The following is a 115343-nucleotide window of genomic DNA, read 5'->3' on the forward strand; positions in this document are numbered from 1 at the left end:
AAAGATCAACAAAATCAATATTTATACTGATTATTTATCGACCTCAACTTTAGATTCCATCAACATTATTGAGTATGGGGACTATACCATCCACTACTCCCCCAATTTTGACATTAAGCCAAAAACATTGGCCAATGCCATATTTTTTAAAAAGGACAGTATTTACCGTGATGTAGATAAAATACGTACCTCAAGACAACTCAATGCCTTAAACATATTTAAGTATCCCAATATTATTTTTGAAGCGGATAGTCTGGGAAACAGAGTAAATACCAATATTTATTTGGCACCCAAACCCAAATATTCACTGGGAACCAATTTTGAAGTAAGCAGATCTAACCTGAGAAGATTAGGTGTGGGGCTTGGAACCACCTTACTTATACGGAATATATTTAAAGGGGCAGAAAATTTAAGTATCTCTGCAGATGGTGCTTATGGCTTATTAAGTAACAATACTTTTGAAGCCAACTATTTTTCAGAATTTGGGGGCGATATTACGTTAGATTTTCCACGTATCTGGTTTCCCTTTATCAATACGTCCAAATTAATTCCCAATTATACCCTGCCAAAGACCCGTATTGCCATTGGCACCAGTTTTCAGAACAATATAGGTCTTGACAAACAGACGTTCAACAATATACTGGGTTACAATTGGGTCCCCAGTGATTTCGTTAACCATAATGTAGAATTGCTTAATATACAATTTGTTAGAAATGTGAACAGCAATAGGTTTTTCAATGTATACCGAAATACCTTTGAACGTTTGGACGATATTGCAGATAGATATGAAACCGAACCTGAACTGGCAGAATTTTTTGAATCTGACTCTGACCCGGATGACCCCACATTAATCATCCCATCAGGAACGACAGGTTTTATCAATGCTGTGGAAAACGGAATCATTGCCACCTCAACAACGGACTTTAACGATGTCACTAGGCTAGAGGAAAGAAGAAAAAGATTAACGGACAACAACCTCATCTTTGCTACCAACTACACCTTTAACAAAACCAATAGGGAGGGTATTGTGGATAATAGTTTTTATCAATTTAGGTGGAAACTAGAAAGTGCCGGCAATCTGCTGTCCGCCTTTTCGAACTTTATTCCTTTCAACAAAAATGACGATGAGCAATTATTGGTATTTGGCGTGCCGTTTTCACAATATATCAAGAATGAGTTCGAATATGTTAAATATTGGGACCTCTCCCGCTCCAACGTTTTGGCCACTAGGGCATTTTTCGGCATTGCCATACCCTACGGAAATTCTGACAACATTCCTTTTGTACGAAGTTATTTTGCAGGTGGATCCAACGATAACCGCGCTTGGTTCCCCTATTCCCTAGGTCCGGGAAGTGTTTCGGCAGTCAATGATTTTAACGAGGCCAATCTAAAATTGGCGCTAAACCTAGAATATAGATTTCCTATTGTAGGCGATATCAATGGTGCTATTTTTGCGGATGCGGGAAATATATGGAACGTATTTGACAATGTAGAGGATTCCAATGCCACTTTTGACAGTTTTGCATCGTTAAAGGACATTGCACTGGGCACGGGCCTTGGCCTACGTTATGATTTTACATATTTCCTGTTCCGTTTGGATTTAGGCTTTAAAACCTATAACCCTGCTGAAATACAGTCAGAAAGATGGTTCAAAGATTATAATTTTGCCAATGCCGTTTTACAAATAGGCATTAACTATCCCTTTTAAATATAATTGTTTTATTACTTTTGTTTTTCATTTTTTAAGAAACTAAAAGACCACTCAATTATGGCTCACAATATCAAACCGGGAGTAGCTACCGGAGACGAAGTTCAAGCAATATTCAATTACGCAAAGGAAAAAGGTTTTGCTTTGCCAGCCGTTAACGTTATTGGTTCAAACACCATTAATGCCGTTCTGGAAACCGCAGCAACCTTAAATTCCCCCGTAATTATACAATTCTCCAATGGTGGAGCACAGTTCAACGCTGGTAAGGGACTTTCTAACGAAGGCCAAAAAGCAGCTATACAAGGTGCTATTGCCGGAGCAAAGCATGTACACCAATTGGCAGAAGCTTATGGTGCCGTAGTAATCCTACATACGGATCACTGTGCCAAAAAATTATTGCCTTGGATAGACGGACTATTGGATGCCAGTGAAAAGCATTATGCAGAAACCGGAAAATCACTTTTCAGCTCACATATGATAGACCTTTCAGAAGAACCATTGGAAGAGAACATAGAAATCTGTAAAGGATATTTGGAGCGCATGAGCAAAATGGGAATGACCTTGGAAATTGAATTAGGTATCACAGGCGGTGAAGAAGATGGTGTCGACAATTCAGATGTTGATGATTCCAAACTTTATACACAGCCGGAAGAAGTAGCTTATGCCTATGAAGAACTTTCAAAGGTCAGTCCTAAATTCACCATAGCGGCAGCTTTTGGAAACGTTCATGGCGTATATAAGCCTGGTAACGTAAAGTTGACCCCAAAGATCCTTTTGAATTCACAAGAGTTTATATCTAAAAAATATAATGTAGGACATAACCATATTGACTTTGTTTTCCATGGTGGTTCTGGTTCTACCGTAGAGGAAATAAGGGAAGGTATTAGCTATGGTGTAATTAAGATGAATATAGACACAGATTTGCAATATGCATTTTTAGCAGGTGTTCGTGACTATGTTCAAGATAACAACGAATACTTACAGGCACAGATCGGTAACCCGAAAGGTGCGGACGAGCCAAATAAAAAATTCTACGATCCAAGAGTTTGGTTAAGAAAAGGGGAAATTACCTTTGTAGAGCGTTTAAAGAAAGCGTTTGAAGATTTAAATAACGTTAATACGCTATAACCAACATTAAGGTAACTTATAAATGGATGATATGACGGCTTGGTTTAAGAGAAAGGAAAAAGGAATACAGACTTCTACGGAAGAGAAGAAAGACACACCAAAAGGCCTGTGGTACAAATCACCCACAGGTAAAATTGTGGAGTCAGAAGATTTGGCCAAAAATTTTTACGTAAGTCCAGAAGATGATTACCATGTAAGGATTGGTAGTAAGGAATATTTTGAAATCCTTTTTGACAACAACAAATTTACCGAGCTTGACGCCAAATTGACCTCAAAGGACCCGTTAAAGTTCGAGGATACCAAAAAATACGCGGAACGTTTAAAGGCGGCACAGAAAAAAACCGGCTTAAAGGATGCGGTCAGAACAGGATATGGCAAATCTCTAGGAAAAGATTTAGTGGTTTGCTGTATGGACTTTAAGTTCATTGGTGGATCAATGGGTAGCGTTGTTGGAGAAAAAATTGCAAGGGGTATAGATTATGCCATTAAAAAGAAGGTACCCTTTATGATGATTTCAAAATCTGGTGGTGCACGTATGATGGAAGCCGCGCTTTCATTAATGCAACTAGCAAAGACATCGGCCAAATTAGCCCAATTATCAGAAGCCGGACTACCGTATATTTCCTTATGTACCGATCCAACAACAGGGGGTACAACGGCATCATATGCCATGCTTGGTGACATTAATATTGCAGAGCCGGGTGCATTGATCGGATTTGCAGGCCCACGTATTGTCAAGGATACTACAGGGAAAGAACTTCCCGAAGGCTTTCAGTCCTCTGAGTTTTTATTGGAGCACGGGTTCTTGGATTTTATCTCGCATAGAAAGGACCTTAAAAGAAAAATTAACCTTTATTTAGATTTGATACAAAACAATCCGGTAAGAAAAGAAGCGTAATCCTATGTTTTCTTTTTAAAAAGTTCTCAGATTTCAAAAAAAGAGTATCTTTGCGCCCTGATTGAAAATCAATCAACATACATAAAAATCATTTAAAACAATATTGGAATGTATTTATCTAAAGAAGTAAAGGCCGAAATTTTTAAAAAATACGGCGGTAGTGCAGAGAACACTGGCTCTACGGAAGGACAGATTGCTTTGTTTACTCACCGTATCAACCATTTAACCGGTCACTTGAAAAAAAATCACAAAGACTACAACACTGAGCGTTCACTTGTAAAACTAGTGGGTAAGAGAAGAAGTCTTCTTGATTATATGATCAAAAATGATATTGTAAAATACAGAGAGCTTATTAAGGAGCTTGGTATTAGAAAATAATAATGCAAAAGGGGATAGGCAACTATCCCCTTTTTTTAAGATTACTCCGTGCCTTGGGAGATTACACCTATCATTGGTAAAGGCGAACACAAAAAGCTACACACGGTTTTTCATTGGTCAACACAACAACACAACAACTCCGACCAGAGAAATTAAGTCGGAAAGACCATTGTTTAACAAATCTGTCATGCACAGATTTTAATCGAATTTTATGATTCCAAAAGTATTTAAAGAGGTCATTGACCTTGGTGACGGTAGGGAAATCTCTATTGAAACCGGTAAATTGGCAAAGCAGGCCCATGGTTCTGTTGTTGTACAATCTGGAAAATGTATGTTATTATGTACAGTTGTTTCCAATTACAAACAAAGTGATGTGGACTTTCTTCCACTTACGGTAGATTACCGTGAAAAATTTGCGGCCGCAGGTCGTTACCCTGGTGGTTTCTTTAAAAGAGAAGCTAGACCAAGTGATGGTGAAGTATTGACTATGCGTTTAGTAGATCGCGTATTACGTCCACTTTTTCCTAAGGATTATCATGCCGAGACCCAGGTAATGATCCAATTAATGTCACATGATCCGGAAGTTATGCCAGATGCTATGGCAGGACTTGCCGCTTCGGCAGCAATTCAACTTTCAGATTTCCCGTTTGAATGTGCCATTTCTGAAGTAAGGGTAGGTAGACTTAACGGAAAATTCATCATTAACCCCTCTTTGTCCCAATTGGCAGAGTGTGATATTGATATGGTTATTGGTGCTTCTGCCGATTCTGTAATGATGGTTGAAGGTGAAATGGATGAAATTTCCGAAGAGGAAATGACAGAAGCCATTAAATTTGCCCATGAGGCCATTAAAGTACAATGTGCCGCACAAATTAGATTGGCCGAAGCTTTTGGCAAAAAAGAAGTACGTGAGTACGAGCCGGAAAGAGAAGATGAGGAGCTAGCCAAAAAAATTCATGATATGGCGTACGATAAGGTTTATGCAGTAGCAAAGGCCGGATCCGCAAAGCATGAAAGAAGTGCTTCATTTAGTGAGATAAAAGATGAAATCACCGCTTCTTTTACCGAAGAGGAACAAGCAGACTTTGGTTCGTTGATTTCCAAATATTACTATAAGGCGGAAAAAGCTGCCGTAAGAGACCTTACATTAAACGAAGGGTTGCGCTTAGATGGCCGTAAGACCACTGACATCAGACCAATTTGGTGTGAGGTGGACTACTTACCATCAACCCACGGTTCTGCAATCTTTACCAGGGGAGAAACCCAAGCTTTGGCAACGGTAACACTAGGAACATCTAGAGATGCCAACCAAATAGACATGCCATCACAAGAAGGTGAAGAGCGTTTTTACCTTCATTATAATTTCCCTCCATTCTCAACAGGTGAAGCTAGGCCAATTCGTGGTACTTCACGTAGAGAAGTTGGTCACGGAAATTTGGCACAACGTGCATTAAAAGGTATGGTTCCTGAAGATTGCCCATACACGGTAAGAGTTGTTTCAGAAGTGCTGGAATCTAACGGTTCTTCCTCTATGGCAACGGTTTGTTCCGGAACTATGGCATTAATGGATGCCGGTGTACAATTGAAAAAACCAGTTTCCGGTATCGCTATGGGATTGATTTCCGATGCAGCAACCGGAAAATATGCGGTTCTTTCAGATATCTTGGGTGATGAAGATCATTTAGGAGATATGGATTTTAAAGTTACGGGTACCGCAGACGGAATTACCGCTTGCCAAATGGATATCAAAGTAAAAGGTTTGTCCTATGAAATTTTAGTAAATGCATTAAAACAAGCAAGGGATGGCCGTTTGCACATTTTGGAAAAATTGACCGATACCATCGCTGCACCAAATGCTGACGTAAAAGAGCATTCACCAAAAATGATTACCAGAAGAATTCCTAACGAATTCATTGGAGCATTGATCGGACCAGGCGGAAAGGTTATTCAGGAAATGCAAAAAGAAACAGAAACAACCATCGTTATCAACGAAGATCCAGTTACCGAAGAAGGTATCGTGGAAATATTAGGTGTTGGTAATGAAGGTATTAATGCCGTAATGGCAAAAATTGATGCTTTGTTGTTCAAACCAGAAGTTGGTAGCGTATACGAAGTCAAAGTCATTAAAATGTTAGATTTTGGTGCCGTAGTGGAGTATATTGATGCTCCTGGCAACGAAGTACTACTTCATGTTTCCGAATTGGCTTGGGAAAGAACTGAAAACGTGAGCGATGTTGTTAACATGGGCGATGTTTTCGATGTCAAATATTTTGGCATAGACCCAAGAACAAGAAAGGAAAAAGTATCTCGTAAAGCACTTTTACCAAAACCGGAAGGTTTTAAGGAAAGACCGCCACGTGACGATAAGCGTAGAGATGACCGCCGTGGAAACGACCGTAATCGCGATCGTGACAGAAAGCCAAGAAGGGATTAATCTTCTTAAGTTTATAAAAAAAGGCCTCAACATTTAATGTTGGGGCTTTTTTTATGCATTTCAACGGAAAAATCAATTTTTTTTTACCCTTTTGTAACATTCATAAGTTTTTTACGTATAAGTATATGCAGTCTATGCAATTTGAACTTAATTTATTTTAATGAGACAGCTTAAGATTACAAAACAGGTCACCAATAGGGAGACCGCATCTTTGGACAAGTACTTACAAGAAATTGGAAAGGTAGACTTGATTACCGCTGATGAAGAAGTAGAGTTGGCACAACAGATCAAGGCAGGCGACCAGGTCGCTCTTGAAAAACTTACAAAAGCCAACCTCAGATTCGTGGTTTCAGTTGCTAAACAGTACCAAAACCAAGGCCTTACTTTACCAGATTTGATTAACGAGGGCAACCTTGGGTTAATTAAAGCTGCACAGCGTTTTGACGAAACGCGGGGATTTAAATTTATCTCCTACGCCGTATGGTGGATCCGTCAATCTATACTACAAGCTTTGGCAGAACAATCCCGTATCGTTCGTTTGCCATTGAACAAAATTGGTTCGATCAATAAGATCAACAAAACTTTTGCCTTTCTAGAGCAAGCGCACGAAAGAATGCCTTCTCCAGAAGAAATTGCAAAGGAATTGGATATGACCGTTGAGGATGTTAAACAATCCTTGAAAAATTCCGGTAGACACGTTTCTATGGATGCTCCACTTATAGATGGTGAAGATTCTAACCTTTATGATGTTCTTCGTAGTGGTGAGTCTCCTAACCCAGATAGGGAATTGCTTCACGAATCATTACGTACCGAGATTGAACGTGCTTTGGAGACATTGACTCCACGCGAGGCAGATGTTATACGTTTGTATTTTGGTCTTGCCGGCCAACATTCCATGACTTTGGAGGAAATTGGTGAAACGTTTGACCTTACAAGAGAACGTGTGCGCCAAATTAAGGAAAAGGCGATCAGAAGATTAAAGCATACTTCCAGAAGTAAAATTTTAAAAACGTATTTGGGTTAAAAATTCAATACATTTAAGTTATAAAAATTACAGGTTAAATATTCCTTAAATTGGTAATATGGCATATTAATTGTAATTTTAACGGTAACAACAGTTTATCATGACTGTTCGTTTTTTGATTGATGAATAAACTCCGGCTGATTACCGGAGTTTTTTCATTTAAGACGCATTCATCTTCAAAAAATTTAGCAAATGCTTACTCTACTACGACCCAAAATAATCTTCTTATATTAGGGTATTGACATTCTATGAAATGAAATTTATTGTACCGACACTTATGCTAATGGGCTTTATGCTATTCAACTCCTGCGATAACAAAACATCCTATACCAATTTTATTGACTATCCTACTCCCGTAAATGAAAATCTTTGGATTCAATATACACCCAGTTCTACACTTTTTAAAATCTGGTCACCCACTGCCCAAGAAGTTATATTACGCTTATACAAGAGCGGTAACTCTTCCAAAGCATTATCACAACATCAACTATTGAGTGGAAACAATGGTATTTGGCAGAAAGAAATCAATGGAAATTTAGATGGCGTATACTATACTTACCAAGTAAAAATAAAGGGAGCATGGTTGGCGGAAACCCCCGGAATTTATGCCCAAGCGGTTGGCGTCAACGGAAAAAGGGCCATGGTTTTGGATATGCAAACCACCAACCCCAAAAATTGGGAATTGGACCAAGGCCCTAAATTAAACCACCCCAATGAAGCCATAATTTATGAAATGCATTTGCGCGATCTTACTATACAGGCCCAGTCTGGTATAAAAAACCGTGGTACCTATAACGGTGCTACGGAAATTGGCACCAAAAACCTACAAAACAGGTCCACGGGATTAGACCATATTAAGGAATTGGGTGTTACACATGTGCATCTTTTACCCACTTTTGACCACTATGCAATTGATGAGAGCCAATTAAATATAGAACAGTACAATTGGGGATATGACCCTCATAACTACAATGTACCAGAAGATTCATTCTCAACCGACCCTTATCGTGGAGAAGTACGCATTGCCGAGTTCAAACAAATGGTCAAAAACTTTCATGACCAAAATATAGGTGTTATTATGGATGTTGTTTATAATCATACCGGCAAAACCACTACCTCTAATTTTAATTTGGAAGTTCCAGATTACTATTATCGTCAATGGCAAGATGGCACTTATGCAGACGCAGCAGCTTGCGGCAACGAAACAGCATCGGAAAGAGCAATGATGAGAAAATTCATGTTAGCTTCCATAAAATTCTGGATCAAGGAATATCATATTGACGGATTTAGATTTGACCTCATGGGAATTCATGATATTGAAACCATGAACCAAATTGCTCAAGAAGCAAGAAAAATAAATCCCAATATTATTATTTATGGAGAAGGATGGACAGCAAAAGAATCACCATTACCCGATGAGCAAAGAGCCTTAAAAAAGCATATGCAGCAATTGCCCCACATTGCAGCATTTAACGACGACCTACGTGATGCGTTAAAAGGTTCTGTTTTTGATAATAAAAGTTTAGGTTTTGTCAACGGTGCCTTAAATACTGAAGAGTCCATAAAATTTGGCATAGTAGGGGCTATTTCACATCCACAGATTAATTATTCCAAGGTCAATTATTCAGATGCACCCTACACACTTGCACCTTGGCAATCAATAAACTACGTTTCCTGTCATGATAACCACACACTTTTTGACAAGCTGAAAATTTCAAGACCCAAGGCTGGTATGGACGAACTTATTGCTATGGACAAATTGGCAAATGCCATAGTATTGACTTCACAAGGAACTCCATTTTTACACGCCGGATCAGAAATGTTGCGCACGAAAAAAGGAGCGCATAATTCCTATAACCTTCCGGATAGCATCAACCAACTGGATTGGGACAGAAAACAAAAATTTGAAGATGTATTTGAATATTATAAAAACCTTATTCAACTACGTAAAGCACATCCTGCGTTTGCCATGAAAAATGCCAATGATGTACGCAATCATTTAAAATTTCATCAAATAGGACATCAACATATATCCTTTACACTAGAAAATAATGCCAATGGTGATTACTGGAACACTATTTTAGTAATATATAACGCATCGCCAAAAAAATTAAATTATAAGCTAGACGGAATTTGGCAGCAAGCGGTGTCTGGTAGTACCTTTAACTTAAAAAGTTCACAAATTATAAAGGGTACTATTGAAATCCCGGAAATGTCCATGTATATTGCTTTTAAACAATAATTTTAGCCTTATTAACAACCATATTTCATGAGCTCAGATTCTCAACCCAACAACCCACTTCACGGAGTAAAATTGGTGACCATATTAGAAAAACTTACCGAAAAATATTCATGGGAAGATTTGGCGGGTCAAGTGAACATCAATTGTTTTAAGAAAGACCCCTCAATAAAATCAAGTTTAAAATTTCTGCGCAGGACACCTTGGGCCAGGGAAAAAGTAGAACATTTATATTTACAATCCTTTAAAAAAAATGAGCTTTAACATAGTTCTTATTGAGCCCGAAATACCAAATAATACGGGTAATATTGGCAGACTAGCTTTGGGCACAGGTTCCACATTGCACCTAGTAAAACCTTTTGGTTTTGAGATCAATGACAAAAGATTAAAACGGGCGGGACTAGATTATTGGCAACATTTAAACGTCATAATCTATGAAAACCAACAGGAATTTTTTGAGCATAACAAAGATAAAAAAATGATTTTCTTTTCTGCCTCGGCAACTAAATATCATTGGGAAATAGATTACTATGATGACATGTTCTTGATCTTTGGCAAGGAATCAGTGGGCCTGCCAAAACCATTGTTACAACAACATACAGAGGATACCGTAAAAATACCTTTGTATAGCGATCATATTAGAAGTCTTAACCTGGCCAATGCAGTTGCCATTTCAATTTATGAAGGTTTACGACAATTAGGCCACTAAAATATAGGGTTACTTTGTATATTTAAGTGCAAAATATACAAGATAATGATCAAAACGACCAACCGTCTTTTTTATCTACTTTTTGTTTTCCTATTTCTGGGGTGCAATGTAGAAGAAAAGAATACAAAAAAGCAGCAAGAGATTTCGTTTACAATTCCCGATGGTTTTGAACTTGAAGAAATTTATCACCCTAGCGACCATGAACAGGGATCTTGGGTTGCCTTGGCACAAGGTGAACACAATCAAATGTTTGCTTGTGATCAGTATGGGGAAATCTATCAATTCACCATCCCGGCAAAAGGTAATAAACTAGACCCAAAGAATATAATTCCGTTAGCGCTGAACATTGGAGAAGCACATGGAATGTTATGGGCATTTAACAGTCTATATGTAGCCGTAAACAAAAGATGGAAAGATGACGTGCCGGATGACCAAGAAAAAGGAAGCGGAATTTATCGGATAACGGACCAAGATAATGACGGTAGGTTGGATACGGTTACCATGTTACTCCGTTTAGAGGGTAGCGGTGAACACGGGCCCCATAGCTTTACCCTTTCACCAGATGGTAGCGAAATCTACTTTATTGCGGGCAACCATACCTTAATTCCTGATAAGGTCAAAAAAAACAGCCGTATTCCTACCAATTGGGGCGAGGATAATTTATTCACTCCTTTTCTTGACGCCCGCGGCCATGCAAACGATGTAAAGGCACCAGGCGCATGGATTACCAAATTCAATGAGGACGGTAGCTCCTGGGAACTCATTTCCGTAGGTTTCAGAAATCCTTTTGACCTGGCCTTCAATGCCGATGGGGAGCTGTTCACCTATGATGCCGATATGGAATGGGATATTGGTATGCCTTGGTATAGACCTACTAGAATCTGCCACGTCACCAGTGCTAGCGAATATGGTTGGAGAACAGGTTCAGGTAAATGGCCTTCTTATTATCCTGACAATCTTCCTGCCGTACATAATTTGGAACAGGGTTCACCTACTGCCGTTCTATCTACCTCAACATTAAATTTTCCGGAAAAATATACCAATGGACTTCTAGCAATGGATTGGAGTTTTGGAACCGTATACTTTATAGACCTAAAACCAAAAGGAAGTTCATACGAAGCTAAAAGGGAAGAATTCCTATCTGGCACTCCATTACCGTTAACAGATATGATTGCAGGCAATGACGGTAACGTCTATTTTGCCACTGGTGGAAGACGGTTAGATTCGCGATTATATAGATTAAGTTATACCAATGAGACAATCGTCCAGAACAATCCTAAGAATACGGATGGGACCGCGGCACGTAATCTTCGCAAGGAACTGGAAAAATATCATGGCGTGGCTTCGTTGAAAGGTACAGAGTTGGCTTGGGACAACTTGGATAATTCAGACCGTTTTATACGGTATGCAGCCAGAATAGTATTAGAGCACCAACCTTTGGAAACTTGGTTACCAACATTTAAAAATGAAACAAATACTCGCAAAATCATTGAAGCTAGTATTGCTTTAAGCCGCAAAGGCCTTACCGAAAATCAATCCTTTATATTGAACAAATTACAGGGTATAACGCTGCCAGACCTTGACAATAGTACGCTATTGGATGCCTTAAGGGCTTATTCCATAAACTTTATTAGATTAGGTAAACCAGACAATAGAGACCAACAAAGTTTGGCCCGCACCCTAGCGCCCTTATTTCCTGCAAGTTCAAATGCCGTAAGTAAAGAACTTGCCCAACTTTTATTATTCTTGGACGAAAAAAATACGGTTAAAAAACTCGTGGAACGTTTAGAGTTCCATACCGCACAAAAAACCGTAACCGAAGGGGTGAAAATGCTTTCTGAAGAAGTTACGACGCGCAGTGAAGAATATGGCCCCTTGATCAGGGACGTCATCTCCAAAATGCCACCAAGCGAAGCTATTTTTTATGGAATGTTATTGAGCAATGCAAAAGAAGGTTGGAACAAGGATTTAAGAACACGCTATTTTTCCTGGTATTTTGATGTACTTGGTTCAAATGGCGGTAGAAGCTTTAAGGGGTATATGGAAAATGTACGCCAAAGGGCCATGGTCAATGTTCCAAAGAAAGATCGGGATTATTTTCAAGAAATTTCCGGTGTCTATTCCCCATCTAGTGCAGTTGCCGAAATTCCCCAACCTATTGGACCCGGAAAAATATATACAGGTGAGGATATGGGAGATATTGTTTGGGGAGGCTTGGACAACTATAAAGGTAATATTGAAAATGGCAAAAGGGCATTTGCCGCAGCAACATGTATTCTATGCCATAGAATGCATGGCGAAGGGGGTGCGGCTGGCCCAGACCTTACCCAGGCTCATACCAAATTCAGTACCTATGATTTGTTTTTTGCTATTTATAGTCCAAATGATGAGATTTCCGACCAATATGCAAACACGCTATTTCATTTAAATGACAATACCAAGATTGCCGGTAGAGTTAAATCTGAAGTTGGCGACTCTATAGTCATTTTACCTAATCCGTTCAATGAAAATTATACCATTGGTATCGCCAAAAGTAATATTGTAAAAAAAGAGCTTTCACCTGTTTCCCCAATGCCTCCAGGGTTATTGAACAGATTGAACAAACAAGAAGTTGCGGATTTATTCGCCTATATCATTTCCGGTGGAGATTCTTCTCATGAAATCTATAATGTCGACAATAATGATTAAATTCAGTGTTTTCCAAAGCGTCATTTTCAACTACAGGTCCTTAATTTCTAAATTAAAATGTTTATATCGATTACCTTCAATCTGTGTCCTAATGCTATTACTATTTAACATTCATTGCAAGACCGAAAAAAAGACCGAAAACATCCAAATTAAAAATATACAGGACCAAGCCCAAACGTTTACCACTCCTATGGGTAAGGAATTCAAGATTGAAATCCCATCCCAAAAAATATTGGACCAATACACTGAAGCTAAAGCTACCTACGAAAAATATCCGGACAGCATAGAAACAATAATATGGTACGGTAGGAGAACGGCCTATCTTGGACTTTATGATGATGCCATTACCGTTTATTCCAAGGGAATAGCACAATTTCCCAATGAACCTAGATTATATAGGCATCGCGGTCATAGGTATATCTCCGTTCGCAAATTTGATGAAGCCATAGCGGATTTGGAGTATGCAGGTAAATTAATTGATGGGACAGTGAATACGATTGAACCGGATGGGATGCCCAATGCCAAAAATATTCCCGTAAGTACGCTACATGGCAATATATGGTATCATTTGGGACTTGCCTATTACTTAAGACATGATTATGAAAAAGCATTTGATGCCTATGTAAAATGTAGAAAATCCGGCTCATTACCAGATAATATTGTCTCTAGTACCCATTGGCTATATATGATTCAACGCAGATTAGGAAACAAAGAATTGGCCAATGAAATGTTACGACCAATTACCCCACATATGGATGTCATTGAAAATCAGAGTTATTATCGACTATGCCAACTTTATAAGAATATGGTTCCTGTAGATTCCTTACTACAAATTGGTACAGGAAACCCATCTAACGATGCTCTTTCCTACGGGGTAGCCAATTGGTATTTCTATAATGGGGATAAGAAAACGGCCAAAAAATTAATGACTGACCTAGTAGAGAGTTCCACATGGAGTTCATTTGGATATATTGCTGCCGAAAGTGACCTTTTACATTATTTTCAAAAGTGATTACATTATTCTAGGAGAACTCAAATCCTTACTTTTGTATGAACGTTTAACCCATAGAAAATGAGCAAGACATTAATAGCCCCTTCACTTCTGGCAGCAGATTTCGGTAATTTACAACGAGATGTGGAAATGGTGAATGCAAGTGAAGCAGACTGGCATCATATTGATGTTATGGATGGGGTATTTGTCCCCAATATTTCTTACGGTATGCCTGTTTTAAAAGCAATTCAACAACACGCTACAAAACCGTTGGATGTTCATTTAATGATTGTGGATCCTGACCGCTATATTGAGGAATTTGCACGCTTAGGAGCGGCACACTTGACCGTTCACTATGAAGCTTGTCCACATTTGCACAGAACCCTTCAAGCAATTAAATCCCACGGTATGAAAGCTGGGGTAGCCATTAATCCCCATACCAACGTGCAACTGTTGGAAGACACCATTAAGGATATTGATATTGTAATCATTATGAGTGTAAACCCCGGTTTTGGTGGTCAGTCGTTTATAGAAAACACCTATGATAAAATAAAGTCATTGAAAGCATTGATCACCAAAAAAAATGCTTCTACATTAATAGAGATTGATGGTGGCGTTACTACAAATAATGCGCAGAAATTGGTAGCTGCAGGTGCAGACATATTAGTGGCAGGGAGTTTTGTTTTTAAAAGTCAAGACCCCCAAGCAACCATAAAAGCGCTGAAGGGATGAAAACAGCATATGACCTTATCATCATTGGTGGCGGACCTATAGGAATTGCATGTGGATTGGAAGCCAAAAAAAACGGTCTGGATTACCTCATTTTAGAAAAAGGCCCTATAGTAAACTCTTTGTTTCATTATCCCACCAATATGCAATTTTTTTCTTCTTCTGAAAAATTGGAGATTGATGAAATACCTTTTATAAGTAAAGAGGCCAAACCCAAAAGGGATGAAGCTTTGGAATACTACAGACGTATCGTTACTTCTAACAAATTGAACATGCATTTGTTCGAAAAAGTAGAAAGTGTAAAGAAAGAAGCTAATACATTTACTATTATATCATCCAAAAACAAATACAACAGTAATCATATTGTATTGGCCACCGGATTTTACGACATCCCCAATCTATTGAACATTCCCGGGGAAAATTTAGACAAGGTTGCACACTATTATGACAACCCTCATTACTACTCCGGTCAAAAAGTTGCGGTAGTAGGGGCAAGCAATTCTGCTATTGACGCCGCACTTGAATGTTGGCGAAAAGGTGCTGAAGTCACATTGGTCATTCGTGGTGATGAAGTTGGGCAACGTGTAAAATATTGGGTAAGACCAGATATCATTAATAGAATTGAGGAAGGTAGCATTAAGGCTTATTACAAATCTACACTTGTATGTGTAGAAGAACACACAATAACACTTCAAGTAGAAGGTAAGGAAATAAGCATCAAAAATGATTTTGTACTAGCATTAACAGGTTACAAACCAAATTTCCACTTTTTGGAGTTGTTGGGCGTTCACATAAGTCATGATGATAAAAAGCTGCCACAATATGACCCTGAAAGTATGGAAACCAATGTGGAAGGGCTTTACTTGGCGGGCGTTATCTGTGGCGGTATGGAAACCCATAAATGGTTTATAGAAAACTCAAGGGTTCACGCCAAATTAATTGTTAAGGATATACTTTCAAAACAATCCGTGTAATTTCTAATTTTAAAAAAAAGCATTGGCTTCCTGTCAACCAATGCTTTTTTGAGTATAAAACTATTATTGCCATCCACCCCCTAGAGCTTCATATAAGTCTACTATAGACTGTAACCTGGCATACTTTGTTCCGGTAAGGTCCAAGTTGGTACTCAAGGTATTTTGTCTAGCATTCAAAACTTCCAAATAATTGGCTAAACCATTATCCAATAATTCTTGTGAATATTCCCTGGCCACGGTATATGCCTCATATTCTTTTTGTTTCACCTTAATTTTATCCAATGCCGCATTATAGGAATAAAGTGCATCTGAAACCTCTTTGGATGCATTGAGCAATGTATATTTAAACTGTAACTTGGCTTGTTCTTGGTTTGCTTTGGCAACTTCATACTGGGTCTTTATCTTTCTTCCGTTCAATAGTGGTTGGGTCAATCCCCCTACTATGGTGGTGAATAAGGAACTGGAATCAAACAACTTATCAAAATCCAAGCTTTGGAGTCCGACGTTGGCGGTCAGAGTCAAAGAAGGGTAGAAATTACTACGCGCCACATTGCTCAGTTCAAAGGAATTCAACAATGCATACTCCGCGGCTATAACATCTGGTCTATTCGCCAAAAGTTCATATGGCACTCCTGTTTTTAAAGGAGTAGAAATTTTCTGTTCATCTAAACTGCTACGGGCAATATCCTTAGGCTCACTTCCCAGTAAAATGGACAAAGAATTTTCCAATAAACGTACATTGTTCTTTAAATCGATTAAAATTGCTTGGGCGGTATACAATTGGGCTTCGGTCTGCTTTACCCCGACTTCCGTAACATTTCCGGCCTCCTTTAAGGCTTTTGTAGTCTCCAAACCGCTTTCCCTTGTCGCTATGGTCAATTCAGTAATGGCAATCTGCTCATCCAGACTTAACAATTGATAATATAACGAAGCTATACTTGCTACCAATCTGCTCTTTACAGCCTTGTGCGCAGCTACGGATTGTAAATATGTAGCCTCATTGGCTCGTTTGTTACTTCTTATTTTTCCCCAAATATCCGCTTCCCAAGACAATCCACCGCTTAATTGATATTGGTCCAATCTATCAAACTGTCCTCCAAATTGACTATTGGCAGAAAGCTCATTGTGGGTATATTGTGCAGAAGCGCTTAGCGTAGGCAAATAACCTGCCTTACCTTGCTTTAAATATGCCTCGGCAATCATAATTTGCTGAATGGCCTCCCTAATATCTATGTTATTGGTTAAGCCTTCTTCTATATATCCCTGCAATACTGGGTCCGTAAATAGCTGTTTCCAAGAAATGGCGGCTATAGAAACACTATCCTTTTGTAATGAATCGGTCCTAAAGTATTGGGAGTTCAATAATTCACTTTCCGGACGCTCATAAGTTTTCGCCGAAAAGCAGGATACCAATAATAACGGTAATATTATTACGCTTGTAATTCTTATAATCTTTGAAAATTTCATATGCTTACAATTATTCTGCATTTTCTAATTGGTTTGAACTTGGGGCTCCACTTACTTTTTCCTGTAACCATTGAAAAAGAATAAACAAAATGGGAATTACGAACACTCCCGTAACGGTTCCTATCAATAACCCGCCTACGGCTCCCGTACCGATAGACCTGTTGCCAGCGGCACCAACTCCATTTGCCAATACCAGCGGCATTAGACCAAGGATAAATGCAAACGAGGTCATTAGGATTGGACGCAATCGTGATTCTGCCCCCTGCATTGCCGCATTTACGATACTAATACCTTCACGCCTTCGCTGCAAGGCAAATTCTACAATCAAAATAGCATTCTTGGCCAATAGGCCCACAAGCATAATCAAGGCAATTTGAAAGTAAATATTGTTTTGAAGGCCTGCCAATTGAGTGGTGAAATATGCCCCAAACACCCCTAACGGTAGGGAAAGCAAAACCGAAAACGGGATGAGATAACTTTCATATTGTGCGGCCAATAAAAAGTACACAAATACCAAGGACAATAAAAAGATTGTCGTCGTCTGGTCACCTGCATTGACTTCTTCCCTTGTAAGACCTGAATAGGCAGTGGTATAATTTACGGGTAGGGTAGCCGCAACCTCTTCCACTGCCGCAATGGCATCACCGGTACTAAAACCTGGATTGGTGGCCGCCGTAATTTTGGTAGAGTTAAACAGATTGAACCGAGTAACAGATTGGGGACCGTATACCCTTTTCATGGTAATGAACTCCGTTATGGGCGTCATTACTCCTGCATTGGTCCTTACATACATTTGGTCTAGATTGCCAATTCCTGCACGGTCTTCTGGCAATGCCTGCACATAGACCCTATATTGTTTTCCAAACCTTGAAAAATCCGATGCAAAAATACTTCCTATATATCCTTGTAATGTTGAAAAGATACTGCTTACGGAAACTCCTAATTCTTTGGTCCTGGGTACGTTAAGCTCTAGCTCATACTGTGGATATTTAGTGTTAAAGGATGACTGCGCATATTGTATTTCGGGACGCTGCATCAATTTGGCAATAAATTCCTGATTGGTTTTATCCAAATCCTCAAAACTGCCACTGGACTGGTCCAACAAGTTTACCTCTACACCTGCGGAATTTCCAAAACCTGGTATACTAGGTGGTGCAAAGAAAATGATGTTCGCTTCAGGTATGCTAGCCGCTGCCCCAAACATTTGTGCGGTAATATTCTGGATGGACAATGAATCTGTACTACGTTCGTCCCAATCCTGTAAACGAACAAATCCTAGGCCATAATTACTTCCCGAACCCCCTAAAAAACTTCGGCCTTCAATTACAGAGCCTTCCAAAACGCCAGGTATTTGTTTTAACTTGGCATACAGTTCCTGATTAACGGCATGGGTTCTATCTATGGATGAACCTGCAGGCAATTCTACATTGATAAATACAATGGCCCTATCCTCATCAGGTACAAATCCGGTTTTGACATTGCCAGATGACCACCAAATACCCACAACGGCCAAAATCAATATGACAGCGGTTACCCATTTATTCTTATATAAAAAATGTACCGCTTTACCATACTTTTGGGTAGTAGCCTTAAAACCGGCGTTAAATGCATCGAAGAATCGTTGTATAAAATTTTTGCTTTTTTCATGTTCCTCTTTATGCGGCTTTAACAAAAGGGCACACAATGCCGGTGACAACGTCAATGCATTTACTGCGGAAATCATAATGGCCACGATTAAGGTTACCCCAAATTGCTCATAGAAAACCCCGGTAGGACCTTGTACAAAAGTTACCGGAATAAATACTGCGGCCATGACCAAAGTAATGGATATGATAGCTCCTGATATTTCGTTCATTGCCGTAATAGTGGCCTTTTTGGCATCCTGTGCCCCTTCGTCCAATTTTGCGTGTACGGCTTCTACCACTACAATGGCATCATCTACCACAATACCTATGGCCAATACTAAAGCAAACAAGGTTAACAGGTTTACTGAATATCCAAAGAGATTTAAAAAGAAAAATGTACCTATAATGGACACGGGCACCGCTATGGCAGGAATTAAGGTGGACCTGAAATCCTGAAGGAAAATAAATACAACCAAGAATACCAATAAAAATGCCTCTATCAATGTACTGACCACCTTTTCTATAGATGCGTTCAAAAAATTGTTGGTATTATAGGGGATAAAGATTTCCATACCCTCTGGCATATTTTGTTCTATGATTTCCAATTTACCCTCTATGGCATTGATAATGTCACTGGCATTGGAACCTTTGGTCTGAAAAATACCCATATTCACTGCCGGATGGCCGGAAGTCGTAGAACCGGACGCATAGGATTGTGCCCCTAATTCAATATCCGCAATATCCTCTAACCGTAAAAAACGTCCGTTATCCAGTGCTTTTACGATAATATTGCTGTACTGTTCCTCGGTTTTAAAACGGCCGGAATATTTAATGGTGTAACTAAAGGCCTGTCCATCATTTTCACCCAAAGAACCTGCCGCAGCTTCTAAACTTTGTTCATTCAACACAGCTGTTACATCTGATGGTATAAGTCCATAAGCGGCCAATTTTTCCGGTTGCAACCAAATACGCATGGCATAGTCCTTAGAGCCAAATACGTTAACATTACCAACTCCGTTAACACGTTGAAATTCAGGTATGACATTTATTTTTAAGTAATTCTGAATAAATGTTTCATCATAATCCGGATTACTGCTATAGAATGACAAAAACATTAATGCACTGGTCTGCTGCTTTTGTGTGGTTACCCCTGTCTGGATAACAGCTTGGGGTAAAAATGCATTTGCACGGGCCACCCTGTTCTGCACATTAACGGCCGCAATATCCGGGTCCACATCTTGGTCGAAAAATACATCAATGGATGCTGTACCACTATTGGTGGCCGTAGAGGTCAAATAGTTCATACCCTCTACCCCATTTATTTGCTCTTCCAACGGAATAATAACACTTTCCAATATGGTCTCTGCACTTGCACCGGGATAACTAGCACTGACGTTTATAGTGGGTGGTGCTATATCAGGGTATTGGGTAATGGGCAACGTATATAACCCCAAGACTCCTAGAATTACGATAATAATGGATATAACCGTAGATAAAACGGGACGTTCTATAAATTTTTTTAACATGTTCTTTTGGTATTTGGGTATTTATCTAAATACTTTTTGCATTGGCGTGGCTATGCTATCAAAGACAACGGGTTGCGGTATGATTTTGGTTTCACCCCTGATCTTATCCACTCCTGTCGCCACTATTTCATCGCCCTTCTGTATTCCACCATCCACTAAATAAAGATTATCCACAGCTGTTATAATAGAGATAGATGTGGAAACGGCCATACTATCCTTTTCGGAAACCTTATATACATATGTACTTCCCTGGCGTTCAAATGTACTTTCTTTGGGAACCACCAATACATTCTTAAAACGTTTTGGTATCTGTATCTTGGCGCTATTGCCATTACTTAAAATTCTTGAGGTGTTTTTAAATTTGGCCCTAAACGTAATTGCCCCCGTAGATTCATCTACTTGGGAATTTATAGTCTCAATAGTTCCTTCTTCATCATAAACACGACCATTGGCCAATACCAGCTTAACCTTAGGAAGATTATTTATTTTTTCTGATATATCATTACCTTCGGTATCCTGTATAAAATCCAAATAATCTTTTTCATTCATGGAGAAATAGGCAAAAACTTCACTTATATCAGCAACGGTGGTCAATGCTTGCTGGTCACTTGGGCTTACCAACGCCCCTCTTCTAAAGCGTATAGAACCTACAAAACCATTCACCGGACTTTTAATGTTACCGTAATTTATATTTGCATTTACGGCATTGTAGGTACTTTGGGCCTGCTGAAGCTTGGCCTTGGCGGATTCAAGTTGTACGTTACTGATGATATTTTTTTCAACCAAAGGTTTTAATTTGTCCACTTCTACTTGAGCCGCATTTACATTGGCACTTGCAGCGGCGGCATCTTGTGAAAGGGATTGGGTTTCTAACCTAAAGAGCACTTCTCCCTTTCTTACTTTTTGACCTTCATCTACCAAAACATCGGTTATATAACCGGAAATCTTGGCCCTGACCTCACTATTTACTATACCTTCTATACTTGCTGGATATGTAGTATAAGAGGTTACATCCTTTGTAGGTATGGTAACTACTTCAAAAGGCTTGGCCACGGCCAAAGGCCCTTGGGTTTTACCCCCATCCCCACATGCGACAAAGAAGATTAATGGTATTGCTACTATAGAAAGTTTTATTTTATTCATTTTTTTGATATGTTGGATTGAATTAATTCTTGTCTTGAAATTCATTAATTTTCAGTATAGCTTGTTCCAAATTGTCTCTTTCTGATTGTAGGTAGGTAAGGAAAATACTGCCTATATATCCTTTTTCCTGATATTTTACCGGATTGTTGTTCTTATTGAAGGTATTTACTTTTTCCGCAATCTTTAGCTCTTTGGATACCGATTCCATACGCTCTTGTAGCATATTTTTAATATAACTGCCATTGTTTCTGAAATAGCGTTTTCTATCCCCAGTTCTAGTATAGTATTCAACGAACTTTAATGAAACCAGCAAATTCAAGTTTGTACTTACGGAACTTTTGCTATTTTGGGTTATCTCCATTAATTCATCAAAAGTATACCCATCCGAAGAGGTCAAAACCAAGATAGAATAAATACGAGCTGATAATGGTGTAAGCTTATGGCGTGCCTGAAAGAACAAACCCAATTCTTCTACCAAATCCTTTTTTTCCTGTGAACAAATACCCATAACATTATTTTAAAAAGCAAAACTATAATTTAGTTCGTTAAGTTCCGAACCAATCATTATAAATATATGTTAATTAATTTTTCCCATAGAAATAGCATGGTAAGCTAGGTTCTTTGGATCCGCACATACTATTAAAAACAATAGTTTAAGGCTTTATACGTTATTAATAAATAATTTTCTCCCCACAATAAATTAGAACTATGATATTTTTTGGAACAGGTTCGGCCAATATTGCCAGTATAAAAACCAGATATATTAACTGTCAACATTGCAAGAATGAAGACACCATCTATATTAATATATTCCGGAAACATTTTCATATTTTCTGGATTCCCGTATTTCCATTTATAAAAAGTGGAAACTCCTTCTGCAGTCACTGCAAACAAGTTTTAAAACCGAAGGAAATGCCCGATCAACTACAACTACAATACAAAAACATTAAAGGCAATGTCAAAGGTCCTACTTGGCAGTTTTCCGGACTTTTACTTTTAATATGCCTTTTTGGCTTAATAATTTACACAACTGGTAGAGATAAATTAAACACCAAGCTATATTTATCCGAACCTGAAATTGGCGATATTTATAAGTATCGTGTATATAACGGAAATTACTCTACAATGAAATTGGTAAGCATTACCCAAGATAGTCTGTTTCTTTCGTTGAACGATTATGAGATTTCCAAACGTTCACGTATTTATAAAATAGATAAACCGGAAAACTATCCCGATACTTACTTTGGCTACTCAAAACACGAAATATCCTTAATGGAAAAAGACGGTACTATTTTAGAAATCAATAGAGATTAAGTCTGTGACCCAATAATATAAAAAGCCACATCCTAAAGATGTGGCTTTTTTACTAGTGACCCCGGAGGGATTCAAACCCCCAACCCTCAGAGCCGAAATCTGATGCGCTATTCAGTTGCGCCACGGAGCCAGTTTCTATTTAAAACCGAATGATAAGTATCATTCTTTATATTTAGTTTATGCCAACTTTCTTTTTACGATGGAAGATATTAATTTACCATCCGCCTGTCCGGCAAGTTCCTTAGATACAATACCCATTACTTTACCCATGTCTTTCATTCCGGTAGCTCCTACCGAATCAATGGTCTGTACCACTACTTTCTCTACTTCCTCTTCCGTAAGTTGTTCCGGTAAAAATTGTTCTATAACGGCAATTTGCGCCAATTCTGGATCAGCAAGATCCTGTCTTCCCTGCTCTATAAAAATTGCTGCACTATCCTTTCGCTGCTTTACCAGTTTCTGAACTATTTTTATTTCATCATCTTCCGTAATTTCACCCCCACCACTGGTATTTGCCACCAACAAAGCGGACTTTATAGCTCTAAGAGATTCCAAGGCAACCGAATCTTTGGCTTTCATAGCCAATTTCAACTGTTCCATAACCTTTTGCTGTAAACCCATAGCTTTTATATTTTGGATTGCGAAGATAAAAAATAAACCCGAAAACCATTACGGATTTCGGGTTTAAAATAGCTGTGCCATTTACGTTCCTTAATCTACATTATCATGTAAAAAAGAATTATTGGAACGCAATTGGATCTCGTCGTTACTATCATCGCTTAACGAGGTTCTAGAGATTTTCTTTTCCCTTGGGGCATCATTTAAATGAATTCCCTGTCTTTGATAAGCCGGTTTGTTCTCATCATAGGAACTTGGCTTTGTATTTTTAAAATTATAATTATAATCCTTTAATTTTCTTCTACGATCATCTGCCCTTTCCCTCAATAATTCCTCTATTGGAGTTTCCATTGGATCTAAAGGAGCATCGGTAGGTCTTTCTTCCCTAACTGGAGCAACCGTTCTCTTCTCAAAAATCAATTCGTCCTCCACTATTTTCGGTTCAAATTCCTCTGCCTTAGACTTTGCACCGGTCAGCTTGCTTTCCAATTTCATATAGTCATCTAGGCTATAGCGCTTTTCCCCATTTTTATTATATTCCAGAACAGGAATGATCTCTATACTATCCTTGACGTCCAAATCCTTAACTTCATCATTAAGGTTAAAGGTGATAACATTCTCTTTTTCCTCTTCCCTGGATGGCATATCAAAATTAAAGGCAATTTCCTCGTCATGATCTCTGGCCTTTAAAACCTCTGGATCTACAACTTCAATATTTCTTGCGGCAGTATCTACGATTACAAAATCATCTTCGGAGACGTTTTCTGCCACTACCTCCTCATAAAACACATTAAAATTCTTAATGTAGTTCGTGGTAGGTATCAAATCAAATTCCGCTTCGTCAACAAATTGATATTTAGATACGGGCTTTACTTCCTCCTCTTCCTCATCCATCTCCAAGGTATGTACGGTTTTGGTATTGGATAGCAACATTGCCTCGGCACGTTGGCCGTCCTCTAAGGTATGGATGATTTTTTTTGACTCCGTATTTACAATATCATCCTGTTGCTCTATATTAAAACCCGTGGCAATTACCGTTACGGCAATAGCCTCTCCTAAACTTTCATCCTCACCGACACCCATAATGATGTTGGCGCCATAACCTGCCTCTATTTGGATATGATCGTTGATCTCTCCAATTTCATCGATCGTAATTTCCTGAGCCCCAGAAACGATTAACAGCAATACGTTTTTAGCTCCTTGAATCTTATTATCGTTCAACAAGGGCGAATCCAATGCTTTCATGATCGCTTCGTTGGCACGTGCCGATCCAGATGCAATAGCGGACCCCATTATAGCGGTTCCACTATTGGACAATACGGTCTTGGCATCACGTAAATCTATATTCTGTGTATAGTGATGCGTAATTACCTCTGCAATACCCCTAGCGGCCGTTGCCAATACTTCGTCCGCTTTGGAAAAACCAGCTTTAAAACCAAGGTTACCATATACCTCCCTTAGTTTATTGTTGTTAATAACAATCAGCGAATCAACATTTTTACGTAGTTTTTCAATACCGCGATGCGCTTGGTCTACACGCATTTTACCTTCAAACTGAAATGGCATGGTTACGATACCAACGGTAAGAACATCCATTTCTTTTGCGAATTTTGCAATGACGGGAGCAGCACCAGTTCCTGTTCCCCCACCCATACCAGCAGTAATGAATATCATTTTTGTCGTAGAATCCAACATACCCTTTATCTCCTCCATGCTTTCCATGGCGGCCTGTTCCCCAACCTCAGGATTGGCACCAGCACCCAAACCTTCCGTTAACGAAACGCCCAATTGAATCTTATTGGGCACCGGACTATTATCCAAAGCTTGTGAGTCGGTATTACAGATTACAAAATCCACTCCGTTAATTCCTGCCTGGAACATGTGGTTAATGGCATTGCTACCGCCACCACCTACTCCAATGACCTTTATAACGTTACTTTGATTCTTTGGCAAATCAAAAGAGATATTATCAAATTCGCTGTTCTTACTCATATTCTAATTATTACTGGTTTGTATTATGTTGCTCTATGCTATTGCTACTCTGCGTTATCTAAGAATTCCTTTAATTTTTCGGTCCATTTGTCAAATACGGATTTACGTTCCTTATGAACATCCGGGCGATTAACGACCGTTTGGTTTCCCTCTGCATATACCAATTCCTCTTCCTTTTCCTGCTCTTGCTCCTGAAGAATTTCTTCCTTAGTCAACTTTACCTTCTCTTGGTTCTTAATGGCATTCATTAAAAGACCAACAGCGGTTGCGTACAAGGGACTGGCCACTTCTTCATCGGAATCACCGGCCAAATGCTCATTGGGGTACCCTATTCGTGTATCCATACCCGTAATGTATTCTACCAATTGCTTTAAGTGCTTTAATTGACTACCGCCACCCGTTAAAACAATGCCTGCGATCAATTTTTTCTTTTGTTCTTCATGACCGTAGTTCTTGATCTCAACATAAACTTGTTCTATGATTTCAACTACACGTGCATGAATTATTTTAGAAAGGTTTTTTAATGAAATTTCTTTTGGCTCCCTACCTCTTAATCCCGGTATGGAAACTATTTCATTATCCCTATTCTCACCTGGCCATGCCGAGCCAAATCTTGTTTTCAACAGCTCTGCCTGCTTCTCTATGATGCTACAGCCCTCCTTGATGTCTTCTGTAATGACACCACCACCAAAAGGAATTACGGCAGTATGCCTAATGATCCCGTCCTTAAAAATTGCAAGATCAGTAGTACCTCCACCTATATCTATCAATGCAACCCCAGCTTCCTTTTCCTCTTGGCTTAAAACCGCATCTGACGATGCCAATGGCTCCAAGGTAATGTTGCCCAAGTCAAGACCTGCGCTCTTAATACAGCGGCCCACATTCTTTATGGATACCACCTGGCCTACCACAACATGAAAATTGGCTTCTAGACGACCACCGTACATACCAATAGGTTCCCTAATTTCTGCCTGACCATCCACTTTGTATTCTTGCGGTAATACATGAATGATTTCTTCACCAGGTAACATAATCAATTTGTGCACTTGATTACATAGTGTATCCACATCCTCTTCATTGATGACTTCCTCTGAATCCTTTCTGGTGATATAATCGCTGTGCTGCAAACTTCTAATATGCTGCCCGGCAATACCCACCACAACAGAACCGATCTTAAGACCAGAATTGGCCTCTGCCTCTTCTACGGCCTGCTGAATGGATTTTATGGTTTGTGTAATATTGTTTACCACACCACGGTGTACACCCAAACTCTTGGATTTACCGATACCCAAAATCTCTATCTTACCGTATTCATTCTGCTTACCAATAATGGCAACGATCTTTGTTGTTCCAATGTCTAGACCGACCGAATATTTAGTTTGTTCCATCTTTAAATTATATTTTAGTGCACACCACCTGGTTATTGAATTCTAAACTTACTTCTGCATAATCCTCCAAGGTTTGATCCTTGGTAGCCTTGGCATAAAACGCCTTAAAATTGCTGAACTTCCCCTCCAAACCATCAATACCGCCTAAATTCACTACAAAATCGTTAAGCCTTAATCGCAATTGGTATTCGTTTTCGCTTTTGATATGAATACCTACCACGGTTTTTCTAAAAAAATCGTCAGCATTTATATGCTCCAATATGACATAGACATCCTCAAGGCTTTTACCGCTGATATTGCCTGTTATTATGGGAACTCTTGCTGAATGATTACTGGAAAGTGGCATACGCTTTCCGTCCTCATCCAAATAAAATTTTGTATACCCCTCTATGCGTCCGATTGGTTTGCGCTGAACAATTTTTGAATTAAGCTCACCATCTATAGTTAGATAGACCTGGGCACTTTTCACCATTTCATTGGCCTCAATGGCCTTTTCTACAGTATTCAAAACTATATTTTCTTTGGGCACATTTTGTAGGCCCCCGTATTTTTGTATTAACAATTTATTAACCGCCCCTTCAGTAAGATATAGATTCTGATCACCAACAAAACTTACCTTCATACCGGTTACGTTCTTGGCACTGTTTCTTGCATTGGAAAACGCATATAACCCCATGATTACCAGAACTAAAGCCGCCAACTTTATGTAATTCCAATTAAATCGCATATGACATTTCTTTTTTAATTTTTACTATTTCCAAACCAATATCCCCAGCACCCATGGTCACCAATACATCTGGATTTTCAGCTTTTATTCGAGGAATGATTTGTTCCTTTGAAATTAAAGCCTTATTGCCGCTTGTTATCTTGCTCAGCAACCATTGGGAATCTACCCCGGGTATTGCTTCTTCCCGTGCAGGATAAATATCCAACAACAATATATTTGTAAACCGTGAAAGACTTTTTGCAAAATCGTCCACAAAATCCCTTGTCCTGGAGTACAGATGCGGTTGAAAAATAGCCAACACTTTTTTATGGGGATGCATTTCTGAGATTGCCTCAAAAACGGCATTGATTTCCGTAGGATGGTGCGCATAATCATCTATAAAAACAAACTCCTCATTTTTTAGCTGATACGAAAAACGCCTTTGCACTCCTTTAAATGTTGCCAATGCTTTAGCAAGGCGATGTGGTGGGGAACCAGATTCCATCGCCATCGCAAAAGCAACCAAACCGTTCAGCAAATTATGCCTGCCGGGCTTGTTGAACTCAACCCCTTTCAGCGTGGCATCGGGGGTCTCCAAATCGAATATGTAGGTACCACGTTCTATTGTTATGTTTCGGATACAATAATCCGAATCGTCTTCTATTCCATAAGTATACCCCTGTAAAGGCAACCCGTTACGAACGAAAAGTTTTCCGCCCTGTTTAATTCTTTTGGTAAAATCAATAAAGGTTTTCTCCAATTCCCCGGCATTACCATAAATATCCAAATGATCGGCATCCATAGAGGTGACACATGCTACATTGGGCGATAGTTGCATAAAGGAACGATCAAATTCATCTGCCTCAACTACAGAAAATTCCGTTCCCTCTAACAAAAAATTACTGTTGAAATCTTCTGAAATACCTCCCAAAAAGGCAGTTAACGAAACGCCGGACTCTTTTAAAAGGTGTGCCAAAATGCTCGATGTCGTAGTTTTACCATGGGTTCCGGCAACCGCAAAGCAAAACGAATCCTTGGTAATCAACCCAAGTACCGCCGACCTTTTTTTGATGTCGAAATTATTGGCCAAGAAATATTGGTATTCCGTATGCTGTGAAGGTACCGCTGGGGTATATACCACCAATGTATGTGCACTGTTAAGATACTTATCCGGTACTAGGGCAACATTATCCTCGTAATGGATTTCCATACCGGCAGCGACCAATTCCTTGGTCAGTGGCGTTTCGGTTCTGTCATACCCGGCCACCGATTTTTCTATAAATGCAAAATAACGCGCCAAGGCGGACATACCTATGCCTCCAATGCCTATAAAATACACGTTATGTATTTGCGCTAAATTCATTTTATCTTATTATTTTTTCTATTTCGTCACAGATATCGGCAGTTGCATTTGGTAATGCCAATGCTTTAATGTTCTTTGATAATGTTGCTTGTTTTTCAGCAGAGTTCAGTACTGCCTCAAACTCGCCTTTAAACTTTTCGTCCAGCTCACTTTCCCGTATCATTACGGCTGCATCATGACCAACCAATGACAATGCATTTTTTGTTTGATGGTCTTCCGCTACTACCGGTGACGGAATAAAAAATGTAGGTTTCCCAACCAAGCATAATTCTGATACCGCACCTGCTCCAGCTCTTGATATAATAAAATCTGCCGCTACATAGGCCTTATCCATCGAGTTTAAAAAAGCATGAACCTTTATAGTTGCTGACTGATTTCCTTTATACGTATCGTAATACCCTTTTCCACATTGCCATATTACCTGTAACCCCAATGATTCAAAATATGCCATGTTGTCCGCAACCAATTGATTGATACGTCTAGCACCTAAACTACCCCCCAATACCAATAGCGTTTTCCTATTAGAATCCAATTCAAAATAATCTAACGCCTCGCTCTTTGTTACGTTTAGCGTAACCAAATCTGAACGTACAGGGTTACCCGTTTTTACTATTTTATCTTTTGGAAAAAACTGTTCCATACCATCATAGGCTACACAGATTTTTTCCACTTTGTCCTTCAATAGTTTATTGGTAATACCGGCAAATGAATTCTGCTCTTGCAGCAAACAAGGTACCCCCTTAACGGTAGCCATTTTTAATAATGGACCGCTGGCAAAACCACCTGTACCAATTACGGCATGGGGTTTAAATTTCGATACAATGCTGTTTGCTTTCATTAAACTACTTATCAATTTTATAGGAAAAAGTAGATTTTTAAGGGTCAGTTTTCGCTGTATCCCTGTTATCCACAATCCTTCAATTTTATATCCTGCCTGCGGCACTTTCTCCATCTCCATTCTGTCCTTTGCCCCTACGAACAAAAATTCGGCATCAGGATACCTTCTCTTCAGTTCGTTGGCAATGGCAATTGCCGGGTAAATATGTCCGCCGGTACCGCCACCGGACAAGATGAATCTATAATTGCCCACTTAATATCTCTAAAGGGTTCGTTTCATCCATATCGTCTTCGGCCATACTTTCTTGCACTATACTTTTATTACTTGCACTCAATATGATGCCTATGGCCAAACAGGTCATCCAACTTGAGGTTCCACCACTACTGATCAGAGGCAAATTCTGTCCGGTTACGGGAAAAAGTTCTACAGCTACCGCCATATTGATCATTGCCTGAAAAACAATGGGCAAACCAACCCCCAATACCAATAATTTAGCAAACACGGTAGAGGCCCCGTTGGCAACGACCACAATGCGGAACAATAGGAACAAATAGAAAAGCATTAGGCCAAAGCCACCTAGCAGACCATATTCCTCCACAATTATGGCATAAATAAAATCTGACGAACTCTGTGGCAAAAAGTTTTTCTGAATACTCTTACCGGCCCCTTTTCCTACCACACCCCCTGTTGCAATTGCAATCTTTGCACGTTCTATCTGGTAATTGGCCTCTGTATTTTCAGGATTGGAAAAGCTATCTATACGGCTCATCCATGTATCTACCCTATTGGGAAACAAATCTGGAAATGCCTTTGCCGTTACTATGAAGATAGAAAGGAACAAAATTCCTGCACCCACTATACCCAACAAATACTTCATTGGATAACCGCCCAGAAAGCATAGGATCATTACCATGGAAAACAAAATGGCGGCCGTTGAAAAATTAGCGGGCAAAATCAACATAACGATCAAGAACACCGGTAACCATAAAGGCAGAATACTTTCCTTAAAAGTAATCTGAATCTCCCTAACCTTAGAAAAATATCTGGCCACATAGATCATTAATACAACTGCCGCCAAGTTAGAAGGTTGAAATCCAAACCCCACTATGGGCAAGCGTATCCACCGGCTATCATTGGTGCCACCACCGGATGTTCCCTGAGCCAATACAAATACGAGCAATACCACCACAATTGGCAATGCGATCATGGACAGGCCCTTAAAGAAATGAGTGGGTATTCTATGTACGGCATATATAATTCCAAAACCCAAGAAGAGCAAAATAGCATGCTTTACCAAATGGCCAACGGTGGTACCGTTGCCCACTACATAGACCAGATTACTACTTGCACTATACACGGGCAAAAACGAGAACAATGCCAATAGTGCCGCAATGGCCCAAATAGCTTTATCCCCTTTTATATTTTGAAATATGTTCAACACCCTATAAATTCCTTACACAGTTCTTAAATTGATTTCCACGATCTTCATAATTTTCAAAAAGATCAAAACTTGCGCACGCCGGTGACAATAAGACGGTATCACCACGTTCCGCTATTTTATAAGCTACCTTTACCGCTTCCTCCATGGCAAAAGTCTCTACCAAAAGATCTACGGCATTGCCAAAAACATCCTTTATTTTTTCATTGTTATCCCCAAGACATATAATGGCTTTTACCTTTTCACGCACCAACGGCATCAATTCCATATATTCATTGCCCTTATCTACACCGCCCACGATCCATACAGTTGGGGTCTTTACACTATCCAAGGCATAATATGCCGCGTTTACATTAGTGGCTTTGGAGTCGTTGATATACTCTACATGATGTATTTTCAGTACTTTTTCCAAACGGTGCGGCGCCCCTTGAAAATTAGACACACATGCCCTAATCGTTTCTTTTCTGATACCGATTAATTTTGCAATCGTGGCAGCTGCCATGGTGTTCTTTACATTGTGCTGACCTTCTAAGGCCAAAGTGTCTTTAATCATGCTAATAGTGTCTGTTGTTGTTTTTATTATTATCTCGTTTTGTACTAAAAATGCTCCTTCTTTAAATTCCTCTTTCAATGAAAAAGGCATTAATTTCGATTTGACCGGGTGCTCCTTGAGCCATTGTACCAATACTTCATCGTCTGCATCATAAATCAAGTAATCTGACTCATCTTGATTTTCCGCTATTCTAAATTTCGATGCGATATAGTTTTCAAATTCATATTCATACCGATCTAAATGGTCTGGCGTAATATTGGTAATAATCGCTATGTGAGGTTTAAAATCTACAATACCGTCCAACTGAAAGCTGCTGATCTCCAGCACATAGTACTCAAAATCGTTTTCTGCCACCATCTTGGCATAGCTATGTCCGATATTCCCTGCCATACCCACTTTTAAACCTGCTTCGGCAAGAATATGGTTGGTCAACATGGTCGTGGTAGTCTTTCCGTTGCTCCCCGTTATACCTATAATTTTTGCATCGGTGTATTTTGATGCAAATTCAATTTCAGATATTACCGGAATCCCTTTTTCCACCAGTCTTTTTACCAAGGAAACTTTATCCGGTATACCCGGACTCTTCATTACCAAATCGGCTTTTAAGATACGGTCTTCAGAATGTGTTTCCTCTTCCCAGTCAATTCCAAAATGTTCAAGAACGTTTTTATATTTTTCCTTTATCTTTCCTTTATCGGACACAAAAACCTCGTATCCCTTTTTCAATCCCAAAATGGCGGTTCCTACTCCACTTTCCCCACCGCCAAGCACTACCAACATCGCCATCTATCTAATTTTTAATGTAACTATGGTAATAATGGCCAACAGTATGCCCACAATCCAAAACCGTGTTACGATCTTACTTTCGTGATATCCTTTTTTCTGATAATGATGATGTAAGGGCGACATTAAAAATATACGTCTGCCCTCTCCGTATTTTTTCCGTGTATATTTAAAATACCCTACCTGCAACATTACCGAAAGTGACTCGGCAAAGAATATTCCGCACAGGACGGGAATCAACAATTCCTTTCTAACGATTATTGCTATCACCGCAATGACCCCACCTATGGTTAAACTACCCGTATCACCCATAAATACTTGGGCCGGAAAAGCATTGTACCATAAAAAACCTATCAGGGCCCCTACAAAAGCAGTGATAAAAATCAATAGTTCACCAACCCTTGGTATATACATAATATCTAAATAGTCAGAGAATATAATATTACCCGATACCAAAGCGAATATGCCCAAAGTAAAGACGATAATGGCAGAAGTACCTGCAGCAAGACCATCAATACCATCCGTAAGGTTTGCACCGTTAGAGACGGCCGTTACAATAAGGATGATAATAGGGATAAACAACAACCATGCATATTGTGTGGCTCCTTCTCCGGCCCATTCTATTAAATAACCATAGTCAAATTCATTGTTCTTAAAAAAGGGCACCGTGGTCATAGTAGATTTAATTTCCGCCCCCTTAACCTGCTCTACGGTATATTCACTAGTAATGATGGTCTTATCATGATCGCGCATGGTAACGGCCGGATGAAAATATAGCACTGCACCTACTATAAGTCCTAAGGTTACCTGGCCCAACACCTTAAACCTGCCCTGTAAACCTTCCTTGTTCTTTTTAAACACCTTAATGTAATCATCCAAAAAGCCAATAGCCCCCATCCATAACATGGTGAATACCAATAGAATGATATAGATATTCTCCAATCTGGCAAATAATAGTACGGGAATCAAGGTGGCCATTATAATAATAATGCCGCCCATGGTTGGCGTACCCGCTTTTTGCTTTTGCCCTTCCAGCCCTAGGTCACGAATAGTCTCGCCCACTTGCTGCCGTTGCAAAAACAAAATAATACGCTTACCAAAAGCCGTCGCGATCATTAGGGAAAACAATATGGCCATTGCCGCGCGAAACGTGCTAAACTGAAATAGCGAAGCCCCGGGGAACTGGTATTGTTTTTCTAAATATTCGAACAGGTAGGTTAACATATATCTATTTGGTTTTGACCCTATGTGGCCAAGGTTATTTATCTAGGTTGTTCAATACTTCCTTTACTATCTTAAAATCATCAAAATCTACACGAACACCATTGGTTTCCTGATAGGTCTCGTGCCCTTTCCCCGCTACTAGAATGATATCGTTATCATTGGCAAGTTGACAGGCAGTCTTTATAGCTTGCTCCCTGTTTACTATGGAAAGGATTTTCTTAAAATGCTGGGGCTCCACACCGGCTTCCATTTCCGCAATGATCTCTGCTGGGGATTCCGTTCTAGGATTGTCCGATGTCAATATGACCTTATTGCTCATATCCGCAGCGATATTGCCCATTACCGGACGCTTAGATCTGTCTCTATCGCCACCACACCCCACAACGGTGATGACGTTTTCATTTCCAGTTCTCAACGTGTTGATTGTCTCAAGCACATTTTTTAGAGCGTCCGGCGTATGGGCATAATCAACAATAGCCGTAATTCTGTTTTTTGATATAAAATATTGAAACCTTCCGTCTACATTGTCCAATTCGCTAATCAGACGTAGGGTTTCCAATTTTTGCAGTCCCAATAAATCTGCCGTGGCAAAAATGGCCAGCATATTATAGGCATTAAAATGACCGATCAACTTGGTCCATAGTTCGTGCTCATCGATTTTTAACAATTGGCCATCAAACTGATTTTCCAAAATCTGCGCCCTATAATCCGCATAATTCTTTAAGGCATAGGTAAACTTCCTTGCTTTGGTATTCTGTAACATGACAAGACCGTTCTTATCATCAATATTGGTCAGTGCAAAGGCAGATTTGGATAATTGATCGAACAATTTCTTTTTCGTATCCCTGTACTCCGCAAATGTCTTATGATAATCTAAATGATCATGGGAGAGATTTGTAAAAATCGCACCCTCGAATACCAAACCTTCTGTTCTTTTTTGATGTATACCGTGCGAACTTACTTCCATAAAGCAATATTCAACACCGGCCTCGTTCATCATTTCCAAGTACTTGTTGATGACCAAAGCATCTGGGGTAGTATGCTTGGTAGGGTATTCCGCATCATCTATCATAATCTTTATCGTGGACAACAACCCTACCTTGTAGCCTGCTTTTTTAAACAATTGATAAAGTAGGCTGGACACCGTTGTTTTTCCATTGGTACCCGTAACCCCAACCAATTTTAAATTTTTTGACGGATTGCCATAGTAGTTGGATGCCATGACCGCCAAGGCCTGGTTCCCGTTCTCTACCTCTACATAGGTAACCTCATCTTGCATGGTATCCGGCAATTCCTCACAGATTACAGCCCTAGCACCTGCCTTAACTACCGCATCTATATATTTATGACCATCTGTCAACGTACCCTTTATGGCTACAAAAACATCATTTTTCTTTACCTGACGTGAATCAAAGCATATTGAAGCTATATCACAGGAGGTCGTACCGCTAACCGCAGTAAGATGTACACCATATAATATGTCCTTCAATAATTTCATATCAGTTCCAATACAATTTTTTTGACTGTCTTTAAATCCGTGCCTTTTGAGATGGACTGTCGTTTTACCTTTCCATTGCCCCTTACCTCTACTTCAATACCTAAATTTTCAAGTATGGCAACGGCATCCATACCGCTCATACCCTTTACGTTTGGCACCTGTGCATATTGCTGCTGTGCCTTTTTATAATATCCTTGGTATGCCTTTTCGGCATCGGCTATCTGTATGTTCTCCACATCTACCTCACTCGTTAATGGCGATGTTGTATATACCTTTTGCGCTACCGACTTAAATACCGGCCCAGAAACATCTGCGCCATAGTAACCAACACTCTTATCCGGCTTATGGATTACCACAATACAGGAATACTTAGGATTGTCCGCCGGAAAATAACCTGCAAAAGATGAGATATATTCATATTTGCTCTTGTCCTTGGACACATAATTGGTCTGTGTGGTGCCTGTTTTACCGGCCATTGAAAAATTGGGGGAATACATACCATGGCCCGTACCATATTCCTTCTCGACTACATCCTTTAAAATCTGTTGCACTTTCTTTACGGTCTGTGGGGAACAAACGGCAGGGTTCAGCACTTCCTTATCAAATCTTTTGATGGATTTGTTCCATTCCTTGACCTCTTTTAATAGTCTTGGCTTCACCATTTCGCCATCATTGGCAATAGCATTATAGAATGCCAAGGTCTGCAGCGGTGTCATGGATACCTCATACCCATAGGCCATTTGTGCCAATGACAAACCAGACCAGCCTTTGTCGCCAGGGTACCGCAATACCGGAATTCCCTCTCCACGAACGGGCAAACCCAACTCTTTATGAATACCCATACCCATTAGGCGGTTTACATATTTTTCCGGATCATTCTTATAACCGTTATGTATCATTTTGGCAAAAGCGGTATTAGAGGACACCTCAAAAGCCTTGGCCACGGAAATTTTTCCATATCCGCCATGTTTGGAATCCTTTACCCAATGCCTGTATATTTTCCATTTTCCGTTCTCGGTATCTATTACCGTACTGGTATCTACCACTCTATCCTCTAAAGCGGCCACCAAATTCATTAACTTAAAGGTAGAACCCGGTTCATGGGACTCTCCTATAGCGTAATTTAAGCGCTCATAATATTTACCCTCTGGCGTTTGCCCCAAGTTGGCAATTGCCTTTACCTCACCGGTCTTCACTTCCATTACGATGACCGTACCATGGTCGGCCTGATATTTTTCCAATTGTCCCAAAAGTGCATGGTGGGCTATATCCTGTATATTAATATCTATGGTAGAGTACACATCATAACCATCCTTTGGCTCTATAATGTTATCCGTTCCTATTGGTTTCCAAAGCCCTTTGGCAATTTTTTGTTTAGCACGCTTACCTTCCACACCCCGTAAATATTCACCAAAAGCACCTTCCATACCTACACGGGTACGGTAGCCGTCCTTATCCACACGCTCGTAACCTACACTACGCTCGGCAATTTTTCCTAAAGGATGCTCACGCTTGGTCTTTTGCTCAATGATCAAACCGCCCTTATACGCACCTTTATTGAAAAGCGGAAAGGATTTTACGGCCATATAATCAGAATAATCAAGATCGCGTACGATAAGGGCATACCTGTTCTTATTTTCCTTGGCCTTTCTTAAAACCTGTTGGTAATGTGAAGATGTCTTTCCAAATTGTTTGGCCAAGGCATCTGCCAATGGCTTTACGTTTTCCTTGAAATCCTCATTGCTTACGGTAACGGCATCAAAACGAATGGTATACTTGGATACCGATGTTGCCAATAAGCTACCGTCATCTGAATATAGGTTGCCTCTGTTGGGCTCTATAGTAAAGATGTGCGAGGTACGGGTCTCCGCCAAAGCCTTGTATTTTTCGCCATCCACAATTTGGATGGACACCAGCTTAAACAGCACAGCACCGGCAAATAGCACCAGGAACCCTGCTACTATATAAAGTCGTTTTAATATGCTTTTATCGTTGGCGGCCATTTACTGCTCTTCGTTAATTGATTTTACCCTTATTTTTTGCGGCGGCGTTTCCGATGGAAACAAACCTATTTCCGCTATTTTGTCCGTTATGCTCGATTCCAATTTTAATTGCTGCACATCTGAACGCATATCTACAAATTCGTTGCGCAGTTCCTTTACCTCTTCGTTCAATAAAGCGATGGTATGAACCTTCTGGTCCGCACTATGTGAACTACTGATCATCACAGTTGCCAAAAAGGAAATAAAAATGATGAACAGCCAATTTTTTGGAGAGTCTCCACTCACCAAAAACTTACCTTTTAAGAGGTCCAATACCCCTGTTTTCATTTTACTTTTTGTCATTTTTCTCCGCTATTCTCAATTTTGCACTACGTGCCCTGTTATTTAATTTTATCTCCTCTCTCGTTGGTACGATCAATCCGCCAACTTTTTTTAAGGGTACATCTATATTTCCATAAAAATCCTTCTGCGGCTCCCCTTCAAACTGTCCTGCCCTGATAAAGCGCTTTACCAAACGGTCTTCCAAAGAGTGATAACTTATAACACTCAGCCTTCCCTTTGGATTCAATAGATCTGGCACTTGCTCCAAAAACTCTTTGATCACCTTGATCTCCTCGTTCACTTCAATACGAATGGCCTGATAAATCTGGGCCAATATTTTATGTTGCCTATGCTCGGGCAAAAACTGACTCAACACCTGCTTTAACGCATCGGTAGTTTCAATTGCACCTTCTTCCCTACTTGCCACAATAACCTTTGCCATGGCGTTTGCATTTCTTAGATCCCCATATTCAAACAATACCTTACGCAAATCATCATATGAATAGTTATTGACCACATCATAGGCGGACAATGTGTTGCGCTTGCTCATCCGCATATCCAATCCCGCATCAAAACGGGTAGAAAAACCCCTTTCGGCCTGATCGAACTGATGTGACGATACGCCATAATCTGCCAAAATCCCATCTACTTTCCGTATGCCATAGAACTTTAAAAATTGGGTGATGTACCTAAAATTTTCCGCTATAAGCGTAAATCTCTCATCTCCTAAAATGTTGGCCTGCGCATCTTCATCCTGATCAAAGGCGAACAATTTGCCGCCAGCACCCAATCGTTTCAATATTTCCTTGGAGTGACCGCCCCCACCAAATGTCACGTCCACATAAATTCCATTCTCCTTAATGGCCAATCCGTCTACCGACTCCTTCAACAACACAGGATTATGATACATCCTTATCCTCTTTTTTGTTCAGCATTACACGCTTGACCAAATTTTTCTTTTCTTCCTTGGATATGGAAATGGTTGCTTCGTACGCCTCCACATCCCAAATCTCCAAATGCTTTCGCATTGGCACGATCTTTACCTCTTTGGTTATTCCTGCCAATGAAATAACATCCTTTGCCAATAACAACCTACCATTGCCATCTACTTCAACAGGACGTAGCCCGTCCATGAAAATTCTTTGAAACAGTTGACTTTCCTCATCAAATCTGTTCGTTTGGTCCATTTCTGCCATGATCTTATACCATTCTTGGGCTGGATATAGCTCCAAACATTCATTGTAATACGATTTCTTGATAAAAAAACCTTCATTCAGGATCGGCGTCATTTGATTACGCAGCGCAACAGGGAGCATGATACGCCCTTTGGCATCGGCCTTGCAATTGAATGTCCCGAAGAAATAAATGTCCAAAATGGTCTGGTTTTATTTATATAACTCAAATATATAAATATTATTACCACATTTTACCACTAAAATCCACTTTGTTAATAAATTACCTCATTTGTGCACCACTTTTTTCCACTGATAGCATTTTTTTGACCGTCATTTACCACTGAGCCTTCAATACGGGAAAATTTGAACTGCTTGGTAAACCGTAATGCACCTAATGAAAAAGAGTTGTACGCTATTCTAGGTAATTACCTATATTTGGGCAATTATGATGAGTAGTGCATGGAAAACGAATTGATTAACGACGGAGGCTTTAAGTATATAGAGAAAGGCGAAGGCAAACCCATAATTATCCTACATGGACTAATGGGCGGTCTAAGCAATTTTGAAGGAGTAACGTCTTATTTCCCCCCTAAAGGATATAAAATACTTATTCCCGAACTCCCCCTATATTCTATGCCGATGTTGAAGACCACGGTAAAGAATTTTGCCAAATACCTAAAAAAATTCATTGATTATAAGGAATTGGACGATGTAATTCTGCTGGGCAACTCTTTAGGCGGCCATATAGGTCTCTTGCATACCAAATTATACCCACACAAAGTAAAGGCATTGGTCATTACAGGTAGTTCCGGGCTGTACGAAAGTGCCATGGGCGACGGTTATCCAAAACGTGGCGATTACGAGTTCATAAAAAAGAAGGCACAAGATGTGTTCTATGATCCCGAAGTAGCCACTAAGGAGATAGTGGACGAGGTGTTCGCTACAGTGAACGATCGCGTTAAACTGGTCAAGACCCTAGCGATCGCCAAAAGTGCCATAAGGCATAACATGGCACAGGACCTGCCCAATATGAAAACACCAACCTGTATTATCTGGGGCAAGAACGATACGGTGACCCCACCGGACGTTGCAGAACTCTTTGACGAACTATTGCCGAACAGCGATCTCTTTTGGATGGACAAATGTGGGCATGCCCCAATGATGGAGCACCCCGATGAGTTCAACACCATACTAGACGCATGGTTGGAGAAAAACAAGTTTTAAATTTTATACAGATGAAAATAAAGTCGGCCGACTTTGTAATGAGCAACTCTGATGTGGCCAAATGCCCCAATGAGCCTATACCCGAATATGCCTTTATTGGGCGTTCAAATGTAGGCAAGTCCTCATTGATCAATATGTTGACAGAACGTAAAAGTTTGGCCAAAACATCTGGTAGGCCGGGAAAGACACAACTGATCAACCATTTTAAAATCAATGACAATTGGTTCTTGGTAGATTTACCAGGATACGGTTATGCACGTGTATCCAAACGCGATAAAAAGACCTTTCAAAAATACATAACCAATTATTTCCTACAGCGCGAGCAATTGGCCTGTTCCTTTATCCTAGTGGATATAAGGCACGACCCGCAACCTATAGATTTGGAGTTTATGCAATGGATGGGTGAAAATGCCATACCATTTGCAATCATTTTCACCAAGGCAGATAAGTTAAAGCCCAAGGCCATTGAGCGAGAAGTTCAAAACTACCTGACCACCCTTACCACTGATATGTGGGAAGAAGCCCCGCAACATTTTGTCACCAGCTCTAGCCACCGTACCGGTCGTGAAGAACTTCTTGCTTTTATAGATGACATTAACGAGAAATTTTTTGAAGCAACTAAGAATGGTTGATGGCTGGTAAACGCTTCGCTTTTATTAGTATTAAGTAGATGGTTGTTCTTGTAAGTACTTCGTATCTTGTATTTTAGACTTAGTACTTATTACTCTATTAAAAACGAAATATCACTTCGAGCGCAGTCGAGAACTACGAAACACTCATCACTTCAGCTACGCTCATCGACCGAGTAAGAATAACCGATAACCAAAACCTGAACGTACATTCAACCGATTACTAGATTGAGAAAAGCTTATTCAAACGACAAACTATAAATACGGGCACCTTGAACTGTTACTGAATATTGCCAACTGAAACAATTAACTCCTCCACTCCTTCAAAGGCATTTAGCTGTTCGGTCGTGACCAATACCTCTAAATCATATCCGGTATCTATCAAAATGACCGGGAAGGTAAACTTATGCCCAAACTTGCTTTGATACTGTTTTTGGAACTCATCTTTATGTAGGAATTCCAGTTGGTAATCTTTGGCCAATAGGTTTTCGCGGAATGTTTTCCACTTTACGTTCTCTGTAAATGTACCATAGGTAAGAGCACACAAGGAACAATTGTAGGTAGCGGGATTTATTATTTTATGGGCGAAATCCAGCATTTTACTACCGGTATCGCTATTGGCATTATAGATAAACATAATTTTCTTTGACATGACTATTTGGTCGTAAAAATACCACCACCCTACAAAACTTGTGGCATTTTACAGGTTTCCCTAAATTCCTCTAACATGAACATTGAAAGTTTATATTGATTTTTGGCAATAGCAACTAGTCTTTATATCGTCAAAAAATCATTTGATTCACTAGCAACAAGAATTAATACTCATATCACTTTTAGTATTTTTATTATATTTCTCAGAAGACACACTTAAGGTAACTCCTACTAAAATTGGTATAATTACATTGCAAAATCATTAAATATTCCACAAAAAATGGAAGGCCATAGCAACAATAAACCTCCAAAAAATTATAAGAATCAACTACTTTTAAACCTCAACCTAAACTCCATATAACAATCTCAATTTCATAATTTTACCGTACATTGTATTAATAAAAACCAATTAAACCGATATTATGGAAACTGCTAAAAAAGTATCCAAGGGCATGTTATGGACCTCTTACATATTACAGGGAATAGTTGTACTAATGTTTTTAATGGGTGCCATTACCAATCTTATGCAAACGGAAATGGCCGTGGAAGGAGCCGTTTCAATGGGTTATCCGGAGGGTTCCGTAGTGTACCTAGGCGTTATTTTACTCATAGCTACCGTATTATATGCCATTCCTAAGACTATGTTTATAGGTGCCCTATTATTAACAGCTTGGCTTGGAGGCGCTGTAGCTACCCACATTATCCATGGCGACCCTATGGGCAACACCTTGTTTCCTGTAATTTTTGGGATTGTGGTATGGTCCAGTATAATGCTCCGCAATACTCAATTGCGTGCCCTGTTCTAAGAATAAATATCTTTATTAAGATATATCATCGTACGTATGACAAGTGTCATTTAAGGAAATTGTGCTACCATGTATATTTGGTAAAAACAGGTATGATATTAGCATCCTTCAACGATAAACCAAATTATAATTACCACAAAATAGTCATGGATGTCATGTTGGAAACTTCTTTTTCCAAAGAAATCCGCATTGCATTAAAAAAGGGTCAGATCATGAAAGAACATAAAGCACCCTTCCCCATTATAGTACATATCTTAACAGGTGAAATCACCTTTGGCACAGGAGGCAAGGAATATGACCTAAAGCAAGGAGATTTATTAACTTTAGATGGGAAAGTACCGCATGACTTAACGGCGCGTACAGATAGCGTAGTGCACCTAACACTTTCAAAACCAAATACAACGGAGCGTGTAAAGCATGTTATTACCTCTTCATAAAACCAACCATGAAAGATATTACCAACAGAGGAGATGTAAGCAATTTGGTTCATACATTTTACGACAAAATAAGGACGGATGCTATGTTAGGACCCATTTTCAACGCACATATTAGCAATGAACAATGGCCGGAACATCTAAGCAAGCTTACCGACTTTTGGGAATCCAACCTATTTGGACTTCGTACCTTTAGGGGAAGTCCTTCCGCAAAACACGCCAATGTGGACAAAAACCTTAGCTACACCATTTCACAAAATCATTTTGCACATTGGCTACACTTATGGCTACAAACGATCGATGAACTTTACGAGGGCACATTGGCTATCAAGGCAAAAGAAATGGCACGTAGAATGTCTACCGGCCAATATATACACATTTGGCAGTGTAGACCAGGAAATCTTTGAGGGCAATATTAGTAAACCGTATCGATATTCTGCGGGCCTTAGTAGTTGACACTTACACTAATCGGTCAAAAAATCCGTATATTAGTATTTAGTAATAATTTAAATGGATTACTATTAATCTGCATACAACCCAAGGCATGGATTACCTTTCCCCTACTTACTTTTTTGATTATAAAAGTGATGAGATACAGCAACTTATTGCAAATGTACCGTCAGCCTCGTTATCCCAAAAAGAAATTGCCCAGCATTTATTTTTAAAAGTTCGCGATCAGTGGCGCTATGACCCGTACAACCTAAGTTTTAACAAGGAAAAGTACCGCGCCAGTGCAATTGCAAAACGTACGGAAGGACACTGCGTGGACAAATCTATTCTCTTGATATCCTGTTTACGTGCAATGGGAATACCGGCCAGACTACATTTGGCCAAGGTCAAAAACCATATTGCGGTAGAACGCCTGATCGAAAAATTTGGTTCTAACGAGTTAACGCCCCATGGAATGGTGGATGCCTATATCAATGATAAATGGCTAAAGCTAAGCCCTACCTTTAATGCTTCCTTATGCACTATACTCAAAGTGGCCCCTTTAGATTTTGACGGTGAAAATGATGCCGTACTCCAGGCTTTTAATGAAGAAGGAACTATGTTTATGGAGTACTTGGAAGACTATGGTCATTTTGATGATGTTCCCGTAGCGTTTATGATTGCCAATGCGCGCGAGCACTACCCCGCTATTTTTGCGGCCAATACCGACCAAACTGAGTTTCAACTCTAATATTTAACAAACATTTATATCCTATATCCCCAAGAGCCCTTTACAGAATTACTTTTAGTAGTACATTCGATTATCAAATTAAAACTTACGTGAGGCACTTTTTGATTATAATCTTTTTAGCATATTGTTCTTCTTTGGCCACCGCACAAGAACCCATAGAATGGACACCGGATTATGAACTACAATTGACAGATTACCGATCACCGGAATCAGAGATCAATTCCGCATTAACGTCTTACTCTATTTATTCCGGCTCAAAAATAGATTTCAGTTTTAACATGAATTCGGTTTCGTTTATGTTTACCAAAAATTTCAACAGCAAGATCAAAGCGGTATTCCATCCCAATTTAGCAGTATTAGTAGCGCCAGACTCCCTTACCGCCCAGCAATTATTGCAATTTGGTCGTTATGATTTTGACCTGGTAGAATTATACGCCCGTAAAATAAGGAAAAAAGTATATGAGGAAAAAGGCGCTTTTAGCGACTCCAAATTATTTCAACCTATTTTTAACGAGTATCAAGAAGAAATGAATACCGTAAGTGCCCAAGTATTTAAAGCCACTGATTTTGGCAAAGATACCGAGCTTCTTATAAAAGAACATAACAAGGTCATTGATGGAATAAATCAACTTTCTGACTTTTGTATGACCTGTAAGCCTAATAAAAATAGGAAGTGATTTTTTTGGTTGATAGTTGTTCGTTGATGGTTTTTCGTTGATGGTTTTTCGTTGATGGTTTTTCGTTGATGGTTTTTCGTTGATGGTTTTTCGTTGATGGTTTTTCGTTGATGGTTTTTCGTTGATGGTTTTTCGTTGATGGTTTTTCGTTGATGGTTTTTCGTTGATGGTTTTTCGTTGATGGTTTTTCGTTAATGGAAATTTAGCTTTGCTAAATTCCCATTAACGAAAAAGTCTATTTTCTTATTTCTATTTTCTCATTTAATACTTCTTACCTCGTACCCTGTACTTTTTACTTAAGACTAAGTACTCAACACTTTCCAACTTCAACTCAGCATTAAAATCCCACAATTGAGTAGTTATATTTATCTCAGCAAAACTAATTACTTCATCTTTGAAAACACAATAATCAACCACCCATGGAAAACATCATTGAAACGTTTATTTACATACATGCCATTTTAGGCGGTTTAGGTCTTATTACCGGTATAGCAAGTATTTTAGTAAAAAAGGGGCAGTGCAATCATAGGCGATTAGGAAAATGGTTTTCATGGTCAATGATCATAAGTTCCGCCATCTCTTTAGTAGTAGCTTGTATGCCCAACCACAATAACACCTTCTTATTCTTGATTGGCATTTTTACTATTTACATGGTTTTGGCCGGCAATAGCGCACTTACCTTTAAAACAACCAAAAAGAAAAAGGCAAATAAAATTGATTTAACGGTTTCAATAACCATGATCTTTTCCGCCTTACTAATGATCGGTTTTGGTATTAACGGGCTCGTACATGGGTATTCCCAAAGTATCCTATTTTTAATTTTTGGACTCTTTGGTTTATTTATGCCTTATGGAGATTTTAAACTGTACAAAACCTCTTTAAGAAACCGTAAACTTTGGCTAATTAATCACCTTAGCAGAATGTTGGGCGCACTTATAGCTTCCATAACAGCATTCATTGTCGCCGGAATGCATCAAGACACCCTGTGGGCATGGATTACACCATCCGTTTTAGGTACCGCCTATATCATTTATTGGGTCAAGAAAACAAAAGGAAAAAAGAAATTGAAATCCGCTTAGCCTTGTTCTTTTAAATTTAGGTTTTCCGCAAAGTAGTCACAGAAATCTTTCATGGTAGCGGTCATTTTCTCATCTTGGGTAGCCTTTAAAAAAGTGTCTGCCATAGATACCAAGGTCTGATGAAAAAAAGTTTTCATTTCATCTACCGGCATATCTTTGGTCCACAAATCTATTTTCAAGGATTCTTGGTTCTTACTGTCCCAAACCGATAATAACATGGCCTTTGCCTCTTCGTTTTCCACGCCCCCATCCTGTGCGGACCAGTTCAATGTTTCGGGCACCCTATTTTCATCCAATCCTACACGTAAAGTTATTTCCGAAGTATGTAAATCTGCCATTTAATTTCTTGGTTTGTAATTCGATTTTTTAAATATTTCCTCTGCAGGCATGGTCAGCATTTGTTTAATGCCTACGGTATTTTTCTCCATGAACGAACGTACAATTTGCCACCCCACAAAACGACCCAACCTACCGGGCGATTCATTATCCAGCTCAAGTCCAAACTTTGAAAAGGGTGCGGGGTCTAAAAAACGCTGATTCAATTTGTTTTCCGTACTGTACAGATATTCGTTCTCAATGAAATTTCTCCACATGGGTTCCTCATTTGCGTAGGCCCAATCCATTTCCTCCTCGGTATACCCTATTCTCTTTCGCTCCTCCATATTGGGCAACAACTTGTCCTTAAGGTACAGTTCCTTGCCAAAATAGACCATGCGGGCCAAAAAAGTCCTGTCCCTAGGACGTGGTACCACTTGTTTGGTAAAGGCACTGGCTACATCACTAAGCATAAAACCGCGATCTAGGGTTTTTGCAATATAGCGCTGAAACCCCCCATAATATTTATGCTCTGGACCCAGATAATTATCAAGGCTAATGAACAAAATATTGTCGGTCAAAATAATTCGATTATTATAATCCACATCATTGGTTACGGTGATGACCTTGGGCACGGTATATTCCGGAAAATAATATTTTACATGTTTAAATAATTGCACCAAGCCTTCTTCTTCCTCTTCAAAACTATTAAAGGCATTACCTACCTCTTGAAACAGTTCTACCTGTAAAGAATCGTTCATTTTGGCTATCCAAACACTGTCTGGGGCCGGAAAAAGATATGGGTACATTTGGCGCAATGCGGGCAAGCCGTCTTCTCCAGAAGATGCAAATTCCCGATCAAAACGGGAAATGGAAAGCTCTAAAGGTATTGCCGCTATCTCCTGAGCCGTTTTATCACTGTTATTACAGCTAAAAATTATCAAGAAAACTGACAATAGCATAAAAATAGGTTTTACCCTGCCAAGTATTTTACAATACATTTTATTTTTCACGGTGTTCAACTTATTTTTAAGGCAAAGTTAATTTATTTAAACAAATAATTGGAGCGGTATGCAAACTGAAAAAGTAATTGACCATATTGTAGATTGGTTAAGGGATTATGCTACGAATGCCAAACAGAAAGGATTTGTAATTGGAGTATCCGGGGGTATTGACTCTGCCGTAACCTCGACCCTTTGTGCAAAAACGGGATTGGACCTGTTGTGCTTGGAAATGCCTATACACCAAGCGGCAAATCAATCTGATCGGGCATCTAGACATATAGATTGGCTACAGAAGAATTTTAGTAACGTAAAAAGAAAAGAGGTTCAACTAACGCCGGTTTTTGATTCGTTGGTAGATGCTTTTCCTCCGGTTGAAAACGAAGAGGAACGTTTTATGTCATTGGCGAACACCAGGGCCAGGCTGCGCATGACCAGCCTTTATTACTTTGCGGCATTAAAACGCTACCTGGTGGCAGGTACCGGAAACAAGGTAGAGGATTTTGGCGTAGGATTCTATACCAAATATGGTGATGGTGGGGTAGACTTAAGTCCTATTGCAGATTTAATGAAGACAGAAGTATACGCCATTGCAAAGGTTTTGGGTGTAAACGAGGAAATTATAAAGGCCGCTCCAACGGACGGTTTATGGGGAGACGATCGTACGGACGAGGACCAGATCGGGGCGAGTTATCCAGAGTTGGAATGGGCCATGAACATGAAGGACGAAGGCCGCACAATCGCGGATTTTGAAGGTAGGGAAAAAGAAGTGTTCACCATTTTCATGAAACTCAATACCATGAACCAACACAAAATGTTACCAATACCCGTTTGTGAGATACCAGAATCTTTAAAATGACAATTCAACTATGAATCAGGCAATTAAATCGAAAATAAAGCGTTAAATATCTATATAGCGTGAAAAAAGTGCATTTTTGGCTTCTAATTTAGAATTTTAAGCCTTACATTGCATGTAGTCTTTTTAGACCATAGGTTTTTAAAAATCTATAAAAATCCAATAATTAATGATTAAAGTATTAATAGCGGATAACCACCCTATAATTAGAATGGGAGTTAGGACGGTTCTAGAATCCGCTGAGGGATTTGAATTGATAGATGAGGTGGCTACCACCGAAGAGCTTTTCGAAAAACTTAAAGACACAACCCCCGATGTTGTCATGCTAGAAATGGATATTCCTGAAATTAACGGAATAGCAGCATTGCGAAAAATCAAAAAAGAATATGCCGACGTAAAAGTACTAATGTACAGTGGGCAGTCTGAAGATGTATATGCCCTAAGTGCCATTAGAGCGGGTGCATTTGGGTATTTATCCAAATCTTCAGGAATTGAATACATTACCGCCGCAGTAAGAAAAGTAAGTGAAGGAAGCATGTTCATTACCAATGAACTTGCCCAGCGACTTGCCTTTGATGAAGGAACTAAAAAACCACGTAGATTCTTTAGAAAATTATCGACCAGGGAAATAGAAGTATTGAAACTCTTGGCCAGTGGCAAGCGCAACAAAGAAGTGGCACAAGGTTTGAACCTAAATGAAAAAACGGTAAGTACCTATAAAGCACGTTTAATGAAAAAGTTAAATGTGGACAATATGGTAGATTTATTACAACAGGCCAAAGCGCTTGAGCTGTACTAAATTCCTACTACTATTAGTGTAAAAAAAGACCCGCCATTGGCGGGTCTTTTTTTTGCCTAAATATATTATTTTAAGATAATACCCTGTTCAATTTTTGATTCAGCAATTTGTTCAATTGAATATAGTTCATAATCTCCTCCAAGGCCTCACGGTTATCCTTGGTTATATCTTCTGTTGTTTGTTGCAATGCGCCCATTCGTTTTTTAATCAAGAAACAGCGTAGGGTCAGTATGGTCTCACTGACCAATTGGGCAATACCAACTTCCTTTTTTTTAGGAAAAATATCCTTGCTCTCCCAATTGTGCAACGTATACTTTTCCTCGTCCATTAAAATAGTGGAAATCTGATTGGCCATTTCTTGATCAAGACTGTTTACAAACGTATTAATGGAAAATTCCTTTTCTTGGTTCAATGACTCTATCAGTTTATAGTACATATTACGGAAATCCTCGTTGGCCAATTCAATTTCATCTTCCTGAAGGTCCAAGTAGATTTTCTCGTACACTTTAATTTCCAAAGACTCCGGCTCTAACACCAAATCACCGGATTCATTCTCCTTGAGCACCAAATCCTCAAACTCCTCCTTCTGATCACCATAAAGCATTAAGGATTCTATAATCTTACGCTCCAATACATATTGCACATCTACAGCTTCCGGCGCGGCATCCTTACGGACCACCTCAAAGGCCTTTTGTTCTTCTTTATATTCCTTTTTGATGTTGGCCTCCCCCTTCTTGTCTATCTGGGCCAACGTATTAAAAAGTACCGCTTCAGAAACATTCATTATGCTTGCACATTCTTGAATATATATTTCCTTTTTGATACGATCGGGAATTTTTGCGATACTGTTTACAATATCCCTTACCGTGTCCGCTCTTTTAATGGGATCGTTAGATGCCTCCTTTACCAATAAAGATGCCTTGAACTGGATAAAATCCTTAGCGTTGGATTCTAAATAAGCTTGTACTTCCTCTAGTTCATTATGCTTGGCAAAACTGTCAGGATCTTCCCCTTCAGGAAAAGTACAGATACGAACGTTCATTCCCTGCTCCAATATTAAATCAATACCCCTTATGGACGCCCGTAATCCTGCCGCATCACCATCGAACAGTACTGTAATGTTTTTGGTAAGCCTGTTTATCAAGCGAATTTGCTCTGGTGTTAACGCAGTACCACTGGACGACACCACATTTTGAATTCCCTTTTGTGCAAATTGGATAACATCCGTATACCCCTCAACCAAATAACAATTATCCTCTTTTGCAATGGCTTGCTTGGCATGGTATATTCCATAAAGTACTTTGCTCTTATGGTAGATATCACTTTCCGGCGAATTAAGATACTTGGCCGCCTTTTTATCATTGGTTAGAATACGCCCCCCAAAACCCAAAACACGGCCACTCAAGGAATGTATGGGGAACATGACCCTACCCTTGAACCTGTCAAACTTTCTTGACGTATTAGGGTTGTCCCGGTCTTCCTTTACAATGGTAAGTCCGGTTTTTTCAAGGTACTCCAATTTATATCCCATGTCCAATGCCGCAACGGTAAAACCGTCCCATTGATCCAAACAATATCCAAGCTCAAATTTCTTGATGGTCTCATCTGTAAATCCACGCTCCTTAAAATAACTAAGACCAATGGCCTTCCCCAATTCCGTATCCCACAGCATTTCCTTAAAATGCTTTTGTGCAAACTCTGACACAAGGTACATACTCTCCCGTTCGTTTGCCTGCTCTTTCTGCTCATTGGACTGTTCTGTCTCCTCTACCTCAATATTATACTTTTTGGCCAGATACCTAATTGCTTCCGGATAGGTAAAATGTTCGTGCTCCATTAAAAATGCAACCACGTTACCCCCTTTTCCACTACTAAAATCCTTCCAAATCTGTTTTACGGGAGATACCATAAAACTTGGTGTACGCTCATCACTAAAAGGACTTAGCCCCTTAAAATTGGAACCCGACTTCTTTAATTGTACAAAATCACCAATAACCTCCTCTAAACGGGCAGTTTCATATACTTGATCTATGGTGTTTTTTGAAATCATGGAGACACTTAATTTCCCTAAAACGGGGAACAATTTTTATGTATTTTAGAACCTCAAAAGTAATAAAATGATTCTATTTTTTGGCACTAGGCCCGGTAAACCGGAAACCATTAAACTTTTAAACACATACTGCCCCTATTGCGAACAAAGAGGAACCCTAACGGTGGTAACGCACACTAACTATTTTCATCTGTTCTGGATCAAACTTTTTAAAATTTCCAGTACCGTAATGGCAGAATGCAGCCATTGCAAAAGAGGTTTTTATGAAAATGAATTTACCAATACCATGCTAGAGGATTTGCTGCTATTAAAACAACGGTCATAAAACCGGCAATTGTATCCAGTTCCATGACCGTAATGTTCAATAAACACTATGCTATACCAATTATAGATCAAACCGCAATCCTAAGGAGACGTTTCGTTGTTCAACGGCAGCATCCTTGAAAATTGGATTTAAATCATATTTTACATACAAAAGAACACCCTCTACCCCTGCATAGGCACTTAATCCATAAATTATATTATTGGTATTGTAACTACGTTTTAGCTTATCCTTTACACGGCCACCATCTATTTCATATTTTAATTTTTGTCGTGTACCTAAATTAAACCCTGCATATCCACCTAATCCAATACGAAACTGATTCTTTAAGGAATACCTAATACTTTTTTCGCTAGCGGTATATTTTGACGGCCCCAGCTCAAAATGCATAGGAAATACCAAGTTGTCTATCCTAAGTTTGGACTTGTTCAACTCATAATCAAATTCCTGTAATACTGATTGACCGTTTTCCAATGAAACAAAATATTGATTGTCCTTAGGTTTTAAACCGTTGAACTGAAATGAGAAGCCATAATTGAACCTTAGGAAATTGGTATTTTTGAATACCCGTGTTCTCCATTGCCAACCCATTTCAAAAAATCTGCTTCCGCCAATTTTGTACGGAGAGTCATCAAGCGACTGTCCTTCAATTATTGCATTATTTAAACCAATAGCTACAACAAGGTCAGAATAAGTACGTCTATCATAAATTACTTTTTTCCTATTTGGATTTTCCTTGATACTAATTCCAAATATACGCTCACCATCATTACTTCTGCCGCCATAACCTATTTCTAACCTGGTTCCAAAATTAAGCGTATCCAGCTCTAGGTTTTCCGTACCATTTCTATCCAACAAGGCTATCTTATTATCAATAATAGCTATCCTGTTCTCTATGTTCAACGCCCTTTTCTCCGCCGCTTTCATTTTTAACGCATTCGCCTCGTCCAAGGTAATCTCCCCGCTCTCTACCCTTTTGGAAATAGCCTCTACCTCTTCTTTTAAGGCTAATTTTTCCTGTTGTGCAATCTTAGCCTTTTGGGCCTCTAAAAGTTCAACTTTGCTTTCATCACCCTCTTGCGCCACTGCATTATGTACGATAAAGAGGGTTAGCAATACTACTGCATACATTGTAATTGTTCTCATTTTGATTGATTTTTTTTTTGATGAATAAACTCCAATCCCTGTCCCTATAGCAAATTATAGGAATAAAGAAAAAACGATTTAAAATTGATTAATTATTACGGTCCGCCACCGCAGTACGTACCTTGATAAAACTGGCTTTCAATGAATTGAATATTTGGTCTCTGAAGGATTGATCAAGTTCTTCTTCAACCTCTGTCAACAAAGCCATAGCGTTGACAGATTTATCGGTATTAAAAATTTTATTCCTAAGAATTTCGTCCTGAGCCCGTTGTAATAACGAATCTACTTCGGCATCTGTAACGGTATTATATTGTTCCAAATCATTTACCTGGGCCACAACAAGAGCCACCTGTGTATTTATAATCTCTTCTGGTATTTCTATTTTAGGATTGACTTCGTTAGTAGATTTTTGCAGTACAGTTGCTACATCCAATTCATTAACTTCCTTAGGTCTTTGCCGCTCAACAGCAACATATGCAGGCACTTCCCTATCCTTTAACTTAGGGTTGGAATTATTGGATTTTGCCACAATCTTCTCTTCTGGTTCGTCCAGTATACGTTCTTCTTTTAAAATGGTTTTTGGTTTCAATACCTGTTCATTTTCAGTATCCACCACCTTTACCGGCAATTGGTCTACATTTTTTTCACCCCGCATTACAAACAAAGCCACTCCTAAAATAATGACTACACTTGCGGCAATGCCCAACCAAGTATATACCGGACTTTTAGATTGCGTATCTGTTTTCAGTTCCGAGGAAATTGAAGCCCAAGCCTTATCTGATGGACTAATTTCACGCTCACGCAACTTGTTTTTAATATGTTGTTCAAATTTATCGGTTTCCATACCCTATAATATTTTGTTGTCTTAATTGATCTTGTAGCAACTTTCGCGCTTTTAACAATTGTGTCTTTGATGTACTTTCCGTGATGGACAGCATTTCCGCAATCTCCTTATGTTTATACCCTTCTACGGTATACAATACAAATACCGTTTTATAACCTTGCGGCAAAGCATCTATTAGTTGCTGAATATGTTCCGTATCCAAATCCGTACCCTGTGCTATTGTGGTAGATTGGTTATTTTCATACACCTCATCGTCATACACCACAAACTGCTGCTTTCTTAAGTAGGAAATACTTTCCCTTACCATTATTCTTCTTAACCAACCCTCAAAACTTCCCTCAAAATTAAATGTGTTCAACTTATTGAACATTTTTAGAAAGCCTTGTACCATAACGTCTTCCGCAAAATGTACATCCTTAATATATTGCCTACAGACACTTAACATTTTTGGCGCATGTTTTTTATACAAACGTTCTTGGGCATCTCGGTTGCCGGATGAAGCTTTTTTAACAAGCTGCTTTTCGTTTTTATAAAAAGGTATAATTTTCACAATATTGGTTTGGTCTTCTATTTAACTAGACGCAATATTTTACACAATAGTTGCCTGAAGATTATTTATTTTTTAAATAAACTTATAACGTATTGTTTATCAGTAAATTAAATAAATAAGAAAATCGTAAAAAATTTACTTTTTACGATCTACTACATAATTTACCATAAGTTCCAAGGCGGCCCTATAATCAGATTCCGGATAGGAATGTAGCAGTTGCAATGCCTGATCCCGGTATTGCAGCATTTTAGCCACAGCATAATCCAAACCACCTTTTTCCTTAACAAAGGCGATAACTTCCTTTACCCGTTTTTTATCCTTGTTATGGTTTTTTATGGAATTGATAACCCAACTTTTTTCTTTTTTGGAACTGTTGTTCAATGCATAGATTAACGGCAAGGTCATCTTTTGTTCCTTAATGTCTATGCCTGTTGGTTTACCTATTTTTTGGGCTCCATAATCAAACAGGTCATCCTTAATTTGAAAGGCCATACCACAAAGTTCACCAAATTTTCTGAACGCTTCTACATCCTTACTTTCCGGCTTAACCGAGCAAGCGCCCAAAGAACAACATGCTGCTATTAGGGTTGCCGTTTTTTGCCTAATAATATCATAATAAACATTTTCGGTAATATCCAAGCGCCTTGCTTTTTCTATTTGAAGCAACTCACCTTCACTCATTTCACGAACGGCTACTGAGATAATCTTAAGCAAATCAAAATCACCATTATCTATTGACAACAAGAGACCTTTGGACAAAAGATAATCGCCGACCAAGACCGCAATCTTATTCTTCCATAGGGCGTTTATGGAGAAGAAGCCCCTACGCTTGTTACTTTCATCGACCACATCATCATGTACCAATGTGGCCGTGTGTATCAGTTCAATAACCGATGCACCACGATAAGTACGCTCATTGACCTCACCATTGTTCAATAATTTTGCGGTAAGAAATACGAACATAGGCCGCATTTGCTTGCCTTTACGATTTACTATATAATATGTAATCCTGTTGAGCAACGCCACCTTTGAGGTCATTGAATCCCTAAACTTGGATTCAAACAACTCCATTTCCTTATATACAGGTTCCTTTATTTGCGCTACTATTTTCAGATGCGGTTTATTAGAAGGATAAAATTAGTCAAAAGCTAGCAGTTAACAGTACTCAGAGAGGATATAATGACAATGAACAACTACAAGTTTTACTACAATAGTTCACTACCGCCCACTATTATTCTTTACCGATCCTACACTACCCGCTATATGCTTAATACTTCTTCCTTAGTTCTTTTCCTAACTCTTATTGGCCAATTGCCCGCATGCCGCATCTATATCCTTACCACGTGAGCGACGGACGGTCACCACAATGTTATTTTGTTCCAAAGAACGTACATAACGATCTATTGCCGCACCAGAAGCTTGTTTAAATTCCCCATCATCAATAGGGTTATATTCTATAAGATTTACTTTAGAAGGTGCAAAACGGCAAAATTCCACTAACGCATCTACGTCTTTTTGAGTATCATTGATTCCGTCCCATACTACATATTCATAAGTAATACGACTTCTTGTTTTTTGATACCAATATTGTAACGATTCCCTTAAATCTGCCAAGGTGAACTTAGCATTGAAGGGCATAATAGAAGTTCTAATCTCATCTATTGCCGAGTGCAGAGAAACAGCTAGTTTAAATTTCACCTCATCATCTGCCATTTTTTTAATCAATTTGGGCACACCGGATGTAGAAACGGTTATTCGTTTAGGCGACATTCCCAACCCGTCTGACGAGGTTATCTTATCTATGGCCTTTAGCACGTTGTTATAATTCATTAAAGGTTCGCCCATACCCATAAATACAATATTGCTTAACGGCCTGTCGAAATATAATCGGCTTTCATTGTCAATAGCGACAACCTGATCATAAATTTCGTCAGGATTAAGGTTTCGCATACGTTTTAACCGTGCCGTAGCACAGAACCTACAATCTAAACTGCACCCAACTTGGCTAGATACGCATGCCGTGGTCCGCGTCTTTGTTGGAATCAATACCGATTCTACGATCAAATCATCATGTAGGCGTACCGCATTCTTTATGGTACCATCACTACTGCGTTGCATTTGATCCACTTTAATATGGTTGATGACAAAATTAGCCTCAAGCATTTCTCTGGTGTCCTTAGAGAGGTTGGTCATTACATCAAAAGAGTACGCGGCCTTTTGCCACAACCATTCATATACCTGATTACCTCTAAAAGCCTTGTCCCCATTAGAAACAAAGAATTCCCTAAGCTGCTCACGCGTTAGTGCCCGGATATCTTTTTTTCTTATTTCTTCCATTACTTTAAAGGTAGGTATTACTAATGATAAAAATCCCGCTTTCTGCACATGCAGATAAAGCGGGATGTATTGTTTTTTCTAAGAGAGAAATCTAATTTCTTATAATATCAACATGGCGTCACCATAAGAATAGAACTTATAGCTTTCCAAAATGGCTTCCTTATAAGCTTTGTTCATCAAATCATGACCCATAAAAGCGGATACCATCATCAATAAGGTAGATTTCGGTAAATGAAAATTGGTGATCATTGCATTTGCTATGCTAAAATCATACGGTGGAAAAATAAATTTGTTCGTCCACCCCTCATACGTATTCAAGGTTTGCTTAGAGGATACCGCACTTTCTAGACCTCTCATTGCCGTTGTACCTACTGCACAAATACGTCTTTTTTTAGCTTTGGCATTATTTACGATCTCTGCTGCTTTTTCATCAATGAACATTTCCTCGCTATCCATTTTATGCTTGGAAAGGTCTTCTACCTCTACCGGGTTAAAGGTACCCAAACCAACATGCAACGTAAGTTCTGCAAAATCCACACCTTTTATTTCCAAACGCTTTAATAAATGCTTGGAGAAATGTAAACCTGCCGTAGGAGCGGCAACAGCACCTTCATGCTTTGCATAAATGGTCTGGTAACGATTTTCATCTTCCGGTTCTACCTCTCTCTTTATGTATTTTGGCAACGGAGTTTCTCCAAGTTCCCTTAGCTTCCTCCTAAAATCAAGATAGGCACCATCATAAAGAAAACGTAATGTCCTTCCTCTAGAGGTGGTATTGTCAATTACCTCTGCAACCAATGTTTCGTCATCACCAAAATAAAGTTTGTTTCCAATACGTATTTTACGCGCAGGATCAACCAATACATCCCAAAGGCGTTGTTCTTCGTTCAATTCACGTAAAAGAAACACCTCTATACGGGCTCCCGTTTTTTCCTTGTTACCATATAATCTTGCAGGAAAAACCTTTGTATTGTTAAGGACCATAACATCTCCTTCATCAAAATAGTCGATCATGTCCTTGAACATTCTATGTTCTATCTTGCCGGTATCCCTATGAATGACCATTAATCTAGACTCATCTCTATTTTCCGATGGATGCTCCGCCAATAATTCTTTTGGAAGCTCAAAATTAAAATTTGATAATTTCATGTAGCTATTTTATTAAGTGTAGCAAATTGCGGCTGCAAATATACAATCTGCAGATAGGCCTTGTCAAGTAAATCCTTAATTATAATTCCTTTATATCAAAACCCAGTTTCTTTAGGTCGTTCCAAAAATCTGGATATGACTTGGAAACTACTTCTGCATCGTTTACTTTAAGTGTCGTTTTCATGGCCAAAGGAGCAAAGGCCATAGCCATTCTATGATCGTTGTACGTATCTATGGCAATATTTTCAAGAATTCCTATAGATGGAACAATATCTAATTCCTTATCGGTTACGGAAATATTGGCCCCTAATTTGGTCAGCTCCGTATGTAAAGCTTCCAAGCGATCCGTTTCCTTGATTTTAAGCGTATGTAAGCCCGTTAAATGACAACCTACGCCCAAACCAAAACAGGTTACCGCAATGGTCTGTGCAATATCCGGGGCGTTGGCCAGATCAAATATATTTTCCATGTCTACTTCCTTATCCGTCTTTTTTAAGATAATCTTGTTATCGCCAAAGGTAGTTTCCACACCAAAGGAGGTATAAATTTCAGCCAGTACACTGTCTCCTTGTAAACTTTGTTGTTTATAGGCGGATAGGGTTATTTCGGTCCCTGGTGCAGCCAATGCGCAAATGCCGTAATAGTAGGAAGCCGAACTCCAATCCGATTCTACCACCAACGTAACCGGTGCTATTTCATTCTTTGGAAAAACGTTGATCACATTGCCTTTGAACGAGGTCTCCACCCCTATTTCCTCTAACAAGGCCAAAGTCATTTTAATATATGGAACTGAAGTAATTTTACCAACCAACTCTAATTCAAGTCCGTTACCCAAACTTGGGGCAATCAATAATAGGGAGGAGATATATTGGCTGCTTACATCTGCAGGAAGACTTACTTTATCCTTGACAAGGTTTTGTCCTTTTATTTTAATGGGAGGATATCCTTCATCCTGCACATAACTTATCTCCGCACCCAAGGATTTTAACGCATCCACTAAAATTTTAATTGGCCTTTCCGTCATTCTTTTGGACCCCGTCAACACCACTTCTTTTCCTTCTTGAGCAGAAAAATAACCGGTTAAAAACCGCATTGCCGTACCGGCATGATGTATATCTACCGTACCCTGGGAAATCTGCAGCCCCTTTGCCATTACCTGTGCATCATCAGAATTGGACAAATTGGTTATTTCAATATTTGGAAACAATGCGGACAACAATAAACTGCGATTAGATTCACTCTTTGAACCCGTAATCGTTATAGCTTCTTTTATTTGATGGTTTGCCGGACCTGTAAGGTGAAGTTTCAATGCGTATCTTTTTAAAAATAGAGCAACAAATATACGCCTATTTCAACTTTTTATTGGCGTGATGACGCTCATGATCACGCTTTGTTTTTAAATCTAACTTTTTATCAAAAGCTTGTTGTAAATTAATATTGGTCTGATTTGCCAAACAGAGTACCACAAAGAGAACATCTGCCAGTTCTTCTCCCAAATCCTTTCCTTTATCTGACTCCTTTTCACTCTGTTCACCATACCGCCTTGCTATAATTCTAGCTACCTCACCCACTTCCTCAGTCAACTGAGCCATGTTCGTTAGCTCGTTAAAATAACGAACACCATGTTCCTTGATCCAGTCATCAACTGCTTTTTGTGCGTTTTCAATGTTCATTATTCCTTATCTTTTGTATCAATAATTATTGTCACCGGACCATCATTCAACAATTCTACCTTCATATCCGCTCCAAATTCTCCGGTACCAATGGTTTTTCCCAATTTATCTTCCATACTTTCAATAAATGATTCGTACAAAGGAATTGCAATTTCAGGTCTTGCCGCTTTAATATAGGAAGGTCTATTGCCTTTTTTTGTGCTTGCATGTAAAGTAAACTGACTTACCACTATAGCATCACCATTAGTAGTGGACAATGAAGTGTTCATTACTCCATCTTCATCATTAAAAATACGAAGGTTCACAATCTTGTTCGTTAGCCATTCTATATCATCTTGGGAATCCTCAGTCTCAATACCCAACAAAATCATGAGTCCCCCATTAATTGAACTTATTCTTTTACCATTGACCGTTACACTTGCTTTTGCAACACGTTGTATTACTGCCCTCATTTTTTATCGTCGTGTATATCTACCCTATAATTTTCATCCTCCCCTTTGATCATCTGCAGATAGCTATTATATCTGCTCCATGCAATTTCCCCGTTTTCCAAAGCGCTCTTTACTGCACATTTTGGTTCATCTACATGTATACAGTTGTTGAACTTACAGTCTTGTTTTAACTTGAAAAATTCAGGAAAATAATCTCCAATCTCTTCCTTTTCCATATCTACGATTCCAAAACCTTTTATACCGGGAGTATCTATGATGCGGGCATTGAAACTTAAATCGAACATTTCTGCAAACGTAGTAGTGTGCTGTCCCTGTAAATGTTGTTCGGATATTTTTTTGGTCTTGATATCCAAAGTAGGCTCTATTGCATTTACCAATGTGGACTTACCTACACCGGAATGACCTGAAAACATTGAAGTTTTACCAACCATCATTTCCTTTACCTTTTCAACATTTTTACCCGTGGTAGCCGAAATACCAATGCAGATATACCCAATTTTTCTATACAGGGCTGCTAAAAATTTTATTTCGTCCAATTCTTCCGGCGTATAGGTATCTACTTTATTGAACAATAAAATTACGGGAATTTCATAGGCCTCTGCAGTGATTAAAAACCGGTCTATAAATACCGGATATGTAGGCGGGTTGTTCAGCGTTACCAAAAGAAATACCTGGTCCAAATTGGCCGCAATTATGTGGGTCTGTTTGGACAGGTTAACAGATTTACGGATAATGTAATTTTTACGCTCTTCAATTTCATGGATTATACCAATGGTATCATCACCTATGGTCTCCACTTGAAAATGAACTACATCACCAACCGCTACCGGATTGGTGCTTTTTATGCCCTTAATCCTAAACTTTCCTTTTATCCTACAATCATAGAAATCACCATTATCTGTCTTAACGGTGTACCAACTACCTGTAGATTTATAAACAATTCCTACCATTTATCCAAAATACCTTCCATTTGTACAAAGTAACTGCTTTCAATGCAAAAAATACCATAAATTTGAATTTCAACCTAGAACATTAAATATTAACCAATTACTTTAAAATGAAAACTATCAAAAATTTTATCCTTTATGCTTTTTTACTGCTAACCTCTATAGGTTTTGCCCAAGAAACCATAACCAATGAATCCGTTATACAAATGGTAGAATTGGGTTTCGATGATTATATGATCATTGACAAAATAAACACCTCTGACGTTAAGTTCGATGCTTCTATATCCGCACTTGGCGAAATGAAAAATGCCGGGGTTTCCTCTGAAATTCTTTCGTTGATCATGGACAAGTCAAAACAAAACACGAAATCAAAGACAGGTATTTATTATACGGATGCAAATGGGGAGGATAAATTGGTACAGCCAAGTGTTTTCTCTGGATCAAACTCAAATGCCGTTGCACAAAAATTAGTATCTGGTTTGATCAACTCCAAACAAAAGGCGCAACTACCTAAAACCCAATCCAACAATGTTATTCGTCAAAGTCAACCTGAATTTACATTTATCTTTGACCCAAGCGTAACAGAAGTTGATAATATGCAGAACAACCAAGGTAGTGATGCCGGTATTTTCAACTGGTGGTTTAGAATGGCTAGTAACCCTAACGAATTTGTTTTGGTAAAACTTACCGTTAAGGAGAAAAAGAACTTAAGGGAGGTCGTTACAGGTAAAAGCAGCTGGATTACCAGTAGTAGCGGTATTGACCCAAAATATGCTCTTAATTTTTCCATAGAAGAAATTGAAGGCAATAAGTTCAAGGTTACACCAGATACCTTAGAACCAGGTGAGTATTGCTTTATTTACCAAGGCCAAGTACCACAAGGCAGGGAAAACCAGTCTGTGTTCGATTTCTCCATTCAATAGTTTAAAACATATATTTAAATGTAGTCCCGATGCTTTTTGTATCGGGACTTTTTTTATCCGCAGTTTTTCAGATAGAACTTTTATAAGTTAATGTAATTCTTTGCTTTCTACATTATACCTTTTAATTTCATCCTATAAACTTTAGTGAAATAAAAAAACCATCATCATGAAAAAAATTATGTTATCCTGCTTTATTGCCTTAATCGCAATTACCACTATGACCGCCCAAGAATACAAGGTTATTACCAGTGTAGAATCTATAGTACCCAGTGGTTTAGGTAGATCAAGAATAATTGACGCCAATGCTGACCGGGACTATAAGGAGTTCTCTTCCGAACAGACCGAAGAAAATAATACGCGCAATAAATCTAAACGTGGAGATATACGTGTAAAGGATTTTGAAGAGACCAAATTGCTTAATTTTTATAATGTAGCAGGTATTCGCTTTCAGAACATTGCGGCAAACGATGTGCTTATTTCTTCCAAATTGAGTGATATGGCACAAAATGGCTGGGAACTGGTTTTTGTAACCAGTGGTGTAGAGGCCGATGCTGGTAATACCGATGGACAAGGTATTTTCATTACCCGATATATCTTTAAAAGATAGAACTATTACACATAAAAAAGCCCGGTAAAACCGGGCTTTTTTAATACTAACTTTTTTATATCTACTGTGCCAAGTTAATCTCAACACGTCTATTTTTCTGTCTACCGTCTTTATACATATTGGTAGCAATCGGCTTACTTTCCCCATACCCTATAGCTGTTAACCTAGAAGGTGATATGCCGCCTTTTACCAAAAATTGTAAGACAGCCTGTGCTCTTTGCTCAGATAATTTTTGATTTGTAACAACTGAACCTATACTGTCCGTATGGCCCTCTACGGTAAATTTAGCGTTCGGGTACTCGTTCAGAATAGATATGATATCTACCAAAACCGGCGTAGATTCGTCTTTAAGGGTAGATTTACCGGTAGTAAACAAAATGGTTTTTGCATAGGCGTTCAACGATTTTTGAACCTCTTCCGTAACAACAGGCTCCGGACAACCGTTATTGGCTACAGTTCCTATCTCATTAGGACAATCATCATCTTTATCAAAAACTGAATCACCATCACTATCTGGCCAAGGACATCCGTTATTCTCTACAGGTCCGGCTACATCTACACACTGATCTTCATTATCCAACAAGGTATCTCCATCAGTATCTACCCAAGGGCAACCATTGTTTTCTACAGGACCGGCCTCATCTGGACATTGATCCTCATTATCCAATACCGAATCACCGTCCGTATCTCCCCATGGGCAACCATTATTTTCTATTGGTCCTGCCTTTTTTGGGCAACCGTCTTCTTTATTTGGAATACCATCACCGTCAGAATCTTTAGGCTGACCGTAGTATACCGGTATCTTTAATCCGGCATAAACATCAGCCCCTTTAATTTCACTTCTCGTAAAAGTAGAGATAATAGAACCCGAGCCAAGATATAACGGACCCGCACGTAAGCCCGCACCAATCTGCAATCCACTATACTGGTACCCACTTATAGGTACATAAAAACTAAACCATTTACTTTCAAAACGCGGGGTCAATGAAACCAAATTAACAGTACGCATTGTATTTTCACCTGATGAACGTAAGGTTAAATCTGTATTTAAGTTCAAATAAAAATGGTTCTTGATGTTCCAATCTACATTTAAGTGCAATGCGGTTGGCAATTTAGCATTAATATCCGCATTAGATTGTACAAAGGTATATAGGTTCTGTAAATCTTCAGAATCCTCAATATTATCGTAATCCTCCTGTGTAATGGTATTATTGATATTGTAGTTATCAATTAAACCGCCCTTATATTTTACCGCACCTATATCCGTAAGGGAAAGGCCTAGCTTTAATTTGTATTTGTTTTTGTTCTTCATGACCGATGTTTTACCATCCGTACCCTTAACCACATATTTGCCATAATCTGGCCTCCATTCATATACAACACCTAGATCAAACCCAAAACCATTGGCATCCGGTACTTCGTAATCATAATCATCATCGTCATAATCTCCCGATCTACCATAGTATAAGTCCCCCGTAGATTCCAATGTACCACTAGTTGAACTATCAGGTAAAGTGGCACCATCTGCATCATAGTCTATAGTTACATTTTTACCGGTAACATAGGCATTTCCAAAACCTTGTAAATATTTTAGGGAAAGTCCCCCCTTTAAAAAATGCTGTTCATTGTTCATCAAGACTTGGGCATAGGTAAGGCCAATTTCTGCCCAGCTATTTCCTGACATATAAAAATCTCCCTCGTTGACCATAAAGTCCTGGCTCTCATCAATACTGTCATCCAAATCATCTATACTTTCCCCATTAAATTCATTACCGGTAAGTATGGTCCTGGCCCTTGTATAAATGGCCATGGAAGATGTTTTACCAACATTGAACATAAATGAAGGTCCCATTATATCTATATTACCTGAAAAGTTATTATTATCCGTCAGATAAAGATTGGCATCCGTATCAAACTCAAAATCACTGCCGGTAAGTTCTGAAAAACCTACACCAACGTAATCATTGGCAAAAAAACCACTTGCCCCAATTAAATTTATGTCGGTCTTAAATCTAGAATCGGCAATATTGGCCGGGTTGGCTATTACCCCATGCACACCGCTGTAATTATCGGTTAGAAACCCTACATATGATTGGGCCTTAGCGGTTAGTGTTACCATAACAAAAATGATTGCCACAACTACTCTTTTCATACTTTATCTCTTTTTATTGGTTGGATACACCCCTAACGCCCCACATATATCCATATTGCAATCTATGTCCACTTTTTCTTACATATGTTAGGTATGGCACAAAAAAAGCACCCATAGAAAATGGGTGCTTTTTAAATCGCTTATTATCTTCCTAACCGTTCACGATTTTCTCCTGATGGTTAATGGACTCTTGATGAATTGCCTTGAACATTCTTAAAACAAATTCCTCGCTCAACCCTTTGCTTTCACCCTCTAATATCATGGCGCCTAAAATCTGGTTCCATCTATTTGATTGTAAAACGGCTACGTTTTTCTGTTTTTTAAGTTCGCCAATACCGTCGGATACTTTCATACGTTTACCCAACATTTCTATCAATTGACTATCTATGACATCTATTTGAGCCCTTAGATTACTCAATTGTGAGTTGTACTCCGCCTCTGGATCACTTTCCTTCCTGATCTTAAGATCTCTCATGATCTGCACCAATTTTTCTGGGGTAACCTGTTGAGCAGCATCACTCCAAGCGTTATCCGGGTCATGATGCGTTTCTATCATCAATCCGTCAAAATTAAGATCTAAAGCAGTTTGGGATACATCAAAAATCATATCTCTCTTTCCTGTAATATGAGATGGATCGTTAATCAATGGCAAGTCAGGAAATTTATTCTGGAACTCGATGGCCATCTGCCATTCCGGGATATTCCTATACTTGCTCTTCTCATACGTAGAGAAACCTCTATGAATTGCTCCCAACTTTTTAATACCTGCGGTGTGCAACCTTTCAATACCACCTAGCCATAACGCCAAATCTGGATTTACCGGATTTTTAACCAACACAATCTTATCTGTACCTTCAAGTGCATCTGCCAATTCTTGCATAATGAACGGACTTACCGTTGATCGAGCTCCAATCCATAACAAATCGATATCATGTTCCAAAGCCAACTCTACATGAGCACGGTTAGCAACCTCAGTAGCGGTTTTCATTCCAGTTTCGGCCTTTACTTTTTGAAGCCATTTTAGGCCCAAGGCCCCTACTCCTTCAAAATTTCCTGGACGGGTACGTGGTTTCCATATACCTGCTCTGTAATAGTTTACATCGGTATCTTTTAGGGAGTGTGCTATACCTAACACTTGTTCCTCGGTTTCCGCACTACATGGCCCTGCTATTACTAGTGGATGGTCTAGTTTTAAATCATCCAACCATGTTCTCATTTGTTTTGAATTTTCCATTTTAATTAATCTATTTCTTGTTTAACGGTATTCTTTTTTAAAATTCCTTTTATTTTATTGGTATTGTTCATTTCATTATAAATGCCTTCGTAATCATCATTAAGCAACAGCTCCTTGAATGCCGTAAGGTTTTGAATATACTCCTCTAACGTTTCTACAACATTGTCCTTATTCTGCTTAAATATTGGTGTCCACATAGCTGGTGAGCTTTTTGCCAAGCGTACCGTACTTTCAAACCCACTACCTGCCATGTCAAAAATATCGCGCTCGTTCTTTTCTTTCTCGATGACCGTTTTACCCAACATAAATGAACTAATGTGCGACAAATGCGATACGTAAGCTATGTGCTTATCATGAGCTACAGGATTCATATATCTAATACGCATACCTATTGCCTGAAAAACCTTCAAAGCTCTTTCTTGTAACTTAAAAGCGGTTAGCTCAACTTCACAAATAATATTGGTCTTGTCCTTAAACAAATTGTTTATTGCTGCGGACGGACCCGAAAACTCCGTTCCCGCAATGGGGTGGCATGCCAAAAAATTTCTTCTCTTTGGATGATTCTCAAGCACTTTACAGAGTAAAGATTTAGTGGAACCAACATCAAAAACTACACAATCTTCTTGTACGGCATCCAAAATAATAGGAAGCTCGGTAACCATAACATCTACCGGTATACTTACAATGACCATATCTGCCAATTGTAAATCTTGATAGGTAGCCGCCTTATCTATAATACCAAAAGACAATGCCTCAGCTAAATTTGCTTCATTGGATTCTATGCCATAGACGGTAACATTGTCGAATGCCGACTTTATATCCTTCGCCAAAGAACCTCCTATTAAACCGATACCTATTACAAATACATTCATCACATTTAAAATCTTGCGATTGCTTCTTTTATTTTATCTTCTGAAATACATAATGAAAAGCGAATATAACCTTCACCTTTGCTTCCAAAAATAGTCCCAGGTGTTATGAACAGATCTTTCTTGTACAGGATATCATCTATAAATTCTTCTGATGACTTGCTACCCTGTGGCAATTTTGCCCAAACGAACATACCTACTGCATTTCTGTCATAAGTACATCCCAAGGTATCTGCTAATTGAAAGACCAATGCCCTACGCTTACCATAAACATTATTCAATTCCTCAAACCAATCGTCCGTACTTTCCAGAGCGGCAATTGCACCTTTTTGTATACCGTAGAACATACCGGAATCCATATTGCTCTTCACCTTTAAAATTGCGTTGATATGTTCATCGTTACCCAATACAAAACCAACACGCCATCCGGCCATATTAAATGTCTTACTTAGGGAATTCAGTTCCAAACATACATCCTTTGCATTTTCAATACTCAAGATACTTGCTGGATCGGAATTCAACACAAAACTATATGGGTTGTCGTTCACCAACAGAATATCATTCTTTCTGGCAAAGGCCACTATTTTTTTAAACTGGTCGCGCGTAGCCGTAGCTCCTGTGGGCATATGTGGATAACTTAGCCACATAACCCTTACCTTGGACAAATCTTGCTTTTGCAATTCCTCCAAATCTGGGAACCAACCGTTTTCGTCCGTAAGGTCATAATATTTAGGAACAGCACCTACCAAATTGGTAACCGATGTATAGGTAGGATACCCCGGGTTGGGAATCAATACCTCATCTCCTTCGTTCAAAAAAGCAAGGCTTATATGCATAATACCCTCTTTAGACCCCATTAACGGTAAAATCTCCGTGTCCGGGTCTGCAGTAACTTGAAATCGCTGCTTATAAAACTGAGCTATAGCGTTCCGTAATTGCGGTAATCCTTGATAACTTTGATATTGATGCGCACCATTTTCGGTAACAGCTGTCTGTATTGCGTTCAATACCTTTTTAGAAGGAACCAAATCTGGACTGCCAATACCCATATTGATTATAGGCCTACCTTGAGCCATTAAACCACGTACTTCTCTTAATTTTTTGGAGAAGTAGTATTCCTGTATGCTATTTAACCTTTCGGCCGTACGTATCATTGTCTTACATTTTTATATTCACCCAATACCTTAAAGTCTTCCGCCATGATGTCCAATAGACTTTTAGCTTTGGAAAAATCAGCATATTCCGCAAAAGTAACATCCACGAAAAAGGCATATTTCCATGGTGTTTCTATGACCGGCAACGATTGTATTTTTGTCAAATTTAATCTGCAATCGCTCATTACATTAAGCACTGCGGCCAAACTACCCCTTTTATGGTCGGTTATGAACCGTACTGAAGCCTTTGAAATTTCGGCCTCTGGCAATACCTTATTTTTTGTCTTTACAATGATAAAACGAGTGGCATTATTTTTAATGGTCTGTATGTCGCTCGCTACGATGTCCAACCCATATAATTCCGCCGCTACCTTTGGCGCAATTGCCGCAACTTGCTTTAAATTTTGTTCCTGAATCCGTTTGGCGGTTTCTGCGGTATCCATATCCTCCACCAATTTTATGTGTGGAAATTGCCTAAAATATTCCTTACATTGCAACAGTGCCATTGGGTGTGAACTTACCTCCTCAATATCCTCTATCCGCTGCCCCTTAAGAACCATTAGATGATGATGGATATTTAAATAATATTCCCCTATAATATGTAAGTTATTATGATTTACCAGCGCATAGTTGGGAATTATAGAGCCTGCTATGGAATTTTCAATGGCCATAACACCCTGGTCCGCTTCATTGGACAATAATTTGTCTACCAAAACATCAAAAGAAAGGCACTCTACCAACTCAATATCGTCCCCAAAACAATCCTTTGCTACCTGATGATGATTGCTACCCTTTATTCCCTGTATGGCTATTCTTAGACTCACTTTACCTACGTTTTATTCAAAAAAAAAGTTCCGATGTACATCGGAACTTAGATTCTATTTTATATTAAAATATACTACAACAGTCCCGTACCTCTCTTAAAAAAGAAGTAAAAATAAAAACCGTTCCAGAAATATTTTTTTGTCATCACTTTTGTAATATGAGGCTAATGTAGTAATTATATTTAAAAATGGATGTTTTAGCTATAATTTTTTTGAAATTTTGAATTTCTATCTCAAATATTCGAGGTTTTGTGTTAATTATCTACAATTTTTACCATTTTAATGCTAAACCAAATCCTGCTCCATTAGTAATTGGTTCTATTCTAAATGTTGTTTGATCATCAAGCTGTTTGTTATAAGTTAAGATTGCTCGCCTTCTAGATTTGCTAGCACTATTCATATAAATAAGCCCCACTACAGCCCCAACTATACCTCCTGCCATGGGACCAACAGCATTAATTGCCTTATCCCGTTTGGATAATGATGGATCATCATTCAATAATTCAGATGTTGCCCAAAATACACCTACAAACTCACCTACTAAAGCAATACCTGCAACCACATCTTTTGTATTCGCCTTTTTCCAATGCGCATATACCTCTTCATTTTTAGAAAAAATACTTTTTACTTCTGCTTTGGTAATTTCCTTATCATCCTGGTAATACTCCATGCCCCACATAGTAGGAAACATTGTAATTTCCTGTGATTTCACATTGGAGCAAACCAATATAACCAAGATTGAAAAGAGGTAGAACTTAATTAATTTCATAGGTATCTATTTATTATTTAAAAAATTCAGAAAATTAAGGAGCTGTCCTAGTATTGGGCTGAAAGTAAAATGGAATAGACCAATTATACTCCTTTACATCGCCTAATGTTTTAGTGACCATTATGGTATTCTCTCCTGACTTTAATAATTGTTTATCTATATACGTTACAATACCAAATTGACCTGAAACCGGATGTTCCTTTTTCAAAATATTCATTGTCAACAATTCGCCGTTTAACTTTATAGTATGGTAATTTTCATAACATTTTAGATAAAACGCCCGTATGCTCAAAGTATTATCATTTTGCGATAAACTTGCATCATCCGCATAGGTGCCACAGGTAGACTCCTGATAATTTCGCTCTTGTTGAAAAACCGGGATAAACAACCTAACAGTTTGGCCCTCAATCAAGTCCGATTGAATTTGAGGTGTCAACAAAAATGATTTATCCGCACTTTGGTTTTCATAAAAACTTAAATACATTTGATCGGCATAATACCTATCTACGCCCAAAAGATAATATATGTTGGTATCCTTAATCTTAATTACGGATAAACAAATACCTGATACAAAAAACAACAACACCAAACGTACCAACCATTTTTTCTTTTTAAAATTGGAACCGAACACCATTGAAACCTGTAAAATGTTCTTATATAACGGTCCATACAATAACATTGAAGCCAAGCGTACTATTTTGAAAGACCAGTTCTGCAACCATTCTATTTCCTTGAACCTTTTTATGTTTCCGATAATGGTCAATATACTTTGCACGATGACCAAGATTCCCAATAACAAGGCCGGAATCAAGAGAACATAAGCCGGTACATAGGAAGACAACAAATTAAACAGAAGTATATAACCACTGGCCAGTAAAGACATGTATGCATAGATTAACAAAATGGTAAATGCAGCGGAAAAAATAACACTGCACAGCTCATCAACCTTTTGTATGGTATCTTCTTGTCTGGGCAATACTTTTAATAATTTGGAGGTATAGATTTTTGAATATGCACTATCTTTTATACTATAATCAGGAAAAACCGAATTAAGGCCAACCAATCCGATCCAATAGGCCCTTAACGAAAAATGAATAATGAACATGGAAACCAAAATACTCACGGCAAGCAAACCCATGAACGAAATAAAATAACCGTATTCATATTGCTCCACGGGCAATAAATCTATAAATTTATTGGTGGCCCAATCTACCAACCCAAATAACTGAAACGTACCAAAAATGGCAATTGCGGAGACTAACAGTTCTGCCTCCCAACTTTCATCCTTTAAACGTTGAAGCCAATTCCCATTTTTCATGTGTTCTGAAGGTGTAGTTTTATTGGTTGGTCGGTGCATTTAAATCATCTTAAAATTCAATTAGACTAATATACCTTTTCTAATAGTCTTATGAAATTTTAAATAGTTAGGCTGATGGAGCGTTCTCAAAAAAACATGCTATTACAGCATCCAATTCCTGTTGTATTTTTGGATCCGTACAGTTAATTAAAATTGAAAAAACCAATTGCTGGCCAGGGTACACAAAGAAATTGGCATACCCGCCTACCCCGTTTCCTACATGCCCAAAAAATGTTCTGCCCCTTACATCTTCACTTACTTGCCAACCCAAACCATAAAATGTAGAATTACCCTGAACGCTTTGCGCCGTTAAAAACTGGCTCAAAAGCCCCTCATCAACCATAACTTTTTTATCCAGGAACGCCTGGCCAAATTTTGCAATGTCCGTAGTAGTGGACAAATAGCCACCGCCCGCCAATTTGTAGAAATTATCTACGGGTATCGCTTTTCTAAATCCTGCCCTATCTTTTGTATAAAAGGTGGTTACCAAGTCTTGATGTTTTAATTTAGCAATAGAATTAACATTATTGCCAGTTTCATTTTGACCGCGTTCCGGATGACCTATTGGCGTATATGTGTTCAGCATACCTAAAGGGTTCAAAACCTTTTTTTGTACATATTCCTCAAAGGGAATTCCACTGGCCCGTTGCATGGCGGCAGCGATCATGACCCAATCAAAACTATTGTACAGATAATCGGTTCCCGGTTCATAAACCAATGGATCCAACTTAAAAATTTCCAAGCCTTTGGGTATGGTTAATGGTTGGTTTAACCCATACTCCTTTCCTTTATACGCCCTAATCCCAGCTGTATGCCCTGCCAATTGCCGTATGGTAAAATCCCATTTCTTTTTAGGATAGTCAGGGACATAGGTGTAAAAAGATTCATCCAAACTTAGCTTCCCTTCTTGAACCATATGGGCCAATGCCGTTGCAGCAATAGGTTTGGATACACTGGCTATTCTAAAAATTGAAGTTTTGGGGTCTATAAGGCGCTTACTTTCCAAATCTGCATACCCATATCCTTTTTCAAAAACTGTTTTCCCTTCTTTAATTACCGAAATGGAAATACCTGGAACCTTTTTTTCCAGTATCAATCTCTGCAGTAAATAATCTGCCTTGACCATTCCGGTCAAATTTCTATCTTCCCCTAAAACCCTTTTGGCGGCAAATACATTTTTAATATAGCTAATGATCGGGTTCATTCCACGAATATCAATCGTCCGTTATACAATTCTTCCACATCTACGGATGCCGGTCTGTTATAACTTAGCACATCGCCCGTACCCCTAATTACACCATTTAAACTTGTTTGGGGGTTTACCCGTATATCGTTGGTTCCCCTATGGTTAAAATTAACACGACCTGCCGTTAATTCTTCCGCTTCAATTCTAGAATCACCGGCCGCTATATTAATATTCAGACTTTCCACAACACCCGCTAATCTAAAATAGGCAATACCGTTTACAGTAATACCGAGCGATGTTACATTTAAGTCCAACACAAACTCCCCATCCGTTGTTTCGGCGTCCGGCACCGTAAAACTTTCCGACAAAAGACTTAGGCTATCAAAGTCCAAGACCCCGTCCGATCGTATAGGAAATCCCGTACTACTTCTAATTTCGGTTAAATTGGGGGTGGTCACGAATATTACCGTAATTCCGTAATCACGCACGTAATTACAATCATTGGTATCACTAAGCAGCAAGCGACCATCCTCAACAGTGGCAGCAACTTCATTTCTTAAATTTTGGCCTGTTTCTATTTCCACTTTTTGAGTAGAGCCCTGTTTTATAATCAAGGTTACGTTCTCATAAACCGTGATCTTTGTAAACTCAGGCACTATAACCTCATCCTTCACAATCTCCCCGGTATCCTGAAAACAATCTGAAGCATTTTCAGAATCGCAAGAAATAGTTAGGACCATTAAAATTCCTGACAGGATAAAAAGGACTGGATTTCGCCCGATCAGACAACTAAGTGGATTTTTTATCAATTTTACCATCTTACATTCTTATTCCTATACCAAATTCAACAGCCTCTGCTTTTGCTCCGTGCGACTTTAAGGTCATTGCACCAAATACTTTGTTTCCAAAATAACGTTTTAAGCCTATACGGTTGTACATGCGCCCTTCAAAATCAAAAGGGTAATACACATAGTAGCCCAATTGTGCTATGACAGATAGTTTATTAATGAACAGTTCATGCCCAATAAACATACCTACCCTTTTATAATCATCGTTGGCCGCAACATTATTTTCTGGAAACGCAATACTTTGAAAACGTATCAATTCTTTTAAAAAATTGGAGAAATATGCATCTACGCCTAATTGTATAGCACTTTTTCTTCCTAATCTTTTATCTGCATATGCAGATAGGACTACAAAACCGTATTGACCGGAATCAATAACGTCACTCTCATTAATTCCTGACCGCAATGCCAGATTAAAACGTAACGGCTCTGTCATTTTTTCTTTTTCCCTGTATACATATTCCAGTTCCTTTCCCCCATCAAGATCATACACAAAACCTGCATTGAACGCCAATGTATTGGTAGAGGTATTGGGTGCCCTAAAATTGGCATTTGAGTAATGGATCAATGAAATACCTGCCTTAAACCCTAATCCGGCCACAATATTCTCTTTATGATAGTTCAACATTAAATAGGTTGAACTTAAAAAATCAGAGCCATAGGCGTTGTTCCTGAAATTGGTCTGTTTATCATACGGGTTGTTGGCATAGGCGATGCCCTGACCTATCCTTAATTGTACATTTCTCCTAAAAAAATAAAAGTTATAGTGCGCGTATAGCCCATAGGCATCACCCAACGTTTGGTTATTGGAATTTTGATAGATAAAGGAATAACCTAAATCTGGATAATTATACAGTTCTTCCCATTCTTCCGCACCGTACGTTTTACGGTTATAACTCAAAATGACCCCGGCAGGGTGCGATGTTATTAAATGTGATATATCTGGATTGTGCAGTATGATGGAACCATAGAATTGGTTGGCATCAAGCGTGAACTTCTTTTTCTCAGCACCTTCTTGCGCAAAACAAAAACTTACCGATAACATTACAATGGATAGAAACTTAAAATTCATTGTGGGCAAAAATAGTTATAAGTATTAAGTACGAAGTATTACGTAGTGAGTATTATCCTTATCGGACACTTTGTACTTAAATTCTCTACTTAATACTTTTTTAAACCTTTAAAAAAGTGCTTCTGCTATTGCCTTTATATTATCGGATTTACCCATTGAGTAATAATGCAATACAGGTACCCCTGCCGCCTTCAACTCTTTAGATTGTTGAATGGCCCATTCTATACCCACGGCACGCACATCCTTATTTGTTGCACATTGATCTACGGCCTCTATAAGATCTTGGGGCAAATCTATCCTGAATACCTGTGGCAATAATTGCAGATGCCTTTTTACCGCAATTGGTTTTATACCTGGAATAATTGGCACATTAATACCTAAATTCCTTGCCGCCTCTACAAACTCAAAATACTTTTTGTTATCAAAGAACATTTGTGTTACCACATAATCTGCCCCGGCATCTACCTTTTCCTTCAACCTTTTTAAATCTGATTGTAAGGATGGAGATTCCAAATGCTTTTCAGGATAACCTGCAACACCAATACAGAACTCACTAGAATGTTCAGCTTCAACAGTTTCGTGCAGATACTTGCCTTTATTCAGGTTTTGAATCTGTTCTACCAGCTCAATGGCATAGGAATGTCCACCATGGGTAGGCTCAAAATATTTCTGCTCACTACGGGCATCACCGCGCAAGGCCATTACATTCTCAATGCCTAGATAATGGCAGTCTACCAACATATATTCAGTTTCCTCCTTGGTAAAGCCACCGCAAATAACATGTGGTACCGTATCAACATTGTACTTATGCTGAATAGAAGCACAGATACCTACCGTCCCCGGCCGCATGCGCGTGGTCTTTTTATCCAATAACCCTTCTTTCTTGACATAAACGGTTTCCTCACGCGATGTGGTTACATCTATGAACGGCGGATTAAATTCCATTAAAGGATCAATATTGTTATACAATTCTTGAATATTTTTCCCTTTTACCGGCGGTACGATTTCAAAAGAGAAAAGTGTTTTTCCCTTTGCATTGGTGATATGGTCTGTAACTTTCATTTTATATTCTTTTACTCTTGGTTATGAGCAAACCTTCAAGAGGCTTATTTACTTTAATTCTTCTTTGGGCGTTCGGGCGGGCTTTTCGCTATATTTTTTCTATTTCAACAACTCTTTTTACTTAACATTGGCACAGTTCAGAAATAGAAAAAGATGCCGCTGCAATCCCTAACGCATTAATCCACTATATTTGGCGCAAGCCATTTCTCGGCTTCTTCAAACGAAATCCCCTTTCGTTCCGCAAAATCCTTTACTTGATCCAGTTTTATTTTACCAAGACCAAAGTAACGGGCTTCCGGGTTACCAAAATAATACCCGCTTACAGATGCGGCCGGCCACATGGCAAGACTATCTGTCAACTCCACACCTATGGTTTCCTTTACTTTCAGAACATCCCAAATGGTCAATTTTTCCAAGTGATCGGGACAAGCAGGATAACCAGGCGCAGGACGAATACCTTTATAAGATTCCTTGATTAAATCTTCATTGCTCAGATCTTCATTGGCGGCATAACCCCAATGCACTGTTCTCACCTCTTTATGCAAGTATTCAGCAAATGCTTCGGCTAAACGATCCGCCAATGCCTTTACCATGATGGAGTTATAGTCATCTAGGTCTTTCTCATATTGCGCCGCCATTTCTGCCGTACCAAAACCTGTGGATACACAGAAACAACCCATGTAGTCTTGTTTCCCGGATTCTTTTGGAGCAATAAAATCTGCCAAGGCATAATCTGCGACTCCTTCCCTACGCTCCAATTGTTGGCGAAGGGTACGGAAAGTATAGTTCCCATCTGTTTTGGCTCCGCTAGGCGACCCAGTATTCTCTTCTAAACTTGAACTAGTATCGACTAAAATATCATCGTCATTAATGGAATTCGCAGGAAACAGTCCAAAAATACCTTTTGCCTTCAATTTCTTTTCGGAAATTATCTTGTTCAGCATCTCTTGAGCGTCTGCGAATAAATCGGTTGCTTGTTCCCCAACAACCTCATCGGTCAAAATTGCCGGGTATTTACCATGCAGTTCCCAACTTCTGAAGAAGGGAGTCCAATCTATAAAGGGAACCAAAACATTCAGGTCCAAATCTTCGATTACCTGAATACCCAATTTGTTCGGCTTTACAATTTCTGAAGTTTTCCAATCTATTTTAAACTTATTTCTCCGTGCTGCAGAAATTGGCTTATATGTTTTACTGGATGAACGGTTCAAGAACTTTTCCCTAAACACATCATAATCATCTTTTATACTTTTCTTGTAGCTTGTAGATGTTTCTTTCTGCAACAAATCGCCCACCACGGTTACCGCTCTAGAAGCATCGTTTACATGAACTACTGCCTCTTTATATTGTGGATCGATCTTTACCGCGGTATGTGCCTTACTGGTGGTTGCACCACCGATCAACAACGGAATCTTGAAGTTTTTACGTTCCATTTCCTTTGCCAAGTGCACCATTTCATCCAATGACGGCGTAATTAATCCGCTAAGCCCAATAATATCTACATTATGCTCAATGGCTGCCGCAATAATTTTTTCCGGTGGAACCATTACGCCTAGATCAACGATTTCATAGTTGTTGCACGCCAGTACTACACCCACAATATTTTTACCGATATCATGAACATCTCCCTTTACGGTTGCCATTAATATCTTACCGGCATTATCGGTATCCCCTATTTGAGGATTCAACAACTTTTCTTCTTCAATATAGGGTAACAAATAAGCTACCGCCTTCTTCATCACTCGGGCAGACTTTACCACCTGCGGCAAGAACATTTTTCCGCTACCGAATAAATCGCCCACCACGTTCATACCCGTCATTAGGTTGCCCTCAATAACTTCAATTGGCTTATTGGCCGCCAATCTGGCTTCTTCAACATCTTCAATTATATATTGATCTATACCTTTTACCAAGGCACGTGTAATTCTATCCTGTAAAGGTTCTTCTCTCCAAGAAAGATCTATTTTACTTTCCTTGGTTTTACCAACTACAGATTCGGCAAAATCTAATAAGCGCTCCGTTGCATCATCTCTTCTATTAAGAATAACATCTTCTACATGTTCCAATAAGTCTTTAGGAATATCATCATACACCTCTAGCATACTCGGATTTACAATACCCATGTTCATACCCGCTTTTATAGCGTGGTACAAGAAGACCGAGTGCATAGCCTCACGCACCGGGTTATTGCCCCTAAATGAAAACGAAACATTACTAACGCCACCACTTACACTGGCGTGTGGCAAGTTTTCACGTACCCATCTTGTAGCTTCAATAAAATCGACAGCATTCAATTTATGCTCATCCATTCCCGTTGCTACCGGAAAAATATTTAAATCGAAAATGATATCCTCTGGTGCAAAATTTACCTTGTTCACCAAAACATCATACGAACGTTTTGCTATTTCAATTCTACGGTCATAATTATCTGCCTGACCTACCTCATCAAAAGCCATAACAATTACCGCGGCACCATATCTTTTTATGAGTTTGGCGTGGTGTATAAATTGTTCTTCACCCTCTTTTAAGCTTATGGAATTTACCACACATTTACCTTGAACAACTTGCAGACCAGCTTCAATGATTTCCCATTTAGAACTGTCGATCATAATAGGCACACGAGAAATATCCGGCTCCGATATAACAAGGTTTAAAAATTTCACCATGGCCTGTTTACCATCGATCAATCCGTCATCCATGTTAATATCAATAACCTGGGCACCATTTTCAACCTGCTCCCTAGCCACTGCCAACGCCTCTTCAAACTTTTCCTCTTTTACTAAACGAAGAAACTTTTTTGAACCCGCAACGTTTGTTCGCTCACCAACGTTTATGAAGTTCGTTTCTGGGGTTACGATTAGGGGTTCTAGGCCGCTAAGCTTTAGAAAACGTTGTTCGTTATTCGTTGTTCGTTGTTCGTTCTCTTTACTCATAACTTCTTGTGATAATTTATGAATCCGTTCAACAACTTTTTCACTCTTTCTATTTCTTTCAAAACGATATCTGTATCTGAAATATAATTTAAATCTCCTGCTAAAATCAACTGGGTTTCCAACTCGAATAAGGAGCCTCTAGCAATATGTAAAAAATGAATTGTTTCTTTATTGGATTGTCTTCCACAACCTTCAGCAATATTTGAAGGAACAGAGATAACACATCTTCTAACCTGTGAGGTTAAAGAAAATTGCTCATCTTGTGGAAAGGACTTCGTCAAAACATATACTGTTTTCACCAACATCCTAGCCTGCACCCAAATATCTAATTCTTTATAATCCATATCATATTTAAAAAACCACGATAAACCATTAACGAGCAACGAAAAACGATTTATTTACCGACAACTGTCAACTTTCTAGGTTCATACTTGGACACCACCTCAGCTATTGCCGTAATGTGTTCAGGAGTAGTTCCGCAACATCCACCTACTATATTTACTAGCCCCTTCTCTGCGTATTCTCTTATTTGTTCTGCCATTTGCTCAGGAGTTTCGTCGTACTCTCCAAATGCATTTGGCAAACCGGCGTTGGGGTGCGCTGAGACCGCATGTTCACTTTTGGTGGACAACACTTCTAAATGAGGTACCAACTGGTTTGCACCTAAAGCACAGTTAAAGCCGACCGACAAAATAGGAATGTGGGATATGGATATTAAAAATGCCTCGGCCGTTTGACCCGATAATGTTCTACCGGATGCATCTGTAATAGTACCGCTAACCATTATGGGAACATCTATATTTCGTTCTTCTTTAACTTCTTCTATGGCAAATAATGCCGCCTTGGCATTTAGCGTGTCAAAAATGGTTTCTACCAATAAAATATCCGACCCACCATCTAATAAAGCTTCCACCTGTTGTTTATATGCCACACGTAGCTCATCAAAAGAAATAGCCCTATAACCTGGGTCATTAACATCGGGTGACATACTTGCTGTTTTATTGGTGGGTCCAATACTACCGGCTACAAAACGAGGTTTATTTGGTTCTTTTGCAGTAAATTCATCTGCTACCATTTTGGCAATACGGGCCGATTCATAGTTGAGCTCATACACCAAATCTTCCATGAAATAATCTGCCATAGCAATCGTAGTTCCCGAAAAGGTGTTGGTCTCTACAATATCTGCCCCGGCAGCAAAATATTTACGATGTACATCCGCAATTGCATCTGGCTGGGTCAATGACAATAAATCATTATTACCTTGCAAGGGGTGTTCCCAATCCTTAAAACGTTCTCCCCTAAAATCCTCTTCAGTAAACTTATAACGTTGAAGCATAGTACCCATGGCACCATCCAGTATCAAAATACGCTCTTTTAATATTTCTTTTATATCCTTCATTTTGCGCAATAACAAGTTCTATGTTCGCTTTATTTTATTGTGAAATCAAGTAAGGAAAGGAATGGGAAACGTTCTTTCTTTAGTTATCTGTCCTTATTTACAGGATAGAATGTAGCACCTTCTTTTCCACTACGGAAAGGGTTGCCAAGGTTTCACAGGGTCTAGTCCCTCCGCCTTTCTTGATAACAGTTCAATCTATTCAGGAACGAATTGCAAAGTAACGGTACTACCCGTTCTAAACCAAAACTTCAATAGGTTTTTTAGCCCACGAAATTTTCAAAAATTGTCATAAAAAAACCTCCGTACACCATAAGCATCCGGAGGTCATACTAACCAAATAAATAAGTTATGCGATACTCTGTACCACCTCTTTCTTAGCTTCTTTCTTAGAACCGTCAAAACCTTCTACCCCACCTACGGTAGTATATTTCATAACAAAACGCTTACCAGGGTTGATCTGCTGGTATGCATATTGGCACATAACCGCTGCTTCATGGAAACCTGAAAGTATCAATTTCAACTTACCCTCATAAGTATTTACATCGCCAATGGCATATACCCCCGGTATGTTGGTCTGGTAATCTTTTGCGTTATTTACCTTAATGGCATTTTTATGAATTTCCAAGCCCCAATCACCTATAGGACCTAATTTAGGAGACAGACCGAATAAAGGAATAAAATTATCCACTTCTAAATAAGTATCTTCTTTTTCCTTGTCCGTGTGCTTAATAACTACTGCCTTAAGTACATTTTCACCGTGCAGCTCTTTTACCTCAGCTTTGGTAATCAACTTGATTTTACCCAATTTCGCCAGTTCAGATGCTTTTTCAACGGAATCCAATGCCCCTCTAAATTCATCCCTTCTGTGTACCAAGGTTACTTCTGCCGCTACATCGGTCAAAAATATAGCCCAGTCCAAGGCAGAATCACCTCCACCGGCAATGACCACTTTTTTATCGCGATATACTTCTGGATCTTTGATCATATAGGAAACACCTGTATCTTCAAAGTTTACAATGTTAGAAATAGGTGGTTTTCTTGGCTCAAAAGAACCCAGACCACCTGCAATTACCACTACAGGTGCATTGTGCTTTGTTCCTTTATTGGTAGTTACCACAAAAGAACCATCTTCTAACTTATCTAGCGTTTCCGCTCTTTCCCCCAAGGTAAATCCTGGTTCAAAAGGCTTTATCTGCTCCATAAGGTTATCTACCAAAGTACCTGCCAAAATTTCTGGAAATGCAGGAATATCATAGATAGGCTTTTTAGGATATATCTCTGAACACTGACCACCTGGCTGTGGCAATGCATCTATTAAATGCGTTTTTAACTTTAATAATCCTGCTTCAAATACCGTGAACAATCCGGTAGGTCCCGCTCCTATAATGAGCATATCTGTTTTAATCATAATTCTCTTTTTAGTAAAAAGTAATTCTACAAAGTTGACATCATTCTATACAACTACTTTTTAGCTTCTTTTAATTTCACTTATTCTATATACTTATCCTTTACTAAATATGCTATGCTTTATTTACTTCAACAAAACTAACATGCTCTTCAGCAAACTTATGAGTTGCCTCCGCTAACGCTTCACGATGTCTAACTACTTCTCCTATGATAATGATAGCAGGATTAGAAAGCTTTTCTCTCTCCACTACATCAACTATGGTATCTATAGTGGCAACTCCTATTTTTTCATTCTTTCGTGTTCCGTTCTGAATTATAGCTATAGGTAATTCCGATTTACCTTCAGATTTAAATAATTCTACTATCTGAGGAAGTTTTGACATCCCCATCAATATGACTACCGTAGCACTACTTTTTGCAGCTAAGGCAACATCTGTTGATAGTTTATGCTCTTTTGTAGTTCCTGTAATTACCCAAAAACTTTCTGAAGAACCTCTTTTTGTTACCGGAATGTTTTGATATGCAGGCACACTTAAACTTGACGATATGCCTGGTACCATGGCTACTTGCAACCCATGCGAGGCAGCATATTCCATTTCCTCCGAACCGCGACCGAATACAAAAGGATCTCCTCCTTTTAACCGCACCACATGTCCGTTAGATTTTGCCCTACTTACAATAAGCTCATTAATTTGCTCTTGTTGATATGCATAGCATCCTTTTCGTTTACCTACAAAAATCAATTCCGCATTCTTGGCATAATCCAGCAACTCCTCGTTTACCAAAGCATCATACAAAACCACATCGGCATTTTCCAGTGTTCTGATCGCTTTTAACGTGATCAGCTCCACATCACCTGGTCCTGCACCAACTACGGTCAATTTAGGTTTCTTTATATGTTGTAAATGATTTGCCATTATCTATGCTTCTGCCAATTCTTGCTGTCTGAACTTTTCAACAGTTTCCAAAAATTCTTTCGCATCCTTTATGTAAGATTGTGCAAATTCTTTTGTTGGTTCGTTCTGATTTAATTGAAGTACCAATTTTTCAAATCCGCCAGCTACGGCAATTCTGCCATCGGCAACAAATTTCTCATCAAAATCCTTAATGATACTTACATGGGTATTCACTTTCGTATTTTCTGCGGTCAACATCGCCTTAGCCGAGTTTACCATAGAAGAATATGCGTGATAGATACTGGCAGACCATTTTTCAGCATCGAACATTTCTTGTGCATTCTGAATTTTTTCTTCACTTTCAAAAAGTAATGTTGCGATCAAGTCAATAACAACACCGGCACATTCACCTACACCTATAGCTTTTTCATAACGCTCCGAATTACCCCAATCTATAAAGTCTTCTGGCGTTAAATCATCTATTGATGATAATGGCGTAAGAAAATCATAGAAATACATTTGTCCTTTTTCAGCATAATAATCCGGGAAAGATAGATCTCCACCATTGGCATCAAAATCATTTAAGATCAAACGCAATGCTTCCGGACCTCTTTTACTTGGCACTTTCACCACTTTGTCCGCAAAACGACCGTTACCATTACCATCATTGCTACCGCCCAACAATACCTGAAGCGCAGGAGCTACCAATTTATCCTTTGTACGAACCGACATGCCCTGAAAACCAATATTTGCCATATTGTGCTGCCCACAGGCATTCATACAACCACTGATTTTTATAACAACATCATCGTTATTAATATAATCTGGGTATTCTGTTTTTATTACTCTTTCCAGTTCCTCTGCAATTCCTGTACTACTTGCAATTCCTAGGTTACAGGTATCAGTACCCGGACAAGCCGTGATATCAAGAGCCTTATTGTAACCAGCTTCAACAAAACCTAACTTTTCCAATTCAGTATAAAAGAATGCTACGTTCTCTTCTTTTACGAAAGGAATCAAAATGTTTTGACGTAAGGACAATCTTAACTCACCCGCTGCATATTTCTGTACCAAGTTTGCCAATAAACGTGCCTTATCCGTATAGAAATCACCCAATAACACTTTAATACCCAAAGCAACATAACCTGGTTGTTTTTGTGGTATTATGTTGGTAGATTTCCATTGTTCAAAAGCTTTTACGTCACTAATTTTTACTGCCGGAACCTCTAATTCCGACACTTTTACTTTAGGATATGCCTCTGGGTCTATTGGAAAAGTATCAAAAGGTACCGCCGTTTTCTCTGCCGCCAAAAGCTCCTTAAATCCATCAAGACCTAAATCTTTCAATAAGAATTTCATTCTAGCTTTAGCTCTACTTTTACGCTCACCGTAACGGTCAAAAACACGAACTACGGTTTCCATTAAAGGAATTATCTGATCCGCAGGCAAAAAGCTATACAACTCATCGGCATGTCTTGGTTGTGAACCCAATCCACCACCAAGCATTACTTTAAAACCTATTTCACCATTTTGTATTTTAGCAATAAAGCCCAAATCATGCATATAGGACAAACCGGTATCCGCATCACTTGCGGAAAAAGAAACTTTGAACTTACGTCCCATTTCTTGACTTACAGGATTTCTAAGGAAATACTGAAATAATGCGTGTGCATATGGTGAAACGTCAAAAGGTTCATCAACATCAATACCAGCCGTTTCACTTGCGGTTACGTTACGTACCGTGTTACCACAGGCTTCCCTTAAGGTAATTTCATCTTTCTCCAATTCTGCCCACAACTGCGGCGTTCTATTCAAGTCTACATAGTGGATCTGAATATCTTGGCGCGTGGTAATATGTAATCTACCTGTAGAATATTCGTCCGACACATCACAAATACGAAGCAACTGCTTAGAGGTCACCTTACCATAAGGCAACTTTATACGAATCATTTGAACCCCTTCTTGACGCTGTCCGTAAACACCACGTGCCAATCGAAGACTTCTAAATTTTTCTTCATCTAGCTTGCCACAATGAAACTCATGAATTTTACGTTCCAATTCAAGAATATCCTTTTCAACTACCTGATTTTCTAATTCTGTTCTAAAACTTTGCATTGCTTAGTATTAAATGTTCAGTATAAATACCGATGTAAATTATTACTATATTTTGCCTATAGATTTTATAGACTTAATAAAAACAGTCAATATAAAATTGACATGTTTTTATTAACTTATGAATCCTGCACCTACGGTACTGTTGGATTTTGTATCGATCAATATAAATGAACCGTTTGTTCTGTGATTTTTAAATTGATCATAGAAAATTGGTTTATTTAAACGGAAACTCACTTGAGCAATATCATTCATGCCCAAAGACTCCGTTTTCTCATCTATACCAGAATAATCCGGAGCGATCTTATGATGCACTTGCTCTACCTTTGCCAATACTTTATTGACACCATGTTGAACAATATATTTATTACCGGCTGCCAAAGGCAATGAATCCATCCAAGAGATCGTTGCCGTAAATTGCTTGTCTACCGTTGGCAGATCACCCGCTTTCACTAACATATCTCCGCGACTCAAATTAATTTCATCTTCCAATGTTATGGTTACCGATGACCTCCTAGATGCCGTTTTATATTTCTTATCATGAAAATAAATATCCTTTATTTTAGAGCGTGTCTGTGATGGAAGCGCCACTACCTCATCACCTACGCTTAATTCACCACCATATACTTTACCGGCAAATCCTCTAAAATCATGGTGCTCATCCGTTTTTGGACGGATAACATATTGTACCGGGAAACGTGGTGTACCCACATTGAAAATATCCTTTCTATCCAATGCTTCAAAATGCTCCAACAAAGACTGTCCTTTATACCAAGGGGTCTTGTCCGACAAGTTTACTACGTTATCCCCTTTCAACGCGCTTACAGGAATAAAAGTAATTTTCTGATCTTGATAATCCCTCTTTGCCATCAATGCCTCAAAATCAGCCTTAATCGCATTGTAGGTTTCTTCAGAATAGTCTACCAGATCCATCTTATTAATAGCTACCACTACATCTTTTATGCGTAATAGGTTATTGATAAAAAAGTGTCTATTAGTTTGCTCTATTACCCCTTTACGTGCATCGATCAAAATGATCGCCGCTTGTGAAGTTGAAGCTCCAGTTACCATGTTACGCGTATATTCTACGTGCCCAGGTGTATCCGCTATAATGTAACTTTTCTTTGCCGTTGAGAAATAGATATGGGCTACATCTATCGTGATGCCTTGCTCACGTTCCGCTACCAGACCATCTGTTGCCAAAGAGAAATCCAAATAATCATATCCCTTTTGCTTACTGGTCTTTTCTATTGCCTCTAATTTATCGCTGGTCAGTGACTTTGTATCATACAATATTCTCCCAATCAAGGTACTTTTACCGTCATCTACACTACCTGCTGTTGCTATTTTTAGTACTTCCAATTTCGTTGTTCGTTGTCGGTTGTTGGTTGTTAGTTTTATTCGTGATCTACTATCAACGAACAACTAACAACTATCAACCAGATTAAAAATATCCTTGTTGTTTTCTTTTTTCCATTGCCGCTTCTGAACGCTTATCGTCTATACGTGCACCACGCTCTGAAATGGATGAATCCCTAATTTCCTCTACTACCTTATCAATCGTTTCTGCATCTGAAAGAACGGCTGCCGTACAAGACATGTCGCCTACGGTACGAAAACGCACCAAACGCTCTTCTACTACCTCATCTTCTTCCCGAAATACAATACCATCTTCTGCAGACCAGATCATACCGTCCCTTAAGAAAGTTTTACGCTTATGTGCAAAATAGATGGAAGGAATTTCAATTTGCTCCTCTTTGATATATGACCAAACATCTAGCTCCGTCCAGTTAGAAATAGGGAACACTCTTACGTTTTGCCCCAATTCTATTTGCCCGTTCAACATATCGAACAACTCTGGGCGCTGATTACGCTCATCCCACTGACCAAAATCATCACGAACAGAAAATATACGTTCTTTTGCACGTGCCTTTTCCTCATCTCTACGAGCTCCACCAATACAAGCGTCGAACTTAAATTCTTCAATGGCATCTAACAACGTTGTTGTCTGCAAGCTATTTCTACTTGAATACCTACCAGATTCTTCTTTCACCTTACCTTGATCAATAGAATCCTGTACATTACGTACAATTAATTCCAGACCCAACTCCTCTACCAATCTATCTCTAAATTCTATGGTTTCAGGAAAGTTATGACCTGTATCTATATGCATTAAAGGGAAAGGAATTTTTGATGGCCAAAATGCCTTCTGTGCCAAACGTACCAATGTAATCGAGTCTTTTCCTCCCGAAAACAAAAGTACCGGCTTCTCAAACTGAGCTGCAACCTCCCTAATGATATAAATGGCCTCATTTTCAAGGGCATTGATATGGGATGTATCCTGCAAAAGTTCAGTGGATGGTGTTACTTCCAACTCGGTGCTTGTATTACTCATTCTAATTTTTTAGATCAATTATCTTTATTTTTTCTACTAGCTATGATTAACTATGTAACCCGCACTCCCTATTTGCCAACACTTTGGTAGGATCAAAATAGTTATGCTCGTTAGGTAGGTCATATTTTTTCAAATAGGCATCTAATTGAGTATCGTTCCAATGGTAGAACGGACTCACTTTTAAAACCCCATCTTTACTTAGGCTTAATATATCCAAACTATCCCTATGTGCGGTCTGCCCTTTTCTAAGGTTAGTGAACCAAACATCTGGCTTAAAATCTGCCATTGCCCTTTTAAACGGCTCCAACTTTACCTGCTCGGTAAACTCTGCATGCCTAGGATCATCTATTTGCGGTATACCCATTACGGCATCTCTATGTGCGGTGGTTTGTTTTGGTACATATAATTTTATGTTCAAATTCAACCTTTCAGTCAATTCTTCTGCATGTTTATATGTTTTGGGCGTATTGTACCCCGTATCGCACCAAACTACAGGAATATCTTTTTTCACTTCTGAAACGGCGTGCAAAATAGCCACTTCGTATGGTCTAAAATTGGTGGTAACCACAGGAGTTTGCCCGTGTTTTACGGCCCAAGAAATAATTTCTTCTGGCGGTATCCCCTTAAATTGAACGTTCAATTGTTGAACTTGTGCTTCTGTCAATGCCATAATCCTTTTCTTTTCTATTTACCCCACTTTACTAAATTCCAGATTCTTTCGTGAAAAAAATACAGAACCATTTTTGTTACAAAATCTATAGAGGCAATAGAGGCCGCAATAGAAATTTCACCTGTTAATATATAGGATATCACCAAAGTATCTAACGTACCAATTACTCTCCAACTAAATGCCTTTGCTACACTTCGTAAAGGCTTTTCTGAGGTTTTATCCTCTTTATAGGTAGTCTTTGACTCTTTTTTATTTATAATAAGTTGATCTGCAATCATCTTTACTTTGATTTTTTATTACCCTACTAATTTAATAGAGTTTTCAAAAATAGTATATATTTTTAAAGTAGTCGCCAAAAATTGAGATAAATTTCTATTACCCTATAGATTTAGTAGATTAATAACAAAAGGACATAAAAATTTGAGATTCCTCAACACGGAAACACCTAATACCGAGAATTTATATGGGCAGTAATTAAGAAATGATATCCTTTAAAGTATTGCTTCTGTATACCTCTAAGGCACTATCACGCACTTTCAACATTAATTTATGTACCGAGCATGTGTTTTCATCGGGACAATCATCGCAAGTCTCATAAAAATTAAGGCTAACACATGGTACCATCGCTATAGGACCTTCAAGCACTCTCATAACATCGGTCATTGAAATCTCTTCGGGTGACCTTAAAAGATAATAGCCGCCCCCTTTACCTTTTTTAGAACCTAAAAAACCAGTTTTTCTTAAACTTAGCAAAATGCTTTCCAAGAATTTCTGGGAGATATTCTCCTTCTCAGCAATTTCTGAAATTTGAACAGGTTGCTTGTCTGTTTGCGCCGCTAGATAAGAAAGCGCTTTTAAACCATATTTTGTCTTTTTCGAGAGCATGATGCTAAGATAGCCAAATAATAAAATATCGAAGAAATACTTAAGACGACAATTTTAGCGTTAATACTGGGCAACCTAAAAATCCAAATCATGAAAAAAATATTATTATCTACACTTTTAAGTGCATTTACTTTGGTGTTCTTATCATGCTCTAACGATGAAGATGCTGTTACCAGCGCCAGTGAATCTCAAATTACGGGCACCTGGAACCTGACCGCCCTAGAAACAAAAGATGGTAGATCAGATACTAATTTTGACGGCACTTCTATACCCACTACTTTCACCGCAGTTGGTAAAGATTTTGATACCGTAGTTACGTTTTCAGAAAACCCTAACATAGTAACCAGTGAAGGTTCTTACACTACAGTGATTACCACTACGGTAATGGGAGAAACATCAACTGAAGAAGAAAACGGTGAAGACTTTTTTGAAAGTGATGAATGGAGACTAGATGGCAGTACCCTATATTTTGGCACTGGTGATGAAGAAGTAGGCTTTACCATTACAGAACTTACAGATGGTAAAATGTCATTACGATATGAAGTGGATGAAACTGTAGATTTCTTTGGTGCTACAACTAGTGTTAGTGCAACTTATAATATGACATTAACAAAATAACCCATCTTATATAAAACAAACAAAAAGCCCGGTACGTACCGGGCTTTTTGTTTTAATCACTATATCTTTTAGCCTAAAGCTTGAGCAATATCCGCTATGATATCGTCTATATGTTCCAGGCCTACAGAAATTCTGACCGTACCATCTGATATGCCCACTGCAGCACGTTCCTCTACGCTTAATTTACTATGTGTTGTAGATGCCGGATGCGTAACGATAGTTCTTGAATCTCCTAAATTGGCAGAAAGGGATAATAGTTTAATGGAATCGAAAAATTCCCTACCCGCTTCTAATCCGCCTTTAACTTCAAAGGCTACTACACAACCACCCGCTTTCATTTGCTTTTTTGCAATTTCATATTTAGGGTGCGATTTTAAAAATGGATATTTTACCCAGTTTACCTTATCGTTCGCTTCTAAATATTCGGCTAACTTTAAAGCATTATCACAATGTCTGTCGACTCTTATTGCCAGTGTTTCTAAACTTTTAGAAAGTACCCACGCATTGAAAGGTGAAAGTGCCGGACCGGTAATTCGTGAGAATCGATATACTTTATCCATCAAATCTGCACTACCTACGGTAATACCAGCCAAAACCCTACCTTGACCATCCATTAGTTTGGTACCGGAATGTATGACCAAATCCGCCCCAAATTTAATAGGCTGTTGTAAGTAAGGTGATGCAAAACAATTATCTATAATAAGTATTAGATTGTTCTTTTTGGCAATTTTACCCAATTCCTCCAAATCCAATACATCAACACCTGGATTGGTAGGTGTTTCCGCATAGATTATTTTTGTTTTCGGAGTAATTAAACGCTCTATTTCTTCTAAGGCATCTATTTTAAAGTATGTGTGATCAATATTCCACTTTGGAAAAAAGTTGGTAAATAACGAATGCGTAGAACCAAAAATACTTCTTGCCGATAGCACATGATCACCGCTATCTAACAATGCTGCCAATGTAGAAAATACAGCTGCCATACCCGATGCAAAAGCAAATCCGCTCTCCGCACCTTCCATTTGACAAACCTTTTCTATAAATTCAGATGAATTTGGGTTAGAATATCTTGAGTATATATTACGATCTTTTTCCTCGGCAAACGAAGCACGCATATCTTCAGCGTCTTCAAATACAAAACTAGAGGTCAAATACAATGGAACGGAATGTTCCAAATTTTCGCTTCGTTTTAATTGTGTACGTATTGCGTTCGTTTCAAATTTATTGTTGTTTTTTTTCATTTCTTTACTTTTTGGCTTCGGCTACCGTCAGCCACCTAAACTAACTAATTTACTCTTATTCACATTATTTGGCTTCGCCTACGCTCAGCCACCTATCTTAAACATACTACCTTTTTTATTATGCTGACCGTCAAGCTCCGCCGAATTGACATTTTAATATTCTTTAAAATATCTATAATGTGTATCATTTTGGCATTCTGCCAAACCTGGCAACTTACCTAATTCCCCATTAATTAATGCTTCTTTCTTTTCTCTTCTCCAACCTTGTATTTGTTTCTCTCTATAAAATGCAGAATCAATTCTTAAATACTCTTCTACATAAACCAACTTCACAGGTAATCTTAATCTTGTATGATTAGCACCTTTACCTTCTTGGTGTTCTACTATTCTTTTATCTAAGTCTTTTGTACTACCAGTATAATAACTTCCGTCTGAACATTCCAAAACATACATGAATCCTGACATACAATTATCATTTATTGGCTTCGGCTACGCTCAGCCACCAACATTAAACTTTCTTATTTTTATTACTATTATTTGAATTCAGCTATCTCAGTTACAAATCCTTTACCTAAAAAATATACGCTCAGCCACCAACATAAACTTTTTTACTTTTATTACTATAATTTAGATTCAGCTATCTCAGGCACAAATCTTTCACCTAACAAATAAACGCTCAGCCACCAACATTAAACTTTTTTATTTTTATTACTATAATTTGGATTCAACTATCTCAGCTGCCAGCCTTTTACCTAACAAATATTGGTACGCGGTGACTGAGCGGAGCCGAAGTCATCCTTTCTCCGCAATTCGCAATATATCCCCAAAGACACCTCTTGCGGTTACTGCTGCGCCTGCACCTGCACCTTGTATTACTAACGGATTTTCCCCGTAAGATTCCGTATATATCTCTATAATGGAATCCGACCCTTTTACTTGCCCTAGGGCACTTTCTTTTGGTACGGAGACCAATTTTACATCTAACACTCCTTTTTCTTTCTGAAGATTGCCATGCAGATCACCTACATAACGCAATACATGATCTGGCTTTTGGTTCTTCTTAATTTCATTGAACTTAGTATCCAATACTTCTAAATGCTGTAAGAAGAAATCTACCTCACCATCTTGCAGTTTTTTAGGTATCAGGTTTTCAATATTGATATCTGCAAACTCATTATGCAAATCTAGCTCACGTGCTAAAATCAATAATTTACGCCCAACATCATTTCCAGAAAGATCTTCACGTGGATCTGGTTCCGTAAATCCTTTTTGCATTGCATCTTTCAATATTGATGAAAAAGGTACATCCACTTCTGAGAATGTATTGAAAATATAACTTAAAGAACCTGAGAAAACGCCTTTTATCCTTGTTATATTCTCTCCGGATAAATGTAACAACTTAATGGTATCAATCAATGGCAAACCTGCTCCTACATTGGTTTCATACAGATATTGCTTTTGATTTTTTTGCAATTCTTCCCTCAGTAACTGATAAAAATCGTAACGCAAGGTATTGGCAATTTTGTTCGATGACACAATATCAAAACCATGCTCTACAAATTCAAAATAATTGGCAACAAAATCTTTACTTGCCGTATTATCTATTACAATAAGGTTCTCTAAATGGTGACGCTTTGCAAATTCAAAGACGTCATCAACTTTATACGGTTTTCCTTTCTGCTCCAGTTGTGTTTTCCAATTCTTGGCTATACCTTTTTCATTCAACAATATCTTTTTAGAGTTTGCAATTCCAAAAACCCTTAGGTCTAATTTCTTACGCTCTTTTATGGACTTTGCCGATTTTAAAATCTGTTCTATCAACGTACCGCCTACATTACCATGACCGAAAATCAAAATATTAATTTTCTTACTGATGCCGAACACCTGACCGTGCATAACATTGACCGCCTTATGCAAATCTGATTTCTTTACCACCAAACTTACGTTCTTGCCAGATACCGTATTATTGAACAACAACGGTACGATCTGGTTTTTGATCAATGCATTGAACGGATTGTGAAAAGTGCTTAAATCTTGACCTACGATAGATATGATAGATACATCATCCATCACCGTAATCATATTTACATCTTTTGATTCAAAGTCGTTGCTAAACTCATTTTCCAGTGCCAGCTTTGCCCTTTTTGCCTTATCCTTTTTCACCACAAGACCTATTCCCCTTTCAGATGATCCTTGGGAAATAATGCTCACACTAATATTGCTAGATTGCAAGGCTTTAAAAATACGGGCATCTACCCCTACTTTCCCTAACAAGCCACGACCTTCTATATTAATCATGGCAACATCTTCTATTACCGAGAGCGACTTTATACCTTCTTCACTGGATTTGGCACTTATTAAAGTACCCTCATTATCATCATTGTAGGTATTTAAAATACGTAACGGAATGTTCTTCTCTATTAAGGGAATTATGGTTTTGGCATGTAGAATGGTAGCTCCAAAATTGGCGAGCTCGTTTGCTTCTTCATAAGACAGGTTCGCCAGTCTTTTTGCCTCTGGTACATAATCAGGATTTGCTGTATAAATACCATCAACGTGGGTGTAATTCTGTAATTCTTCGGCATCTAAGAAATTTGCCAATAATGCCGCGGAATAATTACTGCCATTTCTACCCAAAGTAGTTGTCTCGTTCTCCACTGTAGAGGCTATAAAACCGGTTACTACCGCTACCGTATCACTCGGAATTTCAGCGAATTTTAAAAGCACCAATTCTTTAGATTCATTTTCAAGCACCTTGGCGTCACCAAAGGTATCATCGGTCTTAATGACTTCACGAGTATCTACAAGTTTGGCATTGATTCCTTTACCGATCAATAGTTTGGTTACCAGTTTGGCAGAGATCAACTCGCCATACGCCAACACCTCATCTTTTATTTTGGCACTATAATCTCCCAACAGGGAAACTCCTTCATACAGTTTTGCCAAGCCTTTGAATTCGGCAGATAAATTTACGTTGGAATAGGTATGTTTTTGATACTTCTCCAGCGCTTCAAAATCTGACCTATAATCTTTTCCCTTGGCTGCTTTCTCAAGCATATCCTCTAGCTGATCTGTAGCCTTTTCCCTTGCGGAAACCACCATGGCTACATTCTCATTGTTCTTGATCTTTTGTGTAACGATATCCAAAACACGCTCAAGTCCTTCGCCATTGCTTAACGATTTACCACCAAATTTTAAGATTTTGATCTTCTTGATATTACCGTTGGTATTAAAAATACCGGTCAGCAATTTTTCCATCTGATCAAACTCGATCAAAAAGGCATCATGTCCATGTAACGATTGTACTTCACCATAGGTTACATTACTCTTTGCCTGCGCCAATTGCTTAAAGGTATCCTTGTTTTCTTGGGCAGTAAAGAACATATCCGAATCTACCCCGATAATATGAATATTGGTATCGCTATTTTGTAGTTTAATGAAATTCTCATCACCATCTCTAGTAACATCAATGGTCTTTAATAATTGATTCATCAACTTATACGCAGACAATTGAAAACGCTCTTGTAACTTATCGCCATGGTGCATTAACCAACTTTCTACATTAAAAACCTTAAGCTCCTCATTGGTACTTCGTTTAAACCGTTCTTTAAAGGAAGCCGGAGTCCTATAACATAACATGGCATGCATACGGGCATCATGCACAGGTTGTTTAGAGTTCACTAAAAACTGTTCCTGTATTTGGCAGTTGGCTATTAACCAATCGGTCGATTTCCAGTCAGATGCCACAGGAATCAAATGTTCAGTCAGCGTTGGGTGCAATGCTGCCATTTCCCAAGCGATACCACCACCCAAAGATCCACCAATCAATGCAAACAAACGCTCTACCTTTAACTGCTGTAATCCCAATAAAAATATTCTAGCTACATCACCGGCTACAAAATCCTTATAGTTCTCTATTACAAACTTGTCATGACCATTACCCGGAATATTGAATGCCAAAATAGTGTACTTGTTGGTATCTATACACTTCTCTTCCCCGATCAAGGCAGACCACCAACCATTTTCACCGGTAACATTAGAATTGCCCGTTAATGCATGGTTCACCAATATAATGGGTGCAGTATGTAATTTTTTCCCAAATACCTGATACGATAATTGAATATCTTGAGTACTACCGCTTAGGGTCTTGTATTTTTTAATCTGTAGTTGATGTAACATCTATTTCAAAATCAATTTGTGGCAGAGCTTCGACTGCGCTCAGCCACCACATGTAAAATAATATATTCTTGAACATTCAATGACTTCGGCTAGGCTCAGCCGCCACCAATATTCTTTTTTTCTTAAACCACCGATCACTTCGGCTACGCTCAGTGACCGGTGGTTTCAGCTTTTACCTTATCTAATTTAAAGACTGGCAAATGCCTGCTCTAAATCTGCTTTTAAATCTTCTATATCTTCAAGACCTACCGACAAGCGAATTAAATCTTGCCCTACACCTGCACCTTCTTGCTGCTCTGCAGTTAATTGCTGGTGGGTAGTACTTGCCGGGTGAATGATCAATGATTTGGTGTCACCAATATTGGCAAGTAATGAAAAGATCTTAGTGGCATCGGTAACCTTTTTAGCCGCTTCAAAACCGCCCTTGATACCAAAGGTAACCAATCCGCTTTGACCTTTTGGCAAGTATTCTTGTGCCAAGTCATAGTATTTATTGCTCTTCAATCCTGGATAATTTACCCAAGCCACTTCTTCCCTACCTTCTAACCAGGTAGCCAATTCCAATGCATTTGCACTGTGTTGCTTTATACGAACCGGCAAAGTCTCTAAACCTTGTATAATTTGGAAAGCGTTAAACGGACTCAATGCCCCACCAAAATCACGTAAACCTTCCAATATCAATTTAAAGGTAAATGCTGCCGCACCTAATGCCTCGCTATATACCAAACCGTGGTAACCTGCAGATGGTTCTGTAAATTCAGGGAATTTACCGTTAGTCCAATCGAACGTACCGGCATCTATAATTGCGCCACCTAAAGACGTTCCTTGACCACCAATATATTTTGTCAATGAATGAATGACCAAGTTGGCGCCATGCTCAATAGGGTTTAACAATGAAGGAGTAGCTACCGTATTATCTACTATAAAAGGTACTCCCGCTGCTTTCGATTCTTTAGAAATCGCTTTCAGATCCAACACATCCAATTTCGGATTCCCTAGAGATTCCACAAAGAAAGCCCTTGTATTATCCTGTACCGCTTTTCCAAAATTTTCAGGATCAGATGCATCTACAAAGGTGGTCGTAATACCTAATCTTGGTAAGGTAACATTCAACAAATTAAAGGTACCACCGTATAAACTGCTAGACGCTACAATATGATCGCCCGCTTTTAACAAGGTCAATAAACCTGTAGAAATGGCAGCAGTACCCGATGCAAAGACCACAGCCCCAATACCACCTTCAACAGCAGCTAATCTATCTTGTAAAATTTGATTGGTAGGATTGTTTAAACGTGTGTAAATAAACCCTAATTCTTTAAGAGAAAATAAGTTTGCCGCATGATCGGTATCATTAAATACATACGATGATGTTTGATAAATAGGCACTGCCCTTGTACCTCCATTTGTAGTGGTGTCGTGACCTGCGTGTAATGCGTTTGTTGCTAATTTGTGATTACTCATGATTTTGTTGTTTTTAAAAATTATTTTAATATTTAAAAAGCCCAACTTAACCACATAAAAATGTGAGTAAGTAAAATCAAAAAGTTATAAGAAAGTAATATCGAGAAAATCGATTACTGTTATCCTTCCCCTAAGGGTAGAATGTAGCACCTTCTTTGTATGGAACAAAGGGTTGCTAAGGTTTCAAAGGGTCTAATCCCTCCACCTTTCTTGATAACTATTCAATACGTGTGTGAACTTTGAGCTACAAATATAAAGGCAGAAAAATTTAAAAACCTAGTATTTTATGAAAAATATATAATTCTTGGTCTTGTTGTTAGTTTTCTGAAGGCTTAAAAGCAATGGAACACCTGTTCAATTACAATATTCTCGATACACTCTTAACCTAAAGAAAAATTAGTTTAAGAGCACTCGAACTGACATTTTACTATCTACGAAAAACGAACAACGAGAAACGAACAACGAGAAACGAACAACGAGAAACGAACAACGAAAAACTACTCAATCATCCCTGCGCTCTTATATTTATCTATATACATCTGATCTTGCTCCGGGGAGTCTTTATATTTTTTACGAAGTGCAATTAAATCTTTCTTTAATTTTTTAACGGTATCTGCGTAGGCAGGGTCGTTGTAGACATTGTTCATTTCCTTTGGGTCCTTCAATCTGTCATACAACTCCCACTCATCAACATCATAGTAGAAATGCACCAATTTAAATTCCTTATTCACAATACCATAGTGACGCTTTACCATGTGTACAGATGGATATTCGTAATATTGATAATACACGGCATCTCTAGTCCATTTTTCTTTTTCGCCTTTCAACAGGGGAATTAAACTTTCGCCTTGCATATCACTTGGCGGCGTGATGCCTACAGCTTCTAACATGGTCTGTGCAAAGTCTAAATTCTGTACCATTTCATTTTCTACAGCTCCCGGTTCAACTACATTGGGCCAACGCACTAATAACGGAGTTTTGAACGATTCGTCATAAATAAATCGCTTATCAAACCAACCATGCTCCCCTAAATAAAATCCTTGATCAGAGGTATAGATCACTATGGTGTTTTCCGCCAATCCGCTTTCATCTAAATAATCCAATAAGCGACCTACATTATCATCTACCGAAGAAATGCTACCCAAATAATCTTGCATATAGCGCTGATACTTCCATTTCATTTTCTCGGTATCGTTCATTTTTGGCCAATTGTTGTAGAAAAAATCATTGATGGAATCTAACACCGGATCATACAATGCTTTTTGTTCTGCCGTGGCACGGTTATACGGACCGTAAAAACTATTGGGAAACTCCTCCACTACCGGTAAAACCTTACCCTCCATTTTAGCTAAGGTCTCCGGTCTGACCTTACTATCATGACTATACATCATGTGTGTCAACAAATTCATTTCTGCCGTCTTTGCCGCCGATCCTCTATTGCTGTAATCATCAAATAACGTTTCTGGCTCTGGGAAGGTCTTTTTCGTGAACTCCTTGAACTTATCCGGTCTTGGCCACCACGGTCTGTGCGGTGCCTTGTGCAAGTACATCATCATAAAAGGCTCGTCATTGGACGCTTCTTCTTTCAACCAATCTAATGATACGTCCGTTATGATATCGGTAACATAGCCTTGCTTGGTTATGGTATCACCATTGGTGACTATAAAATCTGGATTAATATAGTGCCCTTGACCCGGTAAAATCATAAACTCATCTACCCCTTTTGGATTATTGCCAAAGTGAAGCTTGCCGAACATCGCCGTTTTATACCCATTCTTTTGAAAGATTTGTGGAAACGTAACCTGTGTGGTATCAAACGGAAAATAATTATCCACTTTCCCATTGATATGAGTGTGCTTGCCTGTAAGGATCGTAGCTCTTGATGGTGCGCAAATGGAGTTGGTAACGCTGGCATTGGTAAAAAGCATGCCCTCTTTTGCCAAGCGATCAATATTGGGTGTTTGCAGTAATTTATCATCATATGCGCTTATGGCCTGATACGCATGATCATCTGACATGATGAAAATAATATTGGGCTTTTTAGCATTGCTTTTTTGGGCTTCCGCATTAGTTGGTAGCAGGAAAAGTACGCTTGCTAGGACTAGAATTAGATTTTTCATTTTGGTTTTTCAGTGAGTTGTATTAAAGACAAAGAATTCCTTGGAAGATAGAATTAACTCTAAAATATAATAGCAAAGTCTAGTATTTAATTTATTCTTTTTAGAATTTTTATTAAACTATTTTTTATTTAGCCTCTATAAATTCTTTTAAACTTTGAAGATTACTTATATCAAAATGATTAACTAGATTAATCTTAACCTCTTCTAATGACGGCATGGCTTTCGAAGCTTTAAATTTTTGCATTTTGATTAATAAAATTGGAATTAAATAATCTTTACCAGAAACAATAGTTAAAAGAGATTCTATACTATTTGACCATTTTTTCTTTAACAATCTTAACTGTTGCTCATAATACTCCAAATCTACGATAAGTAAAATTTCTTTTCTAATATTTGAAATATCGTGCTCAACTAATTTATAATCAAACTCATAATCTCCTTTTTTTAATGTATGATACTTATTTGCATTGTATAAAGTAAATTTACCTCCCACCTGATTTATTAATGAAAAATGAAGGAATAAATCTATTAAAATGTTACAATAACTTTTAAGCCAAAACTCATAATCAATCTCATTTTCAATTTCCTCTTTAGACTTTGTACCACAATTTAAATAAACAAAATTACAAGTTGAACTTTTATCAATTAGAAAATTCTCTATACAATATCTTTCAAGTACAAAAAGATTTTCCAGCTCTAAACCTTCACCATTTATTAAAGCTATATCGCCATCAACTATAAATACTTTTTTTCTTTTTCCAGGACTAGAAATCTTACATTGAGTTATTACATTCTCCTTCGAACCTAATGGTGTTACATCATTAATTTTGATTTTCGATGTAATTAAGCGAGAGAATAAAGCTTTATAAAATTCCTTATCCTTGTTTTCATCTTCAGTATAAATATCAACATCATTTCGATAAGCTAAAAAAGTCGAAACTAGTCGCTTAGGATCGTCTGCATATTCAAGCATAAGTTACGAATTGAGTTTATTTAAATCTTGACATTTAACCTCTCTTATTACCTTAGAAATTATAGATGGAGAATGTGTTGCAAGTATAAATTGTGTTTTAGGGCTTGCTTCCATTATAGAATCCACAAAAATTTCTTGCCAAGCAATATGTAATGACAGCTCAGGTTCATCAATAATAAAAACGCCAGATGGTTTTTGATCTTCTTCAAAAATCAAATGAGCTATCATAATTATAATTTGCTTTTCCCCTGAAGAAAGTTCAAAAACATTGGCTTCTTTCCCATTCCTTAATCTGACTTTTATCTCCCCATCTTCCGCAATTTTAATCTGCTTACCGCCTTCATCTAAAAATTTTGAAGTAATCGATTCTAACCTTTTTATTGGAGACCTTAAATCAGATATTTTTTCTTGATAAGTTTGGCTATAATTAATAATTTCATCGATTCTTTTAATTTGAGAACTATTATTTATCCATTTCATCAAAACTTTAAATTCCTCTTGATTTTCTTTAGTCCTACCTTCCGGATTAGATTTACTCTTTTCTTTTCTAACATCAAGTTCCTTACGTTTTACAATCAGATCTGACATTTTATCAAAAAAAGAATTAGCAGAATAATCAAGAAATCCAATGTCTAGATTCTTAATTGCTTTTAAAACTTTTTCTCGCTTTTCAATTAAATAATTATCATCTGTAGGTATTGATTCCAAATTATGATTATCATTAAATTTAAAAGACAACTGAAATATTTTCCTTTTAAACTCCTCACTTATTTTAGGCTGTTCGTAAGCAATCTTTCTAAAATATTCAAATATCAAAAACTGTACATCCTCCAAACTACTATCAATCGCCGTTACACCCGAAGATCCATCAAATATTTTCTTTTTAGGTTTATGTTGATTGTAAATACGTCTGTTGCGAAAACGCAAATCAATATTTTTTCCTTCATATATTTTTCTATCTAACCCAAGAAATTTTGGTGTAGCCAATTCCCTTATATTTTTGGCAATTTCATTAAATTCAAATTTTTCCCTTAAATTTTGTTCAATTACTGATATTTCGTCATAATCATAATTTTCATTGTCTGATCTTATATATCTAGGAAATATAACTGGTTCCCCATTGTGGAATGGCGATTTAAGATTGATTGAAAATGTATTATCATTTTTATTTTGAGTTGCAGTAATAGTTATATCTTCTTCATTAATTTTAGTTGAACAAATTAATTCAGCAAATTCAAAATCAATTTGATTTAAATAATTAAATGAAGGAGAAACAAGTCCTAGTATTAATTTTAAAGCACTTGTTTTTCCTGAGCCATTTATTCCAATTAAAAAAGTAATATCATCATAAAACTCTATATCATAATTAAGATAACCATGTACTTTAGCCGCTCTAAACTTATTTAGCTTCATTTATAATTTCTTTTAGTTTTTGTGAATATATAAATACTTTCGAGTAAAAAATAGGTATAATTTAATCTCCAATAAAATCAACTACTCCAACACAGAAAACTCTATACTTGAATCTGTAAACACGGTATGTGTTTGGGTTTTAAAATCCGACTCATCAGCTTCAAAAATATTATCTACATAGGTCTGCGGATTTAAATCTATTAACGGAAACCATGTGCTCTGTACTTGTACCTGTAATTTGTGCCCTTTCTTAATGGTATGGAATACATCTTGCAACTTAATGGTTACATCTGTTTTTTCATTTGGCACAAACGGTTCTGGGTTGGCAAAACTATTTCTAAAACGACCGCGCAATACTTCGCTACGTACCATTAAATGATAGTTACTCATTTTCAAATGGTCTTGCATGCCTTCATAAGCAGGTTCATCTGCTGGGTGTACGTCAATGATTTTTACGATCCAATCTGCAGCGGTACCCGTAGTAGCAACTTTTAGCTTCGCCAAAATATCACCCGCCAAGGTCAAGTCTTCTTGCATAACGTCAGTTTCAAACACCAAGACATCACCACGCCGAGCTGCAAAACGTTGATCATCGGTCATATATTTTCTTGGTGTAAATACCGTTTTAATATCTTCTGAATAAGGAACCGGTTTTTTAATATCGCTGATAAACTTTACTTCTTCCACTTCTTTTGGCTCAAAAGTCAGTTCTTGATCTGGAGATAAATACATATCCTTTTTCACGACACCTGCCGGTGGCCAGGTATCATAGGTTTTCCAATCTTTTCTACCGGTATCAAAAACGTAGGCTTCCGGCAAACCGCTATTCTTATCGCCATCACCTTTTAAGAAATGATCAAAGAATTTGGCTTCTATATGTTCTTGGAAAAATTCAGAAATTCCATCGCCAAAATAATAGTTGCCCACGGTATTCTGACCTTTTCTACGTGCCCATCCGCCGTGATCCCATGGTCCAAAAACCAAGGTATTGTAATTATCGGCATTGTACTTTTCTATATTCTTATAGGTTTCTAACGGTCCGTATAAATCTTCCGCATCAAACTCGCCCGCAACTACCATGGTGGCCACCGTTGGCTTTACATCTTTTAAATGCTGGATCAAGCCCTTGCTCTGCCACATTTCATCATAATTTGGATGCTCTTTAAGTTCGTTCCAAAAATAATCATCGGTAACACCCTCCTTTGCCATACGTGGGGTATCGGCTGTTTCGTATTCAAAAAATCGATCTAAGTTCTTTAACGGTCCTTCATCTAAAAAGAATTGATACTGATCTTCAGTTGGTAAATCCGGCAATGTATACCATGCCGAATCTATAGGTTTATCCCCATCTGGTCTTGGTGTCCCAAACAATGAAGTTGCCCTAAAGTAACTTAATAAATAGGCGCCATTATGGTGGAAATCATCAAAAAAGAAATCGGCAATACTTGCCTGTGGAGATGCTGCCTTTAATGCCGGATGCGCATCTACCACGGCATAGGTAGAATAAAAGCCAGGATACGAAATTCCCCAAATACCTACGTTACCGTTATTGTTTTCTACATTATTGATCAACCACTCAATAGAATCATAGGTATCTGAACTTTCATCGATATCCTGCTCCGTATTTTTGTTGGGATTATAGGCGCGCATATTTTCATAATGCCCTTCACTTAACCAACGGCCGCGCACATCTTGATAGACCACTATATAGCCGTCATGCATCATATGAATGTTGGGCGCGATCTTTGTTTTAAAATTACCCGCTCCGTAAGGTTGAGAACTATACGGGGTTCTTTGCATTATAATTGGGTACTCTTTTGAAGTGTCTTTTGGCGAATAAATAGTGGTGTGGAGTTTAATGCCGTCTCGCATAGTAATATCTACCTCTTTCTTAGTATAGTTATCTGCAACATAGGTTTCTGAAACTTCTGCGCCTGCAACTTTCGGAGCTGTTTTTCTACAGGAAAAAATCACTGTAGCTAATAAAAGAAGTGTGAAGAAGTGTTTTATGGTACTCTTTGGCATGTCTTAAGAATTTGAATTCTTAAATCTAAGAAAGTTTACTGCTGTACCGAACAAAAAATGAAATGAATTTATAGTTAGTTCAACCTACCCATTAGCCTTTCTAAATGTCATTTATAGTATAAAGCAACCTCATGTATAGGCAAATGCTCCAAACAAATTATAGCATTGCATTCAAAATCCGCTAAGGTTCAGGCATAAAAAAAGCGACTGTAGGTGAGTCGCTTTTTTTTTAGGTAAAAATTCTTCAAAACATTAATATCTTCTTTGCCAAGAGAAGCATTCCGGAAAAAAATTCATTCCGAAAAACCTTAATGTCCTGATTTTGGTTAATTGTGGTTTTCATTTGGGACTGTTTTAGGTTAAGATTTATCTGGGGAAACTTATTTAATGGGCATTCTTATTCAAATTTGAGAATTGCTATTTTATCATTTTGATGGGAATTTTCCCTTATACCGACCTTATCCCATTTTGGATAATCATCAGTACTGAAAACATGAATTTTTACATCAACATCAGGAACTTGTACCGATACTTTTTGGTCAAACACCATTGAGATATCTTTTTTATGTGTTGGGGTATTTATGATATACCCTGAAATTAAGTCCGTATCCTTTGCACAAGAACCGGCACATAAACACATCAAAAAAAGCAAGGACATCTGAAAATATTTCACAAAAGTGGTCATAGTCAAAAAGGTTAAGTTTATGGATAACGATTTGGGATTCGTTAAATTCTTTATCAAATATATGTAGTCCTTTTCTTACATATTAATTTTTGTGGTGAAAGTCCTTTAATTTGTTGTGAACGCTCATTGACCATTATTTTACCATTTTCACTGCTGTGAATACACAAAAAAAAGAGCGACCATTTGGTCGCTCTTTTTTTAACATAACATCATATAAACCCTAACTGTTAAAAGCAGTCTTAATTTCTGAAACCATATCCAGTTTTTCCCAAGTAAATAATTCCACTTCTTTTTCAATACGGCCGTTATAAGGTGATTCAAAAACTTTAGTGATAGTTACCGGTTCTTTACCCATATGACCATAAGCAGCTGTTTCCAGATAAATAGGGTTTCTCAACTTTAATCGTTCCTCAATTGCAAAAGGCCTCATATCAAACAACTGGGCTACTTTTTTGGCAATATCACCATCACTTAGCCCTACCTTGGAAGTACCGTAAGTATCTACATAAATAGAGGTTGGCTCCACTACCCCAATAGCATAGCTAACTTGTACCAAAATTTCTTCCGCAACCCCAGCGGCCACCAAATTTTTGGCAATATGACGAGCAGCATATGCCGCACTACGGTCTACCTTGCTAGGATCCTTACCACTAAAAGCACCGCCACCATGGGCGCCTTTACCGCCGTAGGTATCTACAATTATCTTTCTTCCTGTTAATCCGGTATCTCCGTGAGGTCCACCAATGACAAATTTTCCTGTTGGATTAATGTGATATTTTATCTTATCGTCAAACAATTTTTGAGTCTCACTTGGCAATTGTGCCTTAACCCTGGGAATTAAAATAGAAATGATATCAGATTTAATTTTTTCCAACATTTTTTCATCGTTGGCATCAAAGGCATCATGTTGTGTGGATACTACAATAGTATCTATACGTTGAGGCTCATTGGTATCTGAATACTCTAACGTAACCTGTGCTTTGGCATCTGGCCTTAAATATGAAATCTCTTTACCCTCTCTACGCAGTTCTGCCAAAGTATGTAAAATCTTGTGTGATATATCCAAGGCCAAAGGCATATAATTTTCAGTCTCACTGGTAGCATAACCGAACATCATTCCTTGATCACCGGCACCTTGCTCTTCTTTGGCACCGCGATCCACACCTTGGTTAATATCCTGACTTTGTTCGTGTATCAACGATATTACGCCACAAGAATCACCACTAAATTGGTATTCTCCTTTGGTATATCCTATTTTATTGATCACTTCACGCACAATGTTCTGTACATCTAAATAGGTATTGCTGCGTACTTCTCCTGCCAAAACCACTTGGCCAGTAGTTACCAAGGTCTCACAAGCAACCTTACTTTCTGGGTCAAAGGCCAAAAAATGATCCAACAAAGCATCACTGATTTGATCCGCAACTTTATCCGGGTGTCCTTCACTAACAGATTCTGATGTAAATAAATATGGCATAACAAACTTTTTTATTCTTAATAAAGGATTTGAACTTATGCCGAAAAAGAAGTATGATGTGATATGGTATCAGCATCAACTGCTTTAGCATTTTTTTGTCTAGACCCGCAGGCAAAAACAGAGGTTGCAATCAGTCAAATCCCTCCTCTTTATTTTAATGAGATGCAAAAATAGAAAAAATGTTCTGTTCCCTATCTTAATACCATGTTATTTATTGACTCTATTCAATAAAATGTCCATTACAAATTATATTTGACAGATAACAATACATAACGGGGCTGTACAAAATATGCCTGTGTACTGAAATAAAGTTCGTTGGTACTGTCCCTATTTAACGTGGTGGTATTTAAGAGGTTTGTTCCCTGTATACCATACTCCCAATGGCTGTTCTTTTTTTGGTAGGTAAGGTCTGCCCCCATAAAACTATAGGTATTGGTTATGGTATCTTCCTTATCATTATATTTATAATAATCATAATCTAGATTAAAAATAAAGTTCTTTAAAAAGCTGGCATCAAAACGTGCATAGGGTCTTTTGGTATAAAATGTGGTCTCCAGACCTCCGTTTTCATAATTATTTATGGCATAGCGGTAACCTACTTCCAAATTGGGTGCATTTTTAAAATTGGTAGACAAGGTAGTGGAATAATTTTGTGTCAAGGAATTTGAGGTACGCTGTACATTATCTACCAAGTTATTGGTCGTGGACCAAGCCAAATTTCCTTGAACCGAAGCTTTGATCTTGCCAAATGTGCGCTCGTATTTGCCGTTTGCGCTAAACGATTCATCAGCAAAATTGGAATTGATCGTACTGCCCACCCTATTGATACCCACAATATTTACACCGTTCTTGAGGGCATCAATTCTTTTGGTATATGCCAAATTTGCAAATATGTTAGTGAAATTAAACATATTGAAACTGAAAAAATTAAGGGAAACATTATGGTTTAACGCACTTTCCAAATCCCTATTTCCACTATACAGGGAATTGTAGTTGTTCAGCACATATCCTTGCGCAAAATTACTTACATCCGTAAACGAACGAGTAACCTGATAATTAAAACGAATATTTTCGGATTTTTTTAATTGTGCATTGATATACACATCTGGTAACAACGACGTTAGATCGTCATTGACCACAGTACCCAATTGTTCATTACGTACATTAAACCTATGCAAGGTTAACCCTGGGTTAAAAGTAAATATGCCTGAAATCACCTTATAATGTAAGCCTCCGTATACATCAGACACATGAAAATTAACATCATTGCCAAATTCTTCACCGTTCATGTTCAATACCTCCCCATTATCCAAAATTTGAAAAATGCCAGAATTAAAATTCTGATTGCTCTGTGTAGTGCCCAAGGTTAAATTAATGTTGCTCTTGCTTCCAAGAACCCTGTAATAATCTACTTTGGCATCTACCTTGTTCGTTACTACAGTTTTAACCTGGTTTATATTATACATCTCCTGGTTTTCATCAACAGGAAATATATCTACAAATGCAAACTCATTTCGTATGGCCTCATAAAATGGATCTTCGTCCTGGTATAAATGCTGGGCCTCTACCGCAAAAATATTTTTCTCATCAAGTGTATGGTACAAATTCAGGTTTTGGTTCAGTGCCAAAGGTTTTTGTTCTTTTACTTCCATTATTTCATCTGTAATGGAAGAAACGGAAAGTATGTTGACCTCCTCGGTATCATCTGATTGTTTTAGGAGGGCATCATAGTCCAATTGAAAATCTTCATTTGGCTTATACCTGGCACTTAACTTTGCCAATCCTAATTGAATGGTCTGATCGGTATTGCTAGTTGTACGCTCCACATCATTGCTGGCAATATAAGAGGTGCTACCTTCGGACTTCATAAGGGTGCCGGTATAGGAATATATACCAAAACCACTTAGATCAAGACTTTCCGTTGGTGCATAACTAAAATTTGCCGCCGCAAACTTGGTATCGATATCATTGGCCCTATTATTTTGCGCAGATGAGAGGCCCAATGCATCTACTCCCGTAGCTATAGTACTTCCAACTCTTGAGTTTAAATTTCTAAATCCGCCCGTAAAGTTTCTGTAGTCGCTTCGGGTAAAAGGTACTTCACCAATATTATTTAAATCCGTAATTATATTTACGCTGTACTTAGGACTGTAGTAAAACAATTTGGGATGGACCAAATACCTATCATCCGGACCATACCCTGCCGTAATCTCACCAAACCAAATATTCTTTTTTCCTTCTTTTAATTTAATGTTCAATGCAACATTATCATCATCATTGGTAAGCCCTTTCATTTGTGAGACCTCATTGAAATTTCTCAACACCTCTACTTTGCTCAAGGCATTGGCAGGGATATTCTCAACGGCCAATTTGCTATCTCCGTCAAAAAAATCCTTTCCTTCTACCATGACCTTGCTCACCGTCTTACCTTCCACTTCTATTTGGCCATCGTCATTTATTTCAATGCCCGGAAGGTTTTCCAGTACATCCTTCAACTTTTTTTCTGTCCCGGAAACGAAGGAATCCGTAGAGTATACAATGGTATCGCCCTTAACGGAAACAGGCATTTCATAAGTAACATCCACCTCATCTAACTGTGCGGCCTGCTCGTACAAAACAATATCTTTAACCGCATCATTCTTAGCTGCAGTAAACGTAAAGGATTCTGTTCTAAACCCTAGATAACTCACCTTGACCGTATATTGCTGCCCTGTTTTCAACTTTAATTTAAACTGTCCGGCATGATTTGTTATCCCGTAGGATTCCAAACCTTGGGTAACCGTATTAATGGCTATGACATTGGCCATATCCACACCGGCACCCAGACTATCCTTTACTATGCCGGACAAGGATATTTCCTGTGAATTACCAAAGATTGCACACAAAAACATAAGGATAAGCAATAATGAATTTCTCATATAAACAGATGTAGAAAAGTGATTTTTCGAGGATACAGTTAGTTTGGCCTACCACCACCGCGACCACCGCGATTTCTAAAATTTTCCCGCATTTCCTTCATTTTCTCCTGAGCAATGGTATCATATTCCTCTTGCGTCACCTTTTTGCCTTTATTAGGTGCTTTAATTTCAATCTTGTCTGATGGATTCATAGTAATTTCGGAACATATGATCGTAGTAACATCATCGTTTACGGCAAGTATTAGTCCCGGAAGCCCCCAATATAGCCCAGGACCTTGGTTTATTGGGATTTCTGGGGTATACCATGCAACAATTTCTACCTCCTTTACTATAAATTCATCTTCCTTTTCCGCCTCACTTTTTTCTTCATCCCCACCCGGTCTTCTAAATACTGCCCGCATATTGGGACGTTTAACCGTTTTTATTGCTGTTGCTTTAAAGGCCATATAATTACCAATCTTTTTGGATTCACTTTCCATCTTCCAGTCCAACGCTTGCAATTCATCATCGATCAGGAAAATTTTACCCAACAATTCATTCTTAACCAGATACCGTTGGTCCTTTATATTTTTATAAAGATCCCCATCTGTACCGGTCATTGCCCCAAAACGTGGGCCACGGCCGCCACCTCGTTCCCCTGGCTGTTCCAACTTTTCTTCTTCCTCGTAGATAGAGGCCGTTTTATTAAAATTGAGCACAAAAGTTTTTTCATTGGCCCTTTTCATACGCTCCATCATTTCCTTCTTTCTATCTTCTGGTATATTCCTATTTCCAAAATCAAAATTTACCTGGGTTTTACTTTGGTAAACGGCTTTTCCTTGAAAATCCTGGGCCTGCACCTCTACGATCATGCAAGTAACGAACACTACTATGAACCATGTATATTTCATCATCTATATAATTAGAATGCCAATAGGACTGTTTAATTAGGTTTTGGTTTAACGTATCTATGTTAATAATTACAAAACCCATTTTTTTTTAAGCCATACGGCAAATATGTTTTTACATCCTGTAGTTATCTTGTATCTTGTACCATCTAAGAATTGCTTAAAAAACAACACAACCATTAATCATTTTATTCTATGCACATAGCAGTTGCCGGAAATATCGGTGCAGGAAAAACGACCTTAACAAGATTACTCGCAAAACATTATAAGTGGGAAGCCCATTTTGAAGACGTAGTGGAAAATCCATATTTAGATGATTTTTACAATCAGATGGAACGCTGGAGCTTTAATCTACAGATTTACTTTTTAAACAGTAGATACCGCCAAATTTTGCAGATAAAGGAAAGTGGCAAGGAGGTTATCCAAGACCGTACCATCTATGAGGATGCCCACATCTTTGCGCCTAACTTGCACGCTATGGGTTTAATGACCAATAGGGATTTCCAAAACTACTCTAGCCTATTCGAGCTTATGGAAAGCTTGGTAGATCCGCCAGATTTATTGATTTACCTACGTAGTTCCATACCCAATTTGGTAAAACAGATTCACAAAAGGGGGCGTGAATACGAGAATACCATATCCATTGACTATTTAAGCCGTTTGAACGAACGCTATGAAGCTTGGATACACGGCTATCAAAAAGGAAAATTACTGATCATTGATGTTGACGATTTGGACTTTGTGGACAACCCAGAGGACCTTGGTACCATTTTAAATAAAATAGACGCGGAAATCAACGGTCTTTTTTAAAACATTATTAAATATTAACTACGTTTGAACGATTTTGAAAAAAAGGTACGTCACTTTCTTAAAAATGACCAGCCCTTTATTTTTATCATAGATTTTCAAAAATCCGAACAGTTGGCCTACTCTTTTCAAGAAGCCGCGGCCCAAGACATTTATTTTAACATTAAGGGCAATGGAAATGACCGGCAATTACAACCTTTAACAACTACCGCTACATCAATTGACCTACGGCCCGAGCCTTTTAATAAACATGCGTATATAAAAGCGTTCCATACAGTACAGAATGAATTAAAAAACGGCAATAGTTTTTTATTGAACCTAACCTTTTCCACACCATTACATACCAAGTCCTCACTAAAACAAATTTACCAAAATGCATTCGCACCATATAAGTTATGGTTCAAGGATAAGTTTATTGTTTTTTCACCCGAGTGTTACATCAAAACTAAAGACGATTCCATATTTTCCTATCCGATGAAAGGGACGATAAACAATGATGTACCAGATGCCGAGGCTCAATTGCTGTCCAATAAAAAGGAATTATACGAACACAATACTATTGTGGATCTTATACGCAACGATCTGTCCATGATCGCAAAAAATGTTAAAGTCAATAAATTTAGGTATGTTGAAAAAATTAAAAAAGGAACCCAAGAATTACTGCAGACCAGTACAGAAATTCAGGGTAATTTACCTAAGGACTGGAAAGATAATTTTGCCGCTCTACTTTTAAAAACATTGCCGGCAGGTTCTATTAGCGGAGCGCCCAAGAGGAAAACAATAGAGATCATAGAGCATGCGGAGACAACGCAAAGAGGCTTTTACACAGGCGTATTCGGTATTTTTGATGGCAAGGATATAGACAGCGCCGTAAGTATCCGCTTTATAGAAAATAATGACGGCCAATTAATTTACAGAAGTGGTGGCGGTATAACGCATTTGAGTACGTTAGAAGAAGAATACCAAGAACTATTAGAAAAAATTTATGTACCCATTATTTGAATCCGTACATATACGCAATGGCCAAATAAAAAATGCCGTCTATCATGAAAAAAGGTTTGCCAGTTCTTACTTCGCTTATTTTAATAACAGACCGGCCTATTCCCTGTTCGAAAATATTTCCCTACCAGAATTAGACCTAGACATCAACTATAAATTAAGAATAGCATACGGTCTTAAAGATAAAAAATGGCAGATCACACCTTACAAAAATTCCCTTCCTTCTACATTGCAATTGGTTTATGACGACACCATTACGTACCCCTATAAATTTAACGATCGTGAACATCTGAATTGTCTTTACCAAAACAGAAAAAATGCCGATGATGTCTTGATTATATGTAAAGGCCAAATTACGGATACCTCATATTGCAATATATTGTTTACCGATGGATCAACAATATTTACCCCTTCCACACCATTGCTCAAAGGTACATGTAGAGCAAGATTACTGGCCGAGAACAACATACAAACCAAATTGATTACTCCTGCAGATATACAATATTACCGACATTTTCAATTGATAAACGCCTTAAATGATTTTGATGCGACTAGATGGATACCTATTAAAAACATTTATCAACCTAAATAAACCCATGGTCCTTGGCATGGGCAATGGCCTCTTTGGTTTTATTGACCATAAGAAAAGGAATGTCCTTAAAGTCCACAAAAAGATTTTCTATTCTCGCCATTCGTTTGGCATCGTTTACGCTTCTTAAATATATTGCCTTGATCCTACCTGGAAAAAGCGTAGAAATTTCCTGATATATATCCCCATCCTTTTCTCCACTATCCCCTATCAAAATAAACGGAAGATCAGGGTATGACTTCAAAAGATTACTGATCTCTCTTTGTTTTTGCGGTTTTTCGTCATTTTTCTTTCGCATTCTAAAACTGGCCATACTGCGCAGTAAAAGAGGGCCCTTGGGAAAATTATTAGTTTTTAAAAAGAGTTGTAGATAGCGGTAAAGGTTCCATGGACTATGGCTTACGTAGAAAATAGGGTTAGCTTCATCTCCTGTTTTCCCATGGTGCAACTTCATATAGAAATCAGAAGCGCCATCTAACTGCCTACGCTTGGTAGCCCTTTTGAACATGGTGTTGATAATAACCTTCCATTTTAATGAAGATACCACCCCCGTATGCAATATGGTGTCATCAATATCACTAATTACCCCAAATTTGGCATGCTCGCTAGGAATAAGCATTTCTCCAGGGAACTTATTCTTCAAAAGGATTTCACGTTTTAGATTGGTATCCGTAAAAGATAGCTCAAAATTTACCCAACCTTCATCGTTTGCTAGATCATGTAGACCGTTAATATCCTCATCAATTAAATAATAGCCATCATCATCTGTAGTGCCTTGCACGCTTTTTCCATTGGATAGGGTTATCTTAATGGCCGTGTTCCTGATCTCATCGGTCTCAAATCTTTTCCATGTATTGTGCATTAAGTTAAAGATTCCCTTTTGATCCAAATCTATATTCTCATCTTCAATGGCACGGCCACGTACGTAAAGCCTGCTTGCACTACCGTACGACTGAAAATTGATGATCTGAAGTTTATCTTTCTTAAAAATACCCATGGTGTTAAAATTACGGTCTTTCAACAACCTTTAAAATTTTTATTGCAATAATTACATCAATTAAGTTACAATCTAACCTTAAGATGTCATCACGGTCATTGGAACGTGTATTCACTCATTGAAAACTACCGTACGCTCATTACCCGTTGTATATCGCGCTCAATACAAATAGTTTTAGCGCTATAATCATACTTGTACAGTACAAGTCTAAAACCCTAATTATGAAACCAAAAAAAAATCCACAGCAAGACCTCAACAAAAAAAGTGCCACCTACTTTGTTTTTGGACTACTTATAGTTTTAACAATGGCATATGTAGCCTTGGAATGGAAAACGTTTGACCAATCCGTTTATGACGAAGTAGGAATGAACAAACCTGACCTGGATATTATAGAAGACGCCCCAATTTTTCAATTAGTGGTTCCACCGCCACCAAAACCACCCGTTCTCCCTGTTGAAATTGAAATAGTAGATGACAATGACCCCGTAGAGGAAACGGAAGTTATTGCCATTGAAGTCAACACAGATACTGAAGTTGTGGACATCTCTGAATTTAATGTCATTGACCCTGATGAGGATGATGAGGTTAAAGTGATTTGGAAAACTATTGAGGAAGTACCTATTTTCCCCGGGTGCGAAAAAGAAACGGATAAACGCGCCTGCTTTAATGAAATGATGCAAAAACACATTAAGAAAAACTTTAGATATCCAGAACTAGCACAGGAAATGGGTCAACAGGGAAGAGTAAATACTCAATTTGTGATCAACAACGATGGCAGTATTAGCAATATACAAAAAAGAGGCCCGCATGAATTATTGGAAAAAGAAGCTGTCCGTATTCTTTCTAAACTACCAAATATGAGTCCGGGCAAACAACGGGGCAGAGCGGTCCAAGTGTCATTTTCAATTCCTATTACATTTAAACTACAATAAAGGAATAAAAAAAAACCATCAGCATAAAACTGATGGTTTTTAAATAGTTAGGGTAACCCTTCCTAACTACTTATTGATTTCTATTTTTTCTATGATAACCTCTGTACTTGTCCCCTTTTTTTCAATACTGGCATTCTCAAACTTTTTTAGTTGTGCCTCTACTTCAGCTTTTGTACCTGTATATATTTTTTCCTCTTTTACAGATTTACCGTTAACCATGGTTGAATAGGTGACAATGGCCTGGGCCAAATCATCATTTTCCACATTCATCTCAATAGTCACCTCCTTGGTATCTTTTAGCATGGTAACGCCATCTTCCGTATGTCCACCTAAAATAGGTGCTATGACCAAACCGATCAAGCAGGTCAACTTTATTAAAATGTTCATAGAAGGACCGGATGTATCCTTAAACGGATCTCCTACGGTATCACCGGTAACGGCTGCTTTATGCGCCTCTGAACCTTTATAGGTCATTTCTCCGTTAATTTCCACTCCGGCCTCAAACGACTTCTTGGCATTGTCCCAAGCGCCACCTGCGTTGTTCTGAAAAATTGCCCATAATACCCCGGATACGGTAACACCGGCCATATAACCGCCTAACATTTCCGCGATAGCCAATTTATTCATCCCGAACAATAATGGGGCAAATGCGATAACCAAAGGAAAACCAATGGTCAACAATCCTGGCAACATCATTTCTTTTAGTGATGCCTGTGTAGAAATAGCTACACATTTATCATATTCCGGTTTGCCGGTTCCTTCCATAATTCCCGGAATATCCCTAAACTGACGCCTTACTTCCTGAACCATTTCCATGGCCGCCTTACCCACAGCGTTCATTGCCAATGCGGAAAATACTACAGGTACCATACCACCAACGAATAGCATTGCCAATACCGGAGCTTTAAAGATATTGATACCATCTATTCCTGTAAAAGTTACATAGGCCGCGAACAAGGCCAAAGAAGTCAATGCCGCGGATGCGATAGCAAATCCTTTACCTGTTGCTGCCGTAGTATTCCCAACAGAATCCAAAATATCCGTTCTTTCCCTTACGATCGGCTCTTGTTCACTCATTTCCGCAATACCACCCGCATTGTCGGAGATTGGGCCAAAAGCGTCTATAGCCAATTGCATTGCCGTTGTGGCCATCATTGCAGAAGCGGCCAAGGCCACACCATAAAAACCTGCAAAAGCATACGATGCCCAAATTGCACCTGCAAATAATAATACTGACGGGAAAGTGGATATCATACCTGTTGCCAGACCTGCAATAATATTTGTTCCCGCACCTGTTGATGATTGTTGAACGATTTTTAAAATTGGAGCTTTTCCCAATCCAGTATAATACTCAGTTACCGAAGAAATTACTGCACCTACTACCAACCCTACCAATGTAGCATAGAATACACGCATTGAGGAAATTTCCTGTATTCCTTCCCCAAAAAATTCCATTTGCATGGTTTCCGGCAACATCCAAGTTACCAGTCCAAAGCAAGAAACGGCCACTAGGACGATAGATGTCCAGTTTCCTACATTCAAAGCTCCCATAACCTGGGCCTCTTTGGCATCATTACTTTTTATCTTTACCAGCATGGTTCCTATAATAGAAATAATAATCCCCGCACCTGCAATGGCCATTGGTAGTAAGATCGGACCAATACCCCCAAAGACATCTGAAATACTACCGCCCATATCCTTAATTACATAATTTCCCAATACCATTGCGGCAAGAACCGTTGCTACATACGAACCGAACAAATCTGCCCCCATACCGGCGACATCACCTACGTTATCACCTACATTATCCGCAATGGTTGCCGGGTTACGTGGGTCATCTTCAGGTATTCCTGCCTCTACCTTACCTACCAAATCCGCTCCCACATCGGCAGCCTTTGTATAGATACCTCCGCCTACACGTGCAAACAACGCAATGGATTCAGCACCAAGGGAAAAACCTGCCAATGTTTCCAAGACAATGGTCATATCCATAGTAGAGGTCCAGATACCTCCCATAAAAAATTGGAAAAATGCTATAAAAAATATGGTAAGTCCCAATACGGCCAACCCTGCTACACCAAGTCCCATAACCGTGCCCCCGCCAAAAGAAATTTTCAATGCATTTGGCAAGCTTGTTCGTGCAGCCTGAGTGGTCCTAACATTGGTCTTGGTGGCAATTTTCATTCCTATATTTCCTGCAAAAGCGGAAAAAATAGCCCCAAATATAAATGAGACTACAATTAACCAATGTGTTGTAGGCACTATAAAGGAAACTATGGCAAGTAAAACACTTACGACAATTACGAAAACGGATAAAAGTTTGTATTCTGCACTTAAAAATGCAAGGGCACCTTCATAAATGTAATCTGAAATTTCTTTCATTTTACCATTTCCGGCATCTTGTTTCATTACCCAAGATCGCTTAATACCCATGTAAACCAGGCCTAAAATTGCCATTGCAATTGGCATGTAAATCATTAGTGACTCCATTTAATCTTCTGTTAGTTAGTTATAAAATTAGCCCGGCTAAAGTAGTAAATTAGAATAGAATAAAAAAAGCCACTTTTTATTACAAAAAGTGGCTTTAAAAACTATAATCGTTGCTTAAATCACAAAAGTGCGTTTTGCTTTATGTTCACTTTCGTTATATCGCTTGACACATTCATGATAAATTTCTATTGCTTCTTTGGAATCTCCCCATCCTCCAGTGTCAACTTTTTTCTCCTCTAAATCTTTATACACTTGAAAGAAATGCTCTATTTCCTTTAATCTATGCGGGTTTAGATCGCTGATATCATTATTATTGCTCCAGATCGGATCAGAAACCGGCACGCATATTATCTTTTCATCGGGCCCTTTTTCATCGGTCATATGGAAAACACCTATTGGCTTTACCTCCATAACGGTCATTGGGTAAGTAGGCTCCGTACCCATCACCAATACATCTAAGGGATCCTTATCCAACGCCAGGGTTTCTGGAATAAAACCATAGTCTCCCGGATACATCATTGAAGAGAACAACATACGGTCAAAACGTATTTTATGCAATGCAAAATCGTATTCGTATTTATTTCTACTTCCTTTTGGAATTTCTATTAACACATCAAAGGTCAATCCTTTTCCTGCTGCCATATTTCTAATTATTTATTTGTTGCTGTGAATGAAACGTTAGTTATTAGTTATAATTGTAAAATTTAATTGAATTAAAAGACAAATCCAAACGTGCCGGTGACCCCAAAGGGGCGTGCATCTGGATTATCCAGGTAATTTCCCCTGAAATTGAAATCCAATCTAAATATCTTAAAGATATTACCTATACCAAAAGAATATTCATAATAGATTTTTTCCGAAGGAGCCCTTAACGGAGTGTTTATCGTTGCCGGGGCACTCAATGCCTTATTTGCATCTGACAAGTCTCCCCATACACCTCTTATAGCCACAATTTCACGTAAGTTCATTTTTCTTAAAAAGGGTATTCTGGAAAAAAAGCGACCATTGAAATTATGCTGCAAATGTACCGATGCATACGTATCCGTCACAAATTCATAAAAATCCAAGTTGGGGAAAGAGCCATAATTAGAGAAAAATGTTTGGTTTCCCGGTACCACGCTTAAAAGGCCCAAAGGTACTTCACCAAACGTCTTACCCAATTCCACGGTACTCATCAACCTACCAAATCCACCCAATTGCCATGGTTGGCTATAGGAAAATTGTAATTTGCTATAATCAAAATCACTACCCAATACCCCTTTGGTTCCTTTGGTGAAATTCAACAACAATGTACTGTATGTATCATTGACATCCCTTCTTTCCACCCCATAACCTATAGTTTTCTTACCAGGCGTATATAAAAGTAAGGCATTAAAATCAAATTGCCTTATCTCCGAAGATACCCCCGTGGGCGATTCTGCATCCACATAATCCAAACTAAAATCATTGGGCAGTGCGGAACTTAAGGTCCTAAAAGTTCCACCCATGGAAACCTTAAAATTATTTAGGGGCTCTATTTCAAAATTAAGGGCGCTTAAATTAATGTTGGTCAACCTATTATTGGCCCCTACGGTCAATAAAGATGAGGAGGCTATACTTCTGCCGAGTACATCATTGGTTGCCGTTAAACTTACCCCTAGTTGCTCAATATCCCTACGGTTTCCTCCAGAAATGATAAACCTACTGTTTCTATCGACCAGAAATTTTCCGGCAAGACCGTGCTTAAATTTATGGTCTGTAAAACCATAAGCGGTGTACCCTTCTATTCGCCAAGGGTCATTTTGG

103 protein-coding genes, 1 tRNA gene and 2 riboswitches (2 of these 106 running past the window's edge) are annotated in these 115343 nt (G+C 38.5%); of the genes, 32 read left to right on the forward strand and 72 right to left on the reverse strand.

Translation table 11 applies throughout. The features are described from left to right. The 13 genes from tamL to Q2T41_RS04865 form a co-directional block, all read left to right on the forward strand. Window positions 1-1708: the 3' portion of a translocation and assembly module lipoprotein TamL gene (gene tamL / locus Q2T41_RS04805; protein ID WP_304435148.1), read on the forward strand. Its footprint begins 851 nt before the window's first position; only the last 1708 of its 2559 coding nucleotides appear in the window; its start codon lies beyond the left edge, outside the window; it ends in the stop codon at window positions 1706-1708. Between the two features lie 60 nt (window positions 1709-1768). After that, a complete protein-coding gene (fbaA, locus tag Q2T41_RS04810; RefSeq protein WP_089262290.1) occupies window positions 1769-2836 on the forward strand; it encodes a class II fructose-bisphosphate aldolase in 1068 nt (355 codons plus the stop codon). A 31-nt stretch (window positions 2837-2867) separates the two neighbouring features. Next, the gene (accD, locus tag Q2T41_RS04815) at window positions 2868-3734 is read left to right on the forward strand and encodes an acetyl-CoA carboxylase, carboxyltransferase subunit beta (protein ID WP_304437404.1); all 867 of its coding nucleotides are present in this window, start codon (window positions 2868-2870) and stop codon (window positions 3732-3734) included. Between the two features lie 108 nt (window positions 3735-3842). Next, window positions 3843-4112 carry a 30S ribosomal protein S15 gene (rpsO, locus tag Q2T41_RS04820; RefSeq protein WP_058106043.1) on the forward strand — a complete coding sequence of 90 codons (270 nt, stop codon included), beginning with the start codon at window positions 3843-3845 and terminating at the stop codon, window positions 4110-4112. 211 nt (window positions 4113-4323) lie between these two features. Beyond that, window positions 4324-6546: a polyribonucleotide nucleotidyltransferase gene (locus Q2T41_RS04825; RefSeq protein ID WP_304435149.1), complete on the forward strand. Its 2223-nt coding sequence runs from the start codon at window positions 4324-4326 to the stop codon at window positions 6544-6546. 160 nt (window positions 6547-6706) lie between these two features. After that, window positions 6707-7570: a sigma-70 family RNA polymerase sigma factor gene (locus Q2T41_RS04830; protein ID WP_089262294.1), complete on the forward strand. Its 864-nt coding sequence runs from the start codon at window positions 6707-6709 to the stop codon at window positions 7568-7570. Between the two features lie 253 nt (window positions 7571-7823). Continuing rightward, window positions 7824-9812 (forward strand): type I pullulanase, encoded by a 1989-nt coding sequence (gene pulA / locus Q2T41_RS04835; RefSeq protein WP_304435150.1) that lies wholly within the window; start codon window positions 7824-7826, stop codon window positions 9810-9812. A gap of 27 nt (window positions 9813-9839) precedes the next feature. After that, window positions 9840-10073, forward strand: coding sequence for a VF530 family protein (locus tag Q2T41_RS04840; protein ID WP_304435151.1), 234 nt, complete (start codon window positions 9840-9842; stop codon window positions 10071-10073). After that, window positions 10063-10518, forward strand: coding sequence for a tRNA (cytidine(34)-2'-O)-methyltransferase (locus Q2T41_RS04845; RefSeq protein WP_304435152.1), 456 nt, complete (start codon window positions 10063-10065; stop codon window positions 10516-10518). Before Q2T41_RS04840 ends, Q2T41_RS04845 begins: the two co-directional genes overlap by 11 nt. A 45-nt stretch (window positions 10519-10563) precedes the next feature. Further along, window positions 10564-13206 carry a c-type cytochrome gene (locus Q2T41_RS04850; protein WP_304435153.1) on the forward strand — a complete coding sequence of 881 codons (2643 nt, stop codon included), beginning with the start codon at window positions 10564-10566 and terminating at the stop codon, window positions 13204-13206. 91 nt (window positions 13207-13297) lie between these two features. Continuing rightward, window positions 13298-14218: a tetratricopeptide repeat protein gene (locus Q2T41_RS04855; protein ID WP_304435154.1), complete on the forward strand. Its 921-nt coding sequence runs from the start codon at window positions 13298-13300 to the stop codon at window positions 14216-14218. Between the two features lie 60 nt (window positions 14219-14278). Then, a complete protein-coding gene (rpe, locus tag Q2T41_RS04860; RefSeq protein ID WP_304435155.1) occupies window positions 14279-14929 on the forward strand; it encodes a ribulose-phosphate 3-epimerase in 651 nt (216 codons plus the stop codon). After that, window positions 14926-15900 (forward strand): YpdA family putative bacillithiol disulfide reductase, encoded by a 975-nt coding sequence (locus Q2T41_RS04865; RefSeq protein WP_304435156.1) that lies wholly within the window; start codon window positions 14926-14928, stop codon window positions 15898-15900. The genes rpe and Q2T41_RS04865 overlap by 4 nt, the downstream gene beginning before the upstream one ends. 63 nt (window positions 15901-15963) lie before the next feature. Here the strand turns inward: Q2T41_RS04865 and Q2T41_RS04870 are convergent, their stop codons facing one another. From Q2T41_RS04870 to Q2T41_RS04890, 5 genes are all read right to left on the reverse strand, one after another. Beyond that, window positions 15964-17388, reverse strand: coding sequence for a TolC family protein (locus Q2T41_RS04870; RefSeq protein ID WP_436798781.1), 1425 nt, complete (start codon window positions 17386-17388; stop codon window positions 15964-15966). Next, complete coding sequence (locus tag Q2T41_RS04875; RefSeq protein WP_304435157.1) at window positions 17378-20518, reverse strand: efflux RND transporter permease subunit; 3141 nt, start codon at window positions 20516-20518, stop codon at window positions 17378-17380. The genes Q2T41_RS04870 and Q2T41_RS04875 overlap by 11 nt, the downstream gene beginning before the upstream one ends. Before the next feature lie 21 nt (window positions 20519-20539). Then, a complete protein-coding gene (locus tag Q2T41_RS04880; RefSeq protein ID WP_304435158.1) occupies window positions 20540-21661 on the reverse strand; it encodes an efflux RND transporter periplasmic adaptor subunit in 1122 nt (373 codons plus the stop codon). A gap of 22 nt (window positions 21662-21683) precedes the next feature. Beyond that, complete coding sequence (locus Q2T41_RS04885; RefSeq protein ID WP_304435159.1) at window positions 21684-22169, reverse strand: GbsR/MarR family transcriptional regulator; 486 nt, start codon at window positions 22167-22169, stop codon at window positions 21684-21686. Between the two features lie 131 nt (window positions 22170-22300). Continuing rightward, window positions 22301-22555 (reverse strand): hypothetical protein, encoded by a 255-nt coding sequence (locus tag Q2T41_RS04890; RefSeq protein ID WP_304435160.1) that lies wholly within the window; start codon window positions 22553-22555, stop codon window positions 22301-22303. An 18-nt stretch (window positions 22556-22573) separates the two neighbouring features. Here Q2T41_RS04890 and Q2T41_RS04895 point away from each other — a divergent pair, with 18 nt between their 5' ends. Next, window positions 22574-22975: a hypothetical protein gene (locus tag Q2T41_RS04895; RefSeq protein WP_304435161.1), complete on the forward strand. Its 402-nt coding sequence runs from the start codon at window positions 22574-22576 to the stop codon at window positions 22973-22975. Between the two features lie 56 nt (window positions 22976-23031). Here Q2T41_RS04895 and Q2T41_RS04900 read toward each other — a convergent pair. The 15 genes from Q2T41_RS04900 to Q2T41_RS04970 all read right to left on the reverse strand — a co-directional run bounded on the left by Q2T41_RS04900 (window position 23032) and on the right by Q2T41_RS04970 (window position 39073). After that, a tRNA-Arg gene (locus tag Q2T41_RS04900) sits at window positions 23032-23105 on the reverse strand. Between the two features lie 47 nt (window positions 23106-23152). Next, a complete protein-coding gene (locus Q2T41_RS04905; RefSeq protein WP_304435162.1) occupies window positions 23153-23596 on the reverse strand; it encodes a GatB/YqeY domain-containing protein in 444 nt (147 codons plus the stop codon). A gap of 90 nt (window positions 23597-23686) precedes the next feature. Next, on the reverse strand, window positions 23687-25585 hold the full coding sequence (gene ftsZ, locus Q2T41_RS04910; protein WP_089262320.1) for a cell division protein FtsZ: 1899 nt from the start codon (window positions 25583-25585) through the stop codon (window positions 23687-23689). Window positions 25586-25629: 44 nt separating this feature from the next. After that, window positions 25630-26973 carry a cell division protein FtsA gene (gene ftsA, locus Q2T41_RS04915; RefSeq protein WP_089262322.1) on the reverse strand — a complete coding sequence of 448 codons (1344 nt, stop codon included), beginning with the start codon at window positions 26971-26973 and terminating at the stop codon, window positions 25630-25632. 7 nt (window positions 26974-26980) lie between these two features. Continuing rightward, the gene (locus Q2T41_RS04920) at window positions 26981-27700 is read right to left on the reverse strand and encodes a cell division protein FtsQ/DivIB (protein ID WP_304435163.1); all 720 of its coding nucleotides are present in this window, start codon (window positions 27698-27700) and stop codon (window positions 26981-26983) included. After that, a complete protein-coding gene (gene murC, locus Q2T41_RS04925) occupies window positions 27690-29042 on the reverse strand; it encodes a UDP-N-acetylmuramate--L-alanine ligase (RefSeq protein ID WP_304435164.1) in 1353 nt (450 codons plus the stop codon). Before murC ends, Q2T41_RS04920 begins: the two co-directional genes overlap by 11 nt. 1 nt (window position 29043) lies before the next feature. Continuing rightward, entirely contained in the window at window positions 29044-30132 is a 1089-nt protein-coding gene (gene murG / locus Q2T41_RS04930; RefSeq protein WP_304435165.1) for an undecaprenyldiphospho-muramoylpentapeptide beta-N-acetylglucosaminyltransferase, read from the reverse strand. Further along, window positions 30119-31321, reverse strand: coding sequence for an FtsW/RodA/SpoVE family cell cycle protein (locus Q2T41_RS04935; RefSeq protein WP_089262330.1), 1203 nt, complete (start codon window positions 31319-31321; stop codon window positions 30119-30121). The genes murG and Q2T41_RS04935 overlap by 14 nt, the downstream gene beginning before the upstream one ends. Before the next feature lies 1 nt (window position 31322). Further along, the gene (murD, locus tag Q2T41_RS04940; RefSeq protein WP_304435166.1) at window positions 31323-32657 is read right to left on the reverse strand and encodes a UDP-N-acetylmuramoyl-L-alanine--D-glutamate ligase; all 1335 of its coding nucleotides are present in this window, start codon (window positions 32655-32657) and stop codon (window positions 31323-31325) included. Next, a complete protein-coding gene (gene mraY / locus Q2T41_RS04945) occupies window positions 32658-33878 on the reverse strand; it encodes a phospho-N-acetylmuramoyl-pentapeptide-transferase (protein ID WP_089262334.1) in 1221 nt (406 codons plus the stop codon). A gap of 34 nt (window positions 33879-33912) precedes the next feature. After that, the gene (locus Q2T41_RS04950) at window positions 33913-35376 is read right to left on the reverse strand and encodes a UDP-N-acetylmuramoyl-L-alanyl-D-glutamate--2,6-diaminopimelate ligase (RefSeq protein ID WP_304435167.1); all 1464 of its coding nucleotides are present in this window, start codon (window positions 35374-35376) and stop codon (window positions 33913-33915) included. Continuing rightward, window positions 35373-37379, reverse strand: a complete 2007-nt coding sequence (locus tag Q2T41_RS04955) for a penicillin-binding protein (RefSeq protein ID WP_304435168.1) — start codon at window positions 37377-37379, stop codon at window positions 35373-35375. The genes Q2T41_RS04950 and Q2T41_RS04955 overlap by 4 nt, the downstream gene beginning before the upstream one ends. Next, window positions 37380-37706, reverse strand: a complete 327-nt coding sequence (locus Q2T41_RS04960; protein WP_089262485.1) for an FtsL-like putative cell division protein — start codon at window positions 37704-37706, stop codon at window positions 37380-37382. Window position 37707: 1 nt separating this feature from the next. Next, window positions 37708-38610: a 16S rRNA (cytosine(1402)-N(4))-methyltransferase RsmH gene (gene rsmH, locus Q2T41_RS04965; RefSeq protein ID WP_304435169.1), complete on the reverse strand. Its 903-nt coding sequence runs from the start codon at window positions 38608-38610 to the stop codon at window positions 37708-37710. Next, on the reverse strand, window positions 38600-39073 hold the full coding sequence (locus Q2T41_RS04970) for a division/cell wall cluster transcriptional repressor MraZ (RefSeq protein ID WP_089262342.1): 474 nt from the start codon (window positions 39071-39073) through the stop codon (window positions 38600-38602). Before Q2T41_RS04970 ends, rsmH begins: the two co-directional genes overlap by 11 nt. Before the next feature lie 261 nt (window positions 39074-39334). Here Q2T41_RS04970 and Q2T41_RS04975 point away from each other — a divergent pair, with 261 nt between their 5' ends. After that, a complete protein-coding gene (locus Q2T41_RS04975; RefSeq protein ID WP_304435170.1) occupies window positions 39335-40099 on the forward strand; it encodes an alpha/beta fold hydrolase in 765 nt (254 codons plus the stop codon). Between the two features lie 11 nt (window positions 40100-40110). Next, a complete protein-coding gene (gene yihA, locus Q2T41_RS04980) occupies window positions 40111-40731 on the forward strand; it encodes a ribosome biogenesis GTP-binding protein YihA/YsxC (RefSeq protein ID WP_304435171.1) in 621 nt (206 codons plus the stop codon). Window positions 40732-41008: 277 nt separating this feature from the next. On the opposite strand, the gene Q2T41_RS04985 is transcribed toward yihA, so the two are convergent. Next, complete coding sequence (locus Q2T41_RS04985) at window positions 41009-41380, reverse strand: GTPase (protein WP_304435172.1); 372 nt, start codon at window positions 41378-41380, stop codon at window positions 41009-41011. Window positions 41381-41801: 421 nt separating this feature from the next. Between Q2T41_RS04985 and Q2T41_RS04990 the strand changes: the two genes are divergently transcribed. The 6 genes from Q2T41_RS04990 (at window position 41802) to Q2T41_RS05015 (ending at window position 45555) form a co-directional block, all read left to right on the forward strand. Further along, window positions 41802-42185 (forward strand): DoxX family protein, encoded by a 384-nt coding sequence (locus tag Q2T41_RS04990; protein ID WP_304435173.1) that lies wholly within the window; start codon window positions 41802-41804, stop codon window positions 42183-42185. Between the two features lie 92 nt (window positions 42186-42277). Further along, window positions 42278-42622: a cupin domain-containing protein gene (locus Q2T41_RS04995; protein WP_304435174.1), complete on the forward strand. Its 345-nt coding sequence runs from the start codon at window positions 42278-42280 to the stop codon at window positions 42620-42622. 8 nt (window positions 42623-42630) lie between these two features. Continuing rightward, window positions 42631-43026 carry a group III truncated hemoglobin gene (locus Q2T41_RS05000; protein WP_304435175.1) on the forward strand — a complete coding sequence of 132 codons (396 nt, stop codon included), beginning with the start codon at window positions 42631-42633 and terminating at the stop codon, window positions 43024-43026. Between the two features lie 137 nt (window positions 43027-43163). Continuing rightward, a complete protein-coding gene (locus Q2T41_RS05005; RefSeq protein ID WP_304435176.1) occupies window positions 43164-43799 on the forward strand; it encodes a transglutaminase-like domain-containing protein in 636 nt (211 codons plus the stop codon). A gap of 89 nt (window positions 43800-43888) precedes the next feature. Next, entirely contained in the window at window positions 43889-44476 is a 588-nt protein-coding gene (locus Q2T41_RS05010; protein WP_304435177.1) for a hypothetical protein, read from the forward strand. A gap of 419 nt (window positions 44477-44895) precedes the next feature. Continuing rightward, window positions 44896-45555, forward strand: a complete 660-nt coding sequence (locus Q2T41_RS05015; RefSeq protein ID WP_304435178.1) for a hypothetical protein — start codon at window positions 44896-44898, stop codon at window positions 45553-45555. On the opposite strand, the gene gldC is transcribed toward Q2T41_RS05015, so the two are convergent. Then, window positions 45552-45893 carry a gliding motility protein GldC gene (gene gldC, locus Q2T41_RS05020; RefSeq protein ID WP_089262358.1) on the reverse strand — a complete coding sequence of 114 codons (342 nt, stop codon included), beginning with the start codon at window positions 45891-45893 and terminating at the stop codon, window positions 45552-45554. The genes Q2T41_RS05015 and gldC overlap by 4 nt on opposite strands. Next, entirely contained in the window at window positions 45894-46871 is a 978-nt protein-coding gene (gene gldB / locus Q2T41_RS05025; RefSeq protein WP_449288630.1) for a gliding motility lipoprotein GldB, read from the reverse strand. A 70-nt stretch (window positions 46872-46941) separates the two neighbouring features. Between gldB and nadE the strand changes: the two genes are divergently transcribed. After that, a complete protein-coding gene (gene nadE / locus Q2T41_RS05030) occupies window positions 46942-47730 on the forward strand; it encodes an NAD(+) synthase (protein ID WP_304435180.1) in 789 nt (262 codons plus the stop codon). A 166-nt stretch (window positions 47731-47896) separates the two neighbouring features. Further along, the gene (locus Q2T41_RS05035) at window positions 47897-48526 is read left to right on the forward strand and encodes a response regulator (RefSeq protein WP_089262364.1); all 630 of its coding nucleotides are present in this window, start codon (window positions 47897-47899) and stop codon (window positions 48524-48526) included. Window positions 48527-48596: 70 nt separating this feature from the next. Here Q2T41_RS05035 and dnaG read toward each other — a convergent pair whose 3' ends face one another. Continuing rightward, complete coding sequence (dnaG, locus tag Q2T41_RS05040; RefSeq protein WP_304437406.1) at window positions 48597-50576, reverse strand: DNA primase; 1980 nt, start codon at window positions 50574-50576, stop codon at window positions 48597-48599. Between the two features lie 67 nt (window positions 50577-50643). On the opposite strand from dnaG, the gene Q2T41_RS05045 reads away from it, so the two are divergent. After that, window positions 50644-50901, forward strand: a complete 258-nt coding sequence (locus tag Q2T41_RS05045; protein WP_304435181.1) for a zinc-ribbon domain-containing protein — start codon at window positions 50644-50646, stop codon at window positions 50899-50901. Window positions 50902-50961: 60 nt separating this feature from the next. Here the strand turns inward: Q2T41_RS05045 and Q2T41_RS05050 are convergent, their stop codons facing one another. The 10 genes from Q2T41_RS05050 to rsgA all read right to left on the reverse strand — a co-directional run bounded on the left by Q2T41_RS05050 (window position 50962) and on the right by rsgA (window position 59999). Beyond that, window positions 50962-52044, reverse strand: coding sequence for a hypothetical protein (locus tag Q2T41_RS05050; protein WP_304435182.1), 1083 nt, complete (start codon window positions 52042-52044; stop codon window positions 50962-50964). Between the two features lie 88 nt (window positions 52045-52132). Next, complete coding sequence (locus Q2T41_RS05055) at window positions 52133-52888, reverse strand: hypothetical protein (protein ID WP_304435183.1); 756 nt, start codon at window positions 52886-52888, stop codon at window positions 52133-52135. Next, window positions 52875-53438: an RNA polymerase sigma factor gene (locus Q2T41_RS05060; RefSeq protein WP_304435184.1), complete on the reverse strand. Its 564-nt coding sequence runs from the start codon at window positions 53436-53438 to the stop codon at window positions 52875-52877. The genes Q2T41_RS05055 and Q2T41_RS05060 overlap by 14 nt, the downstream gene beginning before the upstream one ends. 135 nt (window positions 53439-53573) lie before the next feature. Then, on the reverse strand, window positions 53574-54551 hold the full coding sequence (locus Q2T41_RS05065; protein WP_089262376.1) for a polyprenyl synthetase family protein: 978 nt from the start codon (window positions 54549-54551) through the stop codon (window positions 53574-53576). Between the two features lie 180 nt (window positions 54552-54731). Beyond that, window positions 54732-55775 carry a dual-specificity RNA methyltransferase RlmN gene (gene rlmN, locus Q2T41_RS05070; RefSeq protein ID WP_144801888.1) on the reverse strand — a complete coding sequence of 348 codons (1044 nt, stop codon included), beginning with the start codon at window positions 55773-55775 and terminating at the stop codon, window positions 54732-54734. Window positions 55776-55874: 99 nt separating this feature from the next. Continuing rightward, entirely contained in the window at window positions 55875-56924 is a 1050-nt protein-coding gene (gene queA / locus Q2T41_RS05075; protein ID WP_089262380.1) for a tRNA preQ1(34) S-adenosylmethionine ribosyltransferase-isomerase QueA, read from the reverse strand. A gap of 79 nt (window positions 56925-57003) precedes the next feature. Further along, the gene (locus Q2T41_RS05080) at window positions 57004-58233 is read right to left on the reverse strand and encodes a 3-phosphoshikimate 1-carboxyvinyltransferase (RefSeq protein WP_304435185.1); all 1230 of its coding nucleotides are present in this window, start codon (window positions 58231-58233) and stop codon (window positions 57004-57006) included. A gap of 37 nt (window positions 58234-58270) precedes the next feature. Then, on the reverse strand, window positions 58271-58597 hold the full coding sequence (locus tag Q2T41_RS05085; protein ID WP_304435186.1) for a nucleotide pyrophosphohydrolase: 327 nt from the start codon (window positions 58595-58597) through the stop codon (window positions 58271-58273). After that, window positions 58597-59049 carry a D-aminoacyl-tRNA deacylase gene (dtd, locus tag Q2T41_RS05090; RefSeq protein ID WP_304435187.1) on the reverse strand — a complete coding sequence of 151 codons (453 nt, stop codon included), beginning with the start codon at window positions 59047-59049 and terminating at the stop codon, window positions 58597-58599. Before dtd ends, Q2T41_RS05085 begins: the two co-directional genes overlap by 1 nt. After that, window positions 59046-59999: a ribosome small subunit-dependent GTPase A gene (rsgA, locus tag Q2T41_RS05095; protein WP_304435188.1), complete on the reverse strand. Its 954-nt coding sequence runs from the start codon at window positions 59997-59999 to the stop codon at window positions 59046-59048. The genes dtd and rsgA overlap by 4 nt, the downstream gene beginning before the upstream one ends. A gap of 107 nt (window positions 60000-60106) precedes the next feature. On the opposite strand from rsgA, the gene Q2T41_RS05100 reads away from it, so the two are divergent. Together Q2T41_RS05100 and Q2T41_RS05105 are read left to right on the forward strand one after the other, a co-directional pair. Further along, window positions 60107-60919, forward strand: a complete 813-nt coding sequence (locus Q2T41_RS05100) for a hypothetical protein (RefSeq protein WP_089262390.1) — start codon at window positions 60107-60109, stop codon at window positions 60917-60919. Between the two features lie 166 nt (window positions 60920-61085). Further along, a complete protein-coding gene (locus Q2T41_RS05105; RefSeq protein ID WP_304435189.1) occupies window positions 61086-61526 on the forward strand; it encodes a hypothetical protein in 441 nt (146 codons plus the stop codon). Window positions 61527-61587: 61 nt separating this feature from the next. Here Q2T41_RS05105 and Q2T41_RS05110 read toward each other — a convergent pair whose 3' ends face one another. The 22 genes from Q2T41_RS05110 to Q2T41_RS05215 form a co-directional block, all read right to left on the reverse strand. After that, window positions 61588-63678: a DUF5723 family protein gene (locus Q2T41_RS05110; RefSeq protein WP_304435190.1), complete on the reverse strand. Its 2091-nt coding sequence runs from the start codon at window positions 63676-63678 to the stop codon at window positions 61588-61590. Window positions 63679-63829: 151 nt separating this feature from the next. After that, a complete protein-coding gene (locus tag Q2T41_RS05115) occupies window positions 63830-64912 on the reverse strand; it encodes a bifunctional 3-deoxy-7-phosphoheptulonate synthase/chorismate mutase type II (RefSeq protein ID WP_089262396.1) in 1083 nt (360 codons plus the stop codon). A gap of 5 nt (window positions 64913-64917) precedes the next feature. Beyond that, window positions 64918-65784 carry a prephenate dehydrogenase gene (locus Q2T41_RS05120; RefSeq protein ID WP_304435191.1) on the reverse strand — a complete coding sequence of 289 codons (867 nt, stop codon included), beginning with the start codon at window positions 65782-65784 and terminating at the stop codon, window positions 64918-64920. 5 nt (window positions 65785-65789) lie between these two features. Then, window positions 65790-66935, reverse strand: a complete 1146-nt coding sequence (locus Q2T41_RS05125; RefSeq protein WP_304435192.1) for a pyridoxal phosphate-dependent aminotransferase — start codon at window positions 66933-66935, stop codon at window positions 65790-65792. Next, a complete protein-coding gene (locus Q2T41_RS05130) occupies window positions 66932-67759 on the reverse strand; it encodes a prephenate dehydratase (RefSeq protein ID WP_304435193.1) in 828 nt (275 codons plus the stop codon). Before Q2T41_RS05130 ends, Q2T41_RS05125 begins: the two co-directional genes overlap by 4 nt. Before the next feature lie 271 nt (window positions 67760-68030). Continuing rightward, window positions 68031-68429 carry a hypothetical protein gene (locus Q2T41_RS05135; RefSeq protein WP_304435194.1) on the reverse strand — a complete coding sequence of 133 codons (399 nt, stop codon included), beginning with the start codon at window positions 68427-68429 and terminating at the stop codon, window positions 68031-68033. 133 nt (window positions 68430-68562) lie between these two features. Beyond that, window positions 68563-69885, reverse strand: a complete 1323-nt coding sequence (locus tag Q2T41_RS05140) for a hypothetical protein (RefSeq protein WP_304435195.1) — start codon at window positions 69883-69885, stop codon at window positions 68563-68565. A gap of 67 nt (window positions 69886-69952) precedes the next feature. Then, complete coding sequence (locus Q2T41_RS05145; RefSeq protein ID WP_304435196.1) at window positions 69953-71089, reverse strand: serine hydrolase domain-containing protein; 1137 nt, start codon at window positions 71087-71089, stop codon at window positions 69953-69955. Next, entirely contained in the window at window positions 71086-71811 is a 726-nt protein-coding gene (locus Q2T41_RS05150) for a head GIN domain-containing protein (protein ID WP_304435197.1), read from the reverse strand. Before Q2T41_RS05150 ends, Q2T41_RS05145 begins: the two co-directional genes overlap by 4 nt. 79 nt (window positions 71812-71890) lie before the next feature. Then, window positions 71891-72988 carry an acyloxyacyl hydrolase gene (locus tag Q2T41_RS05155; RefSeq protein WP_304435198.1) on the reverse strand — a complete coding sequence of 366 codons (1098 nt, stop codon included), beginning with the start codon at window positions 72986-72988 and terminating at the stop codon, window positions 71891-71893. Window positions 72989-73096: 108 nt separating this feature from the next. After that, window positions 73097-74050, reverse strand: coding sequence for a methylenetetrahydrofolate reductase [NAD(P)H] (metF, locus tag Q2T41_RS05160; RefSeq protein WP_304435199.1), 954 nt, complete (start codon window positions 74048-74050; stop codon window positions 73097-73099). A 176-nt stretch (window positions 74051-74226) separates the two neighbouring features. Further along, complete coding sequence (gene metH / locus Q2T41_RS05165; protein ID WP_304435200.1) at window positions 74227-76983, reverse strand: methionine synthase; 2757 nt, start codon at window positions 76981-76983, stop codon at window positions 74227-74229. Beyond that, on the reverse strand, window positions 76980-77327 hold the full coding sequence (locus tag Q2T41_RS05170; protein WP_058105322.1) for a four helix bundle protein: 348 nt from the start codon (window positions 77325-77327) through the stop codon (window positions 76980-76982). The genes metH and Q2T41_RS05170 overlap by 4 nt, the downstream gene beginning before the upstream one ends. Before the next feature lie 50 nt (window positions 77328-77377). Next, complete coding sequence (locus Q2T41_RS05175) at window positions 77378-78382, reverse strand: homocysteine S-methyltransferase family protein (RefSeq protein ID WP_304435201.1); 1005 nt, start codon at window positions 78380-78382, stop codon at window positions 77378-77380. Window positions 78383-78462: 80 nt separating this feature from the next. Continuing rightward, a riboswitch (SAM riboswitch) is annotated at window positions 78463-78571 on the reverse strand. 157 nt (window positions 78572-78728) lie between these two features. Beyond that, window positions 78729-79790: an NAD(P)/FAD-dependent oxidoreductase gene (locus Q2T41_RS05180; protein WP_304435202.1), complete on the reverse strand. Its 1062-nt coding sequence runs from the start codon at window positions 79788-79790 to the stop codon at window positions 78729-78731. Between the two features lie 112 nt (window positions 79791-79902). After that, window positions 79903-80706 (reverse strand): uroporphyrinogen-III C-methyltransferase, encoded by an 804-nt coding sequence (gene cobA, locus Q2T41_RS05185; RefSeq protein ID WP_304435203.1) that lies wholly within the window; start codon window positions 80704-80706, stop codon window positions 79903-79905. A gap of 3 nt (window positions 80707-80709) precedes the next feature. Then, on the reverse strand, window positions 80710-82800 hold the full coding sequence (locus tag Q2T41_RS05190; protein WP_304435204.1) for a ferredoxin-like domain-containing protein: 2091 nt from the start codon (window positions 82798-82800) through the stop codon (window positions 80710-80712). Between the two features lie 111 nt (window positions 82801-82911). Further along, window positions 82912-84159 (reverse strand): sulfate adenylyltransferase subunit 1, encoded by a 1248-nt coding sequence (locus tag Q2T41_RS05195; RefSeq protein ID WP_058105362.1) that lies wholly within the window; start codon window positions 84157-84159, stop codon window positions 82912-82914. An 82-nt stretch (window positions 84160-84241) separates the two neighbouring features. Then, the gene (gene cysD / locus Q2T41_RS05200) at window positions 84242-85192 is read right to left on the reverse strand and encodes a sulfate adenylyltransferase subunit CysD (RefSeq protein WP_245838967.1); all 951 of its coding nucleotides are present in this window, start codon (window positions 85190-85192) and stop codon (window positions 84242-84244) included. A gap of 46 nt (window positions 85193-85238) precedes the next feature. Beyond that, window positions 85239-85862 (reverse strand): phosphoadenosine phosphosulfate reductase domain-containing protein, encoded by a 624-nt coding sequence (locus tag Q2T41_RS05205; protein WP_304435205.1) that lies wholly within the window; start codon window positions 85860-85862, stop codon window positions 85239-85241. A 14-nt stretch (window positions 85863-85876) separates the two neighbouring features. Beyond that, window positions 85877-86140 (reverse strand): DUF2061 domain-containing protein, encoded by a 264-nt coding sequence (locus Q2T41_RS05210; RefSeq protein WP_304435206.1) that lies wholly within the window; start codon window positions 86138-86140, stop codon window positions 85877-85879. 196 nt (window positions 86141-86336) lie between these two features. Then, a complete protein-coding gene (locus tag Q2T41_RS05215) occupies window positions 86337-86747 on the reverse strand; it encodes an RrF2 family transcriptional regulator (RefSeq protein ID WP_304435207.1) in 411 nt (136 codons plus the stop codon). Window positions 86748-86837: 90 nt separating this feature from the next. Here Q2T41_RS05215 and Q2T41_RS05220 point away from each other — a divergent pair, with 90 nt between their 5' ends. Then, window positions 86838-87365 carry a hypothetical protein gene (locus Q2T41_RS05220; protein ID WP_304435208.1) on the forward strand — a complete coding sequence of 176 codons (528 nt, stop codon included), beginning with the start codon at window positions 86838-86840 and terminating at the stop codon, window positions 87363-87365. A gap of 68 nt (window positions 87366-87433) precedes the next feature. On the opposite strand, the gene Q2T41_RS05225 is transcribed toward Q2T41_RS05220, so the two are convergent. The 12 genes from Q2T41_RS05225 to Q2T41_RS05280 form a co-directional block, all read right to left on the reverse strand. Continuing rightward, window positions 87434-88606 carry a trans-sulfuration enzyme family protein gene (locus Q2T41_RS05225; protein ID WP_304435209.1) on the reverse strand — a complete coding sequence of 391 codons (1173 nt, stop codon included), beginning with the start codon at window positions 88604-88606 and terminating at the stop codon, window positions 87434-87436. Window positions 88607-88759: 153 nt separating this feature from the next. Then, window positions 88760-89071: a GIY-YIG nuclease family protein gene (locus tag Q2T41_RS05230; protein ID WP_304435210.1), complete on the reverse strand. Its 312-nt coding sequence runs from the start codon at window positions 89069-89071 to the stop codon at window positions 88760-88762. Window positions 89072-89398: 327 nt separating this feature from the next. Further along, window positions 89399-92785, reverse strand: a complete 3387-nt coding sequence (thrA, locus tag Q2T41_RS05235) for a bifunctional aspartate kinase/homoserine dehydrogenase I (protein ID WP_304435211.1) — start codon at window positions 92783-92785, stop codon at window positions 89399-89401. Between the two features lie 186 nt (window positions 92786-92971). Continuing rightward, window positions 92972-94246 (reverse strand): O-acetylhomoserine aminocarboxypropyltransferase/cysteine synthase family protein, encoded by a 1275-nt coding sequence (locus tag Q2T41_RS05240; RefSeq protein ID WP_304435212.1) that lies wholly within the window; start codon window positions 94244-94246, stop codon window positions 92972-92974. Window positions 94247-94362: 116 nt separating this feature from the next. Further along, window positions 94363-94466, reverse strand: a riboswitch (SAM riboswitch). A 277-nt stretch (window positions 94467-94743) separates the two neighbouring features. Then, window positions 94744-96366, reverse strand: coding sequence for a sulfatase family protein (locus tag Q2T41_RS05245; protein ID WP_304435213.1), 1623 nt, complete (start codon window positions 96364-96366; stop codon window positions 94744-94746). 124 nt (window positions 96367-96490) lie between these two features. After that, entirely contained in the window at window positions 96491-97339 is an 849-nt protein-coding gene (locus tag Q2T41_RS05250; RefSeq protein ID WP_304435214.1) for a DUF4435 domain-containing protein, read from the reverse strand. A 3-nt stretch (window positions 97340-97342) separates the two neighbouring features. Beyond that, a complete protein-coding gene (locus Q2T41_RS05255) occupies window positions 97343-98752 on the reverse strand; it encodes an AAA family ATPase (protein ID WP_304435215.1) in 1410 nt (469 codons plus the stop codon). Between the two features lie 81 nt (window positions 98753-98833). After that, window positions 98834-100777, reverse strand: a complete 1944-nt coding sequence (locus tag Q2T41_RS05260; protein ID WP_304435216.1) for a CocE/NonD family hydrolase — start codon at window positions 100775-100777, stop codon at window positions 98834-98836. Between the two features lie 397 nt (window positions 100778-101174). Then, window positions 101175-101462: a hypothetical protein gene (locus Q2T41_RS05265; RefSeq protein ID WP_304435217.1), complete on the reverse strand. Its 288-nt coding sequence runs from the start codon at window positions 101460-101462 to the stop codon at window positions 101175-101177. A gap of 220 nt (window positions 101463-101682) precedes the next feature. Then, window positions 101683-102939: a methionine adenosyltransferase gene (gene metK, locus Q2T41_RS05270; protein WP_304435218.1), complete on the reverse strand. Its 1257-nt coding sequence runs from the start codon at window positions 102937-102939 to the stop codon at window positions 101683-101685. Between the two features lie 239 nt (window positions 102940-103178). Further along, a complete protein-coding gene (locus Q2T41_RS05275; RefSeq protein ID WP_304435219.1) occupies window positions 103179-105857 on the reverse strand; it encodes a carboxypeptidase regulatory-like domain-containing protein in 2679 nt (892 codons plus the stop codon). Window positions 105858-105895: 38 nt separating this feature from the next. Next, entirely contained in the window at window positions 105896-106750 is an 855-nt protein-coding gene (locus tag Q2T41_RS05280; protein WP_304435220.1) for a GLPGLI family protein, read from the reverse strand. 189 nt (window positions 106751-106939) lie between these two features. On the opposite strand from Q2T41_RS05280, the gene Q2T41_RS05285 reads away from it, so the two are divergent. Genes Q2T41_RS05285 through Q2T41_RS05295 form a run of 3 tightly spaced genes read left to right on the forward strand, consistent with a single transcriptional unit; the run spans window position 106940 to window position 109142 of the window. Further along, window positions 106940-107554 carry a deoxynucleoside kinase gene (locus Q2T41_RS05285; protein WP_089262448.1) on the forward strand — a complete coding sequence of 205 codons (615 nt, stop codon included), beginning with the start codon at window positions 106940-106942 and terminating at the stop codon, window positions 107552-107554. Window positions 107555-107578: 24 nt separating this feature from the next. Beyond that, on the forward strand, window positions 107579-108553 hold the full coding sequence (locus tag Q2T41_RS05290; protein ID WP_304435221.1) for an aminodeoxychorismate synthase component I: 975 nt from the start codon (window positions 107579-107581) through the stop codon (window positions 108551-108553). Continuing rightward, on the forward strand, window positions 108537-109142 hold the full coding sequence (locus tag Q2T41_RS05295) for an aminotransferase class IV (RefSeq protein WP_304435222.1): 606 nt from the start codon (window positions 108537-108539) through the stop codon (window positions 109140-109142). The genes Q2T41_RS05290 and Q2T41_RS05295 overlap by 17 nt, the downstream gene beginning before the upstream one ends. Here Q2T41_RS05295 and Q2T41_RS05300 read toward each other — a convergent pair. After that, the gene (locus tag Q2T41_RS05300) at window positions 109135-110163 is read right to left on the reverse strand and encodes an App1 family protein phosphatidate phosphatase (RefSeq protein WP_367186830.1); all 1029 of its coding nucleotides are present in this window, start codon (window positions 110161-110163) and stop codon (window positions 109135-109137) included. The two genes, Q2T41_RS05295 and Q2T41_RS05300, sit on opposite strands and share 8 nt — an antisense overlap. A 194-nt stretch (window positions 110164-110357) precedes the next feature. Here Q2T41_RS05300 and Q2T41_RS05305 point away from each other — a divergent pair, with 194 nt between their 5' ends. Then, on the forward strand, window positions 110358-111068 hold the full coding sequence (locus tag Q2T41_RS05305) for an energy transducer TonB (protein ID WP_304435223.1): 711 nt from the start codon (window positions 110358-110360) through the stop codon (window positions 111066-111068). 66 nt (window positions 111069-111134) lie between these two features. Here the strand turns inward: Q2T41_RS05305 and Q2T41_RS05310 are convergent, their stop codons facing one another. From Q2T41_RS05310 to Q2T41_RS05320, 3 genes are all read right to left on the reverse strand, one after another. Next, the gene (locus Q2T41_RS05310; RefSeq protein WP_304435224.1) at window positions 111135-113558 is read right to left on the reverse strand and encodes a sodium-translocating pyrophosphatase; all 2424 of its coding nucleotides are present in this window, start codon (window positions 113556-113558) and stop codon (window positions 111135-111137) included. Between the two features lie 114 nt (window positions 113559-113672). Further along, window positions 113673-114200, reverse strand: a complete 528-nt coding sequence (locus Q2T41_RS05315) for an inorganic diphosphatase (RefSeq protein WP_089262461.1) — start codon at window positions 114198-114200, stop codon at window positions 113673-113675. Between the two features lie 71 nt (window positions 114201-114271). Further along, a protein-coding gene (locus Q2T41_RS05320; protein ID WP_304435225.1) for a DUF5686 family protein crosses the window boundary here: on the reverse strand, window positions 114272-115343 show its 3' end. It continues 1430 nt past the right edge of the window; only the last 1072 of its 2502 coding nucleotides appear in the window; its start codon lies beyond the right edge, outside the window; it ends in the stop codon at window positions 114272-114274.

Source organism: Maribacter confluentis (assembly GCF_030505015.1).
In the GTDB taxonomy this organism is placed as follows: Bacteria; Bacteroidota; Bacteroidia; order Flavobacteriales; family Flavobacteriaceae; genus Maribacter; species Maribacter sedimenticola.

Bases quoted from the DNA above. Each gene is read 5' to 3' on its own strand.
- rsmH (WP_304435169.1), bottom strand. From the start codon at position 38,610: ATGTATCATAATCCTGTGTTGTTGAAGGAGTCGGTAGACGGATTGGCC.
- Q2T41_RS04830 (WP_089262294.1), top strand. From the start codon at position 6,707: ATGAGACAGCTTAAGATTACAAAACAGGTCACCAATAGGGAGACCGCA.
- Q2T41_RS05005 (WP_304435176.1), top strand. From the start codon at position 43,164: ATGGATTACCTTTCCCCTACTTACTTTTTTGATTATAAAAGTGATGAG.
- Q2T41_RS05140 (WP_304435195.1), bottom strand. From the start codon at position 69,885: ATGCACCGACCAACCAATAAAACTACACCTTCAGAACACATGAAAAAT.
- Q2T41_RS05115 (WP_089262396.1), bottom strand. From the start codon at position 64,912: ATGGAAAATTCAAAACAAATGAGAACATGGTTGGATGATTTAAAACTA.
- Q2T41_RS05255 (WP_304435215.1), bottom strand. From the start codon at position 98,752: ATGAAGCTAAATAAGTTTAGAGCGGCTAAAGTACATGGTTATCTTAAT.
- Q2T41_RS04875 (WP_304435157.1), bottom strand. From the start codon at position 20,518: ATGTTAAAAAAATTTATAGAACGTCCCGTTTTATCTACGGTTATATCC.
- Q2T41_RS05000 (WP_304435175.1), top strand. From the start codon at position 42,631: ATGAAAGATATTACCAACAGAGGAGATGTAAGCAATTTGGTTCATACA.
- Q2T41_RS05315 (WP_089262461.1), bottom strand. From the start codon at position 114,200: ATGGCAGCAGGAAAAGGATTGACCTTTGATGTGTTAATAGAAATTCCA.
- Q2T41_RS04850 (WP_304435153.1), top strand. From the start codon at position 10,564: ATGATCAAAACGACCAACCGTCTTTTTTATCTACTTTTTGTTTTCCTA.
- Q2T41_RS04840 (WP_304435151.1), top strand. From the start codon at position 9,840: ATGAGCTCAGATTCTCAACCCAACAACCCACTTCACGGAGTAAAATTG.
- Q2T41_RS05135 (WP_304435194.1), bottom strand. From the start codon at position 68,429: ATGGAGTATTACCAGGATGATAAGGAAATTACCAAAGCAGAAGTAAAA.
- Q2T41_RS04825 (WP_304435149.1), top strand. From the start codon at position 4,324: ATGATTCCAAAAGTATTTAAAGAGGTCATTGACCTTGGTGACGGTAGG.
- Q2T41_RS05120 (WP_304435191.1), bottom strand. From the start codon at position 65,784: ATGAATGTATTTGTAATAGGTATCGGTTTAATAGGAGGTTCTTTGGCG.
- nadE (WP_304435180.1), top strand. From the start codon at position 46,942: ATGCAAACTGAAAAAGTAATTGACCATATTGTAGATTGGTTAAGGGAT.
- murC (WP_304435164.1), bottom strand. From the start codon at position 29,042: ATGAATTTAGCGCAAATACATAACGTGTATTTTATAGGCATTGGAGGC.
- Q2T41_RS05050 (WP_304435182.1), bottom strand. From the start codon at position 52,044: ATGAGAACAATTACAATGTATGCAGTAGTATTGCTAACCCTCTTTATC.
- Q2T41_RS04960 (WP_089262485.1), bottom strand. From the start codon at position 37,706: ATGAAAACAGGGGTATTGGACCTCTTAAAAGGTAAGTTTTTGGTGAGT.
- Q2T41_RS05125 (WP_304435192.1), bottom strand. From the start codon at position 66,935: ATGATACGTACGGCCGAAAGGTTAAATAGCATACAGGAATACTACTTC.
- Q2T41_RS05170 (WP_058105322.1), bottom strand. From the start codon at position 77,327: ATGGATTATAAAGAATTAGATATTTGGGTGCAGGCTAGGATGTTGGTG.
- Q2T41_RS05275 (WP_304435219.1), bottom strand. From the start codon at position 105,857: ATGAGAAATTCATTATTGCTTATCCTTATGTTTTTGTGTGCAATCTTT.
- Q2T41_RS04880 (WP_304435158.1), bottom strand. From the start codon at position 21,661: ATGAATAAAATAAAACTTTCTATAGTAGCAATACCATTAATCTTCTTT.
- Q2T41_RS04885 (WP_304435159.1), bottom strand. From the start codon at position 22,169: ATGGGTATTTGTTCACAGGAAAAAAAGGATTTGGTAGAAGAATTGGGT.
- Q2T41_RS04870 (WP_436798781.1), bottom strand. From the start codon at position 17,388: ATGCAGAATAATTGTAAGCATATGAAATTTTCAAAGATTATAAGAATT.
- Q2T41_RS05230 (WP_304435210.1), bottom strand. From the start codon at position 89,071: ATGTCAGGATTCATGTATGTTTTGGAATGTTCAGACGGAAGTTATTAT.
- Q2T41_RS05145 (WP_304435196.1), bottom strand. From the start codon at position 71,089: ATGAACCCGATCATTAGCTATATTAAAAATGTATTTGCCGCCAAAAGG.
- Q2T41_RS04920 (WP_304435163.1), bottom strand. From the start codon at position 27,700: ATGCGATTTAATTGGAATTACATAAAGTTGGCGGCTTTAGTTCTGGTA.
- Q2T41_RS05220 (WP_304435208.1), top strand. From the start codon at position 86,838: ATGAAAAAAATATTATTATCTACACTTTTAAGTGCATTTACTTTGGTG.
- ftsZ (WP_089262320.1), bottom strand. From the start codon at position 25,585: ATGAGTAAGAACAGCGAATTTGATAATATCTCTTTTGATTTGCCAAAG.
- thrA (WP_304435211.1), bottom strand. From the start codon at position 92,785: ATGTTACATCAACTACAGATTAAAAAATACAAGACCCTAAGCGGTAGT.
- Q2T41_RS05055 (WP_304435183.1), bottom strand. From the start codon at position 52,888: ATGGAAACCGATAAATTTGAACAACATATTAAAAACAAGTTGCGTGAG.
- Q2T41_RS05245 (WP_304435213.1), bottom strand. From the start codon at position 96,366: ATGAAAAATCTAATTCTAGTCCTAGCAAGCGTACTTTTCCTGCTACCA.
- Q2T41_RS05100 (WP_089262390.1), top strand. From the start codon at position 60,107: ATGAAAACTATCAAAAATTTTATCCTTTATGCTTTTTTACTGCTAACC.
- Q2T41_RS04895 (WP_304435161.1), top strand. From the start codon at position 22,574: ATGCCCGATCAACTACAACTACAATACAAAAACATTAAAGGCAATGTC.
- cysD (WP_245838967.1), bottom strand. From the start codon at position 85,192: ATGAGTAATACAAGCACCGAGTTGGAAGTAACACCATCCACTGAACTT.
- Q2T41_RS05045 (WP_304435181.1), top strand. From the start codon at position 50,644: ATGATTCTATTTTTTGGCACTAGGCCCGGTAAACCGGAAACCATTAAA.
- Q2T41_RS05285 (WP_089262448.1), top strand. From the start codon at position 106,940: ATGCACATAGCAGTTGCCGGAAATATCGGTGCAGGAAAAACGACCTTA.
- Q2T41_RS05240 (WP_304435212.1), bottom strand. From the start codon at position 94,246: ATGAGTAATCACAAATTAGCAACAAACGCATTACACGCAGGTCACGAC.
- Q2T41_RS05205 (WP_304435205.1), bottom strand. From the start codon at position 85,862: ATGGCATTGACAGAAGCACAAGTTCAACAATTGAACGTTCAATTTAAG.
- gldC (WP_089262358.1), bottom strand. From the start codon at position 45,893: ATGGCAGATTTACATACTTCGGAAATAACTTTACGTGTAGGATTGGAT.
- Q2T41_RS05175 (WP_304435201.1), bottom strand. From the start codon at position 78,382: ATGAAGGATATAAAAGAAATATTAAAAGAGCGTATTTTGATACTGGAT.
- rsgA (WP_304435188.1), bottom strand. From the start codon at position 59,999: ATGGTAGGAATTGTTTATAAATCTACAGGTAGTTGGTACACCGTTAAG.
- Q2T41_RS04905 (WP_304435162.1), bottom strand. From the start codon at position 23,596: ATGGGTTTACAGCAAAAGGTTATGGAACAGTTGAAATTGGCTATGAAA.
- yihA (WP_304435171.1), top strand. From the start codon at position 40,111: ATGAAAATAAAGTCGGCCGACTTTGTAATGAGCAACTCTGATGTGGCC.
- fbaA (WP_089262290.1), top strand. From the start codon at position 1,769: ATGGCTCACAATATCAAACCGGGAGTAGCTACCGGAGACGAAGTTCAA.
- Q2T41_RS04975 (WP_304435170.1), top strand. From the start codon at position 39,335: ATGGAAAACGAATTGATTAACGACGGAGGCTTTAAGTATATAGAGAAA.
- pulA (WP_304435150.1), top strand. From the start codon at position 7,824: ATGAAATTTATTGTACCGACACTTATGCTAATGGGCTTTATGCTATTC.
- Q2T41_RS05150 (WP_304435197.1), bottom strand. From the start codon at position 71,811: ATGGTCCTAACTATTTCTTGCGATTCTGAAAATGCTTCAGATTGTTTT.
- Q2T41_RS05190 (WP_304435204.1), bottom strand. From the start codon at position 82,800: ATGCAAAGTTTTAGAACAGAATTAGAAAATCAGGTAGTTGAAAAGGAT.
- Q2T41_RS04855 (WP_304435154.1), top strand. From the start codon at position 13,298: ATGCTATTACTATTTAACATTCATTGCAAGACCGAAAAAAAGACCGAA.
- Q2T41_RS05265 (WP_304435217.1), bottom strand. From the start codon at position 101,462: ATGACCACTTTTGTGAAATATTTTCAGATGTCCTTGCTTTTTTTGATG.
- murD (WP_304435166.1), bottom strand. From the start codon at position 32,657: ATGGCGATGTTGGTAGTGCTTGGCGGTGGGGAAAGTGGAGTAGGAACC.
- Q2T41_RS05215 (WP_304435207.1), bottom strand. From the start codon at position 86,747: ATGCTCTCGAAAAAGACAAAATATGGTTTAAAAGCGCTTTCTTATCTA.
- Q2T41_RS05105 (WP_304435189.1), top strand. From the start codon at position 61,086: ATGAAAAAAATTATGTTATCCTGCTTTATTGCCTTAATCGCAATTACC.
- Q2T41_RS05280 (WP_304435220.1), bottom strand. From the start codon at position 106,750: ATGATGAAATATACATGGTTCATAGTAGTGTTCGTTACTTGCATGATC.
- rpe (WP_304435155.1), top strand. From the start codon at position 14,279: ATGAGCAAGACATTAATAGCCCCTTCACTTCTGGCAGCAGATTTCGGT.
- metF (WP_304435199.1), bottom strand. From the start codon at position 74,050: ATGAAAGTTACAGACCATATCACCAATGCAAAGGGAAAAACACTTTTC.
- Q2T41_RS05085 (WP_304435186.1), bottom strand. From the start codon at position 58,597: ATGAACATTGAAAACGCACAAAAAGCAGTTGATGACTGGATCAAGGAA.
- Q2T41_RS05225 (WP_304435209.1), bottom strand. From the start codon at position 88,606: ATGAAAAAAAACAACAATAAATTTGAAACGAACGCAATACGTACACAA.
- Q2T41_RS05015 (WP_304435178.1), top strand. From the start codon at position 44,896: ATGGAAAACATCATTGAAACGTTTATTTACATACATGCCATTTTAGGC.
- Q2T41_RS05110 (WP_304435190.1), bottom strand. From the start codon at position 63,678: ATGAAAAGAGTAGTTGTGGCAATCATTTTTGTTATGGTAACACTAACC.
- Q2T41_RS05180 (WP_304435202.1), bottom strand. From the start codon at position 79,790: ATGATTAAAACAGATATGCTCATTATAGGAGCGGGACCTACCGGATTG.
- mraY (WP_089262334.1), bottom strand. From the start codon at position 33,878: ATGTTAACCTACCTGTTCGAATATTTAGAAAAACAATACCAGTTCCCC.
- cobA (WP_304435203.1), bottom strand. From the start codon at position 80,706: ATGGCAAATCATTTACAACATATAAAGAAACCTAAATTGACCGTAGTT.
- Q2T41_RS05305 (WP_304435223.1), top strand. From the start codon at position 110,358: ATGAAACCAAAAAAAAATCCACAGCAAGACCTCAACAAAAAAAGTGCC.
- Q2T41_RS04865 (WP_304435156.1), top strand. From the start codon at position 14,926: ATGAAAACAGCATATGACCTTATCATCATTGGTGGCGGACCTATAGGA.
- Q2T41_RS04985 (WP_304435172.1), bottom strand. From the start codon at position 41,380: ATGTCAAAGAAAATTATGTTTATCTATAATGCCAATAGCGATACCGGT.
- Q2T41_RS05250 (WP_304435214.1), bottom strand. From the start codon at position 97,339: ATGCTTGAATATGCAGACGATCCTAAGCGACTAGTTTCGACTTTTTTA.
- Q2T41_RS04995 (WP_304435174.1), top strand. From the start codon at position 42,278: ATGATATTAGCATCCTTCAACGATAAACCAAATTATAATTACCACAAA.
- Q2T41_RS04990 (WP_304435173.1), top strand. From the start codon at position 41,802: ATGGAAACTGCTAAAAAAGTATCCAAGGGCATGTTATGGACCTCTTAC.
- Q2T41_RS05035 (WP_089262364.1), top strand. From the start codon at position 47,897: ATGATTAAAGTATTAATAGCGGATAACCACCCTATAATTAGAATGGGA.
- dnaG (WP_304437406.1), bottom strand. From the start codon at position 50,576: ATGATTTCAAAAAACACCATAGATCAAGTATATGAAACTGCCCGTTTA.
- accD (WP_304437404.1), top strand. From the start codon at position 2,868: ATGACGGCTTGGTTTAAGAGAAAGGAAAAAGGAATACAGACTTCTACG.
- queA (WP_089262380.1), bottom strand. From the start codon at position 56,924: ATGAAATTATCAAATTTTAATTTTGAGCTTCCAAAAGAATTATTGGCG.
- Q2T41_RS05310 (WP_304435224.1), bottom strand. From the start codon at position 113,558: ATGGAGTCACTAATGATTTACATGCCAATTGCAATGGCAATTTTAGGC.
- Q2T41_RS05260 (WP_304435216.1), bottom strand. From the start codon at position 100,777: ATGCCAAAGAGTACCATAAAACACTTCTTCACACTTCTTTTATTAGCT.
- Q2T41_RS04955 (WP_304435168.1), bottom strand. From the start codon at position 37,379: ATGGCCGCCAACGATAAAAGCATATTAAAACGACTTTATATAGTAGCA.
- rpsO (WP_058106043.1), top strand. From the start codon at position 3,843: ATGTATTTATCTAAAGAAGTAAAGGCCGAAATTTTTAAAAAATACGGC.
- Q2T41_RS05155 (WP_304435198.1), bottom strand. From the start codon at position 72,988: ATGAATTTTAAGTTTCTATCCATTGTAATGTTATCGGTAAGTTTTTGT.
- rlmN (WP_144801888.1), bottom strand. From the start codon at position 55,775: ATGGAAGAAATAAGAAAAAAAGATATCCGGGCACTAACGCGTGAGCAG.
- gldB (WP_449288630.1), bottom strand. From the start codon at position 46,871: ATGTATTGTAAAATACTTGGCAGGGTAAAACCTATTTTTATGCTATTG.
- dtd (WP_304435187.1), bottom strand. From the start codon at position 59,049: ATGAGGGCAGTAATACAACGTGTTGCAAAAGCAAGTGTAACGGTCAAT.
- Q2T41_RS05210 (WP_304435206.1), bottom strand. From the start codon at position 86,140: ATGATTGCAGATCAACTTATTATAAATAAAAAAGAGTCAAAGACTACC.
- ftsA (WP_089262322.1), bottom strand. From the start codon at position 26,973: ATGGAACAAACTAAATATTCGGTCGGTCTAGACATTGGAACAACAAAG.
- Q2T41_RS04950 (WP_304435167.1), bottom strand. From the start codon at position 35,376: ATGAAATTATTGAAGGACATATTATATGGTGTACATCTTACTGCGGTT.
- Q2T41_RS05295 (WP_304435222.1), top strand. From the start codon at position 108,537: ATGTACCCATTATTTGAATCCGTACATATACGCAATGGCCAAATAAAA.
- metK (WP_304435218.1), bottom strand. From the start codon at position 102,939: ATGCCATATTTATTTACATCAGAATCTGTTAGTGAAGGACACCCGGAT.
- Q2T41_RS04845 (WP_304435152.1), top strand. From the start codon at position 10,063: ATGAGCTTTAACATAGTTCTTATTGAGCCCGAAATACCAAATAATACG.
- metH (WP_304435200.1), bottom strand. From the start codon at position 76,983: ATGAGTAAAGAGAACGAACAACGAACAACGAATAACGAACAACGTTTT.